The 98,651-nt window shown below is 74.4% G+C and carries 81 protein-coding genes, 4 tRNA genes, 1 other RNA gene and 2 pseudogenes (1 of these 88 only partly in view); 51 read left to right on the top strand and 37 right to left on the bottom strand.

The window, feature by feature from the left end; all coding sequences use genetic code 11:
* The 8 genes and pseudogenes from fdh to ACI795_RS09330 all read left to right on the top strand — a co-directional run.
* Window positions 1-3,070: pseudogene (gene fdh, locus ACI795_RS09295) on the top strand (formate dehydrogenase); it begins 287 nt to the left of the window's first position.
* A gap of 20 nt (window positions 3,071-3,090) precedes the next feature.
* Window positions 3,091-4,158, top strand: a complete 1,068-nt coding sequence (locus tag ACI795_RS09300) for a 4Fe-4S dicluster domain-containing protein (RefSeq protein WP_457075208.1) — start codon at window positions 3,091-3,093, stop codon at window positions 4,156-4,158.
* A complete protein-coding gene (gene nrfD, locus ACI795_RS09305) occupies window positions 4,158-5,360 on the top strand; it encodes an NrfD/PsrC family molybdoenzyme membrane anchor subunit (RefSeq protein ID WP_457075209.1) in 1,203 nt (400 codons plus the stop codon). The genes ACI795_RS09300 and nrfD overlap by 1 nt, the downstream gene beginning before the upstream one ends.
* 202 nt (window positions 5,361-5,562) lie before the next feature.
* Window positions 5,563-6,837, top strand: a complete 1,275-nt coding sequence (locus ACI795_RS09310; protein ID WP_457075210.1) for a hypothetical protein — start codon at window positions 5,563-5,565, stop codon at window positions 6,835-6,837.
* Window positions 6,834-9,065, top strand: a complete 2,232-nt coding sequence (locus ACI795_RS09315; protein WP_457075211.1) for a serine/threonine protein kinase — start codon at window positions 6,834-6,836, stop codon at window positions 9,063-9,065. The genes ACI795_RS09310 and ACI795_RS09315 overlap by 4 nt, the downstream gene beginning before the upstream one ends.
* Before the next feature lies 1 nt (window position 9,066).
* Window positions 9,067-9,285: a hypothetical protein gene (locus ACI795_RS09320; RefSeq protein WP_457075212.1), complete on the top strand. Its 219-nt coding sequence runs from the start codon at window positions 9,067-9,069 to the stop codon at window positions 9,283-9,285.
* A gap of 89 nt (window positions 9,286-9,374) precedes the next feature.
* Window positions 9,375-10,733: a glycosyltransferase family 2 protein gene (locus ACI795_RS09325; RefSeq protein ID WP_457075213.1), complete on the top strand. Its 1,359-nt coding sequence runs from the start codon at window positions 9,375-9,377 to the stop codon at window positions 10,731-10,733.
* A gap of 190 nt (window positions 10,734-10,923) precedes the next feature.
* Window positions 10,924-13,377, top strand: a complete 2,454-nt coding sequence (locus tag ACI795_RS09330; protein ID WP_457075214.1) for a DUF7402 domain-containing protein — start codon at window positions 10,924-10,926, stop codon at window positions 13,375-13,377.
* A gap of 69 nt (window positions 13,378-13,446) precedes the next feature.
* Here ACI795_RS09330 and ACI795_RS09335 read toward each other — a convergent pair whose 3' ends face one another.
* Both ACI795_RS09335 and ACI795_RS09340 read right to left on the bottom strand, forming a co-directional pair.
* Entirely contained in the window at window positions 13,447-14,445 is a 999-nt protein-coding gene (locus tag ACI795_RS09335) for a glycosyltransferase family 2 protein (RefSeq protein ID WP_457075215.1), read from the bottom strand.
* 480 nt (window positions 14,446-14,925) lie between these two features.
* On the bottom strand, window positions 14,926-15,744 hold the full coding sequence (locus ACI795_RS09340; RefSeq protein WP_457075216.1) for a glycosyltransferase family 2 protein: 819 nt from the start codon (window positions 15,742-15,744) through the stop codon (window positions 14,926-14,928).
* Window positions 15,745-16,271: 527 nt separating this feature from the next.
* Here ACI795_RS09340 and ACI795_RS09345 point away from each other — a divergent pair.
* Window positions 16,272-17,849, top strand: coding sequence for a lipopolysaccharide biosynthesis protein (locus tag ACI795_RS09345; RefSeq protein ID WP_457075217.1), 1,578 nt, complete (start codon window positions 16,272-16,274; stop codon window positions 17,847-17,849).
* On the opposite strand, the gene ACI795_RS09350 is transcribed toward ACI795_RS09345, so the two are convergent.
* The gene (locus ACI795_RS09350; protein WP_457075218.1) at window positions 17,832-18,989 is read right to left on the bottom strand and encodes a glycosyltransferase family 4 protein; all 1,158 of its coding nucleotides are present in this window, start codon (window positions 18,987-18,989) and stop codon (window positions 17,832-17,834) included. The two genes, ACI795_RS09345 and ACI795_RS09350, sit on opposite strands and share 18 nt — an antisense overlap.
* 120 nt (window positions 18,990-19,109) lie before the next feature.
* Here ACI795_RS09350 and ACI795_RS09355 point away from each other — a divergent pair, with 120 nt between their 5' ends.
* Entirely contained in the window at window positions 19,110-19,946 is an 837-nt protein-coding gene (locus ACI795_RS09355) for a serine aminopeptidase domain-containing protein (RefSeq protein WP_457075219.1), read from the top strand.
* An 18-nt stretch (window positions 19,947-19,964) separates the two neighbouring features.
* Here the strand turns inward: ACI795_RS09355 and ACI795_RS09360 are convergent, their stop codons facing one another.
* Together ACI795_RS09360 and ACI795_RS09365 are read right to left on the bottom strand one after the other, a co-directional pair.
* A complete protein-coding gene (locus ACI795_RS09360) occupies window positions 19,965-21,077 on the bottom strand; it encodes a family 16 glycosylhydrolase (RefSeq protein WP_457075220.1) in 1,113 nt (370 codons plus the stop codon).
* Between the two features lie 131 nt (window positions 21,078-21,208).
* Window positions 21,209-22,024 (bottom strand): glycoside hydrolase family 16 protein, encoded by an 816-nt coding sequence (locus ACI795_RS09365; protein ID WP_457075221.1) that lies wholly within the window; start codon window positions 22,022-22,024, stop codon window positions 21,209-21,211.
* Window positions 22,025-22,206: 182 nt separating this feature from the next.
* Between ACI795_RS09365 and ACI795_RS09370 the strand changes: the two genes are divergently transcribed.
* Window positions 22,207-22,431, top strand: a complete 225-nt coding sequence (locus tag ACI795_RS09370; RefSeq protein ID WP_457075222.1) for a hypothetical protein — start codon at window positions 22,207-22,209, stop codon at window positions 22,429-22,431.
* Window positions 22,432-22,563: 132 nt separating this feature from the next.
* Here the strand turns inward: ACI795_RS09370 and ACI795_RS09375 are convergent, their stop codons facing one another.
* Window positions 22,564-23,067: a hypothetical protein gene (locus tag ACI795_RS09375; protein ID WP_457075223.1), complete on the bottom strand. Its 504-nt coding sequence runs from the start codon at window positions 23,065-23,067 to the stop codon at window positions 22,564-22,566.
* A 349-nt stretch (window positions 23,068-23,416) separates the two neighbouring features.
* Here ACI795_RS09375 and ACI795_RS09380 point away from each other — a divergent pair, with 349 nt between their 5' ends.
* Together ACI795_RS09380 and ACI795_RS09385 are read left to right on the top strand one after the other, a co-directional pair.
* Window positions 23,417-25,408: a glycosyltransferase family 2 protein gene (locus ACI795_RS09380; RefSeq protein ID WP_457075224.1), complete on the top strand. Its 1,992-nt coding sequence runs from the start codon at window positions 23,417-23,419 to the stop codon at window positions 25,406-25,408.
* Entirely contained in the window at window positions 25,405-26,673 is a 1,269-nt protein-coding gene (locus ACI795_RS09385; protein ID WP_457075225.1) for an acyltransferase family protein, read from the top strand. The genes ACI795_RS09380 and ACI795_RS09385 overlap by 4 nt, the downstream gene beginning before the upstream one ends.
* A 76-nt stretch (window positions 26,674-26,749) precedes the next feature.
* Here the strand turns inward: ACI795_RS09385 and ACI795_RS09390 are convergent, their stop codons facing one another.
* From ACI795_RS09390 to ACI795_RS09415, 6 genes are all read right to left on the bottom strand, one after another.
* Window positions 26,750-27,511 (bottom strand): hypothetical protein, encoded by a 762-nt coding sequence (locus tag ACI795_RS09390; protein ID WP_457075226.1) that lies wholly within the window; start codon window positions 27,509-27,511, stop codon window positions 26,750-26,752.
* A 285-nt stretch (window positions 27,512-27,796) separates the two neighbouring features.
* Window positions 27,797-28,843 carry a hypothetical protein gene (locus ACI795_RS09395; RefSeq protein WP_457075227.1) on the bottom strand — a complete coding sequence of 349 codons (1,047 nt, stop codon included), beginning with the start codon at window positions 28,841-28,843 and terminating at the stop codon, window positions 27,797-27,799.
* Between the two features lie 249 nt (window positions 28,844-29,092).
* A complete protein-coding gene (locus ACI795_RS09400; protein ID WP_457075228.1) occupies window positions 29,093-30,178 on the bottom strand; it encodes a glycosyltransferase in 1,086 nt (361 codons plus the stop codon).
* Window positions 30,169-30,933, bottom strand: coding sequence for a glycosyltransferase family 2 protein (locus ACI795_RS09405; protein WP_457075229.1), 765 nt, complete (start codon window positions 30,931-30,933; stop codon window positions 30,169-30,171). The genes ACI795_RS09400 and ACI795_RS09405 overlap by 10 nt, the downstream gene beginning before the upstream one ends.
* Window positions 30,930-31,829, bottom strand: coding sequence for a beta-1,6-N-acetylglucosaminyltransferase (locus ACI795_RS09410; protein WP_457075230.1), 900 nt, complete (start codon window positions 31,827-31,829; stop codon window positions 30,930-30,932). Before ACI795_RS09410 ends, ACI795_RS09405 begins: the two co-directional genes overlap by 4 nt.
* Complete coding sequence (locus ACI795_RS09415; protein ID WP_457075231.1) at window positions 31,826-33,025, bottom strand: hypothetical protein; 1,200 nt, start codon at window positions 33,023-33,025, stop codon at window positions 31,826-31,828. Before ACI795_RS09415 ends, ACI795_RS09410 begins: the two co-directional genes overlap by 4 nt.
* 379 nt (window positions 33,026-33,404) lie before the next feature.
* Here ACI795_RS09415 and ACI795_RS09420 point away from each other — a divergent pair, with 379 nt between their 5' ends.
* The 5 genes from ACI795_RS09420 (at window position 33,405) to ACI795_RS09440 (ending at window position 40,551) form a co-directional block, all read left to right on the top strand.
* Window positions 33,405-34,784: a polysaccharide biosynthesis tyrosine autokinase gene (locus ACI795_RS09420; protein ID WP_457075232.1), complete on the top strand. Its 1,380-nt coding sequence runs from the start codon at window positions 33,405-33,407 to the stop codon at window positions 34,782-34,784.
* Window positions 34,785-35,026: 242 nt separating this feature from the next.
* The gene (locus ACI795_RS09425) at window positions 35,027-36,580 is read left to right on the top strand and encodes a sugar transferase (RefSeq protein WP_457075233.1); all 1,554 of its coding nucleotides are present in this window, start codon (window positions 35,027-35,029) and stop codon (window positions 36,578-36,580) included.
* Between the two features lie 46 nt (window positions 36,581-36,626).
* Window positions 36,627-37,274: an arsenate reductase/protein-tyrosine-phosphatase family protein gene (locus tag ACI795_RS09430; RefSeq protein ID WP_457075234.1), complete on the top strand. Its 648-nt coding sequence runs from the start codon at window positions 36,627-36,629 to the stop codon at window positions 37,272-37,274.
* 672 nt (window positions 37,275-37,946) lie between these two features.
* Window positions 37,947-39,467 carry a hypothetical protein gene (locus tag ACI795_RS09435; RefSeq protein ID WP_457075235.1) on the top strand — a complete coding sequence of 507 codons (1,521 nt, stop codon included), beginning with the start codon at window positions 37,947-37,949 and terminating at the stop codon, window positions 39,465-39,467.
* Between the two features lie 76 nt (window positions 39,468-39,543).
* Window positions 39,544-40,551, top strand: a complete 1,008-nt coding sequence (locus ACI795_RS09440; protein ID WP_457075236.1) for a polysaccharide pyruvyl transferase family protein — start codon at window positions 39,544-39,546, stop codon at window positions 40,549-40,551.
* 62 nt (window positions 40,552-40,613) lie between these two features.
* Here ACI795_RS09440 and ACI795_RS09445 read toward each other — a convergent pair whose 3' ends face one another.
* Complete coding sequence (locus tag ACI795_RS09445; RefSeq protein ID WP_457075237.1) at window positions 40,614-41,717, bottom strand: LCP family protein; 1,104 nt, start codon at window positions 41,715-41,717, stop codon at window positions 40,614-40,616.
* A 255-nt stretch (window positions 41,718-41,972) separates the two neighbouring features.
* Between ACI795_RS09445 and ACI795_RS09450 the strand changes: the two genes are divergently transcribed.
* The 3 genes from ACI795_RS09450 to ACI795_RS09460 all read left to right on the top strand — a co-directional run bounded on the left by ACI795_RS09450 (window position 41,973) and on the right by ACI795_RS09460 (window position 44,605).
* On the top strand, window positions 41,973-43,292 hold the full coding sequence (locus ACI795_RS09450; protein WP_457075238.1) for a UDP-glucose dehydrogenase family protein: 1,320 nt from the start codon (window positions 41,973-41,975) through the stop codon (window positions 43,290-43,292).
* A gap of 63 nt (window positions 43,293-43,355) precedes the next feature.
* Window positions 43,356-43,538 carry a hypothetical protein gene (locus ACI795_RS09455; RefSeq protein WP_457075239.1) on the top strand — a complete coding sequence of 61 codons (183 nt, stop codon included), beginning with the start codon at window positions 43,356-43,358 and terminating at the stop codon, window positions 43,536-43,538.
* 182 nt (window positions 43,539-43,720) lie between these two features.
* Window positions 43,721-44,605, top strand: a complete 885-nt coding sequence (locus tag ACI795_RS09460; protein WP_457075240.1) for a hypothetical protein — start codon at window positions 43,721-43,723, stop codon at window positions 44,603-44,605.
* On the opposite strand, the gene ACI795_RS09465 is transcribed toward ACI795_RS09460, so the two are convergent.
* Window positions 44,602-45,768: an acyltransferase family protein gene (locus ACI795_RS09465; protein WP_457075241.1), complete on the bottom strand. Its 1,167-nt coding sequence runs from the start codon at window positions 45,766-45,768 to the stop codon at window positions 44,602-44,604. The genes ACI795_RS09460 and ACI795_RS09465 overlap by 4 nt on opposite strands.
* A gap of 211 nt (window positions 45,769-45,979) precedes the next feature.
* Here ACI795_RS09465 and ACI795_RS09470 point away from each other — a divergent pair, with 211 nt between their 5' ends.
* From ACI795_RS09470 to ACI795_RS09490, 5 genes are read left to right on the top strand one after another with little or no spacing between them, the layout of a single operon-like run.
* Window positions 45,980-47,443, top strand: coding sequence for a hypothetical protein (locus tag ACI795_RS09470; protein WP_457075242.1), 1,464 nt, complete (start codon window positions 45,980-45,982; stop codon window positions 47,441-47,443).
* A 3-nt stretch (window positions 47,444-47,446) separates the two neighbouring features.
* Entirely contained in the window at window positions 47,447-48,835 is a 1,389-nt protein-coding gene (locus ACI795_RS09475; protein WP_457075243.1) for a lipopolysaccharide biosynthesis protein, read from the top strand.
* Complete coding sequence (locus ACI795_RS09480) at window positions 48,832-50,145, top strand: hypothetical protein (protein WP_457075244.1); 1,314 nt, start codon at window positions 48,832-48,834, stop codon at window positions 50,143-50,145. Before ACI795_RS09475 ends, ACI795_RS09480 begins: the two co-directional genes overlap by 4 nt.
* Window positions 50,142-51,233, top strand: a complete 1,092-nt coding sequence (locus ACI795_RS09485) for a glycosyltransferase family 4 protein (RefSeq protein WP_457075245.1) — start codon at window positions 50,142-50,144, stop codon at window positions 51,231-51,233. The genes ACI795_RS09480 and ACI795_RS09485 overlap by 4 nt, the downstream gene beginning before the upstream one ends.
* Complete coding sequence (locus ACI795_RS09490) at window positions 51,217-51,720, top strand: hypothetical protein (protein ID WP_457075246.1); 504 nt, start codon at window positions 51,217-51,219, stop codon at window positions 51,718-51,720. The genes ACI795_RS09485 and ACI795_RS09490 overlap by 17 nt, the downstream gene beginning before the upstream one ends.
* A gap of 4 nt (window positions 51,721-51,724) precedes the next feature.
* On the opposite strand, the gene ACI795_RS09495 is transcribed toward ACI795_RS09490, so the two are convergent.
* The 3 genes from ACI795_RS09495 to ACI795_RS09505 all read right to left on the bottom strand — a co-directional run bounded on the left by ACI795_RS09495 (window position 51,725) and on the right by ACI795_RS09505 (window position 56,098).
* Complete coding sequence (locus ACI795_RS09495; RefSeq protein WP_457075247.1) at window positions 51,725-53,368, bottom strand: glycosyl hydrolase family 28-related protein; 1,644 nt, start codon at window positions 53,366-53,368, stop codon at window positions 51,725-51,727.
* Between the two features lie 268 nt (window positions 53,369-53,636).
* Window positions 53,637-54,989, bottom strand: coding sequence for a glycosyl hydrolase family 28-related protein (locus ACI795_RS09500; protein WP_457075248.1), 1,353 nt, complete (start codon window positions 54,987-54,989; stop codon window positions 53,637-53,639).
* The gene (locus tag ACI795_RS09505) at window positions 54,986-56,098 is read right to left on the bottom strand and encodes a glycosyltransferase (RefSeq protein WP_457075249.1); all 1,113 of its coding nucleotides are present in this window, start codon (window positions 56,096-56,098) and stop codon (window positions 54,986-54,988) included. The genes ACI795_RS09500 and ACI795_RS09505 overlap by 4 nt, the downstream gene beginning before the upstream one ends.
* Before the next feature lie 370 nt (window positions 56,099-56,468).
* Here ACI795_RS09505 and ACI795_RS09510 point away from each other — a divergent pair, with 370 nt between their 5' ends.
* Genes ACI795_RS09510 through ACI795_RS09520 form a run of 3 tightly spaced genes read left to right on the top strand, consistent with a single transcriptional unit; the run spans window position 56,469 to window position 58,994 of the window.
* Complete coding sequence (locus ACI795_RS09510) at window positions 56,469-57,950, top strand: sugar transferase (RefSeq protein WP_457075250.1); 1,482 nt, start codon at window positions 56,469-56,471, stop codon at window positions 57,948-57,950.
* The gene (locus ACI795_RS09515; RefSeq protein WP_457075251.1) at window positions 57,940-58,236 is read left to right on the top strand and encodes a hypothetical protein; all 297 of its coding nucleotides are present in this window, start codon (window positions 57,940-57,942) and stop codon (window positions 58,234-58,236) included. Before ACI795_RS09510 ends, ACI795_RS09515 begins: the two co-directional genes overlap by 11 nt.
* A complete protein-coding gene (locus tag ACI795_RS09520) occupies window positions 58,233-58,994 on the top strand; it encodes a 3'(2'),5'-bisphosphate nucleotidase CysQ (protein WP_457075252.1) in 762 nt (253 codons plus the stop codon). The genes ACI795_RS09515 and ACI795_RS09520 overlap by 4 nt, the downstream gene beginning before the upstream one ends.
* 6 nt (window positions 58,995-59,000) lie before the next feature.
* On the opposite strand, the gene cysC is transcribed toward ACI795_RS09520, so the two are convergent.
* From cysC to ACI795_RS09545, 5 genes are all read right to left on the bottom strand, one after another.
* A complete protein-coding gene (cysC, locus tag ACI795_RS09525; protein ID WP_457075253.1) occupies window positions 59,001-60,026 on the bottom strand; it encodes an adenylyl-sulfate kinase in 1,026 nt (341 codons plus the stop codon).
* A 31-nt stretch (window positions 60,027-60,057) separates the two neighbouring features.
* Complete coding sequence (locus ACI795_RS09530; RefSeq protein ID WP_457075254.1) at window positions 60,058-60,207, bottom strand: hypothetical protein; 150 nt, start codon at window positions 60,205-60,207, stop codon at window positions 60,058-60,060.
* Window positions 60,208-60,318: 111 nt separating this feature from the next.
* The gene (locus ACI795_RS09535) at window positions 60,319-60,450 is read right to left on the bottom strand and encodes a hypothetical protein (RefSeq protein WP_457075255.1); all 132 of its coding nucleotides are present in this window, start codon (window positions 60,448-60,450) and stop codon (window positions 60,319-60,321) included.
* 57 nt (window positions 60,451-60,507) lie between these two features.
* Window positions 60,508-60,657 carry a hypothetical protein gene (locus tag ACI795_RS09540; RefSeq protein WP_457075256.1) on the bottom strand — a complete coding sequence of 50 codons (150 nt, stop codon included), beginning with the start codon at window positions 60,655-60,657 and terminating at the stop codon, window positions 60,508-60,510.
* A 92-nt stretch (window positions 60,658-60,749) separates the two neighbouring features.
* Window positions 60,750-61,901: a hypothetical protein gene (locus tag ACI795_RS09545; protein WP_457075257.1), complete on the bottom strand. Its 1,152-nt coding sequence runs from the start codon at window positions 61,899-61,901 to the stop codon at window positions 60,750-60,752.
* A gap of 70 nt (window positions 61,902-61,971) precedes the next feature.
* Between ACI795_RS09545 and ACI795_RS09550 the strand changes: the two genes are divergently transcribed.
* Window positions 61,972-62,814 (top strand): ATP-grasp fold amidoligase family protein, encoded by an 843-nt coding sequence (locus tag ACI795_RS09550; protein WP_457075258.1) that lies wholly within the window; start codon window positions 61,972-61,974, stop codon window positions 62,812-62,814.
* Here the strand turns inward: ACI795_RS09550 and ACI795_RS09555 are convergent.
* The 5 genes from ACI795_RS09555 to ACI795_RS09575 form a co-directional block, all read right to left on the bottom strand.
* On the bottom strand, window positions 62,797-63,840 hold the full coding sequence (locus ACI795_RS09555; RefSeq protein WP_457075292.1) for a PHP domain-containing protein: 1,044 nt from the start codon (window positions 63,838-63,840) through the stop codon (window positions 62,797-62,799). The two genes, ACI795_RS09550 and ACI795_RS09555, sit on opposite strands and share 18 nt — an antisense overlap.
* Entirely contained in the window at window positions 63,837-64,385 is a 549-nt protein-coding gene (locus ACI795_RS09560; protein ID WP_457075259.1) for a DoxX family protein, read from the bottom strand. The genes ACI795_RS09555 and ACI795_RS09560 overlap by 4 nt, the downstream gene beginning before the upstream one ends.
* Before the next feature lie 158 nt (window positions 64,386-64,543).
* Window positions 64,544-64,726, bottom strand: coding sequence for a hypothetical protein (locus ACI795_RS09565; protein WP_457075260.1), 183 nt, complete (start codon window positions 64,724-64,726; stop codon window positions 64,544-64,546).
* A gap of 234 nt (window positions 64,727-64,960) precedes the next feature.
* Entirely contained in the window at window positions 64,961-66,391 is a 1,431-nt protein-coding gene (locus ACI795_RS09570) for a phosphatase PAP2 family protein (RefSeq protein ID WP_457075261.1), read from the bottom strand.
* A gap of 31 nt (window positions 66,392-66,422) precedes the next feature.
* Window positions 66,423-66,953 carry a CGNR zinc finger domain-containing protein gene (locus ACI795_RS09575; RefSeq protein WP_457075262.1) on the bottom strand — a complete coding sequence of 177 codons (531 nt, stop codon included), beginning with the start codon at window positions 66,951-66,953 and terminating at the stop codon, window positions 66,423-66,425.
* A 107-nt stretch (window positions 66,954-67,060) separates the two neighbouring features.
* Between ACI795_RS09575 and ACI795_RS09580 the strand changes: the two genes are divergently transcribed.
* The 4 genes from ACI795_RS09580 (at window position 67,061) to ACI795_RS09595 (ending at window position 71,560) form a co-directional block, all read left to right on the top strand.
* Window positions 67,061-68,272 carry an MFS transporter gene (locus tag ACI795_RS09580; RefSeq protein ID WP_457075263.1) on the top strand — a complete coding sequence of 404 codons (1,212 nt, stop codon included), beginning with the start codon at window positions 67,061-67,063 and terminating at the stop codon, window positions 68,270-68,272.
* A 217-nt stretch (window positions 68,273-68,489) separates the two neighbouring features.
* A tRNA-Ser gene (locus ACI795_RS09585) sits at window positions 68,490-68,579 on the top strand.
* Window positions 68,580-68,597: 18 nt separating this feature from the next.
* Window positions 68,598-68,670: transfer RNA gene (locus ACI795_RS09590), tRNA-Arg, on the top strand.
* 193 nt (window positions 68,671-68,863) lie between these two features.
* On the top strand, window positions 68,864-71,560 hold the full coding sequence (locus tag ACI795_RS09595) for a transglycosylase domain-containing protein (protein ID WP_457075264.1): 2,697 nt from the start codon (window positions 68,864-68,866) through the stop codon (window positions 71,558-71,560).
* A 130-nt stretch (window positions 71,561-71,690) separates the two neighbouring features.
* On the opposite strand, the gene ACI795_RS09600 is transcribed toward ACI795_RS09595, so the two are convergent.
* The 3 genes from ACI795_RS09600 to ACI795_RS09610 all read right to left on the bottom strand — a co-directional run bounded on the left by ACI795_RS09600 (window position 71,691) and on the right by ACI795_RS09610 (window position 75,370).
* Window positions 71,691-72,602: a universal stress protein gene (locus ACI795_RS09600; protein WP_457075265.1), complete on the bottom strand. Its 912-nt coding sequence runs from the start codon at window positions 72,600-72,602 to the stop codon at window positions 71,691-71,693.
* Window positions 72,599-74,011, bottom strand: a complete 1,413-nt coding sequence (locus tag ACI795_RS09605) for an amino acid permease (RefSeq protein WP_457075266.1) — start codon at window positions 74,009-74,011, stop codon at window positions 72,599-72,601. Before ACI795_RS09605 ends, ACI795_RS09600 begins: the two co-directional genes overlap by 4 nt.
* Before the next feature lie 72 nt (window positions 74,012-74,083).
* A complete protein-coding gene (locus tag ACI795_RS09610; protein WP_457075267.1) occupies window positions 74,084-75,370 on the bottom strand; it encodes an alpha-hydroxy-acid oxidizing protein in 1,287 nt (428 codons plus the stop codon).
* Window positions 75,371-75,451: 81 nt separating this feature from the next.
* Between ACI795_RS09610 and ACI795_RS09615 the strand changes: the two genes are divergently transcribed.
* The 10 genes from ACI795_RS09615 to ACI795_RS09660 all read left to right on the top strand — a co-directional run bounded on the left by ACI795_RS09615 (window position 75,452) and on the right by ACI795_RS09660 (window position 86,655).
* Window positions 75,452-76,720, top strand: a complete 1,269-nt coding sequence (locus ACI795_RS09615) for an Nramp family divalent metal transporter (protein WP_457075268.1) — start codon at window positions 75,452-75,454, stop codon at window positions 76,718-76,720.
* Window positions 76,721-76,885: 165 nt separating this feature from the next.
* Window positions 76,886-78,151, top strand: a complete 1,266-nt coding sequence (locus ACI795_RS09620; RefSeq protein WP_457075269.1) for a hypothetical protein — start codon at window positions 76,886-76,888, stop codon at window positions 78,149-78,151.
* A 48-nt stretch (window positions 78,152-78,199) separates the two neighbouring features.
* Window positions 78,200-78,715, top strand: coding sequence for a MarR family winged helix-turn-helix transcriptional regulator (locus ACI795_RS09625; RefSeq protein ID WP_457075270.1), 516 nt, complete (start codon window positions 78,200-78,202; stop codon window positions 78,713-78,715).
* Window positions 78,716-78,876: 161 nt separating this feature from the next.
* Window positions 78,877-80,376, top strand: coding sequence for an HAD-IIIA family hydrolase (locus tag ACI795_RS09630; protein ID WP_457075271.1), 1,500 nt, complete (start codon window positions 78,877-78,879; stop codon window positions 80,374-80,376).
* Window positions 80,373-81,383, top strand: a complete 1,011-nt coding sequence (locus tag ACI795_RS09635; protein WP_457075272.1) for a glycosyltransferase family 9 protein — start codon at window positions 80,373-80,375, stop codon at window positions 81,381-81,383. Before ACI795_RS09630 ends, ACI795_RS09635 begins: the two co-directional genes overlap by 4 nt.
* Window positions 81,380-82,360: a glycosyltransferase gene (locus tag ACI795_RS09640; protein ID WP_457075273.1), complete on the top strand. Its 981-nt coding sequence runs from the start codon at window positions 81,380-81,382 to the stop codon at window positions 82,358-82,360. The genes ACI795_RS09635 and ACI795_RS09640 overlap by 4 nt, the downstream gene beginning before the upstream one ends.
* Window positions 82,357-83,565 carry a glycosyltransferase gene (locus tag ACI795_RS09645; protein WP_457075274.1) on the top strand — a complete coding sequence of 403 codons (1,209 nt, stop codon included), beginning with the start codon at window positions 82,357-82,359 and terminating at the stop codon, window positions 83,563-83,565. Before ACI795_RS09640 ends, ACI795_RS09645 begins: the two co-directional genes overlap by 4 nt.
* 20 nt (window positions 83,566-83,585) lie before the next feature.
* Window positions 83,586-84,269, top strand: a complete 684-nt coding sequence (locus ACI795_RS09650) for a D-sedoheptulose-7-phosphate isomerase (RefSeq protein WP_457075275.1) — start codon at window positions 83,586-83,588, stop codon at window positions 84,267-84,269.
* Window positions 84,266-85,708, top strand: a complete 1,443-nt coding sequence (rfaE2, locus tag ACI795_RS09655) for a D-glycero-beta-D-manno-heptose 1-phosphate adenylyltransferase (protein ID WP_457075276.1) — start codon at window positions 84,266-84,268, stop codon at window positions 85,706-85,708. Before ACI795_RS09650 ends, rfaE2 begins: the two co-directional genes overlap by 4 nt.
* Window positions 85,705-86,655 carry a glycosyltransferase family 9 protein gene (locus ACI795_RS09660; RefSeq protein WP_457075277.1) on the top strand — a complete coding sequence of 317 codons (951 nt, stop codon included), beginning with the start codon at window positions 85,705-85,707 and terminating at the stop codon, window positions 86,653-86,655. The genes rfaE2 and ACI795_RS09660 overlap by 4 nt, the downstream gene beginning before the upstream one ends.
* A gap of 60 nt (window positions 86,656-86,715) precedes the next feature.
* On the opposite strand, the gene ACI795_RS09665 is transcribed toward ACI795_RS09660, so the two are convergent.
* The 4 genes from ACI795_RS09665 to ACI795_RS09680 all read right to left on the bottom strand — a co-directional run bounded on the left by ACI795_RS09665 (window position 86,716) and on the right by ACI795_RS09680 (window position 90,946).
* Window positions 86,716-88,383 carry a substrate-binding domain-containing protein gene (locus ACI795_RS09665; protein ID WP_457075278.1) on the bottom strand — a complete coding sequence of 556 codons (1,668 nt, stop codon included), beginning with the start codon at window positions 88,381-88,383 and terminating at the stop codon, window positions 86,716-86,718.
* A 159-nt stretch (window positions 88,384-88,542) separates the two neighbouring features.
* Window positions 88,543-89,517, bottom strand: a complete 975-nt coding sequence (locus tag ACI795_RS09670) for a UDP-glucuronic acid decarboxylase family protein (RefSeq protein WP_457075279.1) — start codon at window positions 89,515-89,517, stop codon at window positions 88,543-88,545.
* A 164-nt stretch (window positions 89,518-89,681) separates the two neighbouring features.
* Window positions 89,682-89,930, bottom strand: coding sequence for a DUF2630 family protein (locus ACI795_RS09675; RefSeq protein ID WP_457075280.1), 249 nt, complete (start codon window positions 89,928-89,930; stop codon window positions 89,682-89,684).
* A 50-nt stretch (window positions 89,931-89,980) separates the two neighbouring features.
* A complete protein-coding gene (locus ACI795_RS09680) occupies window positions 89,981-90,946 on the bottom strand; it encodes a prephenate dehydrogenase (protein ID WP_457075281.1) in 966 nt (321 codons plus the stop codon).
* A gap of 11 nt (window positions 90,947-90,957) precedes the next feature.
* Between ACI795_RS09680 and ACI795_RS09685 the strand changes: the two genes are divergently transcribed.
* The 3 genes from ACI795_RS09685 to ACI795_RS09695 all read left to right on the top strand — a co-directional run bounded on the left by ACI795_RS09685 (window position 90,958) and on the right by ACI795_RS09695 (window position 92,032).
* Window positions 90,958-91,467: a tRNA adenosine deaminase-associated protein gene (locus tag ACI795_RS09685; protein ID WP_457075282.1), complete on the top strand. Its 510-nt coding sequence runs from the start codon at window positions 90,958-90,960 to the stop codon at window positions 91,465-91,467.
* Complete coding sequence (locus ACI795_RS09690; RefSeq protein WP_457075283.1) at window positions 91,464-91,934, top strand: nucleoside deaminase; 471 nt, start codon at window positions 91,464-91,466, stop codon at window positions 91,932-91,934. Before ACI795_RS09685 ends, ACI795_RS09690 begins: the two co-directional genes overlap by 4 nt.
* 10 nt (window positions 91,935-91,944) lie before the next feature.
* A tRNA-Ser gene (locus tag ACI795_RS09695) sits at window positions 91,945-92,032 on the top strand.
* A gap of 140 nt (window positions 92,033-92,172) precedes the next feature.
* Here ACI795_RS09695 and ACI795_RS09700 read toward each other — a convergent pair.
* Both ACI795_RS09700 and ACI795_RS09705 read right to left on the bottom strand, forming a co-directional pair.
* Window positions 92,173-93,849, bottom strand: coding sequence for a serine/threonine-protein kinase (locus ACI795_RS09700; protein WP_457075284.1), 1,677 nt, complete (start codon window positions 93,847-93,849; stop codon window positions 92,173-92,175).
* Between the two features lie 37 nt (window positions 93,850-93,886).
* Window positions 93,887-94,234 carry a hypothetical protein gene (locus ACI795_RS09705; protein ID WP_457075285.1) on the bottom strand — a complete coding sequence of 116 codons (348 nt, stop codon included), beginning with the start codon at window positions 94,232-94,234 and terminating at the stop codon, window positions 93,887-93,889.
* 140 nt (window positions 94,235-94,374) lie between these two features.
* Between ACI795_RS09705 and ACI795_RS09710 the strand changes: the two genes are divergently transcribed.
* Window positions 94,375-94,459, top strand: a tRNA-Ser gene (locus ACI795_RS09710).
* Window positions 94,460-94,525: 66 nt separating this feature from the next.
* Here the strand turns inward: ACI795_RS09710 and ACI795_RS09715 are convergent.
* Window positions 94,526-95,347 (bottom strand): annotated as a pseudogene (locus ACI795_RS09715) (DMT family transporter); the annotation flags it as partial.
* A 66-nt stretch (window positions 95,348-95,413) separates the two neighbouring features.
* Between ACI795_RS09715 and ffs the strand changes: the two are divergent.
* From ffs to ACI795_RS09730, 3 genes are all read left to right on the top strand, one after another.
* An RNA gene (gene ffs, locus ACI795_RS09720) (signal recognition particle sRNA small type) lies at window positions 95,414-95,509 on the top strand.
* Window positions 95,510-95,573: 64 nt separating this feature from the next.
* Entirely contained in the window at window positions 95,574-96,242 is a 669-nt protein-coding gene (locus ACI795_RS09725; RefSeq protein WP_457075286.1) for a YceI family protein, read from the top strand.
* A gap of 59 nt (window positions 96,243-96,301) precedes the next feature.
* Entirely contained in the window at window positions 96,302-98,509 is a 2,208-nt protein-coding gene (locus tag ACI795_RS09730) for a DNA polymerase III subunit gamma and tau (protein WP_457075287.1), read from the top strand.
* Window positions 98,510-98,651 lie beyond the last annotated feature (142 nt).

Here is a 98,651-nt window from a genome sequence, read left to right on the forward strand (position 1 = left end):
CCCCTCCCGCGTCACGACGGTCAAGTACCGCCGTCCGTACGCGACGGACTGGGAGGACCTCGACCTGGACACGGCGATGGAGATGATCGCCGACCGGGTCCTCGCCGCCCGCGACAAGGGCTGGCAGGACGACGACGCCGGCCACCGGGTCAACCGGACGATGGGCATCGCCAGCCTCGGCGGGGCGACGCTGGACAACGAAGAGAACTACCTGATGAAGAAGCTGTACAGCGCCCTGGGCGCCGTGCAGATCGAGAACCAGGCCCGCATATAGCACTCGTCGACGGTCCCCGGTCTGGGGACCTCGTTCGGCCGTGGTGGCGCGACCAACTTCCTGGAAGACCTGGCGAACTCCGACTGCATCGTCATCGAGGGTTCGAACATGGCCGAGTGCCACCCGGTCGGGTTCCAGTGGGTGACCGAGGCGAAGGCCCGGGGCGCGAAGGTCATCCACGTCGACCCGCGGTTCACCCGCACCAGTGCGATCGCCGACCTGCACGTGCCCATCCGGATGGGCACCGACATCGCCTTCCTCGGCGGGCTGATCAAGTACGTGCTCGACAACGACCTGTACTTCAAGGAGTACGTGGTCGCCTACACGAACGCGGCCGCCCTGGTCAGCGAGGACTTCGTGGACACCGAGGACCTCGACGGCCTGTTCTCCGGCTTCGACCCCGAGACCGGTCAGTACGACGAGTCGAGCTGGCAGTACGAGAACACCGGTGTGGTCGCCGCAGCGGGTCAGCGCGTGCCCGGTCAGCCGGGGCACTCCAGCGGCTCGGGCGACGAGGACACCGGCACCGCCGACGACCCGCAGCGGGCGCAGGAGCAGGACGCCACGGACGACGACCCGTCGGTGAAGGCCTCCGACCGGGGCCAGGCAGCCGGCAGCGGTGGGCCGACGATCCCGGGCAAGCCGGTGCGCGACGAGACCCTGCAGCACCCCCGCACGGTGTTCCAGGTGCTCAAGCGGCACTTCGCCCGCTACACCCCCGAGATGGTCGCTGACGTCACCGGCATCCAGCCCGACGTCTTCCTCCAGGTGGCGAAGTGGATCACCGCCAACAGCAACCGGGAGCGCACCACGGCGTGGGTGTACTCGGTGGGCTGGACGCAGCACAGCGTCGGTGCGCAGTACATCCGGACGGCGTCGATCCTGCAGACGCTGCTGGGCAACATGGGCCGCCCCGGTGGCGGGATCATGGCGCTGCGCGGGCACGCCAGCATCCAGGGCTCGACCGACGTCCCGACGTTGTTCAACCTGCTGCCGGGCTACCTCCCGATGCCGCACGCCGTCCAGCACGGGTCGCTGGCCGACTACGTCGCCCAGAGCGCGGGCAAGGCCGGCTTCTGGGGCAACATGGACGCCTACATGACCAGCCTGCTCAAGGCCTGGTTCGGTGACGCGGCGCAGCCGGAGAACGACTTCGGGTTCGACTGGCTGCCGCGGATCAACGGCGACCACAGCTCGTACCGGACGATCGCCGACATGATCGCCGGCAAGGTCTCCGGCTACTTCCTGGTCGGGGAGAACCCGTCGGTCGGGCACCCGAACGGCAAGATGAACCGGTTCGGGCTGGCCAACCTCGACTGGCTGGTCGTCCGTGACCTGCAGATGATCGAGTCGGCGACCTTCTGGAAGGAAGGCCCGGAGATCGAGTCGGGGGAGATGGCCCCGGAGACGATCGGCACCGAGGTCTTCTTCATGCCGGCCGCCACCCACGTGGAGAAGGAAGGCACCTTCACCCAGACGCAGCGGCTGCTGCAGTGGCGCCACAAGGCGGTCGAGCCGCCGGTCGACGCCCGCAGTGACCTGTGGTTCTTCTACCACCTGGGCCGGCTCGTCCGGGAGCGGGTGGCCGGGTCGACCGACCCCCGGGACCAGGCGCTGCTGAACCTGACCTGGGACTACCCGACCCACGGGGACACGATCGAGCCGGACGCCGCGGCCGTGCTGCGGGAGATCAACGGCGTCGGCCCGGACGGCCGCGCGCTGTCCTCCTACACCGAGATGAAGGCCGACGGCTCGACCAGTGGCGGCTGCTGGATCTACACCGGTGTCTACGCCGACGAGGTGAACCAGGCCGCCCGGCGCAAGCCGCACCGGGAGCAGGGCCCGGTCGCCTCCGAGTGGGGCTGGGCCTGGCCGGCCAACCGACGGATGCTCTACAACCGCGCCTCGGCCGACCCCGAGGGCAACCCGTGGAGCGAGCGCAAGAAGTACGTGTGGTGGGACGAGGAGTCCGGTCGCTGGACCGGCGTCGACACCCCGGACTTCGAGGCCACCAAGCGGCCGGACTACGAGCCGCCGGAGGGAGCCAAGGCGCAGGACGCCATCTCCGGCGTCGACCCGTTCATCATGCAGGGCGACGGGAAGGCCTGGCTCTACGCACCGGCCGGGCTGACCGACGGCCCGATGCCGACGCACTACGAGCCGGCCGAGTCGGTCGTGTCGAACGCGCTCTACGGGACGCAGTCCAACCCGACGATCGAGCGCATCGCCGGGCCGTGGAACCGGGAGAACCCCTCGCTCAGCGACGTCTTCCCGTTCCAGGTGACCACCTACCGGCTCACCGAGCACCACACCGCCGGCGGGATGAGCCGCACGCTGCCCTACCTCTCGGAGCTCCAGCCGGAGTTCTTCGTCGAGGTGAGCCCGGAGCTGGCGGAGCTGCGCGGGCTGACCAACGGCGAGTTCGCCACCCTGGTCAGCGCCCGCTCGGCGATCGAGGCCAAGGTGCTGGTGACCGAGCGGATCCGGCCGATCAAGCTGCGCGACGGCCAGGTCGTGCACCAGATCGGCATGCCCTACCACTGGTCCTACGCCGGGCTGTCGACCGGTGACAGCGCCAACGACCTGCTGGGCATCGTGCTCGACGCGAACACGCACATCCAGGAGGACAAGGTCAGCACCGCCGACATCATCCCGGGACGGCGTCCGCGGGGCCCCGCGCTCCTGGACTTCGTCGAGGGCTACCGGCAGCGGGCCGGGGTGGAGTCCGGGCGGGTCGGGATCAACGGCCGGGCGCCGGACGAGGACCCCAGTGCGATGACGGAGACCGGCGCGTGAGCGGCGGAGAGCGGGGAACGATGACCACGGTCAGCTCGGCGAGCCCGGCCTTCACCGGCCGGGACACCCAGAACCGGCTCTACGGGCCGCTGCCCGACGTCACGGGGGAGGCCGGCTACGCGGAGGACCACCCGCGCCGGGTGGGCTTCTTCACCGACACGTCGGTGTGCATCGGCTGCAAGGCCTGCGAGGTGGCCTGCAAGGAGTGGAACACGCTCCCGATGGACGACTCGCACGGCAACCGGGACGCCATGGGCCTGTCGGGGATGTCCTACGACAACACCGGCATGCTGGGCGCCAACTCCTGGCGGCACGTGGCGTTCATCGAGCAGAGCCGCGCCGTCGACCTGCCGATGCCGACCTTCGGGCGCCCCGGCGACGACCGCACCGACCGCGGGCAGGTGACCGACCCGATCAGCGCGGGCCAGGCCGACAGCCTGCTGACCGCGCAGACCAGCGTGCTCAACGCCGAGGCGCTCAGCGAGTTCGACCCGCAGACCGCGCAGAGCGGCGGCGACAAGCAGATCCGCTGGCTGATGTCCTCCGACGTCTGCAAGCACTGCACCCACGCCGGCTGCCTGGACGTCTGCCCGACCGGTGCGCTGTTCCGCTCCGAGTTCGGCACCGTCGTGGTGCAGGGCGACATCTGCAACGGCTGCGGCTACTGCATCCCGGCCTGCCCCTACGGCGTCATCGACAAGCGCGAGGACGACGGCCGGGTCTTCAAGTGCACGATGTGCTACGACCGGCTCACCGACGGGCTGATGCCGGCGTGTGCCACCGCCTGCCCGACCGAGTCGATCCAGTTCGGTGACCTCGACGAGCTGCAGGCCCGGGCCGACGCCCGGCTGGCCACCCTCAAGGGGCAGGGCGTGGAGACCGCCCGGCTCTACGGCCGGGACGAGAACGACGGCGTCGGTGGCAACGGCGCGTTCTTCCTGCTGCTGGACGAGCCCGAGGTCTACGGCTTCCCGCCGGACCCGATCGTCACCACCCGCGACCTGCCGGCCATGTGGAAGGCGGCCGCGACCGGCGCGGCGATGATCGTGGGCGTCGTGGCGTCGGCCTTCCTGGGACGGAAGCGCTGATGGCCGGCGAGCCGACGGACGACGCGACGGTGGGCGAGCCGACGGTGGGCAAGGCCGCGGGCAGCAACGAGCCCGCCGGCGAGGCTCCGATGACCCCGGGCGCCGGCTGGCACCGGGCCGGCGGCGAGGACCTCACCCGGCCGCGGCGGAAGCGTCGCCGCGGTGGAGGTGGCGGCTGGGGCGGGGGCAACCGCGAAGCGGCCATGGTGCCGGAGGCGGAGTTCAGCTCCTACTACGGCCGGCAGATCATCAAGTCGCCCACCTGGAAGAACCCCGAGGTCCCGCTCTACTTCTTCCTGGGTGGCGCCGCCGGGACGTCGTCGGTGATCGCCGCGCTGGCCGAGTTCACCGGGCGGCCGAAGCTGGCACGCAACGCCGAGTACACCGCCGGCGTCGGGGCTCTCGCCTCGGTCGTGCTGCTCATCGACGACCTGGGCCGGCCGGAGCGGTTCCTGCACATGCTGCGGGTGATCAAGCCGACGTCGCCGCTGTCGGTCGGGTCCTACATCCTCTCCCCGTTCAGCGCGCTCACCTCCGCCGCGGCCGCCCTCCGGCTGCTGGAGCTCAAGCCGGTGGCCGGGGCGGCGTCGAAGGTGCTGCCGTTCCTGCCGAAGCTGGCCGGGGCGTTCCCGGCGCTGCGCAAGACCTCCGCGGTCGGCGCGGCAGCCTTCGGTGGGCCGATGGCCACCTACACCGCGGTGCTGATCGCCAACACCGCCGTGCCCAGCTGGCACGCCGCCTACGACGAGCTGCCGTTCGTCTTCGCCGGGTCGGCGATGGCCGCCGGCGGTGGCGTCACGATGGCGCTCTCCCCGGTCGCCGAGGCTGGCCCTGCGCGCAAGGTGGCGCTGGCCGGGGTGGGCATCGAGCTCGCCGCGATGCACAAGGTGGAGAACGGCCACGGGCTGGTCAGCGAGCCCTACCACCTGGGCAAGGCCGGGAAGCTGATGCGCGCGGCGAAGGCGGCCACCGTCAGCGGCGCCGGGATCACCGCGCTGCTCGGCCGCACCCGCGCCGGTGCCGTGGCCGGCGGCGTGCTGCTGGCCGCCGGCTCGCTGTTCACCCGGATGGGCGTCTTCGAGGCCGGCATGGCCAGCGCCAAGGACCCGAAGTACACCGTCATCCCGCAGCGCGAGCGGCTCGAGGCGCGCAAGGCCGGGGAGGCCGTCGCCGGGGACGAGGCGCGCGCCGTCGTCCGGTGAACCGGTGCGGGCCGGCGGCGCCGGTCCGCACCGCGTCGTTCACCTGAGCGGAGGACCGGTGCCGGAACCACCCCGTTCCGCCGCTCCGCGTGGTTAGGGTGTCGCTCGACACACCTCGCCCGTTCGGCCGACGATCGAGCACCCGGTGCTGTCGCCGACGAGTGCGGGGGATCGGAGGACGGTGGAGCGGTCCGGGAGCGTGGTGTCCCCACCTCGACGGGTGGAGCTGCGCGATCGTCTCTGGCGGGGGATCCAGACGGTCACCGTGCTGTCCGGGCTGGACCCGGCGGTGGGCGCGGACTCGATCCGGGCGGCGCTGCGCCGGCTGCACGCCGCCGACCCGTCCTCCCGGGTGGTCAGCCGGCTCGCCGGGGAACCCCCGCGGTGGGTCCCGGTGCCCGACTCCGAGCTGGACGCCTGGCTCGCCCGGCTCGTCGTCGACCGCCCCGAGGCGGCTGCGGAGTCCGACGAGTCGCTGGTGCAGGAGCTGCTCCGCCGGCCCGCCGACGACCTCCCGCTGACCGTGACGGTCGTCGGCGGGCGGCAGGCCTGGTGGATCGACCACGTCCTCGCCGACGGCAGCTACGGGCTGCGCAACGTCGTCGGCGCGCTCGTGCGTGCGGCCGCCGGCGACGGGGTGCCCGACGAACTGCTGCCGACCGCCGAGTCCGTGCGCCGACCGTTGCTGAACTCGGCCTGGGGGCTGGCGCGCGAGCCGAAGCTGGCGACGCTGCGCGCGGCGCTGCAGCGCGCGACCGGCGGCAGCGTCCCGGCCGACGGCGGCCCGGCCCCGCGCGCCGATGGCGACTCCGAGGTGACGCTGGTGGTCCAGCCCGGGGTGCCCGGCACAGTCGCGGCCCTGCGGGAGTGGGGCCAGGAGCACGCCCCCGGGGTGTCGACGGCGGTGCTGGTGCTGACGGCCGCCCGCCGGGCGCTGGAGCGCCACGGCGTCGTCTCGCCGGAGACCGACACGGTCGTGATGTACGACTGCCGCCGCTACCTGCCGCGCACGGCGGCGGTGGAGGGCAACTTCGTGGGTGCGCTGCGGCTGACCGACCCCAGCTGCCGCGACCCGCACCGCACCGCGGCTCAGATGGCCTCCGACGTCGCGCTCGGGCTCCCGCTGGTGTCGCTGCTGGCAGCGACGGCCGGTGAGGCGCTGTCCCCGGTCCGGGCCGCCCTGGGCCGCGGCGGTGGACGCCCGGCGTCGCTGGGCCCGGTCGTGCTGAGTCACCTGGGCGCGCTCGGGCACCTGCGCCGGCTGCCGTGGGCCGAGGGCACCACCTCCGGCGTGGTGGCCGCGGCGGCGCCGCGCTCGCAGACCGGGATCACCGTCTGCACCACCGAGTGGGGCAAGGCGCTCAACGCCTCGATGTCGTTCGGCACCGGGTGGGCCCGGCGTGCGGACGTGGCGGCTGCGGTCGCCGACCTGGTGCACGAGCCGTGGGCGCTCGTCGCCGAGGCGGCGGGCCGGTGAGCGGCACCAACTCGGGGGCCGCCGCCCCCGGCACCGACGTGGCCGAGCCGCGACCGGTCCAGGAGCCGGCCGGCGCCGACAGCCCATCGCCGGCCCGGCACCGCGCCCGGCCGGGCGGGGAGCGGATCGCGCTGTGGCTCGGCGCGCTGATCGCCGTCGTCACCCCGGCGGTGGCCGCGGCGGACCTGGCGTTCCCGGGGCGCACCCTGCTGGCCGTGGCCTTCGTGCTCACCGTGCCCGGGGTTCCGCTCGCCGTCCTGCTGCGGGTGCCCGACCGGCTGCTGCGTGGCTCCCTGGCGGGTGCCCTCAGCGTGGCGGTCACCCTGCTGACCGCCACGCTCCAGGTGGTCACCGGCTGGTGGAGCCCGGTCGGCTTCGCCGCGGGGACGGCGGCGGTCTCGCTGGCTGCCACCGTCGTGGCCCTGCGCCGGACGCCGCGCGCCGCACCACGCACCGCCGGCACCGGGCGGCCGTCCGGGGCGCACGTGGGGGGCCGGTCCACCGACCGGGAACGGCCGGTGGCCGTGGTCGCGCTGCTGGCCGCCCTGGGCCTGTGGTGGACGGCGACCCGCTGGCTGGAGCTGGACGACGCGGGCGCGCTGGGCGTGATCGGGGTCGTCGGCTGGGCGTACGTGGCCGCGCTGGTGCTGGTGGCGCTGGTGGCGGCCCGACAGCTGCTGCGGCCGGTCCTCGACGGCCCGGTGCTGGCGGCCACCGCCGTCGTCCTCGCCGTCGTCCTCTTCGCCTTCACCAACGTCGGCGACGGCCGGGCCGGGGTGTCGGTGGGCTGGCTGCACGTCGGGTTCATCCGGTTCATCACCGAGCAGCAGGCGACCTTCGCCGGGCTGGACGCGCGGGCCTACTGGCCGGGCTTCTTCGGCTCGGGTGCACACCTGGTGGAGCTGGCCGGCCTGCCCGACGCCAGCGCCTTCCTCACCCTCTCCCCGGCCGTGTTCAACATCGCCGCCATCGCGCCGCTGCTGGTGGTGGCCCGGTGCGTGACCCGGTCCCGGCGGCTCGCCTGGCTGGCGGTCTTCCTGTACCTGACGGCCAACTGGTTCCAGCAGGACTACTACGCCCCCCAGGCGGTGGCCTACCTGCTCTACCTGGTCGTCCTGGCGGTGCTGCTGTGGTCGGTGACCTCCGGCGGCACCACGCCGCTGACCGGGCGGTGGTACCGCCGAGCGCTCACCGCGTGGCGCCGCCGCCCCGGCCTGCCGGACGGCGTCACCGCCGGGCAGGCCCTGGCCTGGGAGGGGGCGCTGCTGCTGATCGCGGCGGCCGTCGTGGTCAGCCACCAGCTCACCCCGGCCACCCTGGTGTTCGCCCTGATGGTCTTCGTGGTCACCGGCAGCACCCGGTACCGCCGCCTGTGGCTGCTCGTGTCGCTGCTGTTCCTCGGCTGGTTCAGCTACCAGGCGACCGACTTCTGGGTCGGCCACCTCAGCACCGTGCTCGGTGACCTGGGGCGGCTGAACTCCAACCTCACCAGCGCGGTGTCGGCGCGGGTGGGGTTGGACTCCGACCCGGTCTACGACGCGATGCAGAACATGCGGCTGGGCTGGTCGGTGCTGTACGCGCTGACGGCGCTGCTCGGCTGGTGGACGATCCGCCACCGCCCGGGGGCGCCGCTGCTGGCCGGCCTCACCGTCTGCGCCGGCGGGCTGGTGCTGTTCGGCAGCTACGGCGGGGAGGTGGTGCTGCGGTCGTTCGTCTTCGCCGCGCCGCTGCTGGCCTCGCTGGCGGCCCTCGCGCTGCGCGGGCTGACCCGGCACCGCGGTCCGGTGGCCGTCGGGGTGCTGGCGCTGTTCCTCACCGCGGCCGCGCTGGCGCTGACCGCGACCCGCGGGGTGAACATCGCCTTCGAGCGGGTCACCAGCGGTGACCTGGCCGCTGCGCGGGTGATCGCCGAGCGGCTCCAGGAGGGGCAGGTGGTCGGCACGCTGCAGGCCACCGGTGCCCTCGGTGCCGACCGGGTCGGGGAGTCGGTGCCGCTGGACATGTCCGAGGCCGGCTGCGGCATGACGCCACTGCGCTGCGCGCTGGTCGAGCGGCCGGACTTCATCGTGGTCAGCCGGACCCAGGACGCGCTCGGGCAGCTGCGCGAGGGCCGGCCGGCCGGGTGGACGACGGAGATCGCCGACGAGCTGGTCGACCGCGGCGCGTACACCGTGGTCCACGAAGGCGGGGGTGCGACCGTGCTGGCCGCCACCCCGGAAGGGGGCTGACGTGCAGGAGGCGCTCGCCGGCTGGCTCGGCGTGACCATCATCGGTGCGGCCGTCGTCCTGGTCGCCGTGCTGGAGGTCCTCGACCGTGCCGAGCCGGAGACCGGGGGACGGCCGCCGGGGCGGCGGGCCGTCGCGTGGGTGCTCCAGGGGCTGCTCGTGCTGCTGGTGGCCGCCGCGCTGGCGGCCACCGTGGTCCGGTTCGCCCTGTTCGTGGGCTGATCGAGGTGGCCGGCGCGGCCCGCCGTCGGCCGCAGGTCCAGTAGCGTGCCGCACGCCGCACTGGTGCGCGGGGATCGACAGGGGGAACCGTGACGTCCGAGGAGCTCGCTCCGGTGGTGCCCCTGCGGCCGCTGCCAGGTCCCGGGTCCGGGTCCGGCACCTGGTGCTGCGAGCTCGAGCTGGCCGACGCGGCCGCGCCGCGCGGCGTGGTGCCGCTGGCCGGGCACGGCCTCGTCCGGGCCCTCGTCCGGCTGCACGGCGAGCCGCTGGGCTACCTGACGGCGCCGGCCGGGCCGGATGGGGTCGATGGGGCAGTCCTGCGCGAACGGGCGCGCACCGTCTTCGCCGATGCGATCGCCGTGCACCTGGCGGCCGAGGGGCTGGCGGTGGCGGTGGGTGCGCCGGCCACCGAGCCGCTGCCCCCGGCCGCGGCGGGGTGCCGGAACCGGGTGACCTCCGACGTGCTGGTCTCGGTGGTCGTGTGCACCCGGGACCGGTCCGCGGTGCTGGCCGGGTGCCTCGAGCGGTTGCGGGCGCTGACCCATCCGCAGCTGGAGATCGTGGTGGTCGACAACGCCCCCACCGACGACAGCACCCGCGCGGTGGTGGCGGCCGCGCAGGAGCGGGACGACCGGGTGCGGTACGTGGTCGAGCCCCGCCCGGGGCTGTCGGCGGCGCGCAACCGCGGGCTGGCCGAGGCTCGCGGGGCGGTGCTGGCCTACACCGACGACGACGTGGCGGTCGACCCCGACTGGGTGCAGGGCGTGCTGCGGGGCTTCCGGCGCGGGTCCGGGGTCGGCTGCGTGACTGGGCTGGTGTGCACCGCGGCGGTGGACACCCCCGCCGAGGAGTACTTCGACGCGCGCACCGCGCTGTGGTCGACCCGGTGCACCCCCGAGCTGTTCGACCTGACCGCCGACCGCCCCGACGACCCGCTGTACCCCTACGCCCCGGGGCTGTTCGGCACCGGCGCGAACCTCTCCTTCGACCGGCAGGTGCTGCTGGAGCTGGGCGGCTTCGACGAGGCGCTCGGCGCCGGCACGCTGACCCGCGGCGGGGAGGACCTCGACGTCTTCGTCCGGGTGCTGCGGTCGGGCCGGGCGATCGCCTACGAGCCGGCTGCCGTGGTCTGGCACCACCACCGGGCCGACGACGAGGCGCTGCTCCGCCAGCTCTACGGGTACGGCACCGGCCTGTCGGCCTACCTGACCAAGTGTCTGGCGCAGCGGGACACGCGCCGGGAGGTGCTGCGCCGGGTGCTGCCCGGGCTCCGGCGGCGCCGGAGCATCGCGGCCGAGACCGACGAGCGCCTGGGCAGCAGCGGCCGTGCGCCGCGCGGCGCGGCGCGGCGCGAGCTGTTCGGCCTCGCCGCGGGCCCGGTGCTGTACCTGCGGGCGCGACGGCGGGTGCGCGCCGCGTCGCGGTCGGTGGCCGCGGCGGGTCGCTGAGTCCCCGCTGTCCGGCGGCTGAGCGCTCACGCTCAGCGATCGCCACGCGTCCCCGTGGCAGGTCAGGGCGCTGTCGGCTTCCGCGCGGTGCATAACAGGTCTCGCGCCGGCCCGCGCCGGCCCTACTCTCCGGCGACCGGGGCAGCCGGCCCGATGAGCACCGGAGGTGGTCGTGGAACGACGGGGGTCCGTGTCACGTGAGGTGACCGGGGGAGTCCGGCGACGGCGCTCCCCGGGGCGCCCCGCTGTCCTGCTCCGGGCGACGGGGGCGCTGGTCGCGCTGTCCGTCGCCGTCACGCTCGCGGTGGTCGGGGTGGCGGCCGGCCCGGCCGGTGCCGCCCCGGGGTGCTCGATCAACATCGTGGCGCACCCGGACGACGACCTGTTCTTCCAGAACCCGGCGATCCTGCAGGACGTGCGGGCGGCCGCCTGCGTCACCACCGTGTACGTCACCTCCGGGGACGCCGGCGCCGGCACCGGCTACTCCCGGCAGCGGGAGCTGGGTGTCCAGGCCGCCTACGCCCGGATGGCCGGCACCGCCAACACCTGGTCGACGTCGGTGGTCACGCTCGCCGGGCACGGGATCACCGTGGCCACGCTGGCCGGCCGGCCGCAGATGCGGCTGGCGTACCTCCGCCTGCCCGACGGGAACATCGACGGCACCGGCACGGGCGCCTCCGGCCACACGAGCCTGCAGCAGCTGTTCCAGAACCAGGTGGCGTCGCTGCGCACCGTCGACGCGCCGGTGCAGGACTACACGCGGGCCGGGCTGGTGGAGACGTTCGGCGCGTTGATCAACGCCTCGGGTGCGGCGACCATCCGCACGCACGACGAGCGTGGCCGCTTCGGCGACGGCGACCACAGCGACCACTACGCCGTGGCCCGGATGGTGTTCGAGGCGCGCGCGGCCGCCGCCCCCTCGCTGCCGATCGCCGGCTACCTGGGCTATCCGAGCGTCCTGCTGCCGGCCAACGTGTCCGGTGCGGACCTGACCGCCAAGCAGGACGCCTTCCTCGCCTACGCCCCCTACGACCCCCAGATGTGCCAGAGCCTGGCCGCCTGCAGCGGGCGGCCGGAGGGCAGCTGGCTGCCGCGGCAGCACCTGTCGACGGCGCTGGCGGGGCCCGAGCCGGTCGAGCCGGGCAACGCCGCGCTCGTCGCGGAGGTCAGCGCCTCCTCGCAGAACCCGAACGACGGGCAGACCGCGGCGAAGGCGGTCGACGGTGTGGTCGGCGGCTACCCGGGCGACCCCACCGTGGAGTGGGCGACGCAGGGCGGCCAGGCCGGCAGCTGGCTGCAGCTGGAGTGGCTGGAGCCGATCCAGCTGGGCACCGTCGTGCTGCACGACCGGCCCAACACCTCCGACCGGGTCACCGGGGCGACGCTGACGTTCTCCGACGGGTCGACGGTGGCCGTGCCGGCGCTGGACGACGCCGGCGGTGCGGTGGTCGTCTCCTTCAGCCCGCGGACGACCTCGGTGCTGCGCGTGACGGTGACCAGCGTCAGCGCCACGACCGGCAACGTCGGCCTGGCCGAGCTGCAGGCGTGGACGCCGGGCAGCGGCCCGCCGCCCACGACGACGCCCACGACGACGCCGCCCACGACGACGCCGCCGACGACGACGCCGCCGACGACGACGCCGCCCACGACGACGCCGCCCACGACGACGACCCCGCCGCCCACCGGGAGCCCGGTGAACCAGGCCCGGACGGCGACCCCGACGGCGTCGTCGCAGAACCCGAACGACGGGCAGACCGCGGCCAAGGCCATCGACGGGGTGGTCGGCGGCTACCCCGGCGACCACACCGTCGAGTGGGCCACCCAGGGCGGCGGGGCGGGCAGCTGGCTGCAGCTGACCTGGCCGGCGGCGGTGCGGCTGGACCGGGTGGTGCTGCACGACCGGCCCAACACCTCCGACCGGGTGACCGGCGGGACCCTGACCTTCTCCGACGGGTCGACGGTGGCCGTGCCGGCCCTGGACGACGCCGGGGGAGCGGTCTCGCTGACCTTCCCCGCCCGGTCGACGACGACCCTGCGGCTGACCGTCACCACGGTGAGCGGCAGCACGAGCAACGTCGGCCTGGCCGAGCTGCAGGCCTGGAGCCCGGGCAGCGGCACCCCGACCACCACGACGGCCCCGACCACCACGACGGCCCCGACCACCACGACGGCCCCGACCACGACGGCGCCCACCACGACGGCGCCGCCGCCCACCACCGCCCCGGCCACGAACCTGGCCCGGACGGCGACGGCCAGCGCGTCGTCGCAGAACCCGAACGACGGCCAGACCGTCGCGAAGGCGATCGACGGCGTGGTCGGGGGCTATCCGGACGCTCCCACGGTGGAGTGGGCCACCGTGGGTGGTCGCGCCGGCAGCTGGCTCCAGCTGACCTGGTCGAGCCGGGTGACACTGGGCCGCGTGGTGCTGCACGACCGGCCCAACCCCAGCGACCAGGTGACCGCGGCGCAGCTCACCTTCTCCGACGGCACCTCGGTGAGCGTGCCGGTGCTGGACAACGCCGGCGGGGCCACCACGGTCCGGTTCCCGGCGCGGGCCACCACCAGCCTGCGGCTGACCATCACGACGGTGAGCGGGACGACCCGGAACGTCGGCCTGGCGGAGATCCAGGCCTGGGCCTCCTGAGACGCACGCCGGCCCGGTCCCTCCGGGGACCGGGCCGGGACGTGCGGTGCGGGGTGCGCGGGGCGGTGCTCAGCCGGTCGGGGCCGTCCGCCGGGCGAGCCGCAGCCGGGTGGTCAGGTAGCCCGCACCGGTCAGCGCGACGCCCTCGACGATCATCCACATCCGCTCGGCCCCGCCTAGGTCCCCGCGCAGCACGTCCCTCAGCCCGCGGAGCACGCCGCGGGGCAGGGTCCGCCGCACGTAGGCCCGCTCGGACTCCAGCGCCGAGCTCGGCCCGGCAAGGCGGCTGACCAGCGCCTTCGAGCGCCCCTCCGCCCGGCAGCGGCGCCGGAAGTAGCCCCGGGTGACCCGCTCGGCGGAGACGGTGTGCCGGCAGCGGGAGGCCGGCTCGAGCACGATCCGCGACCCCGGGTGCACGCGGGCAGCGCGGATGGAGAACTCGGTCTCCTCGCACCCCGCCGCGTCCTTGCCCAGCCGGCCCATCGTCGCGTCGAACCCGCCGGCGGTGGTGAGCACGCTGCGACGGAAGCTCATGTTCGCGCCGATCGGGTTGCGGATCGGGCTGCGCCCCTCGGGCAGGCCTGCGTAGCTGCAGCCCACCACCCAGAGGAACTCCTCCGGGAACCAGCGCGGCCGGGGTGCCTGCCAGGCGGGGACGACCGCGCCGCCGACGCCGATGACGTCGTCGTCCCGGTAGGCGTCCAGCAGCTGCGCTGCCCAGTCGGGGTCGGCGGCCGCGTCGTCGTCGAGGAAGGCGACGACGTCACCGGTGGCGGCCTGCACACCCGTGTTGCGGGCGCCGGACAGGCCCTGCGCACCGGTGTTCGCCAGGCAGGTGACGTCGGCGAAGGCCGCCCGGGCGCGGGTGAGCAGCTCGTCGTTGTGGTCGCTGACCAGGATCAGCTGGTCCGGACGGCGGGTCTGGCCCCGCAGGCTGTCGACGGCGGCGGTGACGTCGGGCCAGCGTTCGAGGGTGTAGGCGCAGACGACGACGCTGAGCGTGGTCGCCGGGGCCGGGCGGGCAGCGGGCTGCACCGGGGCTCCGGTGGTGTCCGGCACGGTGGTCACCGGGGTCCTCTCGGATCGCGGGCGGTGGTGGCTGGGGCGGCTGGGCTGCACGGGACGGGTGGGAGCGCGCCGTGGCGGGGCGCGCCGCCCGGGCGGGCCGCGCCCCCTAGCGTCGGGTCGTGCTGATCGAGCGAGGACGCCGCAGCCCGGCCGGGCGCACCCACCTGCCGGCGCCGTCCGGCCGCCCGGCCCTGCGGCTGGTCACGGCCGACGCGCCGGGGGGGGGGGGGGGGGGGGGGGGGGGGGGGGGGGGGGGGGGGGGGGGGGGGGGGCGCCGCCCCCCCCGCCCCCCCCCCCCCCCCCCCCCCCCCCCGCTGCGGGTGCGGCCACGGCCGTCAGGCGCACAGCCACCACCGCCGGGGCACCGACTGCGGCCTGTGCACGTGTGCCCGGTTCTCCGGCCGGCTCCAGCGGCGGCTGGGCCTGCGCGGCTGACCCGGAGGGTCGTGGGTCCACGGCGGCGGACCTGGCCGGTCGCGGTCAGGCCGTCCGGCCGTCGGCGGCCTCGACCACCGCGAGCGGGGTGCGCTCGGGCTCGGCCGGGACGTCGACCGGCGCGAGGTGTGGCCGGGTGACCGGCGACGGCGCCGCGACCCGGGTGCCCTTGCGGTTGACCCGCTCGACGACGAGCGCCCGCAGCACCCGCATGCCGTCCCGCCAGGTGTTGAGGTTGCTCTGGCCGTGGATGCGGGCGAACTCGTAGCTGCCGACCTCGACGATGCGCAACCGGGCCTTGGCGACCCGGGTGTTGATGATCGTCTCGATCTCGAAGCCGTCGCCCCAGAGCTTCCCGTCGTGCACCGGACCGTCGGCGGCCAGCTCCAGGTGCGGCAGGCAGTGCGTCCAGAAGGCGTTGTAGCCGTAGCAGAGGTCGGTGTAGCGGGTGCCGAACAGGAGGTTCGCCGCCCGGTTCAGCCACCGGTTGCCCCAGGCCCGGGTGCGGGTGATGTCGCAGCTGCCGCCGCCGCCGGCGAACCGGGTGCCCTTGGCGAAGTCGGCGCCGGCCACCAGGGCGTCGACGAACAGCGGGATCTCCCGCGGGTCGGCGGAGCCGTCGGCGTCCAGCATCACCACGATGTCCCCGGTGACGGCGGCGAAGCCGCAGGCCATGGCGTTGCCCTTGCCGCGGCGGTTCTGCCGGACCACCCGCACGTCCGGACGCAGGGCCTGCGCCACCTCGACGGTGCCGTCGACGCTGTGCCCGTCGACGATGACGACCTCGTGGACGTCGTCGGGCAGCAGGCCGAAGACGTGCGGGAGGTTCTTGGCCTCGTTGTAGGTCGGGATGACCACGCTCACGCGTGGTGCAGCGCGATTCGGTCGCTGTGAGTGATGGCGCAGTGACGTGACATCGTGCCGACGCATACCAGTCCCCCGGTCGAGGACGGGGCCGGTTTCGCCTCTGCTCTCCGCCGGGCAAGGGCGACCATCGAGCGCCCGGCGGGTCATCGCGCACCCGTTGAGTGAGTCGTTCCGTGGTGGTGCAGGCCGTGCGTGCCGACCCACCGGTGGCCGCGATGACTCGCGGTCACGGAGCGGGCGACCAGCGTTCGGACGCCCCCTCGCGGGAGGGACGGCACCATGTGCGGTGACTGTGCGTAGCGTTCCTACCGAAGCCCTCAGGGCTTGTAAAGGGCCATCCGCGCGTCGTGGGAGAGGGATGCGGCACGGACCACCGGCCGGGCCGGGATCGGCCTTGCCGCGACCGGCAGCTCCCCACGGGGCGTCCGGACCCCCTAGTCTCGCCGCGCCGGTGCCCAGCGCCGCCGTGCCGGCTCCAGTGGGACCGGGCTCGACCGGTACGACAGTGCGGGGAGGACGGACGCGTGGAGGCAGGCGGTGCCGTGCCGCGGACCGCGGCTGCGGTCGACGAGCACGGCGGGCGGGCGGCCGGGGAGCCGGACGACGCCGCGAGCGCCTCCCCGGCCGCCGGGGCCACGCCTGGCGCTCCCCCCGCGGAGGGCCAGTCGCTGTTCGGCCGTGGGCTGCTCTACGTGGCCGTCTGGGCGCTGCAGCTGATCAGCGCCGTCGTCGTCTACCCGGTCCTCGCCCACCTGGTGCCCGCCGAGGAGTTCGGCTGGCTCGCCTCGGCGGTGGCCCTCAGCCAGGTGCTGGTGGTGCTGGCCACGGTCGGCTTCGACCAGGCGGTCATCCTGCTGCGGGCGGAGACCGGCAGCGACCGTCCCGCCCAGGCGCTGGTGGCCATCGGGGTCGGCGTCGCCGCCCTGGTCACCCTGCTCGGGGTGGGGACGGCGCCGCTGTGGCGCGGTGAGCTGGGCTTCGACGGCGCCGGGTCGCTGGTGCTGCTCACCCTGGGCTGGACGGTGCCCGCGGTCGGCGTCGTGCTCTCGTCGGTGCTGCTGCTCAGCCAGGACCGGCTGCGGGCCTTCACGGTGGTCAACGTGCTCTACGGCGTCGGCGGCCAGCTGGCGGGCACGGCCCTGCTGCTGGTCACCGGCTCCCGGACGGCGGGCACCTACGCCGTGGGCTACCTGGGCGCGCTGGTGGCCACCGTGCTGCTGGGCGCCTGGCTGGTCCGGCCGCGGTGGCGGGGGATCGCCGATGCCGGGCTGGCCCGCCGCGCACTGCGGCTGGGGCTGCCGCTGATGGTCAGCTCGCTGGCGGTCTACGTGCTCAACGCCGGAGACCGGCTGGTCGTCCAGCGGGTGCTGGGCGCACCCGAGGTCGGCCGGTACCAGATCGCCTACAACGTCGGGAACGTGGCGATCATCCTGCTCGGGCTGGCCAGCATGGCCTGGGCGCCGCAGATCGCCGCCGTCCGGGACGAGGTGCAACGCTGGGCGCTCATCGGCCGGTCGCGGGACGCGCTGCTGCGGCTGATGCTGCCCGCGCTGCTGGGGCTGACCCTGGGGGCGCCGCTGGCGCTGACGGTCGCCGCGCCGGCGAGCTTCCGGCCCGACGAGCTGCTGGTCGTCGCGTTCCTGGTCGCGGCCGCGGCGTTCCCGGTGCTGATCGGCAACGCCAGCGCCCGGGCGCTGATCACCCTGGAGGCGACGCGCGGCCTGGCGGTGGCCGCGCTGGTGGCGGCCGCGCTGAACGTCGTGCTGAACCTGGTGCTGCTGCCGGTCTGGGGGCTGGCCGGTGCGGCGGTGGCGACGATCGCCTCCTTCACGGTGCAGACGGTGCTGCACCGGGTGGCCCTGCCGCGGCGGGTGGCCTGGCCGCGCATCCCGGTCCGGCTGCAGCTGGCGGCGCTCGCGGCGCTGGCGGTGAGCGGGGCCTCGACCCTGCTGCCGCAGGACACCGCCTGGAACCTGGGCCGCTTCGCCGTCGCCCTCGCCTGCCTGCCGTGGTTCCTGCACCAGCTGCGGGTGGCCAGGGCCGGTGACTCGGGGCCGCCGCGGCCGGCCGGCCGGCACCGCCGGTCAGCCGGGCAGGGCTGACCGGTTCCGGCGCCGCTCGCGGTCCAGCAGCTGCTCCAGCCGGTCCACGTGCTCGGGGAAGGAGAAGCGCGCCGCCGCGTCCGCGGCGCAGCGGCCGCCGAGCCCCGGGTCGGTGGTCCGCCAGTCGAGCAGGTCGACGAGCCGGTCGGCGAACGCCGCGACGTCGGTCTGCGGCACCAGCAGCCCGGTCAGCGACCCGGACAGGATCTCCGGGACGCCCCCGACGGCGGTGGCGAGGACCGGCCGGCCGGTCATCAGCGCCTCGAGCGCCACCCGGCCGAAGGACTCGGGCAGCTGGCTGGGGAACAGGACCAGGTCCGCGGCGTGCAGCAGCGGGGCGACGTCCCGCTGGAGCGGCAGCAGGGTGGCCGAGCCGGACCGGACCAGGTCGGCCACCCGGGGGGCCAGCGCGGGGTCGGCGGTCGGGGGGAACTCACCGGCGAGCACCAGGTGCGCGGCGCCGCGGCGTCCGGCGGTCCGGTCCCAGGCGTCCAGCGCCAGCCGCAGCCCCTTGTCCTGCTCGAGCCGCCCGTAGAACAGCGCGATCGGGACCTCGGCCGGCAGGCCGAGGGACTGCCGCGCGCGGCTGCGCTCGGCGTCGCCGCCCACCGGGTACCGGGCGGCCGGGACGGCGTTGTGCAGCACCTCGATGCGCCGGGCGGGCAGGCCACCGTCGACCCAGCGGCGCCGCATGAACTCCGAGACGGCGATGAACCGCTGCACCCCCCGGCCGGCGAGCGTGGTCAGCGGCCCGCCGTTGAGCGCGTGGTGCAGGTGGCAGACCAGGGGTGCACCCGAGCGCCGGGCCACCACCTGGCCCCAGATGATGTGCTCGAAGCGCTGCAGCCAGACGACGTCGGGCCGCAGCCGGGCGGCGAGGGCCGCGGTGGGCAGCGCGTCGCGGACCGCGGGCAGCGCGGTGCGCAGCGACGGCGCCAGGAAGGGCTGGGGGCCGTGGACGGCGACACCGGCGGACTCCAGGTCCGCGCGCATGCTGGGCGCGCCGGGGGCGAGCAGCGGTGGGCCGTGGACGACGTGCACCTCGTGCCCGCGGGCGGCCAGCTCGCGGGTGACCTCCAGCGTGTTGATCTCAATGCCGCCGACGCGTTCGAGGGTGTAGACCTGCGTCAGGATCCTCATGAGGGCGCGCACGTGACGTCCGTGCGGCCACCGCGCACGAGGACCCGGCGAGTCAGACCGTCCACGTCGATCAAGCTAGCGGAGGGGGCGGGTGTGCAGGCAGCCGTTGCACCCGGTCGGATGACGAACCGCGGGGACGGGTGCCCGCGTGGGCGCCGGCGCCTGCTGGCCTCGGTGATCGGCGGCGGGCTGCTGCTGGGCTGGGGGCTGACCGGGTGCGGCGGGAGCGGACCTGCGTCCGAGCCGGCGCCCGAGGTGGTCGACCTCGTGGTGGACGGTGAGCCGGCCACCGCGGTGGTGCCGCCGGGCACGCCCCGCGGGCTGGTGCTCTACCTGCACGGGCTCAACGGCGACCACACCGCGCTGGCCAACGGCGACCAGGCGGGGGTGGTGGAGCGGCTGGTCGACGAGGGCTACGTCGTCGCGGCCGGGGACGCGCACCGCAACGCCTTCGGCAACGATGCCTCGCAGCAGTCCTACGTCGAGCTCGCCGAGGAGCTGTCCGACCGGTACGGCACGTCCCGCACGTTCCTCATCGCCGAGTCGATGGGTGCGGTCGCCGGGCTCCAGCTGGTGGCCGCCGACGCGATCCCGGACCTGCAGGGGATGGCGTTGATCTCCCCGCTGACCAACCTGGCGGTGACGGTGGGCAGCGAGTTCGAGCCGCAGGTCCGCGCGGCCTACGGCGGTGAGCTGCCGACCGGTCCGGAGAACCCGGCGGAGCTGCCCGCGGAGGACTTCGCGGGGGAGAACCTGCGCTTCTACCTGGCCGAGGACGACGACTTCGTCGTCTCGGCGGAGAACGCCGACCCGCTGATCGCCCGGCTGGAGGGGGTCGCCGAGGTCAGCGTGGTGCCGTGCCAGGGCGGGCACGTCGACGCCTCGTGCTTCCAACCCGGTGACCTGGCCGCGTGGTTCGACGGCCTGGCCGACGCCGGTCGCCCGTCGGCTGACTGACGGGCGACCGGCGGGAGGTCAGCCGCGCTTCCAGGCGGCCACCCAGTCGATCTGGACGTGGCCGGAGGCGCTGCGGGACGGTGCTCCGCCGGAGAGCTCGGTCTCGGTCTGCAGCACCCAGCGCATCGGAGCGGTGGGGATGGCCGACCGGTCGGTGGTGGTCCACGTCTTGCCGTCCATGGCGAAGGTGACGGCGTTGGGCGTCCACTCGATGACCGCGGTGTGCCAGGTGTCCATCGACATGCCGCTGTCCATGTACCAGGCGTTGCGCGCGGGGTTGCCGGTCACGTCGTGCGAGTAGCCGTGCGCCTGGCCACCGACGCTGCCCTCGGGGAAGTCGATCTCGCCCTGGCTCCAGTTGTCGCTCGCGGGCCACAGCAGCCAGGCGACCTTGTACCCGGGGACCCGGTCCATCCGGAACCGGACGGCGTAGCGGCCGTAGGTCTGGCTGGCGATGGGCGGGGTGAGGGCCATGACCTGCGCCCCCGACCCGGTGGAGTGCAGGTGCTTGTCCAGGATGCCGCCGCTCACGCTGGTGGTGGCGGCGCTGTTGTACTGGCCGTTCTTCGAGGTGTCCCGGGCGCCGTCGTAGCCGGCCCAGCCGCGGTAGTCGCGGGCGAAGGAGCCCAGCGGCGAGGCGCGGTCGAAGCCCTCGGAGAGGACGAGGTCCCAGCCGGGCAGGTCGGTGGTGGGGAGGGCCTCGCCGGTGCCGACGGCGGCTGGCGCGGGTGCGGGCGCCGGTGCGGGTGCCGGTGCCGGTGCCGGCGCGGGTGCCGGGGTCGGCTTCGGCTTCGGGGAGGTGCCGGTCGACGGCGTGGTGGCCGCCGGGGTGGGGGCGGTGACCGCCTCGGGCTGGGGCGGGGCCGGGGTGGTGGCGGAACCGGCGCCCGGCGTCGGGACGACGGCGGACGGGACCTGGCTGGACGGCGCCGGGGCGGGGCGTTCGGCGCGGGACGCCGGTCGGCTGGGCCGGTCGGCCGACGCGGTGCCGGTGGCCGATGGGCGGGCGCCGGCGGCCTCGGTGGTGGCGTCCGGCGACTGGTGCAGCGAGAAGCCGGCGCCGCAGAGGGTCGTCACGGCCGCGAAGAAGAGGGCGAAGAGGCGGCGGCGGGCGAGGCGGTTCCTGTTCATCGCCGGCGAGGTAACCAGAAGTAGCCGAAAAGGTACAGAGAGAATTGGGAGGTCCTCGCCACCCCGGTCACTTTCGTCACATGTGAACCACAAGTGAACGCTCTATCACGGAACGTCACTGGATCGGGTGGTCAGCGGCGACTCCACGCAGCCACCCAGTCGATGTACACGTGGCCGCTCGCCTCCGGGTCGGGCGCGCGGGAGGTCAGCTCGGTCTCGGTCTGCAGCACCCAGCGCATCGGCTGGTGCGGGATGGCGCTGGGCTCCGTGGTGGTCCACGACCGGTCGTCGAGGGTGAAGGTGAGCCGGTCGGGCAGCCACTCGATGGTGGCCACGTGCCACTCGTCCATCGTGGCCCCGGTCTCGACGGTCCAGGCGTTGACGCTGGGGTCGCCGGCGGTCGAGTGCGACGCCCCGGCGATCTCGTCGCCCAGAGCGCCCTCGGGGAAGTCGATCTCGCCCTCGGTCCAGTCGTCGCTGCTCGGCCACAGCAGCCAGGCGACCTTGTAACCGGGCACGGTGTCGGTGCGGAATCGCACGGAGTACCGGCCGTACTGCTCACCTTCCCACCACCGGCCATCCGGTGTGGGGGTCAGGGCCATCACCCGCGGCGTGCCGTCGGCGGTGTGCAGCCGGATGTCGACCAGGCCGTCGTGCACCGTGGTCGTGCCGGCGCTGTCGTACTGCCCCTGGGAGGTCGGTGGCCGCCCGAGGTCCCGGGAGGTGTCCCGGGCGCCGTCGTAGCCGGCCCAGCCGGGATAGGTGGCGGCGAAGCGGCCCGGCCCGGCGGGGGAGTCGAAGTCCTCGGCGAGCACCAGCTGCCAGCCGGGAAGGTCCCACGCCGGGAGCTCCGTGCTGGGGCCCGCGGTCAGCTGGCTGCCCGCCAGCACCGCACCGGCGAACACCCGGCGGAGCGACTGGCTGCTCCTGGGCCGACCTGCGGGCATGGGCCACCCTAGACACGGTCCGGGCCGGAACGGTGCGGTTCGCTTCACGGGTGATCCCGGAGGGGATCCGGCGACGCGCCGTGCCCGACCGCGTGGGGGCCGGTGCACCGGTCGGCCGACCTACAGTGGATGGGGCGGGGGCGTTCCCCGTCGTCCTTCTCCCTCTCCCGGAGGCCGTTCCGGTGCCACCTCTCCCTGAGCCCGCTCCCCGGCGCCGGAGCCCGGCCCGCCGCCGGCTGGCGGCGGTCGACGACCGTGCCAACGGGGTGCCGGTCGACGGGACGACCTGCGCCGCCTGCGGGCACGGCAAGGTGGCGCACGAGCACTACCGCCGGGGCACCGACTGCGCGCTGTGCGACTGCGCCCGCTACTCCCGGTCGCTGCTGGGCCGGCTCTTCCGCCGCTGAGCTGCCCGGCGCCGCCGGGAACGCGAACTGCCCCGCGCCGCCGGGACTCGGCGACACGGGGCAGTGTCCGTGGGGGCGCGGCGACGATGCCGATCCAGGTGCTCGCCGCGCCGCGGCGGCGGGGAGGTCAGGTCAGCGGCGGGTGCCGCTGTAGCGGATGACCTGACCGGCGCCCACGCTGCGGGCGGCGGTGAGGCACAGGGTCGCGCGGCGGTGCACCTCGTCGGGGGAGGTCTCCGGGCTGAGCCCGGCGATGCCGGCGGCCGCGGTGAGTCCGGGGATGCCCTCGTTGGCGACGGCGTCGACCAGCCGGTGGGCGGCGATCTCCGCGTCGGGGGAGAGGCCGCCCAGCAGGAAGGCGAACTCGGTCGGGCCGGAGCGGGCCAGCCAGTCGTCGCCGCGGACGGAGCGGGAGAACATCGCCGCCACCTGGTCGAGCTGGGGGCCGGGCATCGGCCAGCCGTTGTCGCGGCGCAGCAGCCCGATGAGGACCAGGGTGGCCGGAGCGCGGTCGGTGCTGACGGCGCGCTCGGTGATGCGGTCGAAGAGCACCGCGCGGGGCGGCAGCAGGGTGACGGCGTCGGCTGCGTCGAGGCGTGGGCTCTCGGGCGCAACCAGGTCGGGGGCGATCGGCATACCGGTCTGGTCGTCGCGCGGGCGCGGGACGTTGAGCCCTGCAACCGCCGGCCTCATCCCTGGGGGTGAGGCCCGGCGGCGAAGGCGTTTCCCGGGAACCCGGCGCCGGTGACGCACCGTCGCGATCACACACGAGCAGCGTCCGATCACCCTCCGTAGACCGAGTGGGTGAGGTCACTCCGGAACGGGTGACACTGCGTCACATCTCCCACCGATCAGGCGATACCGGGCCCTCCGGATGGCCCCGTTGAGTGAGGGAGCGCGGGTCGGACGACCCGGACGGCGACGAAGCCGATCACGCAGCGTTGCGGGCGCAACCGAGCTCGACCGACTTCCGGGGTGACCCATCGTGACCACGACCCTGCCCGCACCGCGGTCCGCGGAGGAGGCGCAGCGCCTGACCGGCCTGCCGTCGATCCCCGCGGGCACCCGGGTGCGCCACCACCCGGCCCAGTCGGGCGCCCGGGAGCTGCCGGCCCAGGTCTGGCTCGACGGGCTGCCCGGCCGCCCCTCCCCGTGGACCGCCCTGGTCCCGTCCGCGCTGCGTCCGCGGGCCACCGTGGTGGCCGTCGACTACGCCGAGCGCGAGCAGGTGCTGGCCGAGCACGGCCCGGCCGCCGTCCGCGAGGTCGCCCAGCGGCTCGCCGACGCCGTCCGTGCTGCGCTGCCGTCCCCGGACGCCCCGGTGACCACCGCGGACGGGCAGGTGCTCGCCCCCGTCGGCGCCCGCCGGCCGGGCCCGCTGAAGCTGGCCCTGCAGCAGCTGGTCGACACCCTGCGCGCCGAGGGCGTGCGCGTCGCCGGCACCACCCTGTCGATCACCCCGGCCGTCGGCTGGGGCGCTGCGCCGGCGATCGGCCCGCGCCCGGTGCCCGAGCTGGTGGAGCAGGCGATGGAGGCCGCCGGGCAGGCCCGCGCCCGGCTGGACGCCGTCCCGGTGCGGTGGGCGCCGCCGCAGGCCGACACCGGCCGCCGGCTGCTGGGTCACCGCACCCGCCGGCAGGTGCTGCTGACCAGCCTGGCCGCGCTCACCTGGCCGCTGGCCGTCGTCGCCGCCTCCCTGGCGCTGGGCGTCGAGCCGGCGGACTGGGTCTTCCGCGTCGTCGTCCTCGGGCTGCTGATCACCTCGGCGACGCTGTGGCTGGAGAGCGTGCTCGCGCTGCCCGCGGCCACGCCCCCGCCGCTGCCGGAGGGCCGGCGGCCCCGGCTGACCGCGGTGATCCCGGCCGACCTGCCCAACGAGGCGGCCACCATCGTGGAGACGGTGCACGCCTTCCTGCGCGTCGACTACGCCGAGGCGGAGGTGATCGTCGCCTACAACACGCCCCGGTCGCTGCCGGTCGAGGCGGAGCTGCACGCCCTGGCGGCCGCCCACGAGCGGCTGACCGTCGTCCACGTGCCGTTCAGCGCGTCGAAGGCGCAGAACGTCAACGCCGCGCTGCACCTGGCCGGCGGCGACGTCATCGGTGTCTTCGACGCCGACCACCACCCGGCGCCGGACTCCTTCGCCCGGGCCGCGGCCTGGATCGCCGGCGGCGCCGACGTGGTGCAGGGCCGGTGCGTGATCCGCAACGAGGGCGAGTCGCCGGTGAGCGGGCTGGTGGCCCGCGAGTTCGACGTCATCTACGGGGTGAGCCACCTGGGCCGCTCGCGGCTGCACGGGTTCGCCATCTTCGGCGGCTCCAACGGCTGGTTCCGCGCCGACCTGCTGCGCCGGCTGCGGCTGCGCCCGGACATGCTCACCGAGGACATCGACGTCTCGATGCGGGCGCTGCTGGACGGCGCCGAGCTGGTGTACGACCCGGAGATGCGCTCCACCGAGCTGGCGCCGGTGACGGTGGCCCGCTGGTGGCGGCAGCGGGCGCGCTGGGCGCAGGGCTGGTTCCAGGTGTCGCTGGCCCGGCTGGGCGCGGTCGTGCGCAGCCCGCGGCTGACCCTGCGGCAGCGGGTCGGCGCGACGGTGCTGCTGGGCTGGCGCGAGGTGACGCCGTGGCTGAGCCTGGCGGTGCTGCCGCTGCTGGTCTGGTCGACCTGGTTCGACGGCACCCCGGGCATCCCGCTGAACGTGCCCTCGCTGGTGCTGGCGCTGCTGTTCACCTCGCTGGCCGGGCCGTTCCAGACCTGGGTGGCCTACCGGACGACGCCGGCGGACCGGCGCGCCCCGGCCCGGCAGTACGTGGTCTTCGCGCTGATGAGCCTGCTCTGGTACGCGGAGCTGAAGAACGTCGTCGCCCGGGTGGCGCAGATGAAGGAGTGGCTGGGGGAGCGGCGGTGGGTGACCACCCCGCGCACGACGGGCACCGTCGTCCCGGCCGCGCGGACCGCGGAGGTGGCGGCGTGAGCACGGCCCTGAGCACGACGACGAGCGAGCCGACCGGACGGCGGGGGTCGGCGATGCTGGCCCCGATCACCTACCTGCGCGTGGTGGGCGCCTTCGCCGTCCTGGTGTTCCACGCCTACCAGCACTCGGCCTACACCGGGATGACCGACTGGACCGGTGGCGCCTTCTGGCACCGCGCGCTGGTGCTGATGGCCGCCGGCGGGGTGGACGCGTTCTTCGTGGTCACCATGTTCCTGGCCGCCCGCGCCGTGGTGCGCGGCGCGCTGCGGGAGGGCCCGGTGGCCAGTGGCCGGACGCTGCTGCGCAAGCGTGCGGTGGGCCTGCTGCCGGTCTACTTCGTGGCGGTGCTGATCGTGTGGGCGCTGTCGAACCCGCGACTGCCCGGGCACTGGGCCGACCTGGTGCTGCACCTGACGTTCACGCAGGTCTACAGCGACGAGTACATCTTCTGGACGCTGGGGCCGGCCTGGTTCATCGCGGTGTCGATGCACTTCTACGTCCTGCTGGCGCTGATCGGCGGCCCGCTGCAGCGCTGGTGCCGGCGGATGGACAGCCGGGCCGCGCGGGTGCGGGCACTGCTCGGCGTCGCCGCGGTGCTGGCCGCGGTGAGCTGGGCCTACAAGCTGGTGATGCACTTCGGGCTGGAGCGGCCCACCGACAGCTGGTCGACCTGGTTCGGGCCGCTGTCCCGGCTGGACCTGATGGCGCTGGGCCTGGTGCTCGCGGTGCTGGCGGTCCTGCGGCCGGCGCTGCCGCGCTGGGGAGTGGTGGCCGCCTACGTCACCGCCGTCGTGCTGCTGGTCGGCACCGGGCTGACCTTCCCGGAGAACACCCCGGACTGGTGGCCGCACGGCACGATGGGGCTGGCCGCCTTCCTCTACCTGCTGCCCTCGGTCACCGACCGGCGCACGCGGACCGCCACCGGGTTCGCCACGGTGACGACGCCGTCGGGGCGGATGCCCGGCCGCCTGGCCGGCGGGATCGCGCTGCTGAGCTACGGGGTCTACATCTGGCAGGAGCCGATGCTGCGGGTGCTGGACGCCTACGGCTTCCTGCCGCCGGACTCCTCGGCCTGGGCCTTCCCGGTGACGACGGTGCTGATGCTGGTGGTGACCCTCGCGGTCGCGTGGCTCAGCTACCACCTGCTGGAGGCCCCGGGGCGGGCCTGGGCGGCGTGGTCGGAGCGGGCGGCGTCGCCGTCCCCGGCCGAGACCCGCGCCGTCCCGGTGCCCGAGCCGGCGCTGGCCGGCACCGCGGCTCGCTGAGCCGCTCCTGATCGACCCGGGGCCGGGCTGCCTCCCCCGCGCCCGGCTCCGGGTCCCCGTCCTGCCGCCAGAGCTCTCAGCGGCAGATCGGGACCACCATGTCGGTGTTGGTGACCGTCTGCCGGCCGGGGTAGTCGCCGTTCATGAACGAGTTGGCCGGCGACCAGCGGCCGGCCCAGTCGCCGGAGTCGATGAGGTACCAGTAGCCGTCGGGCTCGACGCTCGGGACGCTCGGCGCGTAGAAGCGGCAGCGCACCTGCACGGTGGTGTCGGGCGGGATGGGCCGGGAGTTGTCCTGCATCTTCACCGGGTCGGCGAAGGTGTTGGCGCCCAGGCTCCCGGTGGTCTCCGGCCAGATCGTGCCGTCGCCGCGGGTGGGCAGGGCCGGGTCGCGCACCAGCAGGACGACGGTGGTGGCCACGGCGAGCAGCACGGCCAGGGGCACCGCCCAGCGCAGCCAGCGCCGGCCGCCGCCGGTGGCCGGCGCGGGGGTCGCGGTGGCAGCGGACTCGTCGAGCGCGGGGACCGCGCGGAGCACCGTGGGTGGCGGCGGACCGCAGGACTCGACGAGCCGGGGGACGCCGGCCTCGTGCGGATAGCCGGGCACGTGCGCCATCGCCCAGGCGTCGAGGTCGCGGACCGCGCCGCTGACCCGGTCCCGCGGGTAGCGGCCGGCGGTCCAGTTGTCGAGGGTGCGCGGGCTGACCCGGTTGCCGGAGCGGCGGGCCAGCTGGTCCTTGCCGCCGGTGGTGGCCAGCAGCCAGTTGACCTGCCGGACGAACGGGTCGACGGTCGGCTGTCCGTCGGCCGGGGCCCCCTCGGCAGCGGTGCCCGTCATGCTTCCCCGTTCCTGTCGTCTCCGGTGACGAGGGAGGCTACCTCGCCACCGGACGGATCGAGCCTGGAAGGCCGCAACACGGCCTGACCAGGCCACTTGCGCCCCGTTGCGATGACTGCGCCACTTTGCGCCGAGCTGCACCCGCGCTGGGCTCGCGGCGCGCGAGGGCAGTGGGTTGGCTGGTGCCCGAGGCGATCGGCCGGGCACGGGGGCCGGCCGGTCGCCGCCGGCTCGCCCGCGGTCCGGTCCGCCCTCCGTGCCCCGGGGGCCGGCCGACCGCGGGTGTCAGCCGCCGAGCAGGTCGCCGACGGCGCCGATGAGCCCGCCGAGCAGCCCCTCGGTGGGCTGGGCCGCCTCGTCGGTGGGCGCCGGGGCGGGCGGGGTCGTGGTCGGTGCCGGCAGCTCGACGGGGGGCGCGGTGGGGTCCTGCAGGACCGGGGCGTCGGTGGGCGCGGTCGGGGTGGGCTGACCGCCGGTGTTCGTCGGGGCGCTCTGCCCCGGCGGCGTGGGTGAGGTCGGCTTCTGCGGCACGGTCTGCGGAACGGTGACCGGGACCTGCGCGGTGGACGGCGTGGCCGTGCCGGTGGTCGTGCCGGGCGCGGACGGCACGAGCTCGACGGCGGCCGGCGCGGTGGCCGTCTCGCTCCCGGCGGAGGTGGCGGGCTCGGTGGCCGCGTCGAGCGCCTGTTCCTCCGGGGTGGGCTCTGCCTTCCCGGGCGCGGTGTCCGCGGCCGCGGTGTCGGCGGCCGCGGTGTCGCTGTCGGTGGGGGCGGCCGGGCGGCTGTAAGGGCTGCCGATGCCCGTCGAGGAGGTGCCGGAGAGCTGGTTGCCACGCTCGAGCTCGGCGAGCGTGGCGACGGCGCCGTCGGGGTTGGCGGCGATCTCGGCGGCGACGGCGTCGTGCAGGCCCAGGGTGGTGCCGGAGCGGGCGAGGACCGGGGCGAGGGCCATCAGTACGAGGGCGCTGCAGGCGACGCTCTGCTGGAGGAGCCGGCTGCCGGGCTTGGTGGCCGGGCGGGTGCGCGACTTGGCCGGGCGGCGCCGCTGAGCGGCCGAACGCCGCTGCAGGGACGCCTCGTGGCGGCCGGTCTGCGGGGTGCGCAGCGGCGGGGGTGGCGGCAGTTCGGCGGCGGGGACCCGGGGGGTGCGCGCGGTGACCAGCGGCGGGGGAGGGGGCGGATCCGGGACGGCGTACCGGTGGCGGGGAGCGGCCGGGGCCCTCTGCGGCTCAGCGGAGACGGCGCGGTGGCGGCCGGTCTCGGTGAGCGGAGGAGCCGACTCGATGCGGCGGTGGCGGCCCGTGGTCTCCGGGCCCTGTCCTGCGGCGTGCACCCTGCTGCTTCCCCCTGTTCGCGCCGGCCCACAGCCGACGACGAAGAAGGTAAGGCGCGTAGTCGCACATGCACAGACCGCTACCGCGTGTCTCCCCGCGACACGCCGCTGGCGCCCAGCTGGAAGCCGAGTATGTAGCGCGAGCCAAGGCATGCCTACACGACGACCACATTGAGCGACACACTCACCGACGCCATCCGGAGCGCATGCATCGACCATCAAGTAAGGGCGTCGCGCGATACGACGAGCTCATCGGACGCTGGAGTAGACCTCTCCAAGTCGATCCCCAACCTGTGACCAGGTCGGTAAGGGCACCCGCGACGGCTTGGGGTTGTGTCCGGACCGCTCGTGGGTGAGAGCGCGGCTGATCAGTGGGAGCAACTCGGACTCGACCCGCGTCGGGCTCACGTACTGCGCGCCGTGCGTCAAGTATTCAGCGGTATTGCCAGCCTCGCTCGCGATCACTTGGCAGCCAGCGGCAGCAGCCTCAAGGTCACCAAGAGACAGCACTTCGAAGTAGCTGGCAGAAACGCTGACTCGTGAGCTCACGAGTAGTTCGGCCACGCCTGCGCGAGTGGTACCCGGCAGCCAGCTGAGTGCCGAATCGTTCGCCACGACGCTGGCGAAGTCATCAACATATGACCGAGAAGTCGGATTAGGCCTGCCCACAAAGATCGTCCGCAGCCCTGTTCCGCTCAGTGCTCTAGCGACCGCCAGCTGGTTCTTTCGCTCTTCGACTCGACCGACAACTATCACGTCGTACTTTGGTTGGCCCACCCTCGCGGTGGTGCCGATCTCTAGGTCGCTTCCATTCGGGATGACGATGGATGGACCGGTATAGCCGAAGTCCTGCTTCAGCCATCCCGCCTCTCCCCTGGCCAGGACCAAGACCGCGGTGGCGCGTTCAAGGCCGAGGCGGATATTCCTGCTCAAGGGGAGCGTGCTCACGCGAGCATCGAGGCGATGGTCGACGCGGGCGCGTCGTAGGGCGTCCTTGCCGAACTCGACGAGAGGCCTGGGGAGCGCGCGCTCGGCATGTCCGAGCAGCCCTCGCCGCTTGCGGTAGAAGGCGGCCAGGTGTTGGTGGGAGTGGTGGATGGAGCTGATAACGACGGGCTTACCGTCTGAGGCCTTCAGGTTGCGAAGCAGTTCACTTGGGCGGTCTACGTTGAACAGGTGACGAATGTTCGCGTCTGGCCGTTGCGGGCGACCAACGCTGATCGCCGTGACGTGTCCTTGGGACACCGCTAGTTCTGCGTACTTCTTGGCCTGCTCAATATCACCACCGGGTTTGGTGTCCGCATCTTGGCGAAGCACGTACTCGATCAACGCCATGACGGCTCACTCATTGCGGCGGGCTCCATCCCAAAGAGTGCCCGAGGATGCTTTGCGAAGAAGATGAACGCGCCTTTCACGTGCCAGACGAACGGTCGGCTAAGCAGCCTCTTCGAAGCTCGACCGTGAGCGTGGAACAGGCGCAACTTCTCATTCACATGCACCCGTCCACCGTTCTCCTGTACCCTCCAACACAAGTCGACGTCCTCGAAGTACAGCCTATACGCGGTGTCGAAGCCTCCGAGCCTTCGGAAGCTGTCCGTCGCGATCGCGAAGCAGGCGCCGACGGCCCAACCTTTCGCACCAGGTCTGACGGGCGAAGGGCCGCGTAGCCGCGACGCCAGAAGGGTCGTTGGTCGATAGAAGGGCCGCAGCCCGTGAGAGCCGAACTCATTGAACAGCACGGGCGCGAAAAGCGAGTCCGGCTGTGTCGCCGCGTCGCGTACCAGGGCTTCTAATACGTCGGCTGTTGGCTTGGTATCCGAGTTCAACCCAACAGTGACTTCCGTGGCGACGGCCCATCCTGCCCGGTTGAAAGCGCTGCCGAACCCCAGGTTGCGGCGGTCTCGCATCTCAGTTACCTGTAAGTCCGACGGGACACGAAGGGGGAGCGCCGAAGGCGGGCAGTCGTTCCGGAAAACTATAACTCTATAGTGGGGCACTTCGACAGCCAACTGTGCCAGGAAGTCTTCCACCTGCGCTTCGTCGTGGTAACTGACCACGACGATCGTGGCCGACGGTGACGTCTCGGTCACTGGGCAACCTTTCGGTCGAGGTGGTCCAAAAGGGGCTGACTCAACGTGCTGTGGACCTTCCGCACGAAATGGTGATGCGATTCCAGCTGAGGCAAGTCGTCGGGTGTCCGAAAGAGGTCTCGCATCCTTGGGTGCAAGACGTGGAAGTTGCCCAACGAGGGAACGGGGTGGATGGGGGGCGGGTCGGGCAAAGATTCCGGCCCGCCACGCTGGGTGGCCTTGCTCCATCGTTCGTTCTGGTGTACGAGCGTCTGAATTGCCATCTCATCGGGGGCGAAGCTCTGTCGGAAGAGAGGCATGTCCGAGGCTGCTCCGTCTCGATGGATGTCGGTCCAGCACAGTTTGGTAAGGGCCATCCACTGCGATCCGACGAACACATCGGCTGCTTGGGAACCTCTCGGTCCCAGGGGTATGAGCGAGACTGCCTTCCGCGTCACGCGGCGCACTGGCATCGGCACGCCCAAGCGAGCCCAGGGCTGACCTGCGTCGAACCAATGGCGTCGCGCAACCCTGCGCCGCTCCCAGCCATTCTGCGGCAAGCGGTACGCCCGGCAGAACTGTGAACGTGCCTGACTCGAGAGGTATGTCGCGAAGTCCGAGATGGGTCGCACTGGGTAACACTGGCCGGAAAGGAAGACCAAGTGGTCGTCGTCCTCCATGCTCGGCATTGCGGCACTCGCCAGCTCCTCCATGGCTCTGACCACCGACCGGCCACCCCAAGAGACAGAGTGACGGATCTTCAGGAGTCTCGCGTCACCTGGAAGACGATCCCTGAACTGTTCAATATCCGCTTTAGCGTCGATGTGAATGGAAGTGGGAAAGGGCCTGAGTCGGTCGGCCAGTCGGGCTAGCATCGGGGCATCTGAGTGCGCCAGTATGCAGAAGTGGGGGGTCATGGGCGGGTCACCACCTGCGAGAGACGGGGCCGGGCGATCAGCATGACTGCAGCAGCCGCGGTTGGAGAAAGTGCCAGAACAATCAGAAATCCCAGCTCTTGAGTGAGTGTGAGCATTGCTACACTTCCGACCACAAGAATAGCCACTTGAAGCACTCGAGCGAATGACACGATGGTGTCCTGCTGCTGAGCGCGGTGGAAGTAGAACATGATTGAGTAGGCGGTTTGGGATGCATACATCATCGCTACTATTGGGAAGAACAGTTGCGCAATGTCGGCCGACTCCCCTAGCAGGACGTGACCAAAGTGATGCAATCCTGCGTAGACTGCCACTCCGATGAGCAACGTTAGGAAGAACAGGCCGCCAGCGCTTCGTTGAGCCAATCGACGTCCCCGTCTCGGCGCCAGGCGACTGAAGGAAGGGATGAGTATAAATCTGCTCATCTGTAACGCCAAAGCGATCGGACCGAGCACCAACGAGGCGCCACGGAGTCCCGCCGCGAATCCAACGCCAAGGAGTTGAACGGCGACGAGTTGAGCAATCTGAGAGCTACCCGAGACGGCCAGGGATTCTGCGGCGTACCTGACGCTAAGGATTTTGCCCGGAGTGACGGTAGGGCGGGGCTGTCGACGGACGTCCCTGACGAACGCCCTGCCGGCTAGCAATCCGATCACGCCGGCCGCCAGCCATGCTCCGGTGGCCAGTTCGGAAGTGATGGCGCTGGTAGATGCAAGGACCAGGGCTAGGCCGATAGTCGTCTGGCTCGCGCCGTAGAGAAGGTCCATGATCAGTGCACGCTTGAAGTGGCGGGCGGCTATGAAGAACGAGCGATGGTAGTCGATTAGTACGGTGCACGCCGCTACTGCGGATCCCATCGCGACGATTGGCGAGCCGGTGACCGCGCTTGCGGCGGCACCGCCCGCCGCAAGGACTAGAGCCATGCGCCAAATCAATCGGCTGCCGGGAACGAAGAGCGCGGGAACGGCTTGTGCTCGTGATCGCAGCAGGATGTCGCCACTAGCTGGCTGGGCGACGCCCTGCACCAGCAGAACGCTGATCTGAACGACTGCGAAGGCGCCGAACTCGATGGTGCTTGCGTTGGCGGCGATGATGGCCGTCAGTGCGAAGTTCGTCGCACTGTTGACCGCTTGGTCGGCGACTACCAGTACCGTGCTTCGGGGTACGCGTAGCTTCATCGTCGGACGGTGCCTGGCACGGAACTCGCCTTCTAGCTCGGCTGGAATAGTGTTTGGGGCATCCTGTTTTCTCCGTGAGCCACGTGCTGAGCGAAGGGGCATACCGGTAGGGGCTGGCTCGGCCGCACCGGTGGCAGGCTAGCGCTGACCTGGCATCGAGGTGACGGTAGAGCGTCATCACCGCCTTCAGCGAAGGCTGTGTGGCACGTCACTCGCCCCAGGTGCCTCTCTCCCTTAGGCGGGATGACCGGGGTTGCCCTTTAAGGTGAGGGCCAGCGTCGAAGCTGGGCCTAGCGAGGGAGTTCATGGCCTAGGGTTGGGCATTTGGCGCCTGTAGCGTCGCGCATGGTGTGTCCGACTCGCCCAGCAGGAGAAGACTGTGGATGTCAAGCAAGTCGTTCAGGCGCTGCGAGCCGCTTGGGTACTGCCGCTGATCGGTCTGCTCGTGGGGGGAGCGGCGGCCTGGGGCATGGACACGCTCCGAACGCCGCAGTACACGGCTAACATGCAGTTCTTCGTCTCCTCCACGGAATCGGGTTCGACGTCGGACGTCTTTCAAGGTAGCCAGTTCTCCGAGCGCCGCGTCACTTCCTATGCGCAGTTGCTGACGGGTGAAAACTTGGCGGAACGCGTGGTCGATGATCTCAATCTCAGCCGCTCTGGCCCCGAGCTTTCCGATCAGCTGTCGGCCAACGCCGTGACCGACACGGTGCTAATCGATGTTCTGGTGACTGACCCTTCCCCGGAGGACGCCCAGCGCATCGCCGAGTCGGTCGGCAGGGTGTTTCCTCGACTGGTCGCCGACCTCGAGACGCCGGACGCCAGCGGCGTCTCCCCTGTGAAGGTGACCGTGACAAACGCTCCAGATCTACCGTCGGCTCCGAGCACCCCGAAGACAGGGAGGGACACCACCCTCGGGGCGGTAGCCGGACTGCTTGCGGGCGCGGCGGTTGCCGTGACTCGAGCGGGGCTCGACCGATCGGTCAGGGATGCGGAGCAGGCGTCGAGCCTGGCCAGCGCTCCTGTGATTGGGGTGGTCTTTCGAGATGAGGGGCTGGAGAAGCGGCACACGATCGACACGGCTGGCCTGAGTGCCACAGCGGAGGCCTATCGGAAGCTCCGCAACAATCTGCAGTTCCTAAGCGTGGACCAGCCGCCAAAAGTCATCATGATCTCGAGTGCGGTGCCGGCGGAGGGGAAGACGACCGTCGCCGTCAATCTTGCTCTGACCCTGGCGGAAACGGGCCGACGCGTGACCCTAGTCGAGGGTGACTTACGGCGCCCACGGGTCACTCGCTACTTGGGAATGGTGAGTGGTGCTGGCTTGACGAATATCCTTGCAGGGAGTGCGGCAGTTGATGACTTGGCCCAGCCCTACGGTGACGGCAAACTCAGGGTCATCGCTGCTGGTCCCACGCCGCCGAACCCCAGCGAGCTCCTCAGTTCGAGTCAGATGTCCCAGTTCGTTGCCCAACTGCGTGAAATCAACGACTTCGTGCTGATCGATGCACCGCCGTTGCTGCCTGTTGCGGACAGCAGTGGACTCGCCGTGATGGTGGATGGTGTCGTCCTGTCGGTCCGATATGGGAGCACTCGTAGAGAGCAGCTGCAGCAGGCCAGGGCCACTCTGGATCGGGTGGGTGCTCGCACCCTGGGAGTGGTGCTGAACATCGTGCCGCCCAAGGCTGACATCAGCGCAACCTATGGCTACGGGACCGATTACGGCTATGACTCCGACGCGGGGCCGAAGCACAGGTGATCGGCGGGGTGACCAAGCCCACGTTTGGGCGTCTGGCGAGTAGGACGCTCGGAAGCGGCGTGGCGAGCACAAACCGTCTCGCGGTCGTAACGGTGAGCTAGGCCAACCTCGGCTCATCACTCCCCGCGCTGTCTCCATCACTGCGATGGCCTGCCGTGTGCTGTGCGTCTTCGATAGGTTCGCATGGTCGGTTGAACATGTGAGTTCCCGACGCCATCAGTCAGTGAAACCGCGGGTCAGGTATGCCTGCGGTCGGCGGCACGGGGGTGCGTCGGGTGAGTGTTCTCGAGGAGCGCGGCGAAGAGCTTCGCCAGCGTCCTAGGTCGGTAGCTCGGCTGCGCCCTCCGGCGCGATCCCGGCTCCGTGGTGAGGGCACGGCTGCTCGGCGGGCCTGGCGGGGTACCTACGTTCGGCGGATTGTTTTCGGCGACCTGACGGTCGCCGTCGTGGCTGCGCTCGTCGGGTACCTGGTCCGTTTCGGGCCGCAGACCGGCGGGTCAGCCCTGACGACCCCCTCACTGTGGCTGGCCGTTCTCCTGCCGCCGGCGTGGCTGCTCACGATGCTGGTGGCCCGCACCTACGAGGAGCGGTTCCTCTGGGTCGGCGCGGAGGAGTTCCGCCGGGTGTTCGCCTCCGCGGTCGCGTTGCTTGCCGGAGTCGGCGCCGTCTCCTGGGCCTTCCGGTTGGAACTGGCCCGCGGCTTCGTCGTCGTCGCCCTGCCGTTGGCCACCGTGCTCACCTTGGCGCAGCGGTACGCGCAGCGCCGCCGGGTGCACCGTCTGCGTGAGGACGGCCGCTTCCTGCAGACCGCGATCCTGGTCGGTCACCGGGCCGGTGTCCTGGCCCTGCACGAGCAGATTGACCGCGAGGCGTACCACGGCTACCGGGTCATCGGCTGCTGCCTGCCCCCCTCCCCGCTGGGCACGGAGGTCGCCCAGTTCGACGGACTCCCGGTGCTCGGCGGCCTCGATGACGTGCTCGACGTCGTCCGGTCCTACGAGGTCGACACCGTCGCCGTGCTGCCCTCACCCGAGCTCGACGGGCCGGCGCTGCGCCGGCTCGGCTGGGAGCTGGAGAAGACCGAGGCCGAGCTGCTCCTCGCGCCCGCCGTCACGGAGATCGCTGGCCCCCGGGTGCGCATCCGGCCGGTCTGTGGCCTGCCGCTGCTGCACATGGAGCGCCCCGAGCTGCGCGGCGTCCGCCGCATCACCAAGGAGGCGTTCGACCGCACTGCGGCGGGCCTCGGCCTGTTGGCGATGCTCCCCATCCTGATCGGCCTCGCCGCGGCCGTCGGGCTCACCAGCCGCGGTGGCGTCTTCTACCGGCAGGAGCGCGTCGGCCGCGACGGCGAGACCTTCGGGATGCTGAAGTTCCGCAGCATGGTCAGCGGCGCCGACCGGATGGTGCCCGACCTCGCCGCGCAGAGTGACGGCAATGGCGTGCTGTTCAAGATGAAGGGCGACCCCCGGGTCACCCGCATCGGCAAGGTGCTGCGGCGCTACTCCCTCGACGAGCTGCCCCAGCTGATCAACGTGGTGCGCGGCGACATGTCCCTCGTGGGGCCGCGGCCGCCGCTGCCCCACGAGGTCGAGCGGTACGGCTTCGACATGCACCGCCGCTTCCTGGTCAAGCCCGGCATCACCGGTCTCTGGCAGGTCAGCGGCCGCTCCGACCTCTCCTGGGACGACTCGGTGCGCATCGACGTCCGCTACGTGGAGAACTGGTCGCTGGCCTTCGACTTCATGATCCTGTGGAAGACCGTGGGCGCCGTGTTCCGCGGCGCTGGGGCGTACTGACCCACCGGGTTCCCGGCGCCTGCACCCGGGCGGGGAGACTGGGTGCATGGCCCAGCCCTCGGACGCGGTGTTCTCCGTGCTGTTCGTCTGCACCGGGAACATCTGCCGCTCGGCGCTGGCCGAGCGGCTCGCCCGGGCCTACCTGACCGAGGCGCTGGGCGATGGCGCGGCAGCGGTCAGCGTGGCCAGCGCCGGCACGCAGGCCGTCGTCGGCTCCGGTGTGCACCCCGACAGCGCCCTCGTGCTGGCGGGTCTGGGTGGTGACCCCACCGGGTTCACCGCGCGCCAGCTCCGCGACGACATGGCGGCCGGGGCCGACCTGGTGCTCACCCTGACCCGCACCCACCGCCGGGCCGCCCTCCAGCTGGCGCCCCGGGCGCTGTCGCGCACCTTCACCCTGCGGGAGGCGGCCGACCTGGCCGAGCTGGTCGACCCGGACGTCGAGCTGCCTGGTGACACGCACGCCGAGCGGTGCCGTGCGCTGGTGACGGCGCTTGCCGCCGCCCGCTCCCGCCGGTCGTCCAGTGACCGTGACGACATCGCCGATCCCATCGGCCGCCCGCTGGAGTTCCACCAGCAGGTCGGCGAGGAGATCGCGCAGGCGCTGCTCCCGCTGCTCGCCCGGCTGGTCTCGCTGCGCGACGGCGCGGCGACCGTCAGCGCGGATGGCGCGTCCCGCCGCTCCGCCGGCTGACGCGGCGCTCCCGCAAGACCACCGGCGGTCAGGTCTGCCCCCGTGTTCACCCATCCGCAGGGCCGGGCCTTGCCCTCCGTTCACCCGAGGGTCATTCTCATCGCCCGGTGTTCCGAGAAGGGTCAAGGGCGATCCGATGGCGTGGTGGGGCTGGTTGATCGTGGTGTGGGTGGTCTTCTCGCTGCCGTTCGCCCTCTGGCTAGGTGTGGCGACCCACGAGGTAAAGCGGCGCGAGGAAGCCGACCAGACCGCGTACCCAGCTGGCTGCGCACTCCCGGGCGAGGTGGGCATCGACGGTCAGCCAGACACCATAATCCGCCGCATGCGTCGGCTGCCGCCGACCGAAGTCGCGCGCTGTGCGAGCCCTCGAAGCCTGTGCGACTGCGGCACAACTAGTACGGGGCGGAAGTCTGCCGATCAGCCTGCTCGCCCTTGAGCGGTTCGCCTTACGACGCGATGCCATAACCGGCTGAACTTGCTGCCCGCCAACGCCGACTTGCCAGTGTGCGTCAGGCTGGGGGGAAGCCTGGGATCCAGCGACGACTTCGCCGAGGCCTCTCAACCTTCCTGGGAGTGAGGCAATGGACCTCTTGCTACCTGTAGTTTGACGGTGTGGCTGCGGAACGCACAACGAACAGGCGCGGTCGTCCGTCAGTGGCATCCATTGTGTTCGTGGTCATGCTCTCGGGGGCCGGAGGGATTGCCGCGACTGTCTGGGGGATGTGGGTTACCGGCTCGCTCCTCGTCGCGACGATGGCGCTCATATCGGTGGCCCTGCTTCGCGCGTCGACCCCTCCCACGTCCTCGACTGCGTGGGGATTGAGTGTTGCGGTCACCCTTTGTGGTGCAATTCCGGTCTTCTTCCTGCTTGCTGGACCGGGGGCTGATTCACACTTCTGGCAGGGACCTCTACTCCTGGTCGTACTCGCTGGTGTGCGGATCAGTTGGCTACTTGGCTCCGGCAAGCAGCGCCTCTATGAGTTCTCCCTGTGGATGTTCGTGTATGTATTCCTAGCTCTGGCCCCCATGGTTCAAGCGTTGGTGGGGGAGGATCCAGTCACCACTCCCGATGTGGATCATGAGCTCGACTTCACGGTATTCGTGGCGGTAGCTATAGGCGCGGTATCGATATACCTTGGGGTTCGCGCGGGGGCGCTCGCGGATACAGGCAAAAGGTTCCGCCCAAAGGAGCCGGATCGGGTGCGAGCTCTCCTCCTGATGGTCGGAGGTCTAACTGTCGCCTGGTTGAACATTGTCGCTGTAGGTATTGTTTCGTTCTTCTCGGGGCGTCAGACGCACACTCTCAACGTTGCCAACACGTGGGGTGATCCAACGTTGAGCGTCCTAATCCGGGCAGGATCGACGATGCCACTCCTGGTGGGCGTGCTCGCTTGGCGGCTGTGGGCGGCTCAGCGCTCATCCGCAGGTGGCTCGTCTCTGCGGTGGCTGGCCGCATTTAGCCTCGTGACTCTCTTCATCGTCGTAAACCCCGTTTCGAGTGCGCGTTATGAGTTCGGTACGGTAGCCCTCGCCCTGCTCGCGTCCCTCGGTGCAGTATCCACACGACAGCGTTTCAGGGTCGTCAGCCTAGGTTTACTGCTGGTTCTGATCTTCGGATTCGCGTTCGCCGACCTCTTCAGATTTGATTCCGTCGAGTTCAAGGCCGCTGGGCCCGCGGAAGCCCTGCTAACGGGCGACTACGATGCCTACGCGCAACTTAACAACGCAATCTCCTACACGCGGGAGCAAGGCTATTCGTTCGGGTTTCAGGCTCTGGGTCCTCTGCTCTTCTGGATTCCCCGATCTCTATGGGCAGGTAAGCCGATCGATACGGGAGAGATGATCGCCGAGTATCGAGGGTATGGGTTCACCAACCTCTCAGCCCCCTTGTGGGCGGAGCTCTTCGTGAACGGCGGTTGGGTGCTACTGATCGTAGGTCTTTTCGTGCTGGGCTACTTTGTGAGGCGCCTTGATGATCGCACGGTCGCGACTCTGGGAGCGTCGGTGGCCCCACCGCTTTCTGCAGTGATTCTGGCGTATTATTCCCTCCTCCTTCTACGCGGTTCCCTTTTGCAGGCTTCTGCGATGCTCGTGGTCATCCTGATGTGTGTGCGCTTTGCTCAACCAAGGTCCGGGGCCAGGGTTCACACCTGGCCCGTTGGCCCAACGCCGCCGTCCAGGGGGCTAGTCTGAACCGGATGGCAACTTCTTGTAGAGTGCCTGCCCAAGTGATCAATTATGTCAAATGAATATTGATACTGGAGGATCAATGAGAAACGGTAGCCCGATCTCGCTACTGCAGGATCAAACGCGAGAAATCCTCGGCCGCTTCGTCGGTCGGGGTATTGAAGTGTCTCTACTCGACTTTCCGCGCCATGACAACGCTGGGGATGCTCTGATCTGGCTGGGTGAACGCAGTTATCTGCGCGACCTCGACTTGAGCGCCCGGTACATGGCCACATTGCATCACCTCAAGCCCGAGGAGCTGCGGCGGAGAGTCCCTGACGGGCCCATCCTGCTCCATGGAGGCGGAAATCTTGGCGACCGGTGGCCTGAGAATCAAGCGTTCCGCGAGCGAGTCGTTGGCCTGTTCCCGGACCGGAGGATCATTCAGATGCCCCAGAGCATCGAGTTTCGGGAACGAGCTTCCCTGGAGCGTGCTCGTCGGGTCTTCAACGCGCACCCAGATTTGACCCTACTGATGCGCGACCATGATGCCGTCGAAGTGGCTCGCAGCGCCTTTCCGCAGGCTGTTGTGGAGTTTTGTCCGGACGTCGCTCTAGGGGTGGGCCGCGTAGAGCGAACGGAAGCGCCCAAGTGTGATGCTCTTCTGCTTCTGAGGCAGGATAGTGAGGCGTCAGGTCATGGCTTCAGAGCTCAGGGCGTCGATGCCTTGTCAGCGGATTGGGCGTTGACCGGGATGCAGCGGGCGATCTGGCTCGCTCTGCGGATGCCCGAAAACATCAGTCGAGTCGTCGAACCTCTGACTCACTCCCTGTATCCGCTCAATGCCCGATCGATGGACGCTATGGCCAGGGTCAACGTCCGGGCTGCGCGGGGCATCCTGCAACAAGGTCGTGTTGTGGTCACCGACCGTCTGCATGCCATGGTGCTCGCGGCTCTACTGAGCATTCCGGTTGTTGGACTGGACAACTCGTACGGCAAGTTGTCCAGAATCTTCCGCGACTATCTGGGGGAGCTTCCGGGGGTCTACTTCGCGAGCGACGCCGAGGAGGCGCAGTCGTTGATGATGACCGCGCTCTCGGTTCAGAAGTGAGGGGGAGGACGGTCCTTGCCAGGAATCTTGTGAAGCTTCCTGGCGGAAGCTGCTGACAATCGTCAGCGCGGAACGTCGGGCAGTGCCTCGTCGCTGAACTCGCCGGCGTTCTGGCCCAGCGAGTCGGTCCTCAGGTAACCCCACATCCGCTGCGCGGTCACATCGTCGAGGTAGACGACGCTGGCCGCACCCTCCCGGCCGGTGCCCAGCACCGGCGCGGTGAAGAACTCGACGTCGGCTGGCCGCAGCCCGCGCAGTGAGTACGTCATGCCGAGCATGTCGCCGTTGCTCAGCCCGTCGTCCACCGCGACCGCGCTGGTGACCGCCAGCAGGGTGTCGTCGAGCGCCGCAGGGCTGGAGAAGACGTTCTGGCTGAACAGCTTGCCGAACATCGCCCGCAGGTAGTTCTGCTGCCGCTTCACCCGGTCGAAGTCGCCGCCGGGCAGGTCGTAGCGCTGCCCCACGTACCAGCGGGCCTGGTCGCCGTTGAGGTGGTTCACACCGGCGTCGAAGGTGTAGGGCCCGTTGCTCGTCGTCTCCTGGACGACGACGTCGACCCCACCCAGGTCGTCGGTCATCTGGATCAGCCCGTCGAAGTCGATCGCGGCGTAGTGGTCGATCCGGACACCGGTGAGCTGCTCGACGGTCTGGATGAGCAGGCTCGGCCCGCCCAGCGCGTAGGCGGCATTGATCTTGTTCTTGCCGTGGCCCGGGATCTCCACCCAGGAGTCACGCGGGATGGAGACTACCTGTGCGTGCTCCCGGTCCCCGGCGAAGCGGGCGATCATGATCGCGTCGGAGCGGGCGTCGGGCAGCTCCCCCGGCGCCACCTCGGCCCGGGTGTCGGAACCGACCAGCAGGAAGGTGATCGGGTCCTCGTTCGCCGTCGGGGCCGTGGGGGAGGGGGCGGCCGGGCGGCTCTGCTCCTCGATGCCGGCGAAGACGTTGCCCACCCGGTCGACGTTGCCGCCGTACCGGTTGAGGAAGAACCAGAACCCGCCACCGACGATCAGTGCCAGCACCAGGCCGAGCACCGCCAGGGTGATCAGCGTGCGCCGCAGCCCGCGGCGCCGCCGCGGCTGCTCGGCCTGGACCTCCTCGACCGCGGGGTCGGCGCCCAGCGGCAAGCCGTGAGCCGGCTCGTCGTCCGGTCGGCGCTCGGTCATCGTCGGTCCCCGTACGTCGGTGGCAGTGGCTCCACGGACGGTAACCGCCGTCCAGGGCGCCGTGGGTCAGAGGCGAGGACGATCACCTGATCGGACCATCGCCCGCCGGGTGGAGCGATTTCCCCTTGTGTCGCCCACTGTGATGGAGTCGCTCACCCGTCCGTGCCGCGAGCGGTGGTCAGTGTCGGCCCTGCCACCTAGCGTTCCACCCGGAATCGCTCCCGGCACCGTGTCCGGTCGGCAGAGAGTGGGCTCATGAAGATCTCGGTCATCGGCTGCGGCTACCTCGGTGCGGTGCACGCGGCGTCGATGGCCGAACTGGGTCACGACGTGGTGGGCATCGACGTCGACCAGCCGAAGATCGAGGCGCTGCAGCAGGCCCGGGCTCCCTTCTACGAGCCCGGCTTCGAGGAGCTGCTCGGCCGCAGCCTCGCCTCCGGCCGGCTGCGGTTCAGCACCGACATGGCCGACGCCCGCGAGGCCGTCGTCCACTTCGTCTGCGTGGGCACGCCGCAGAAGCGCGGCGAGTACGCCGCCGACCTGCGCTACGTGGAGGCGGCCGTCGAGTCGCTGCTGCAGGCACTCAAGCCCGGTGACCTGGTCGCCGGCAAGTCCACCGTCCCGGTGGGCACCGCAGCCCGGCTGGCCGAGATCGTAGAGGGCAAGGTCCCCGGCGCGATGCTCGCCTGGAACCCGGAGTTCCTCCGGGAGGGCTTCGCCGTACAGGACACCCTGCACCCCGATCGTCTGGTCTACGGCCTGCCCGCCGGTGCCGAGGGCGACACGGCCCGCGCCCTGCTCGATGAGGTGTACGCGTCGATCGTCGCCGCACAGACCCCGCAGGTGATCACCGACTACGCCACCGCGGAGATGGTGAAGACCGCCGCCAACTCCTTCCTGGCCACGAAGATCTCCTTCATCAACGCCATGGCCGAGCTGTGCGAGGCCACCGGCGCCGACGTGAAGCTGCTGGCCGACGCCATCGGCCACGACGACCGGATCGGCCGCAAGTTCCTCAACGCCGGCCTCGGCTTCGGCGGCGGCTGCCTGCCCAAGGACATCCGCGCCTTCATGGCCCGCGCCGGTGAGCTCGGCGCCGACCAGGCGCTGACCTTCCTGCGCGAGGTCGACAACATCAACATGCGCCGCCGGATCCGGATGGTGGAGCTGGCCCGCGAGGTCTGCGACGGCTCGCTGCTCGGCAAGCGCGTGGCGGTGCTGGGGGCGGCGTTCAAGCCCGACTCCGACGACATCCGCGACTCCCCGGCGCTGAACGTCGCCGCCCAGCTGCAGCTGCAGGGCGCCGTCGTGCAGGTGACCGACCCGGCGGCGGGGGAGAACATCAAGCGCAGCTGGCCGCAGCTGGACGTCGTCGACACCGCCGAGGAGGCCTCGGCCGGCGCAGATGCCGTGCTGCTGCTCACCGAGTGGAAGCAGTACCGGGAACTGGACCCGGTGGCCTTCGGCAAGGTCGTCAAGCAGAAGCGCATGCTCGACGGCCGCAACGCGCTCGACCGCGACGCGTGGACCGCCGCCGGCTGGACCTACCGAGCCTTGGGCCGCCGCGCCGGCTGAGCCGTTCCCGGAAACTCTGCCGACCCGGTGCATGAGCGCCGGTGATCCGGGCACAGCAGACCCATGCTGCTGCTGGTTGTCGCGTGCTGGGTCGTGCTGGCGATGGTCGTGCTCCCGGTCGCGGTGGCCCTCGGCCGCGCGGGGTACCGGCAGGACCAGCGGCGGGCCGCCCAGCAGCCCACCGCCCGCCGTCGCACGGCGTCCCTGCTCCGCCCGGAGATTCCCGCCGCCCGCCGGGTGGCCTGACCCCGGAGCACGCGGCGTCCCGCTGATCGCCGGCACGACGCCCTGAGCGAGACCGCTGGGGTAGGTGGGACGAACCGTCCCCCTTCACGATCATGTTCCCCGGCAGGCGGCCTGCCGGGTGTCAGGGTGCGGTCTCCGCAGCCGGGTTCAAGATGCCCGGCTGCCGTGCCGATGGGGAAGACATGCCGTGGTGGGGATGGGCGCTGATCGGATGGGTGGGCCTGTCCGTGGTGCTCGCACCGCTCATCGGCCTGGCGCTGCGTGAGGCCGACCGCCGCGAGAACCGCCCGCTGGGCGTCGACGCCGCGCTGAACGGCGCGCGCCCCGAACCCCGCGCCGCCCGGTCCGCCCGCGTCCGCCGCCGGCGCATCCCGCTGCCCCCGATCTCCGTCGCCCTGCTGCTCACCGGCCTCAGCCTCGAGGCCGTCGGCTTCGTCGTCCGCACCTCGGGCAACGAGCGCGGCGCCGGGCGGCTCTGGTCGATGGACCTCCCGCTCGCCCTGCCCCGCATGTTCGTTGCCGCGCTCTTCGGCGTCGCCGCGCTCGCCGCCCTGCTCGGCGCCGCCCGCGCCACCGGACGCCGCCCCTGGTGGCTGGCCGTCGGCCTGGTCGCCGCCGTCATCGCCCAGGTCAAGGCCGGCGGCACCGTGCACGTCGATGCCCTGGAGACCCTCGGCGTCGGCAGCCGCCCGCTGCTCGCCACCATCGGCAGCGCCGCGGTCGTCGGCGCCGTCCTCGTCGCCCTCTGGCTGTTCAGCCGCACCGAGCGCCGCGACCGCCGCCGGGTGCTCACCGCCTTCGCCATCTACGCCGTCGCCGCCGCCGGCCTCTCCGGCGTCTCCGCGCTGGTCGACCAGGCCGGCGCGAGCGCCTTCTGGGTGGCCACCGCCACCTTCATCGAGGAGTGCGGCGAGGTCGGGGGAGCGGTCGCCGTCCTCACCGCCGTCCTCGTCGGCGTCGCGCCCCGGCTGGTGCTGCCCGCCGACTGGGTGCTGCGCCGCCGCGCCGACGCCGAGACCGTCGACGCCCCGGCGCCGCAGCGCCGCCCCGGCGACCTGCGCTCCTAGTCCCGGCGCGCGCTCCGCGCGTCGTCGGGGAACGGTTGCGGCTCGACCTCGTTCGTCGGCGCGACCGTGTTCGGCTCCGGCTCCGGCTCCGGCTGCGGCCGCCGCGTTCCGGCGGGCAGGCGGCGGCGCAGGGGCTCGGGCAGGTCGAACACCCAGTTCGCCCACGGCCGCCCGTCGGCGAACACCGCCACCGCATAGGGGAGGCCCACCCCGGCGGCCACCGCCACCACGAGGATCAGCACCGGCTGGTCGACGCCCGCCGCGTCCAGCGCCACCCGCACCCCGGCGACGATCACCACGTGCGCCAGGTAGACCGGCAGCGTCCGCCGCCCGACCGCGCTGAGGAACGCCGCCATCGGCGGGATCCGCGACAGCAGCACGGCCACCGCCAGCAGCGCCGCCGTCCCGACCGCCGCCGTGAGCATGCTCACCGCCCGGACGCCGAGCCCGACCTCCTCCGGCAGCGTGCCGGGCACCGGCTCCAGCTGCAGCAGCGCCAGGAACAGCAGTGCCGCTGCGACGCCGACGGCGGCCCAGCCCGCCGCCGAGCGCTGCATCCACGCGCCCAGCCGCGCCAGCCCGAGCATGCTGCCCACCGCGGCGAACGCCAGCAGCGACAACCCGGTCAGCCCGACCACGTCCCGGTCCCAGCCCCACAGCAGCACACCGAGCAGCACCAGCCCGCCGCCGGCCAGCACCTGCCGGGTGCGCCCGCGCCACGGTTGGAGCACCGCGAGCACCGCCGAGGCCACCAGCAGGAACGGCAGGAACCACAGGTGCGCGAACGGCTCCCACACCCGCACGATCGCGCTCCACGGCCGGGCCAGGTTCTTGTAGTCGCTGGTCAGCGTCTCGATCGAGCTCTGCAGCGCGAACCACAGCAGGTAGAGCCACAGCAGCACCGCGCCCCGGTGGACGACGTAGCCCCAGACGCCGCGCTTGGCGACCGACCGCGGGATGAACAGCCCCAGCAGCAGCGCCAGCGCCGGCATCCGGAACACGTACAGCGCCGCGTTCAGCCGCTCCAGCGGGTGCTCGTCACCGATCAGCCCGGCCCCGACCATGCCGTCGATCGAGTGGTTCACCACAACACCGATCACGGCGACCGCCCGGGCCACGTCGATGGCGGTCACCCGGCTGGGAGTGGCGTCACGGGGAGTCACGGGGCCCGACAGTAGGTGCCGCTCATGAACAGCGCGCGCCGGGCAAGCAACGCCTGGACCAGCGCGAATGCAGGTGTGACCTGGGCCATCAGGTCAGCCGGTCGGGTGACCCCCGCACGTGGCGTGATCGGCGCCGGAACCGTCCCGCCCCCTATATTCGATGCGCTGCACACGGGCGGACCCCGCCACCAGTGCGAGGAGGACGCGCCCCATGAGTTCCAGTCGAGCCCACGCCACCGGCCCGTCGGGGGCCTTCCCGACCGCCGGTGACGTCCCCGGCCGCGCCGACACCTGGCCCGGCCCGGCCGCTCCCTGGACCCGGCTGCTCGCGGTCGCGCTGATCGGCGCCGTCCTCGGCGGCCTGCTCGGCCTGCTGGCCGGCCTGGCCTCCGGTGACCGGGCCACCGCCAGCGCCACCGTGCAGGCGGTCACCGACGCCCGGGCGCTCGCCGGCCCGCTCGAGATCCCCCCGGCCGGTCTCGACGACAGCGACTTCATCGCCGCCGAGCTCTCCTGGATCGGCGACCAGGCCGACGCGCTGGAGAGCGGCGACGTCGACCTCTCGGTCAACCAGGTCGGCACCTCCGACGCGCTGCGCATCGCCGCCACCGCGCCCACCGCCGCGGAGGCGCAGCAGGCCGTCACCGAGCTGCTCGACGCCTACGTCGCCCGCCGGCAGGAGACCGCCGGCGCCGCCATCCAGGGCGCGCTGGACGCGGTCGCGGCGCGGATCGACGCCATCGGCGGCATCCCGGAGGAGACCGGCCCGCTCTCGCTGGAGGCCCAGCGCCTGCTCAGCCAGCAGAGCGACCTGCAGGCCGCCGCCGCCCGGGTCCCCGCCGTCGTCCCCGTGCTGCGCCCGCCGGCCGAGGAGGCCGCCACCGGGACCGCGCCCGAGGTGACCTACACCGTGCTGGGCGCCGTGCTGGGTGCCGTGCTCGCCCTCGCGGCCGCCGCCCTGTGGCGGGTCGCCTCCCCGCGGGTCTTCGACGCCCGCCTGCTCGTCGCCGCCGGCGCCCCGGTGCTGCTGCCCCGGCTCCCCGCCGGCAGCGTCCGGTCCCGCACCGACCGGGTGCCCGAGGGCCGGCCCAACGACGCCGCGCTCACCGCGGCCCGGCTGCTCGCCCCGCAGGTCCTCGACGGCGGCCCCGGCGCGCTGCTGGTCGTCGGCGTCGACGCGAAGGCCGGTGCCGCCGAGGTGGCCTGGGAGCTCGCCTGGGCGCTGGCCTCCAGCGGCACCTCCGTCGCCCTGCTCACCACCGGCGTCGAGGGCGAGCGCGAGCCCGCCCCCGGCCTCACGCTCACCGGCCTGCCGGCCGACGCCGCCGCGCTCGAGCAGCTGGTCACCCGGCAGCGCGCCGCCGGCCGGCTCGTGCTGCTGCACGCCCCCGCCCTCTCCACCGGCCTGCGCTCTCCCGCGCTCGCCGCCTCCGCCGACCAGGCCGTGGTCGTCGTCGGCGAGGGGGTCTCCACCCTGGAGGCCGCGCTCGCCGCCGTCCGCGACGTCAGCGGGCAGCCCGGTGCCGCCCTGGCCGGGGTCGCGGTCACCACCTCCCGCCGGCACGGCGGCAGCCGCGGGGAGGCGCCGGCGGCCCAGGAGTCCACGCCCCGGCACGCCGAGTCGGCCGGTGAGCGCGCTCCGGCGCAGCAGGACACCGTCTCCACCGAGGCCTGAGCCTTGACGCAGGCAGCCGGGGAGGCCCAGGAGGTCCGCCGGAGCTTCGGGCTGCGCATGGTCGTGGCCGTGCTCGGGCTGGTCGCCACCTTCCTCACCTCGGTGCTCGCCGTCCGGGCGCTCGACGCGCGCCCGGCCGCCGGGTTCCTGGCGATTCTCGGCGCGCTGATGCTCGGCCCGATGGTCGGCCGCCTCGGGCTGGGCCAGAGCGCGATCCGGGCCATCGCCGCGGCTCCCGGCCCGGCCGAGGTCGCCGTCCAGGTGGTCGCCCACCTGCGCGCCGTCGCCCTGCTCTCGCTGGTCACCTCACCGGCGGTCGCCTGGCTGGCCACCGCTGTGGTGCAGGACGACCGCGGCCGGGTGGTGCTGCTCGTCGCGGCGCTGATCGTGCTGGAGACCGTCCGGCTCACCGTCAGCGACGTCTACGCCGCGCTCGGCCGCATCCCCTGGTCGGTGGCGGCCACCCACCACAGCCGCTCGATCATCGCCCTGCTGGCCATGGGCGTCGTCGTCCTCGCCCAGGGCGGGGAGACGACGCTGCTGACCCTGCTCACCGTCTACGCGGTGACCTCCCTGGTGCTGCTCGCCGTCGTCGTCGTCCGGCTGCCGCTGCGCTCGCGCGGCGCCGGCCGCCGCTGGTGGGCGCCGATGCTCGCCGCCGTCGCCGCCGGAGCCTGGCTGTTCACCGTCGAGCTGGGGGCCTTCCTCGTCGGCCGCGGCGACGTCTGGCTGGCCGGCTGGGCGTTCGGCGCCGAGGACGCGCTGCAGTACTCCACCGCCAGCGTGCTCGCCATGCAGGTGACCGTGCTGGAGGGGCTGGCCAACATCGCCATCGCCCCCGTCGCCGCCCGGATGTGGGCCGCCGGCGACCGCGCCCGGGTCTTCCGGCTGCTCTCGGCCAGCGCCACGCTGAGCACCGCGGTCACCGTGCTCGCCATCGCCGCCGCCTGGCTGCTCGGCCCCCAGGCCCTCGCCCTCTACGGCGAGGGGCTCGGCGACGCCGCCCCCTACCTCGGCGTGCTGGCCACCGGCGGGCTCGGGATGGCCGTCTGCGGCTCCTGCGCGGTGCTGCTCGTGGTCACCGGCAACGGCCGGGCCGCGGCCGGCTCGGTCGCCGTCGCCATGCTCGTCGCCCTGCCCGCCGCGGTGCTCGCCGCCCGGCTGGGCGGCCCGCTGCCGCTGGCCATCGCCAGCGCCGTCGCCACCGCGCTGCTGTTCAGCTCCTACGTGATCGCCTGCCGTCGGACCTTCGGCCGGGCCCCGCTGCCCACCCGCCACCTCAAGCGCAGCCTGCTGGTGCTCGCCGGCCGCGACACCGAGGGCGCCTCGGCCACCCGGCCGAGCACCGACCCGGAGACGGAGACGACGATCACCGGCGGGGGAGCGGCGTGAAGACCCTCACCCTGCGACCGCCGGACGTCGGCCAGCGGGTCGGCGTCTGGTGGCTCAACCCGGTCGCGCTGATCGGCATGGTCGCGCTGCCCACCACCTGGCTGGCCTACGCGATCGCCGACGAGCGCTACCGGGCCCTGTGGCGCACCCCCAAGGTGCTCACCCTCGACTGGACGCTGTGGTTCACCGTCGGGCTGCTGCTGTTCATGGGCGGCGCGCTGCTGCCCGCCGCCCGCGGCCGCGCCCGCCGGGTGCCGAACTGGCCGGCGCTCGCCCCCGCCGACGTCCGGCTGCTCAGCCTCGCCGCCACGGTCACCTTCTGGCTGGTGATGGTCGGCTACGTCGCCTTCCTCGCCGCCGGTGCGCGCGCGGGCATCTCCCCGTCGATCCTCGTCGACGCCGTGGTCGGCCAGCAGCTCTACGGCGTCGGCCTGCGCGAGACCCTCGGCACCGTCCCGGGCCTCACCACGATGACCCAGTTCGGCGTCGCCTTCGCCGTCGTCACCGGGGTGCTGCTGGTCGCCGACCCGCCCTCCCGTCGCCGGCACCTGCGCCGGCTGGCCGTGGTGTTCTTCCTCGCGCTGTGCCGGGCGTTCTTCCTCTCCGAGCGGCTGGCCCTGCTGGAGCTGCTCGTGCCGCTGCTGGTGGTGCTCGTCGCCGGGCTGTCGCGCAGCTCCACCGGCGCCCGCCGCGCCTCGTTCCTGCCCGCGGCGCTCGTGCCGCTGGTGGTCGGCGTCTTCGCCGCCTTCGAGTACTCGCGCAGCTGGGTGTTCTACAAGGCGCAGGGCGGGCAGTCGTTCCCGACCTTCGTCGTCGAGCGGTTCGCCGGCTACTACGTCACCGCCTACAACAACGGCGAGATCCGGCTGCTGCACCAGACCGACGCCTCGCTGCCCTACGACCTGCTCTCGGCCTTCTGGACGGCGCCCGGCGTGGGCAGCCTGAACCTGTTCCGCACGCTCACCGGCGTCGACCAGGACGCCTCCTACACCGACGCGCTCACCAACTTCGGCAACCCCGAGTTCAACAACACCGGCGGCGTGGTCAGCCCGTTCGTCGACCTGGGCCTGCTCGGCGGGCTGGTGTTCTTCCTGCTCGCCGGCGTGGCCTGCGGGCTGCTCTACCGCTCGCTGCAGGAGGGGCGCACCTGGGGGCTGCTGCTCTACCCGGTCGTCGTGCTCACCCTCTTCGAGCTGCCCCGCTACCTCTACCTCTTCCAGGGCCGGGCCACCCCCGGCCTCATCGCCCTGGTCACGGTGGTCCTGCTGGTCCACCGCAACCGACGACGACGAACGGGAGCAACGCTGTGAGCCGCCCCCTGCGGTACCTCCTGGTGGGCACCCACGTGCCCGCCTCCGGCGCCGGCGGCGGGATGGTCCGCTACGTCATGGAGCTGGCCCGCGGCCTCGCCGCCCGCGACGACGTCGAGCTGCACGTGCTCGCCGGCGCCGGCGCCGAGGCGGCGTTCACCGGGATCGCCGAGCCCGAGCGGGTGCACACCCTGCCCGGCCGCGGCCCGGTCACCTCCGCGATCGAGCGGCTGGCCGGCGCCCGCGTCGGCGGCCGGATGGACGTCGTCCACGGCACCAAGCACCTGCTGCCCCGCGGCGTCCCCGGCGTCGGGGTGCTCACCGTGCACGACATGCTCGCCCTCGATCGACCCTTCGACTTCGGCCTGGCCAAGCGCCTGCTGGTGCGCGGGCCCTACCTCGCCTCGCTGCGCGCCGCCGACACCCTCGTCTGCGTCAGCGCGGCCACCCGCGACCGGGTCACCGCCTACCTGCCCTCCGCGGCACCGCGCACCGTCGTCGTCCCGCACCCCGACGGCTCCAGCCTCACCGCTGTCGCCGCCGAGGAGGTGCCCGAGCTCGCCGGGCGCACCTTCGCCCTGGTGGTCGGCGACCCCTCCCCGCGCAAGAACGTCGGCCTGGTCGTCGACGCGTGGGCGCAGGTCCGCCGGCACGACCCCGACGCGGTGCTCGTCGTCGTCGGCCCGGACAGCTGGGGCCCCACCGACCGGGGCCGGGCCTTCGCCGGGATGGTCGCCGAGGGCGCCGTGGCGCCGATGGGCCACGTGTCCGACGCCCGGCTGCGCTGGCTCTACGAGCACGCCCGCGTGGTGCTGTGCCCGAGCCTGGCCGAGGGCTTCGGGCTGCCCGCCGCCGAGGCGCTCGCGTTCGGCGCCCCGGTGCTCACCAGCGAGGACCCAGCGCTGGCCGAGGCCTCCGCCGGGCGCGCGGAGCGGCTGCCCGGCCGCCGTCCGGAGGTGTGGGCCGAGGCCGTGCTGGCGCACCTGCGTGCCCCCGCCGCCCGGGCCACCCCCGTCCCGGCCCAGCGCAGCTGGGCCGACGTCGTCGACGAGACCCTGGAGGCGGTGCGGCGTGCCGGAGCCCGCTGACGTCAGCGCGATCCTCGCCACCCCGGTCTACGGGGAGGCCCTCACCGTCGTGCACGTCGCCGACGGCCCGGCCGCGGCCCTGGCGGCCGAGGTCGCCCGGGTGCAGTCCGCCGCGGGCTGGACGGCGACGCTCGCCGACCGGCCGGCCGACGACGCGGACACCGTCGTGCTCTGGGGCCTGGCCGCCGGCGCCGCCCGGGACGAGCTGGCCGGACGACGGCCCACCGTCGTGGTGCTGGACGCCGCCGACGTGCGCACCGTGCTCACCCGCCCCGCCGCCTGGGCCCGCGAGCTGCGCCGTTCGGCGGCCACCGGCCTGCTGCTGCTGCCCGCCGAGCTGGCCGAGCGGTACACCCGCTGGGGGCCGCCGGTGCCGCTGGCGCACCGGCCCGCCGAGCTGCCCGCCGAGGCGGCGGTGACCGTGCTGTCGGCCTGGGTCGCCCGGGCCTACGCGTTCGGCCGGCGGGCGGAGACGCCCGCCGGCTGAGCCGTCACCAGCCGCTGCGGTCGGCCACTGCGGTGCCCTCGTCGCGCACCCCGAGCAGCCGCACGGCGGTGGGCACGTTGGTCCAGAACGGCGCCTTCGCGCCGCCGGCCAGGGTCAGCTCCGACAGCGTCACCCGGGCCACGGTGGCGCCCGGGTCGGCCAGCACGCCGACGTCCCAGGGCGCGGTGGCCCGGGTGCCCTCGACGGTGAGCCGCCGGACGGTGATGTCGGTGGTCCGGGTGCCGGGGTTGCCGGCGTAGACGATCACCGCGCCGTGGTCCTTGGTCGCGTTGGCGTTCGCCGCGGTCACCCGGCCGCCGTCGACCAGCACCCGCTCCGAGGGGAACGTCCAGTACGGGTCGCCCTCGCTGCCCAGGTAGATCCCGCCGGCGTCGGTGTCGCGGACGTCGACGTCGGTGTAGGTGATGTCGCGGCCGCCGACCACCGAGATGCCCCGGCCCCACGTGGTGCCGTTGACCCGCGGGGAGCTGATCGTGACCCGCTCCACCGGCCGCCCGTCGGCGCGGTAGGAGACCACCGCGACGCCGTCGTCGCCGGTGTTCGTGGTGACCGGGGAGACCACCTTCCCGTCGCGCGCGCCGCCGGTGACGTGCACGCCGTCGGCGCGGGTGTCGGCCACGGTGACCCGGTCGAGCAGGAAGCGCGCCGCGCCGTTGCCCACGTAGATGCCGGCCGCCGCCGCGCCGCGCACGTGCACGTCGCGCAGCACCACGTCGTCGCCCGAGACGCGCACCTTCATCTGCTCGTAGGCGTGGTAGCGCTGGGTCGAGGTGGGCAGCGCCAGGGTCAGGCCGGTCAGCGTGACCCGGCTGCCGGAGACGTGCAGCGCCGAACGGGTCTCCCGGGTGGCGGTGAGCGTCGCGCCGGTGCCCGCGATCGACAGGTCCGGCCGGGTCACCCGCAGCACGTCGGAGTGCAGGTAGGTCGCGCCGGGACGGAACACCAGCGTGGTGCCGGTGGGCACGGTGTCGAAGGCGCGCTGCAGCGCCCGGGTGTCGTCGGTGACGCCGTTGCCGACGGCGCCGAACTGGTCGACCAGCACGGTCCGGGTGGTGGCGGGGGACACCGCGGGAGCCGCCATCGCTGCCTGCGGGCTCGAGCTGGTGGCGCCGCCGCCGGCGGCCGGGGCGGGGGGCACGGTCCCCGACGCCCGCGGCGTGGTGCCCGTGGTGGGCGGGCCGGCCGGGACCGCCCGCGCGGCCGTCCGTGCGGCCGCCTGCCCGGCCGCCTGCACGGCCATCGCGGCGGCGGTCCGGACGGTGGGGCCGGTGCTGGCGGGGGCCGCCGTCGTGGCGGCAGGGCTGCTCGCCGGGCCGGGCGGGGTCGTCGCCGCTCCGGCCGGCGCGCCGGGGCCGCCCGCGGCGCTCCCGGTGGGGACCACCACGGCCGCGGCCGGCGCGCCGGGGGCCGCGGTGGCCGGGTCGGTGGTGCCGCCCGCCCACGCCGCGGTGCCGGTGACGGCGGCGACGCACAGGGCCAGCGCCGTGCCCACCCCGGCCAGCCGGCGGGGGGTGGCCCACCGGCGCCCGTCGGCCCGCGGGTCGGTGAGCTCGGGGGGCGCGGAGGCCGGATCGGCGGACGTCCCCGCGGTCGGCTCGAGCGGGCGGTCCTGCGCGGACGCGGGCATGAGGCCTCCAACAGGCGGGGTGGCGGGGCTGGCGGGGCCGGGACCGAGGCCGCCGGGGGGCCGACCCGACCGGCGGGCGGGGACGACCGGACGGCAGCGTCCCGTGACCGGACCAGCATGAGCGCCGTTGGAGGCAGAAGCGAGTACAGCGGGTGAACAGGGCATCACACAACGCAGCAGTCCCACGAGTCACAGCGGCCGTGCGACGCCCGGCGGTGGACGGCGCGGGTCTGCGGGTGCGACCCGCTCGGGCTCGTGCGGAGCGGGGTCACCAGCCCCGCTGCGCCGGCACCGCCGTTCCGTCCCGGGTCAGCTCCGACACCCGGACCGACGACGGCTCGTTGGTCCAGAACGCGTCGTCCGGGCCGGCGTCCAGCCGCAGGTCCGACAGGGTGATCTGCTCGGCGCCGGAGCCGGGGGCGACCAGGACGCCGGTGTCCCACGGGGCGCTGGCGCGGGTGTCGTCGATCGTCAGCCCCCGGATGGTCACGTCGGCGGTGGTCGTGCCGGGGTTGCCGGCGTAGACCAGGACGGCACCGTGGTCCTTGTCCGGGTTGTCGTTCGCGCCGGTGACCGTGCCCCCGTCGACCAGGACGCCGACCGAGGGGTAGGTCCAGTACGGGTCACCCTCGCTGCCCACGTAGATCCCGGCCGCGTCGGTGTCGCGGACGGTGACGTCGGTGTAGGTGATGTCGTTCCCGCCGACCACCGTGACCCCGCGGCCCCAGGTCGTGCCGTTCACCGTCGGGGACTCGATCGTCACCCGCTCGCAGGGGGCGCCGTCCTTCGTGTAGGACACCACCGCCACCCCGTCGTCGCCGGTGCCGGTGGTGACCGGCGAGACCACCCGGCCGTCGTGCGCGGCGCCGGTGATGTGGATGCCGTCGGCCCGGCTGTCGGCCACCGTCACCCGGTCGAGCAGGAAGTCCCCGGCGCCGTCGGTCACCGCGATCCCGGCCCCTCCCGCGCCGCGCACGTGCACGTCGCGCAGGACGGCGGAGTCGCCGGTGACCCACACCCCGGTCGTCTCGAACGGGTCCCACCGCTGGGTGATGGAGGGCGTGGTGAGGGTCAGCCCCTCGACGGTCACCGAGTCCGCGGCCAGCCGCAGGGTGGAGGCCTCCTCGTCGGCGGCCACGAGGGTCGCGCCGTCACCCAGCACGGTGGTGCCCGCCGTGCGCACGGTGAGGATCGACGAGTGCAGGTACGTGGCACCCGGGCGGAGCGTGAGCGTGGTCCCGGTCGGCACCGCGTCGAAGGCCTCCTGCAGCGCCGCCGTGTCGTCGTGGACGCCGTCCCCGACCGCACCGAAGGCCTCGACCGGCACCTGCCAGGACCCCCCGGCCGCGACGGCCACCGCACCCACCAGGGCCGCGCCGCTCACCGCTCCGGCCAGCCAGCGGTCACCCGGTGGGGGCCCGGGGTCCAGCCGGGGCGAGTCGACCGCGGCCGGCGTGGTCACCGCCGGGGTGCCCTCGGCGGACGCCCCGGTCGCGGACATCGCGGCCAGCGCCAGCGCGAGCGCGCCGGCGGCGCGCAGTCGCCCCACGGAGGCCACCGCGGGCCGCGGGAGGGCAGCGGGGACGGCGGGGGAGCCGACGGCCGCGGTCGGGGACGTCACGCCGGCTCCAGCAGGCGCAGCAGCTGGGCGGCGGTGGCGGCCTGGGAGGTGGCCGCCGAGAACCGGGTGGTCGCGACGGCGCGGCCGACCTCGCCCTCGCGGGCGGCGAGGGCGGGGTCGAGCAGGCGGGTGGTGAGCTCGGTGGCGAGCGCCGGGACCTCGAAGGCCGCCACGGCGACCCCGGCCCCGGACAGGTACGTGCCGATCCCGGCGACGTCGAAGGCCACCACGGTGCGCTCGGTGGCCATCGCCTCCATCGCCACCAGCGGCAGCCCGGCCTCCCAGCGGGAGGGGACCGCGACGACGTCCGCGGCGGCGTACCAGTGCTCGAGCTGTCGGCCCGGGGCGAAGGTGACCGAGTCGTCGGCGCGGGCGCGCAGCTCGGCCTCGTCCGGGCCGGAGCCGACCAGGACCAGCCGGGCGCCGGGGACAGCGGCCCGCACTGCCGGCCAGGCCTCCAGGAGGAGGTCCTGGCCCTTCTGCCGGGCCAGCCGGCCCACGCACACCACGGTGGGCGCGGCCGGGTCGGGGAGCGCCAAGGCGGCCCGGGCGGCGGCCCGGTCGGCCGGGGTCCACCGGTCGGTGTCCACGCCGTTGGGCACCACGGCGGCCCGGCCGGTGATCCCGGCGGCGCGGCCGGTGGCCAGCTCGGCCTCGCTGACGTTCAGGGTGAGCGAGGTCCAGCGCTGGGCGAGCTGCTCCCACCGGCGGCTGGCCACCTCCAGCGGCCCGGTGACCGCCTCGAAGGACCAGGCGTGCGGCTGGAAGACGGTCGGCCGGGAACCCCGCACGGCCAGCCGGCCGGCCAGGCCGGCCTTGGCGCTGTGCAGGTGCACCAGCTGCGGATCGGCGGCCCGGACCACGCGGCGGAGCGCCAGCGCCTCGGCGGGCACCGTCGGACCGGGGGAGCGGGTGGCCCGCCAGGGCAGCAGCCGGGCGCCGGTCGCGCGGACCTGGTCGGCGAGCCAGCCCTCCGGCGGGCAGGCGACGGCGACGTCCCAGCCGCGCGCGCACTGGTCGGCGACGAGGCCGGCCACGACCCGCGCGACCCCGGCCTCCACCGGCTGGCTGACATGGAGCACGCTCAGGCGCTCGTGAGGTGCGTCCATGACACCAGGATGACCCAGGCGTGCGGTCGCCCGAGCGGTGAGCGCCCATCGATTGCGCGTGACTCATCTCACCACGTGACATCTTCGTGACCCGCAGTTGACACGCCCGCTCGCTTCTCTGCGCGCCCTCACCGTGCGTCACCGATTCACCCGAAGGATGTGTGCGAACGGGTGACGAACACGTGGACAACCGACCCCCGGTGTGTCCAGCAGGTGGGCGCCGGGAGGCGTGCGAGGCGATCCGCCCGTACGTTCCCCCTGGTCGGTCGAACAGCGCGGTTCCCGCCAGCCAGTACGCACCGCCGGAGCCGAGCTCCGGCCGAACTGCCCTGGGGGCTACTCAGTGTCACTGCTCGACCGCACAGACGAGGTGGTCACCCCTCTCGCGCCGTCGTCCACCGGCGGCCGCCGCCGGTTCTGGTCGGCGCCGCGGCTGCGGGGCGAGGGCACGGCCGCGCGCCGCGCCTGGCGGACCACCTACGTCCGCCGCGTCGTCGCCGGTGACCTCGTGCTCGCCTTCGTCGCCGCCTGGTTCGGCCGGCTGCAGCCGGAGACCGGCCCGCTCGCCGACAACGGCACCCCCTGGACGCTGCTGGCCCTCCCGCTGGTCTGGGTCGCCGCGATGACGCTGGCGCGCAGCTACGAGGAGCGCTTCCTCTGGGTCGGCCCCGAGGAGTTCCGCCGGGTCTTCTCCGCCGCGGTGCTGCTGCTGGCCGCCGTCGGCACCGTCTCCTGGGCCTTCAAGCTCGAGCTGGCCCGCAGCTTCGTCGTCGTCGCGCTGCCGCTGGCCACCGCGCTGACCCTGCTGCACCGCTACCTGCAGCGGGTCTGGGTGCACCGCCAGCGCGCCCACGGCCGCTACCAGCAGACCGCGATCCTGGTCGGGCACCGCAACGGCACCGCCGAGCTGCACGCCCAGCTCGAGCGGCAGGCCCGGCACGGCCTGCGCGTGATCGGCGTCTGCCTGCCCAGCGCCGGCCCCGACCGCGAGGTCTTCGACGGGCTGCCGGTCCTCGGCGACTTCAGCGAGATCATCGACGTCGTCCGGTCCTACGAGGTCGACACCGTCGCCGTGCTGCCCTCCCCGGAGCTCGACGGCGCCGCGCTGCGCCGGCTGGGCTGGGAGCTGGAGACCACCGAGGCCGAGCTGCTGCTCGCCCCCGCCGTCACCGAGGTCGCCGGCCCGCGGGTCGGCATCCGGCCGGTCAACGGCCTGCCGCTGCTGCACCTGGAGCGGCCGGAGTTCCGCGGCATCCGCCGGGTCACCAAGGACGTCTTCGACCGCTCGATGGCCTTCCTCGCCATCGTCCTGCTGCTGCCGGTGCTGATCGTGCTGGCCCTGGCCGTCAAGCTCACCAGCCGCGGCCCGGTCCTGTTCAAGCACGAGCGCATCGGCCGCGAGGGCAAGCCCTTCCACGTGTACAAGTTCCGCAGCATGGTCCCCGACGCGGACGCGAAGATGGCCGAGCTGATGGCGCAGAACGAGGGCAACGCCGTCCAGTTCAAGATGAAGCGCGACCCCCGGGTCACCTCCATCGGCCGGGTCATGCGGCGCTACTCCCTCGACGAGCTGCCCCAGCTGTTCAACGTCCTCGGCGGCACCATGTCGCTGGTCGGGCCGCGGCCGCACGTCACCCGCGAGGTCGAGCAGTACGGCTTCGACATGCGCCGCCGCCTGCTGGTCAAGCCGGGCATCACCGGCCTGTGGCAGGTCAGCGGCCGGTCCAACCTCTCCTGGGACGACTCGGTGCGCATCGACGTCCGGTACGTGGAGAACTGGTCGCTCACCTTCGACCTGATGATCCTGGGCAAGACCCTCGGTGCCGTCGTCCGCGGATCGGGTGCCTACTGACCCACCGGTCGGTGCGCTGGTCGCGCTGCTCCGCTGGAGCAGCGCGGCCCTGGTCGCCGCGGTCCTGACCGGCTTCGCGTTCCTGCTGGTCACCGGCCGCTACACGGAGGAGGGGCCGGTGGTCCTGGCGGTCACCGCCGAGCACGGGCTGCACCGCGGGGACGTCTTCGTGCTCGCCGGCTGGGCGGTGTCGCTGCTGGCCCTGCTCGTGGCCGCGGCGCTGCCCGCCCGCCGGCGGACGCCCCGGGAGCCCGGGCCCGCCGCGGGTGCGAGAGTGGCCCGGTGACCGACCTGCCGGCGACCGCCACCGACCCCGACACCGCCGCCGCGCTGGCCACCGCCGCCGGCGAGCTGCTGCTCGCCGTCCGCGGCCGCCCGTTCGCCGACGCCGCGGCCTGCAAGGCCGCCGGGGACGCCGAGTCGCACCGCTTCCTGGTCGAGCAGCTGGCCCGGCTGCGCCCCGGCGACGCGGTGCTCTCCGAGGAGGGCGTCGACGACCCGGCCCGGCTCACCGCCGACCGGGTGTGGATCGTCGACCCGCTCGACGGCACCCGCGAGTTCGCCGAGGCCGGCCGGGCCGACTGGGCGGTGCACGTGGCCCTGTGGGAGCGCGGCGAGCTGACCGCCGGCGCCGTCGCCCTCCCCGCCGAGCAGCTCACCCTGGGCACCGCCTCGCCGCCGGCCCTCCCGCCCCGCCCGGAGGGCCCGCTGCGGCTGGCGGTCAGCCGCAGCCGCCCGCCGGTGATGGTCGCCGAGCTGGCCACCCGGCTGCGCGCCGAGCTGGTGCCGATGGGCTCGGCCGGGGCCAAGGCGATGGCCGTGGTGCGCGGCCAGGCGGACGCCTACGTGCACGGCGGCGGGCAGTACGAGTGGGACTCCGCGGCGCCGGTCGCCGTCGCCCGCGCCGCCGGCCTGCACACCAGCCGGCTCGACGGCTCCCCGTTGCGCTACAACAGGGACAGCCCGTGGCTGCCCGACCTGGTGATCTGCCGCCCGGAGCTGGCCGGCGACCTGCTCGAGGCGTTGGCCGTCACCCCGCGCTGACCGGCGTCAGCCCAGCCCGAGGGAGGCCAGCACCGCCCGGGCGCTCTCGTCGACGCTGAGCTCCCGGGTGTCCAGGGTGACCTCGGCGTCGGTCGGCTCCTCGTAGGGGTCGCTGATGCCGGTGAACTCGGCGATCTCCCCGCGCCGGGCCCTCGCGTACAGGCCCTTGCGGTCGCGGGCCTCGCACTCGGCCAGCGGGGTGGCCACGTGCACCAGGGTGAACGAGCCCGCCCCGGCCTGCTCCTCGACCAGCGCGCGGGCGTCGGCCCGGGTGGCCGCGTACGGCGCGATCGGCGCGCACACCGCGATCCCGCCGTGCTTGGCGATCTGCCCGGCCACCCAGCCGATCCGCCGCACGTTGGTGTCCCGGTCGGCCTTGGAGAACCCCAGCCCCGCCGACAGGTGGGTGCGCACCTCGTCGCCGTCCAGCAGGGTCACCGTGCGGCCGGCCTCCAGCAGCAGCTCGACCACCCGCGCCGCGACGGTGGACTTCCCGGCCCCCGACAGCCCGGTGAACATGACGACGCGACCGCCGGTCGCCAGCGGCGCCGGCTGCCCCACCCCGGCCACCCGGGAGGCCCCGTAGGCCGAGGCCAGGTCCGCCCAGGCCGTCTCCGGTGCGGCCGCGGTCACCGGGACCGGGACCACCAGCACCGCCCGCTCCCGGGCCAGCGGCGCCCAGGCCGCGGCCAGCGTGGAGACCGCGGCGGAGTCCGGCGCCGTCCCGGCCACCGGCAGCAGCGCCAGCACCGCCGGCGGCAGCTCGGTGGCGTCGGCAGGTGGGGCGCCCACCCAGGCGGCGACGTCGGTCCAGGCCCGCTCCGCCAGCTCGGCGCGCACTGCCTCCGGCGAACGCCAGCGCGGCACCTCCCGCACGGTGAGCGCACCGTCCGCGCGGGTGGCGACCAGCACCCCCTCGGCGTCCTCGTACTCCCCGGCCGCGGGCAGCTCCGGTGCGCCGGCGGTCAGCCCGAAGGCGTGCCGGGCCAGGTCGGCGAGCTGGGCGTGCGTCAGCCGGGTGCGCGTGGGCATGCGCCCAGTCTGGCAACCGCCGCGGGCGCGGTCAGAGCGCGGGGCGCGCCAGCCCGCAGCGGCAGCCGTAGAACACCGAGCCGCCGAACGGGTCGTCGATCCGATTCCGGAACCGGTGCACGTGGCCCCGCGGGCGCGAGGGGGAACTCGGCGTCGCCGGGCGGGTGACGGAGGTCAGCACGGGACGGAGGGTGGGCCGCCTCGGCGGCGGGCGGGCCAACGGCGGCCGTCCGGACGGCGAACTCGTCGCCACGGTCGTCCCCCGGGTGGGGGACACCGGCACCCGGACCGGCTACATGCCCGGCCGCACGACTCCGCAGCGGCAGCGGTAGAGCGAGGCGCTGCTGAACGGGTCGTCGCCCACCCGCTGCCAGCGGTGCACGTGCAGGTGCGCCGACCGCACCGCCCTGAGGAGCCGCCCCATGCGCCCAGTGTGCGAGCAGATCGGCGTCCCGGCACCCCTTCCGCGCGCGGCAGGGGGTCAGCGGACGCTGGTGAGGACCCGCTCGGCCTGCCGGCCGGTGACGCGCTGGTCGTTCGCACGCTGCTCGGCGAAGCCCGACTGCAGGGCGTCGGCGAGGGCGATCGCCGGGTCGACGGTCTCGGACGCGGGCACTGTGGTCTGGGTCATGGCCAGCACGCTAGGGCCCCGTGCGCGTGCGTGGGCGTGGGACACACGCGCACCGACGTGACGGCTGCGTGACGTTCCGTCCCACCCAGCGCTCACGCCGGACTGCGGACCGGGCGCGCCAGGGCGGCGTCCAGCCAGGCGTCGGTGCGCCGGGCCCAGGTGCGCTCGGCGGCCCAGGCCACCCGGGCCTCCGCCCAGCCGGCCGGCTCGTCGGCGGCGGCGACCATCGCGTCGGCCATCTCCGCCGCCGACGCGACCACCGCGACGTGCGGCGGCGCGTCGCTGGAGCGCTCCAGGTGGCCGGCGGTCGCCACCACCGGGACGCCGCGGGCGCAGTAGTCGTAGCTCTTCATCGACGACTGGCCCAGCGCCACGCTGGGGACGTCGGGCACGAGGGCGACCGCCGCGGCGTCCAGCACGCCGGCCAGCCGCTCGCGGGGGAGCAGCCCGTGGTGGCGGAACCGCCCGGGGAACTCCCCGGCCAGCGCGAGGAACCGGTCCCGCGCGGGCTGGGCGCGCAGCGAGAAGACCAGCTGCCCGTAGACGTCCAGCGTCCAGTCCGGCAGCGCGGTGAGCACCGCCCGCACCAGCTCGACGTCGAACCGCTCGGCGATGCTGCCCACGTACACCGCCGAGCGGGGCACCCGGACCGCGGTGCGCGGCGCGGTCCGCAGCGCCTCGTCGGTGCCGTTGGGCACCACCACCGGCGTCCGCCCGGGGAACAGCCCGGCCAGCACCTGGTTCACCACGACCACCTCGTCGGCCTCGTCGGCGATCCGGCGCAGCTGGTCGGGCAGGCCGCGGGCGTGCGGGAGCAGCCGGGCCCAGTCGTCGGTGCAGTCGAACACCACGCGGCCGGGCAGTCCGCGGGCCGCCCGCCACTCCCAGGGCAGCTGGAACACGGTCAGCTCCGGCTCCCAGCCCGAGCGGCGCAGGAAACCCCGCAGCAGCGCCGCGTCACCGACCTCGGCGGCCCGGCTGCGGGACCCGGGCAGCACCGTGGAGCGCTCGGTCACCTCGACGCCGGGAGCGGCCGGGCGGAAGCGCCCCCGCACCAGGTGCCGGGCCCAGCCGCCGGCGTCGGAGCGGACCCGCCGCCAGTCGGCCGGCGGCTGCACGAAGCGCACGGCGCTGCCGCGGCGCACCAGCTCGGCGGCGATCATCTGCTCGCGGCGGATCGCCGGGTGCCACGGGTCCTTGGCGACGAAGCCGACGGTCCCGGTCGGAGGGCGGTCGTTCAGCACCGGTTTCCCGTCGTCCGCACGCCGCCGACCCTACGAGGGCCCCGGTCGCGTCGCCGCGCACACTGTCCCGGTGCGCCTCCCCGCGGCCGTGGTCGACCGCCTGCCCCTGCCGGCCAAGCGGGCGGTGCTCTTCTCCCGCGCGCACGGCCGGTGGCCGGCCCGGGTGCCGCGGACCTTCACCGAGAAGGTCAACTGGCGGGTGGTGCACGACCGGCGCCCGCTGATCGGGCAGCTGGGCGACAAGCTCGCGATGAAGGCCTACGCAGCTGACGTGTTGCCCGCGCTGAGCATCCCGCGGGTGCTGTGGACCGGCACCGACGTCGCCGGCCTGGCCGCCGCCGACCTGCCCGCCCGCTGGGTGCTCAAGCCCAACCACGGCACCATGCGCGTGCACCTGGGCAGCGGCCCGCCCGACGTCGGCCGGCTGCGCCGGGTCACCGCCGGTTGGCTGGACGAGCCGCTGTACCGCACCCGCGGCGAGTGGGTGTACTCCCAGGCCCGGCGGCTGCTGCTGGTCGAGGAGTTCCTCGGCACCGGGGAGCCCCCGGCCGACGTGAAGCTGCTGGTCTTCGGCGGGCGGGTGCGGCTGGTGCAGGTCGACACCGGCCGGTTCGGCGACCACCGGCGGCGGCTCTACACCCCGGACTGGACGCCGGTGGACGTCACCGAGGACGTCGCCCCCGGCCCGGTCACCGCCCCGCCGGGGTCCCTGGACGAGCTGGTCAAGGTCGCCGAGGCGCTGGGGGCGGCCTTCGACTTCGTCCGGGTCGACCTCTACGACGTCGACGGCGAGGTGTGGTTCGGCGAGCTCACGCCCTACCCCGGCGGTGGGCTGGACCGCTTCGACGCGGGCCTGGACGAGCTGCTCGGGTCGTGGTGGCAGCTGCCCGACCGGTCAGCGGTGCGCCAGTAGCTCGCCGGCGGGCCGGGTGTTGACCACCCGGTCCGCGGTCACGCCGCACTCGACCGCGCGGGTGCACCCGAGGTCCTGCCAGTCCAGCTGACCGGGCGCGTGCGCGTCCGTGTCGATGGCGAACTCGCAGCCCAGCTCGACGGCGAGGGTGAGCAGCCGGCGGGGCGGGTCGAGCCGCTCGGGCCGGGAGTTGATCTCCACCGCCGTCCCGGCCTCGACGCAGGCGCGGAACACCGCCTCGGCGTCGAAGTCGCTCTCCGGCCGGGGACGCTGGGTGCCGTTGCGCTGCCTGCGCCCGATCACCAGCCGCCCGGTGCAGTGGCCCAGGACGTCGGTGTGCGGGTTGGCCACCGCCGCGAGCATCCGCTCGGTCATCTGCTCCCGCGGCGCCCGCAGCTCGGAGTGGACGCTGGCGACGACGACGTCCAGCCGCCCCAGCAGCTCGTCGGTCTGGTCGAGCGACCCGTCGGCGAGGATGTCGCACTCGATCCCGGTGAGGATGCGGAAGGGCGCCAGCTCCTCGTTCAGCGCCGCCACCACGTCCAGTTGCTGCTCCAACCGCTCGGGGCTGAGCCCGTTGGCGACGGTCAGCCGGGGGGAGTGGTCGGTCAGCGCCAGGTACTCGTGGCCGATCGCGATCGCGGTCTCGGCCATCTCCCGGATCGGGCTGCCGCCGTCGGACCAGTCCGAGTGGGTGTGCAGGTCGCCCCGCAGCGCGGCCCGCAGCGCAGCGGCGTCGTCGGCGAGGGGCGCCAGCTCGGCGGAGGACTCCTCGAGCCGCTGCAGGTACGCCGGCACCTCGCCGCGGTGGGCCTCGGTGACGACGGCGGCGGTCTTCGCCCCGACCCCCTTGAGGTCGGTGAGCGTGCGGGCGCGGACCCGGCGGTCGAGCTCGGCGTCGTCCAGCCCGGCGACGACGGTGGCCGCGGTCCGGAACGCCTGCACGCGGTAGGACGGCTCGCGGGCGCGCTCCAGGAGGAAGGCGATCCTCCGGAGCGCGCCCGCGGGGGTGAGCTGTTCGGTCAGCGCTTGACCTTCTTCGCCTGCCTGGCCGCGCGCTTCTGCGCCTTGGCGGCCCGCTTCGAGGCCCGCTCGTAGCTGGCCTCGGCGCCGTGCACGGCCTTCTCGGCGCTGCGGCGGGCGAGCCAGCCCACCGACGGCTTCCCCTCGGTGTCGACGGCGGCGATCAGCAGCCCGCCGAGCAGGCCGGCGTTCTTGAGGAAGTTGGAGAGCTGCCCGAAGCGCTCCTCCGGGTCCTCGTGCTCCCAGAACCGGTGCCCGGCGAGCGTGGTGAACACCGTCGAGCCGGCCAGGGTCAGGGCGGAGACCCGCGGCAGACGGCCCAGGGCGAACAGGCTGCCGGCGCCCACGTGCACCCCGGCGTTGATCTTCACCCACTGCTCGACGTCCTTGGGGACCTGGACCGGGAGCTGCTTGTCGGCGACCTCGGTGAGCTGCTCGACGACCGGGCGGGCTCCGGGCACCCGGCTCGACGGGTTCCGGAGGGTGTCGATCCCCCCGTAGATGAACGACGACGCGAGCAGCGGGCGGGCGATCCGGCGGACCAACATCTGCGACCTCTTCCCATCGGTGACGTGGCAGGTGCAGTGCCCTGGCCGCTGCGCGGAAAACCGCACGGCCAGGACGGCGACCTCTGCCTCGGACCGTAGTGAGGTGCGGGGCGCCCCGCTGGGCGAACCTCAGGGGGTGCGCCGGCGGGACGGGCGGGTCAGTGGCTGGGCTGGGCCGCGCGGGCGCCGACGACGTCGGGCACGGTCAGCTGCTCGGGGAGGCCGGCCAGGTGGTCGGTGTAGGGGGCCCGACGGTCGGCCAGCCGGATGCCGCCGCCGACCACGAGGGCGACGGCAAGCGCGACGAGGAACCAGGTCACAGCGAACACCACGACGATCACGAGTCCTTCCTAGTGGCACACCCTGTGCGCGAACCGGCGTTGGCTCGGGCAAGTACTGACGAAGCCGAAGATCACTCCTTGGCGGAGATGGCGTGATCAGCGGCAGAGCGCCGTGCGGTTGTCACAGGTGGGGCGAGAAGGCGGTGAAGTGACAGGCGGAGCGTCGGGGCGTGCCCGGTGCACGCCGATGGAGGTCGGTTACCCCGCCGTGACCGGGGTCACGCGTGGATCCGCTCAGCGGGCGCAGTAGACGGTGAGCCGGGCCCGCTTGGTGAAGACGAACTCGGTGGCCCGCTCGCCCTGCTCCCCGTCGTAGGCGATGCGCTGCGCGCCGGACAGCGAACGGACCCGCAGCTCGGGCACCTGGAAGTCCGCGTACGAACGGCTGTGCTCGCCGATCCCCAGCAGCGTGGCCAGCACCGCCCGGGTGCGACCGAACCGGAGGTCGGCGCGCAGGTACTGCACGTCGAGCAGCCCGTCCTCCAGGCGTGGCCGCCAGGCGGGGGAGAGGCCGCGGGGCACGTAGGCGCCGTTGCCGACGAACAGGATCCAGGCCGACACCCGGCGCCCGTCGAGGTCCAGCTCCACCGGGCTGCCGTGCCGCAGGACCTGCGCCGCGGCCACGGTCAGCGCCACCCACTTGCCCAGCCGGCCGGCCAGCCGGTCGCGCCGGCGGACCAGCTCCGGGTAGCTGCCGATGCTCGCGGTGTTGAGGAACGGCACGCCGTTGACCTCGGCGACGTCGACCTCGACCGCCGCTCCGCGCACCACCGCCCCGGCCGCCTCCGGTGCGGTCGCCACCCCGAGGTCGCGGGCGAAGTGGTTGAGGGTGCCGGCCGGCACCACCGCCAGCGGCAGCCCGTGCTGCAGGGCGACCGCGGCGGCCGCGGCCACGCTCCCGTCGCCGCCGGCCACCCCCAGCGCCCGGGCCCGCCCGGACCGGGCAGCCGCGTCGAGCAGCTCGGTGACGTCGGCGTCCTCGGTCAGCTCGAGCACCTCCGCCGCCGGCAGCAGCTGCGCGATGTCGTCGGCCGGGCTGTAGTCCTCCCGTCCCGACCGGGGGTTGACCGCGATCACCAGCCCGGCGCCCGCGGGCAGTGCGGGGGCCTCGGCCGCCGGCCGCACCCGGGCGGGCTCGGTGGGCCGCACCCGCCACCAGTGCTGCGAGGCCAGCGCCAGCGTCGAGCCGACGGCGAGGCCGGCGGCGACGTCGCCCGGGTAGTGCACCCCGACGTGCACCCGGGAGTACCCGACGCCGAGCGCCACCGGGGCGAGGAGCGCGCCGAGCGCAGGGCTCTCCAGCGCCACGCCGGTGGCGAACGCCGCCGCCGAGGCGGCGTGCCCGCTGGGGAAGGAGAGCGTGTGCGGCGCCCGGGGGAGCGCCCGCGAGGTGGCGACGTCGGCCAGGTCGGGCCGCACCCGGCCGAATAGCCGCTTGAGGAGCAGGTTCACCAGTGCGCTGGAGACCAGCTGTGCCCCCACCCCGCGGACAGCGGCCCGGCGGAGACGGCCCTGCCGCAGACCGAGGACGACGGCGAGGCCGAGCCACAGCTTGCCGCGGTCGGCGGTGGTGGACAGCCCGCGCAGCCAGCGGTCGGCCCGCGTGGCGGGCAGCCGGCCGACCCGGGCGTGCAGGGCGGCGTCCCAGCTCAGGGGTGAGGGCACGGCGCAGACGCTAGTGGCACCCGGCGTGGCCTCAGGTGCGCTGGCGGGCCCGGTAGGCGGCGACGGTGGAGCGGCTGGCGCAGGTGTTGGAGCAGTACCGGCGGCTGGCGTTGCGCGAGGTGTCGACGTAGACGTCGTCGCAGCCCTCGGCCGAGCACACGCCCAGCCGGCGCCAGCCGTGCTGCACCACGACCTGGGACAGGCCCATGGCGACGGTGGTGGTCAGCTGCTCCACCGCGCCGGCGTCGGGCCGGGCGTAGTGCAGGTGCAGCTCGCCGTCGTGGTCGGTGGCGTACGGCCGCGGTGAGGCGAGGGTGAGCAGGGCGTTGAGCCGCTCCTTGACCGACGGCTCGCTGTCGGCGAGCGCCACCTCGCGCACCAGGCCGGAGGCGCGGGCCACCTCCGTGGCCTCGTCGGGGGTGAGGTCGAGCACGGTCCCGTCGGTGAACCACTCGTCGTGCCCGGCCAGGAACACCTGCACCCCGGCCGGGTCCTCGAGCGCTGCGTTGGCCAGGTCGATGGCCAGTTCGACAGCCGTTGACCCGTAGGTGTCGTAGTTCATTTGACTCCCTACCGCGTCGGTCCGTAACCTCCGGAATCTGTAGGCGGTCAACGTCCGTTCACCGCCTACGGATTCCCACTGCGCACGACCCTGAAGTGAGTAGAGCCATGCGTTCGTACCTCGCCGTGTGGCGGCTCCCGTCCGCCCCGATGCTGCTGCTGGCCGGGTTCGCCGGCCGGCTGCCGTCGTCCATGATCCCCCTCGCCCTGCTGCTCATGGTGCAGCGGCAGACCGGCTCCTACGCGATCGCCGGTGGGGTCTCGGCGATGTTCGGGATCGCGACCGCCGTGATGGCCCCGGTGCTCGGCCGGCTGGCCGACCGCCGCAGCCCCCGGCGGGTGCTGCTCGTCCAGGCCGTCGTCCACCCGGTGCTGCTCGCGGCGGGGGCGCTCGTGGTGCTGGGTCGGGCCCCCGCGTGGGCGATGCTGCTGGCCGCCGCCGGGATCGGGGCCAGCACGCCGCTGGTGTCGGGCACGGTGCGCGCGCTGTGGTCGCGCGTCGATCCCCGCGTGCGCCCGACCGCCTACGCCCTGGACGCCACCGCGACCGAGCTGGTGTTCGTCGCCGGCCCCACGCTGGTCGCCGCGCTCACCTTCCTGGCCCGCCCGTCGGTCGCCCTCGCCGTGGCCGGCGTGCTCGGGGTGGCCGGGGCGCTGGGCATCGCGACCAGCCGGGCGATGCGCGCCTGGCAGCCGGTGGCCGCCGACGGCCCGCGCCGGCTGTTCGCCACCGTCACCACTCCGGGCATGCCGCGGGTGCTGCTCAGCGGGACGGCGCTGATGGTCGGCATCGGCGCCCTCGAGGTCGCCGTCCCGGCGTTCGCCTCCGCGGCGGGCGCCCCAGGGATGTCCGGCGTGCTGCTCGCGGTCTGGGCGCTGGGCTCGTCGCTGGGCGGCCTCTGGTTCGGCGCCCGGGTGCTGAGCGTCTCGCTGCCCCGCCAGTACCGCTGGGGGATGCTCGGCATCACCCTCGGCCTGGCGCCGCTGGCCGCGGTCTCCAGCCCCTGGCTGCTGGGCGTGCTGCTCTTCCTCGGCGGGACGGCGATCGCCCCCACGCTGACCGTGCAGAGCTCGCTGGTCGGCTCGATCGCCCCCGCGTCGGCGACCACCGAGGCCTTCACCTGGCTCTCCACCGTCTCCTTCGGGGCCTCGGCGATCGGGGCGGCTGCCGGCGGTGCGCTGATCGAGACCTCGGCGGGGGTGTCCGGGGCGCTGGTCCTGGCCACCGCGGCGGCGGGGCTGGCGGTGGCGGTGACGCTGCTGCCGGGTCGCCGTCCGTCGGCGCCCGCGGCACCGCGGCGCGACGTCGTCCACGCCTGAGGTCACCTGGCCGAGAGTCGTGCTCTGCCCACCGGGTGTGGGCAGAGCACGAAGGTGGCCCCCGGGGTGTCTCCTCGTGGAGAGTCGTGGTCTGCCCATCGGGTGTGGGCAGAGCACGACTGTGTGGGCGCCACCGGTCGGGGAGACCCCCGTTGGGACTCGCCGCGAGGCGCTGGTAGCCTTCTTTCTCGGTGGTTCCGGGGGCACTCGGAACCCGGGAGGCTTCGCCTAGTCCGGTCTATGGCGCCGCACTGCTAATGCGGTTTGGGGTAACCCCCCATCCCGGGTTCAAATCCCGGAGCCTCCGCGCAACAACTGAACACACGCACCCGTAGCTCAACGGATAGAGCATCTGACTACGGATCAGAAGGTTAGGGGTTCGAGTCCCTTCGGGTGCACGTCTGGTTGAGACAGCGCGCGGCCCCGTTCTCCTCGGAGAGCGGGGCCGTTCGTCTGTCGGGACCCTCCCCGCGACCTGATCCGGCACATGACGGTCTCGTTGCGATCCTCCTCCCCGCGCATCGCCGGGCCTCCTGGTGAGCAGTGCAGCTGGGTCAGGTGGGTGCCCGCCCACGCGTCCAGGGGTCGGGGGTGTCGGTCATCGCCAGGGAGTCGCAGCCGTGGCTGCTGCCGGACGCAGAGCCCGCGCGCGGCCGTCGCCGCACCCCGGCCGGCCTGCTGCTGCGCCTGCTGCTGGCCGTCGTCCTGGCCGGCGGACTCGTCGCCGGCGTGCTCGCCCCGTGGCTGGCGGGCGTCGGACTGGCCGCCAAGCAGGGCGGTGCCCTGGTGCAGCCGCTGGACGCCCCGGCCGTCGACGACCGGCTGCCCGGCACCACCCGGGTGCTGGCCGCAGACGGCTCGCTGATCACCGAGTTCTACCGGCGCAACCGGACCCCCGTCCCGGGCGAGCAGATCGCTACGGTGGCCAAGGACGCCCTGGTGGCGATCGAGGACGCCCGCTTCCGCGACCACTCCGGCGTCGACCCGCGTGGGCTGACCCGGGCGCTGCTGAAGAACATCGCGGCCGGCGAGGTCGCCGAGGGTGGCTCGACGATCACCCAGCAGCTGGTCAAGCAGCTGCGCCTGCAGACCGCGCAGGACGCCGACGGCCGCGCCGACGCCACCGCCGACACCCTCGGCCGCAAGCTCTCCGAGGCGCAGATCGCGCTGGCCCTCGAGGAGCGCTACACCAAGGACGAGATCCTCACCCGGTACCTGAACACCGTCTACTACGGCAACGGCGCCTACGGCATCGCCGCCGCCGCGCAGCGCTACTTCGACACCACCCCCGACCAGCTGACCGCCGCGCAGTCGGCCCTGCTGGCCGGGATGGTCCGCAGCCCGTCGACCTACGACCCGGTGACCGCCCCCGAGCGGGCCCTCGCCCGCCGTGACCTGGTGCTGACCCGGATGGCCGACGTCGGCCTGCTCGACCCCGCCGCGGCCGAGGCCGCCCGCGCCGAGCCGCTGGGCCTCGTCGACGGCGGCAGCCCGCCCAACGGCTGCACCGACGCGCGGATCGGCGGCTTCTTCTGCGGCCACCTGCTCGACGTCCTGGCCGACCGGTACGGCCTCACCCGCGAGCGCCTGCAGGCCGGCGGGCTCACCATCCGCACCACCCTGGACCCCGCGCTGCAGCAGGCCGGTGACGTCGCCGTCCGGGAGGCGCTGGCCACCACCGACCCGCGGGCCGGCATCTTCGTCGCCGTGCAGCCGGGCACCGGGCGGGTGCTGGCGATGGCGGTCAACCGCGAGTTCGGCCTGGACGAGAACGACCCGGCGCAGACCACCGTCGACCTGCCCGCCGCCGCCGGCCAGGGCACCGGCTCCACCTACAAGGTGTTCACCGCGGTCGCGGCGCTCGAAGCCGGCTACGGCCTGGACCTGGAGCTGCGCACCTCCGATCCCTACGTCTCCGGGGTCTACCAGGACGGTGACGGCCCCTACGACGTGCAGAACGCCGGCCGCTACCCGGCCCGGCTGGACATGGAGGAGGCGCTGTACCGCTCCTCAAACACCTACTTCCTCGCCCTGGAGGACCTGCTCGGCAGCGTCGAGTCGCCGGTGCGCGTCGCCCAGCGGATGGGCCTGCGCAGCCTCGACCCGGTGGCCGACCAGGTGGTGGCCGAGAACCGCGGGTCGTTCACCTTCGGCGCCGAGCCGACCAGCCCGCTGTCGCTGACCAACGCCTACGCCACCCTCGCCGCCGGTGGCACCGCCTGCCGGCCGATGCTGGTGGAGGAGGTGCTCGACCGCAGCGGCCAGCCGCTGACCGGTCCGGAGGGTGAGCCCCTGGGCGGGCAGCCGGAGTGCAACCCCGAGGCGATCGCCCCGGGCATCGCCGCCACGGTCAGCCAGGCGCTCCGCAAGGACGTCGAGCCGGGACACCCCGGTCAGACCGGCCGGCGCGCGTACGTGCCGGGGCATGAGATCGCCGGGAAGACCGGCACCTCGCAGGACAACTACTCGGCCACCTTCGTCGGCTACACGCCCGAGTTCGCCGCCGGCGTCATGGTCTACGACCCGCAGGCCAACCGGGACGTCGGCGGCTTCGGCGGCGGCATCCCGGCGACCATCTGGCGGGAGGCGATGACGCCGGTGCTCTCCGGCCGCCCGGCCGTTCCCTTCCCGCCGGCCGACCCCCAGTACCTGCGCGGTGCACGCACCGCGGTCCCCGGCGGCTGCATCGGCAACGGCGCCACCGCCTGCGGGTCGCTGCTGTCCGAGGCGGGCTACGAGCCGGTGCGCCGGGTGGTCGACGCCGCGGTGCCGGCCGGCCGCGTGGTGGGGCTGCGCCCGGGCGCCGGGACGCCGCTGCCGCCGGGGCAGCAGGTGGTGGTGCTGGTGAGCAACGGCTCGCAGTACAGCCCGCCGCGGCCCTCGCCCGCCCCGGCTCCTGCCCCGGCTCCTGCGCCCGCACCGTCGCCCGAGCCTGCTCCTGAGCCGGCCCCGTCGCCCGAGCCTGCTCCTGAGCCGGCCCCGTCGCCCGAGCCCGCACCCGCACCGGCCCCTGCTCCCGAGCCCGCCCCCGAGCCGGCTCCCGAGCCCACCCCTGAGCCGCCAGCACCGGCGCCCGAGCCCGCACCCGAGCCCGAGCCGGCCCCCGAGCCCGAGCCGGCCCCTCAGCCCGAGCCGGCCCCCGAGCCCGAGCCGGCCCCCGAGCCCGAGCCGACCGCGGCACCGGCGCCCTCGCCGGTGCCCTCGCCGGCGCCCTCGCCGGAGCCGGCCCCGGCGCCCGAGCCGCAGCCGAGCACCCCGCCGGAGGAGGACCCGTCGGCGGATGGCTGAACGAGGCTGGCGGGCGGGGGGCCGGTCCTGACGGTCTGGCCGCGTTGGTCGGTCCACCCAGCAGTGGGTGGCCATTGGTAGCCGGCTTCCCCCGCCCGGACCCGACTGTGACTCAGCTCACTCCACTGCGTCAAGAGGCCGACGGCGTGCCGTCCGCGCCACGCGGGACGACGAGCACCGGCACCGGCGCGGCCCGCACGATCTTCGTCGCCGTCGACCCGAGGAAGACCCGCGCGAGCGGACCGAGCCGCGACGAGCCCACCACCAGCAGGTCACCGCGCTCCCACGGCACGGCCGCCAGCGCCCCTGCCCAGCCGGCCCCGCGGGCCAGCACCGTCTCCGGGGCGGGCCCCGGACCCGACCAACCGTCGACGACCTCGGCCAGCGACCCACGGGCCTGCCCGGCCCACTCCTCGCTCACCAGCTGCTCGACCCGCAACCCGGTCTCCGAGGGCAGCATCGCCGACCGCTCGGGGACGAAGGTGACCATCCGCACCGGAACCCCCCAGCGCTCCGCCGCCGCCCGGGCCGTGGCCAGCGCCTCGCGCGAGCGCGCCGTCCCCGCCCACGCGCAGGTCACCCGGGTCGGCGGCCCCTGCCCCGCCCAGTCGCGCGGGGCCAGGGCCAGCGGCACGGGTGAGCTGTGCAGCAGCCGCTCGGCCACCGACCCGGCGGAGAACCGGCCCGGTGGCGCCGCGGCGGCGGCCCCCAGCACCAGCACCCGCGCCCGGTAGCGGTGCACCGCATCGACCAGACCCGCGGGCACCGAGGCCCCGGGCACGACGGCGGTGCGGACGTCGTCGACCCCGGCGGAGCGCAGCCCGGTCACCGCCTCGGCCTGGCGGGTCGCGGTCAGCGCCGCCCGCCACTGCAGGTACTCCCGGTCGACGCGGGAGGCGATCGCGCTGATCGGGCCCGGCGGCACCACGGTGGCCACCACCGCGGGGGAGTCCTCGGCCAGTGCCAGCCCGGCGGCCAGCTGCAGCGCGGCGTCGTCCCCGCTGCCGTGCTCGGCGCCCTCCCAGCCCAGCAGCACGGTCATCGCGACGTCGTCCGGAGCGTGGAGTGGGTGCGGGCGTAGGTGACGTAGAGGACCGCGGCGATCGTGAGCCAGCCGGCGAACAGCAGCCACGTCGTCGCCGACAGCCCGGCGATCAGGTAGAGGCAGAACAGCACCGACAGCACCGGCACCACCGGGTAGCCGGGCACCCGGAAGCCGCGGGGCAGGTCGGGCCGGGTGCGCCGCAGCACGACCACCCCGATCGAGACGACGCTGAAGGCGACCAGCGTGCCCATGCTGGTCAGGTCGACGAGGAAGTCCAGCGGCAGGAAGCCGGCCAGGGCGCCGACGAACACCGCGACCGCGACCGTGCCGCGCAGCGGGGTGAGGGTGCGCGGGTCGACCCGGCTGAACAGCGCCGGCACCATCCCGTCGCGGCTCATCGCGAACAGGATCCGGGTCTGCCCGTACATCGTCACCAGCGTCACCGAGAAGATCGACACGACCGCCCCGGCGGCCAGCACGATGCCCGGCCAGCTCGACCCGGTGACCCGCTCGAGGATCACCGCGAGCCCGGCCTCCTGACCCGCGAACTCCCCGGCCGGCTGCGCGCCGACCGCGGCCACCGCCACCAGCAGGTACACCACGGTCACGACGACGAGCGCGCCGATGATCGCCAGCGGCAGGGTGCGCCTGGGGTCGCGGACCTCCTCACCGGCGGTGGAGACGGCGTCCAGCCCGATGAAGGAGAAGAAGATCGACGACGCCGCGACGCTCACCCCGGCGGCGCCCAGCGGGGCGAACGGGGTGAGGTTGCCGGCGTCGAAGCCGGTGAACGCGATGACGACGAACAGCAGCAGCACCGCCACCTTGACCGCCACCATCACCGCGTTGGCCCGGGCCGACTCGCTGGCCCCGCGCACCAGCAGCAGCGCGCAGAGGGTGACCAGCACGATCGCCGGCAGGTTCACCACCCCGCCGGCGTCGGGCGCCGCGGACAGCGCACCGGGGATGCGCACGCCCAGGACGTCGTCGAGCAGCTGGTCCAGGTACTCGCTCCACCCCACCGACACCGCCGCGGAGCTGACCGCGTACTCCAGCAGCAGGCACCAGCCCACCACGTAGGCGACGACCTCACCGAGAGTGGCGTAGGCGTAGGAGTAGGAGCTGCCCGCCACCGGGATGCTGGAGGCCAGCTCGGCGTAGCAGAGGGCGGTGAACCCGGCCGTCACCGCGGCGATCACGAAGCTGACGATCACCGCCGGGCCGGCCTCGGGCACCGCCGTCGACAGCACGAAGAAGATGCCGGTGCCGATGGTGGCGCCGATGCCGAAGCTCATCAGCTGCAGCGGCCCGATCCGGCGGGCCAGCTGCCCCTCCCCACCGGCGTCGTCCGCCGTCGGCACCGGTTTGCGCCGGAACAGCTGGGCGCGCAGGGACGGGTCGGTCACCAGGGAACTGTGCCGCGTTCGCGCCCCGCCGACCACCGCGGGGCAGAAATGGCCATTCCTGCCCCGGTGAGGTCAGGGGCGGCGGACGAGGATCTCGGGGGTGAGCTGGTCGACGGTGGTGTGGCCGGTCAGGCCGAGGGTCAGGTCGAACTCGCCCAGCACGTCCTCCACCACCTGGCGCACGCCGGCCTCCCCGGCCAGCCCCAGACCCCACACCCACGGCCGGCCCAGCAGCACCGCGCGGGCGCCGAGCGCGACGGCGACCAGCACGTCGGCGCCGCTGCGCACCCCGCTGTCGAAGAGCACCGGCAGCCGGTCGCCGACCGCCTCGACGACGCCGGGCAGCGCGTCCAGGGCGGCGATCGAGCGGTCGACCTGCCGCCCGCCGTGGGTGCTGACCACCAGCCCGTCGACGCCCTCGTCGGCCGCCCGCCGCGCGTCGTCGGGGTGGAGCACGCCCTTGAGCACGATCGGCAGCCGGGTGCGCCCGCGCAGCCACGCCAGGTCGGCCCAGGTGATCGAGGGCCGGGAGTAGATGGACAGGAACGTCTCCACGGCGGCCCGGGGGAGCGGGGAGCGCAGGTTCTCCACCAGCGGCCCCGGCCAGGCGCGGGCCATGCCGACCAGCGCGCGCACCGCGGACGGCGTCGGGCGCGGCTGCGGGTCGCGCGGTGCGCCGGCCGCCGCGACCCGCTCCTCGACCAGCCGGCGGAACACCGGGTCGGAGGTGTACTGCGCGATCCCCTTGCCCAGCGCGAAGGGCAGGTGCCCCAGGTCCAGGTCCCGCGGGCGCCAGCCGAGCATCGTGGTGTCCAGCGTGACGACGACGGCCTCGCAGCCGCTGGCCTCGGCCCGGGCCAGCAGGCTGTCCACCAGCTCGTCGAAGGTCGACCAGTACAGCTGCATCCAGCGCGGGGCGTCGCCCATCGCCGCCGCGGTGGTCTCCATCGGCACCGACGCCTGGTTGGAGAAGACCATCGGGACGCCGAGGGACGCCGCTGCGCGGGCCACCGCCAGGTCGGCCTCGGGGTGCACCAGCTCCAGCGCGCCGACCGGGTCCAGCAGCACCGGCGCCGGCAGCCGCCGCCCGAACAGCTCCACCGAGGTGTCCCGGGCGCTCACGTCGCGCAGCACCCGCGGCACCAGCGCCCAGCGGTCGAAGGCCGCGCGGTCGGCGCGCTGGGTGTCCTCGTCGCCGGCGCCCCCGGCGACGTAGGCGGAGGCGCGCGGGTCCAGCCGGCGCCGGGCCCGCTCGGCCAGCGCCCGGTACGCGGTGGGCACCCGAGGGCGCCGGCCGTAGACGCCGGCCCGGTAGACCGTGTCCTGCCGCTGTCGTCCGGTGCCCGCCGCTGAGCTCACCCCGGTCACCGTAGCGACGGGATGTGACCCGGCTCTCGGCGACCTACGCTCGCCGGCACGGACGACGGGGAGGCGGGACGAGTGGGCGATCCAGGAGCGCAGCCGGTCGACGCGGGCGAGCGGACCCCGGAGCACCGCTGGCGGCTGGTCGGGCCCGGCATCGTGGTGGCCGCCACGGGAGTGGGCGCCGGCGACCTGGTGGCCACGCTGATCGCCGGGTCGGAGTACGGCTACGCGCTGCTGTGGGCCGTCGTCCTCGGCGTCGTCGTCAAGATCGCCCTGGCCGAGGCGGTCGGCCGCTGGCACCTGGCCACCGGCTCGACGATCTTCGCCGGCTGGCGCTCCCTGGGCGTCTGGACGTCGGTCTACTTCGCCGTCTACGTCGCCGTCTGGGGCTTCGTCTACGGCGCGACCGCGATGACCTCCGCGGCCCTGCCGCTGGCCGCGCTGTTCCCGGCGCTGCCGATCTGGGCCTGGGGGATCCTCTGCGGCCTGGCCGGGCTGGCCTTCGTCTGGTTCGGCAACTACGCGGTGTTCGAGAAGGCGATGACGGCGCTGATCGGCGTCATGTTCGTCATCGTCGTCGGCCTGGCCGTGCTGGTCACGCCGAACCTGGGTGAGGTCGTCAGCGGGCTGGTGCCCCGGCTGCCGGAGGGGTCGGCGATCTACACCCTCGGCCTGGTCGGCGGCGTCGGCGGCACGATCACCATGGCCGCCTACGGCTACTGGGTGAACGCCAAGGGCTGGCGGGACGCCTCGTGGATGCGGGTCATGCGGCTGGACAACCGGGTCGCCTACCTCACCACCGGCGTCTTCGTCGTCGCCATGCTGGTCGTGGGCGCCGAGCTGCTGTACGCCAGCAGCATCGCGCTGGAGGGCGGCGACCGCGGGCTGCTCGACCTGGACGACGTGCTGCGCGACCGGTTCGGCCCGGTGGTCGCCACGCTCTTCCTGATCGGCTTCTTCGCCACCTCCTTCTCCTCGCTGCTCGGCGTCTGGCAGGGAGTCAGCCTGCTGTTCGCCGACTTCGTGCGGAACCGGCAGAAGGCCCAGGGGCAGCTGACCGGCGCCGTCGAGCGGAGCCGGCCCTACCGCGGCTACCTGCTGTGGCTGACCTTCCCGCCGATGGCCCTGCTGTTCCTGGACCGCCCGTTCGCCCTGGTGGTCGCCTACGGCGCCTTCGGGGCCTTCTTCATGCCCTTCCTCGCCGGCACGCTGCTCTACCTGCTCAACGGCCGGCGCACCCCGCGGGAGTGGCGCAGCGGCTGGCTGTCCAACAGCCTGCTGACCGGCGCCGCCCTGCTGTTCACCGTCCTCTGCGTGAACGAGCTGGTCTCGCTCGGCGGCTGACCCTCCGGCGTGGCGCCGCCGACACGCCGGTGGGGCACACGGGGTCAGTGTTGCGAACGGACGACGGAACGGCGGCTGCGCACATGATCAGAGCTGTTCTGGGCAGAGCACGGTGCGATGCACCAGGACAGCCGTCCGCCGGGTGCGCGAGAACGGGGGCCAGCAGTGCCGACGACGACACCGTCCGGGCGGGGCGCGCTGCCCCCGGCCGGGGCGCTGGCGCTCGCCGTGGGCGCTGCCCTGGTCACCGGTGTCGTGCTGGCGCCGCCGGCCGCGGCGATCGACGACCCCCGCCGTCCCGACGTCGAGGTCACCCACGGGCCCAGCTGCGGTCCGGCGGTCGTCCGGGTGGTGGTCACCAACGGCTCCGAGCCGCACCGGGTCGCGCTGGTGTTCGACGGCGCCACCGAGCAGGCCGCCGCCGACCTGCCGGCCGGTGGGCAGGCCGAGCTCACCAGCACCGACGTCGCCTGGGGCGTCACCGTCGACGTCTCGCTCACGGTGACCGACCCGGACGGCGTCGCCGATGCCCCCGTGCAGCTGGGCACCTACACCCGGCCGAGCGAGGAGGACTGCGCCGCGGTCACCGCCCCGCCCGCCGCGCCGGTCGAGCCCACCCCGCCGTCTTCTGAGCCGCCGACGTCCTCGGAGCCGCCGACGTCCGTGCCGCCGTCGTCTTCGGAGCCGCCCACGTCCTCGGAGCCGCCGACGTCCGTGCCGCCGTCGTCTTCGGAGCCGCCGACCTCCGAGCCGCCGACGTCCGAGCCGCCGCCGTCTTCGGAGCCGCCGACGTCCGAGCCGCCGCCGTCTTCCGAGCCGCCGACCTCCGAGCCGCCGCCGTCCTCGGAGCCGCCGACCTCCGAGCCGCCTTCGTCCTCGGTGCCGCCGTCGTCCCCGGTGCCGCCGGGGACCGGGGAACCGGACAGCACGTCGCCCGCGCCGGCCCCGGCCCCGGCGCCTGCACCGCCTCCTGCCCCGACGGAGCCGGCGCCCGCGCCCGAACCGACCGCGACCGCCACTCCCCGGTCGACCGCGCCGGCCGGCGGTGGCCTGGTCACGTCCGTCGCCCCCGGTGGGGTGGTCACGGTGCGGGCCACCGGGTTCGCCCCCGGCGAGCCGGTCACGGTCTCGATGAGCGGCATCGCCGAGCCACTGGCCACCGTCACGGCCGGCCCGGACGGCCGGGTGGAGGCGGTCGTCCAGATCCCGCGCGAGGCCGCGCTGGGCGGCGCCACGATGGAGCTGGTCGGCAGCGAGTCGACGGCCACCGCCGGCCTCGACCTGCAGATCGCCGCCCGCAGCCTCCCGGTGGCGGAGGAGGCCGGCTCCCCGCCGGCGCTCGCGGCCGGCATCGCCCTGCTGGCCACCGCAGGCGCCCTCGGCGCGGTGGCCCGGCGCCGCTCCCGCGGCGGCGACCACCCCACGCACTGAGCGCACCACCGCCCAGCCACCCCCGGCCCACGGAGGATCTGACCCGACATGGAGCAGCACACCGACCCGCGACCCGACGGTGGCCCCGCCCGGGGCGTGCCGCGGGACGTCAGTGGGCTCGCAGCTGCCGGTCCCACCGCGACCGAGACGTGGCTGCGGATCGTGCAGGTGCACGACCGGGTCACCCGGCGGGTCGACTCCGCCCTGCACCGGCAGCACGGCGTCTCGCTCACCGGCTTCGAGGTGCTGCGCCGGATCGCCGAGTCGCCGGGGGAGAGCGCGTCGATGGGGGAGCTGGCCGAGGCGGTCGGGCTGTCCCGGCCGGGCATCACCAGCACCGTGAACCGGCTGGTCGCCGAGGGCCTGGTCACCCGGGAGCGGATCGGCGGCGACCGGCGGCTGCTGCACGCCCGGCTGACCGACGCCGGCCGGGAGCGGGTGCGCGCGGCGGGACGGACGCACGACGACCTGGTCGCGCACCTGCTGATCCTGCTCGGCGACGACGCCGGGGTGGTCACCGATGCGCTCGCCCGGGTCTCCGCCGCCGCCCGCCGCGCCCGCTGACGCCCGGGGCTCTCGGCACCGGGAGCACGGCGGTGAGGGGGTGGGGCGACACGCCCGGATCAGGGGTGGACGTCGCCCGGTCGGGGTAGTCCCCGACCCGGCCACGAAAAACTTAAAGCCCGTAGTGTTTCGCTGGCGATCTTGGGGGCACTCTGGCGGGCATGACGGGTGCCCTGGCCAACTGCACGCTGGTCGTGCCGACCATCGGCCGACCGTCCCTCGACGTCCTGCTCGACGCGCTCGCCGGCGCCACCGGCCCGCGCCCGGCGGAGCTGGTGCTGGTCGACGACCGGCCCGCCGGCGCCCCGCTGCAGCCGGACCGCCCCGGCCTGCCGCCGGTCCGGGTGGTGCGCACCGGGGGCGGCGGCCCCGCCCGCGCCCGCAACCTCGGCTGGCGGGTGGCGCGCACCGAGTGGATCGCCTTCCTCGACGACGACGTCGTCCCCGACCCCGACTGGTACGAGGAGCTGGCCGCCGACCTGGCCGCGCTGCCGGCCGACGTCGCCGGCACCCAGGGCCGCGTGCGGGTCCCGCTCCCCGAGGACCGGCGCCCCACCGACTGGGAGCGCGGCACCGCGGGGCTGGCCACCAGCAGCTGGATCACCGCCGACCTCGCCTACCGCCGCGCCGCGCTGGCCGCCGTCGGCGGGTTCGACGAACGCTTCCCCCGGGCCTTCCGGGAGGACTCCGACCTGGCGCTGCGCGTCATGGACACCGGCGCCCGGCTCACCCGTGGCGAGCGGTGGATCACCCACCCGGTGCGCCCGACCGACCGCTGGGTCAGCGCCCGGGTGCAGGCCGGCAACGCCGACGACGTCCTGATGCGCCGGCTGCACGGCCCGACCTGGCGCGAGCGCGCCGACGCCGCCGTCGGCCGCCGACCCCGCCACCTGGCCGTCACCGCCGCGGCGCTCGGTGCGGTCGGTCTCGCCCTGGCCGGCCGGCCGCGGGCCGCCGCGCTCGCCGCGCTGGGCTGGGCCGCCGGGACGGCGGAGTTCGCCTGGGCGCGCATCGCCCCCGGCCCCCGCACCCGCGACGAGGTCACCACCATGGCGCTGACCAGCGCGGTCATCCCGCCGCTGGCCACCTGGCACTTCCTCCGCGGCGCCGTCGTCCACCGCGCCGTCACCCCCTGGCGCGGCCTGCCCGACCTGGTCCTCCTCGACCGGGACGGCACGCTCGTGCACGACGTCCCCTACAACGGCGACCCGGCGCTGGTCCGCCCGGTCGACGGTGCCCGCGAGGTGCTGGAGGCGCTGCGTGCCCGCGGCGTGCGGATCGGGCTGGTCACCAACCAGTCCGGCATCGGCCGGGGGCTGATCACCCGCGCCCAGGCCGACGCGGTCAACGCCCGGGTCGCCGAGCTGCTGGGCCCCTTCGACACCGTGCAGGTCTGCCCGCACGCGCCCGAGGACGGCTGCGACTGCCGCAAGCCCGCCCCCGGCATGGTGCAGGCGGCCTGCGCCGAGCTCGACGTCGACCCGGCCCGCTGCGTCGTCATCGGTGACATCGCCGCCGACGTGCAGGCCGCGGCCGCGGCCGGCGCGCACGGCATCCTGGTGCCGACGCCGGTCACTCGTCCCGAGGAGGTCACCGCCGCCGCGCACCGCGCGCCGACGCTCGCCGAGGCGGTCGACGACGTCCTGGCGGGCGCCTGGTGACCGCCCCCGCCCGCACCGTCCTGGTCGCCCGGCTGGACAACGCCGGCGACGTCCTGCTGCAGGGCCCGCTGGTCCGGGCGGTCGCGCACGGCGCCGACCGGGTGGTGTTCCTCGCCAGCCCGCAGGGCACCGCCGCGGCCGAGCTGCTGCCCGGCGTCGATGAGGTGCTCACCTGGCACTGCCCGTGGATCGACGGCGACCCGCAGCCGGTCGACGCCGACGACCTCGCCGCGCTCGCCGACCGGGTCCGGGCGGCCGGGGTCACCGAGGCGGTCGTCTCCACCTCCTTCCACCAGTCGCCGCTGCCGCTGGCGCTGGTGCTGCGCACCGCCGGGGTGCAGCGGATCTCCGCGATCAGCGTCGACTACCCCGGCTCGCTGCTCGACGTCCGGCACCGGGTCGACGACGACCTGCCCGAGCCCGAGCGCGCCCTCTCGCTCGCCCGGGCGGCCGGGTTCGAGCTGCCCGACGGCGACGACGGCCGGCTCGCCGTCCGCCGTCCCCTGCCGGTGATCGACCGCGAGCCCGGCTACGTGGTGCTGCACCCCGGGGCGTCGGTGCCCGCGCGGGCCTGGCCGGCACCGCGCTGCGCCGAGGCGGTCGAGGCCCTGACCGGCGCCGGGTACCGGGTGCTGGTCACCGGCGGGCCGGGGGAGCGGGCGCTCACCGCCGCCGTCGCCGGCACCCGCGGCACCGACCTGGGCGGGGCGACCACCCTCGCCGAGATGGCCGCGCTGCTCGACGGCGCCGCCGCCGTCGTCGTCGGCAACACCGGCCCGGCGCACCTGGCCGCCGCCGTCGGCACCCCCGTCGTCTCGCTGTTCTCCCCGGTCGTGCCGGCCGTGCGGTGGGCGCCCTACGGCGTCCCCACCGTGCTGCTCGGCGACCAGTCCGCCCCCTGCCGCGACAGCCGGGCCCGCGAGTGCCCGGTGCCGGGGCACCCCTGCCTCACCTCCGTCACCGCCGGCGACGTCGTCGCCGCCGTCGAGAAGCTGGTCGCCGCATGAAGGTCCTGCTCTGGCACGTGCACGGCTCCTGGACGACGGCGTTCGTCCAGGGCCGGCACGAGTACCTGCTGCCCGTCGTCCCCGATCGGGGACCCGACGGCCTCGGCCGGGCGCGCACCTGGGACTGGCCGGCGTCGGCCCGCGAGGTGACGCCCGAGCAGCTCCGCGCGGAGCAGCCCGACGTCGTCGTGCTGCAGCGCCCCCGCGACCTGGAGCTGGTGCGCGAGTGGCTGGGCCGGGAGCCCGGCCGCGACCTGCCCGCGGTCTTCCTGGAACACAACGCCCCCGGCCCGGACACCGGCTCGGGTGCGGTGCCGAACACCCGGCACCCGATGGCCGACCAGCGCGTCATCCCGATCGCGCACGTCACGTACTTCAACCAGCTGTTCTACGACAACGGCTCGGCGCCCACCGTCGTCATCGAGCACGGCATCGTCGACCCGGGTGAGCGCTACACCGGCGAGCTGGCCCGCGCCGGCGTCGTGGTCAACGAGCCGGTGCGCCGCGGCCGGTACACCGGCGGTGACCTGCTGCCGCTGTTCGCCGAGGTCGCGCCGCTGGACGTCTTCGGCATGGGGCTGACCGGGCTGCACGAGCGCTACGGCCTGGACCCCGAGCGGGTCGGCCTGTTCGACGACCCGCCGCAGTCGGCGATGCACGCCGAGCTGGCCCGCCGCCGGGTCTACCTGCACCCGGTGCGCTGGACGTCGCTGGGCCTGTCGCTGTTGGAGGCCATGCACCTGGGGCTGCCGGTCGTCGGGCTGGCCACCACCGAGGCGGTGGAGGCGGTGCCGGCGGAGGCGGGCGTGCTGTCGACCCGCCCGGAGCGGCTGGCCGCCGCGCTGCGGCACTTCGTCGACGAGCCCGACGCCGCGCGGTTGGCCGGCAAGGCCGCCCGCGCCGCCGCGCTGGAGCGCTACGGGCTGGACCGGTTCCTCGCCGACTGGGACCGGCTGCTGGGAGAGGTGACCCGATGAGGATCCACATGGTGAGCGAGCACGCCTCGCCGCTCGCGGCCATCGGCGGCGTGGACGCCGGCGGGCAGAACGTGCACGTGGCGGCGCTGGCCGCGGGCCTGGCCATGCGTGGCCACGAGGTCACCGTGCACACCCGCCGCGACGACGCCGACCTGCCCGACCGGGTGGTCACCGCCGACGGGTACACCGTCGCCCACGTGACCGCCGGCCCGGCGCGCGCCGTCCCCAAGGACGACCTGCTCCAGCACATGGGCACCTTCGCCGACGTGCTCGCCGCCGAGTGGGCCACCGACCGGCCCGACCTGGTGCACGCCCACTTCTGGATGAGCGGGCTCGCCTCGGTGCAGGCGGCCACCCCGCTAGGCATCCCGGTGCTGCAGACCTTCCACGCCCTCGGCTCGGTCAAGCGCCGCCACCAGGGCGACGCCGACACCTCGCCCGAGCAGCGCATCGACCTCGAGCGCGGGCTGTGCTCCGACGTCAGCCACGTCGTCGCCACCTGCACCGACGAGGTGTTCGAGCTGCGCCGCCTGGGGCTGCCCAGCGACCGGGTCTCGATCGTGCCGTGCGGGGTCGACACCGCGGTCTTCACCCCCGACGGCCCGGTCGCGCCGCGCTCGGGGCGCCCCCGCCTGCTCGTGCTCGGCCGGCTGGTCGAGCGCAAGGGCCAGGAGGACGCCGTCCGCGCGCTGGTCCGCGTGCCCGACGCCGAGCTGGTCGTCGTCGGCGGGCCCGAGGCCGACCAGCTGGACACCGACCCGGAGGTCACCCGGCTGCGCGCCATCGCCGAGTCCCTCGGCGTCGCCGACCGGCTGGTGTTCACCGGCGCCGTCGCCCGCGCCGACGTCCCCGCCTGGGTGCGCTCGGCCGACGTCGTGCTCGCCGTCCCCTGGTACGAGCCCTTCGGCATCACCCCGCTGGAGGCGATGGCCTGCGGGCGCCCCGTGGTCGCCACCGCCGTCGGCGGGCTGGTCGACACCGTCGTCGACGGCCGCACCGGCCTGCTGGTCCCGCCGCGGGACCCCGCTGCCCTGGGCGATGCGCTGGCCGGCCTGCTGGCCGACGACGTCCGCCGCACCGCCTTCGGCGCCGCCGGCGTGACCCGCGCCCGCACCCGTTACCGCTGGTCCCGGGTCGTCGCCGACACCGACGCCGTGTACCGCCAGGTCCTCACCGCCCGTGTGCCGGTGGAGGTCGCCCGATGAGCCCCCGTGGAGGGACCCCGATGAGCGTCACCCCGTTCCGCTCGGCTCCGCTGACCGACCGCGAGGTCGTCTCGCCGGACACCTGCACCCACCTCACCGGGCACGACCACGTCGCGTCGCTGACCTCGGCGCTGGGCGACCTGACCGCCCAGGTCGACACCCTCAACCGGTGGGGGCAGCTGCTCGCCGACGTGCTGTGCTCCTCCGCTCGCGGCCGGCTGCTCGCGGCCGGCAACGGCGGCAGCGCGGCGCAGGCCCAGCACCTCACCGCCGAGCTCGTCGGCCGCTACCGCGCCGACCGGCCGCCGTTCTCCGCCATCTGCCTGACCGCGGAGACCTCGTCGCTGACCGCCATCGCCAACGACTACCCGGCCGACGAGCTCTTCGCCCGCCAGGTCGAGGCGCACGGCCGGTCCGGTGACGTGCTGGTGCTGCTGTCGACGTCCGGCCGCTCGCCCAACGCGGTGGCCGCCGCCCGCCGGGCCAGGGAGTGCGGCATCACCGTGCTGGCGATGACCGGCCCGGCGCCCAACCCGCTGGCCGCCGTCGCCGACGACACCGTCGCCATCGACTCCCCGTGGACCGCCACCGTGCAGGAGTGCCACCTGGTCGCCCTGCACCTGCTGTGCGCCGCCTTCGACGCCGCGGTCCTCGCCGAGCCCAGCCGCATCCCGACCACCAACCACGTCGAGGTGGTCCGGTGAGCCGCGCGCGCACCCGCTCCGCCGCCCCGGTCGTCGTCGTCGGCGATGCGCTGCTCGACGTCGACCTGGTCGGCACGGCGTCCCGGCTGACCCCCGACGCGCCGGTGCCGGTGGTCGAGGACGTGCAGACCCACGAGCGCCCCGGTGGCGCCGCGCTGGCCGCCGTCCTCGCCGCCCGGTTCGCCGGCGACCGCGAGGTGGTCCTGGTCGCGCCCCTCGCCGACGACGAGGGCGCCCAGCGGCTGCGCGCCCTGCTCGCCGGGCGGGTGCGGCTGATCGAGATCCCGGCCACCGGCGGCACCGCGGTCAAGCAGCGCGTGCGCGTCGGCGACCACTCCGTCGTGCGCATCGACAGCGGCGCCCCGGCGGCGACGCTCGGCGCGCTGCCGGCCGAGGCCGCCGCGGTCATCCGCGACGCCGCCGCCGTCCTCGTGGCCGACTACGGCCGGGGGACGACGTCCGCGCCGGACGTGCGCGCCGCGCTGACCACCGCCCGCGGCCCCGTGGTCTGGGACCCGCACCCCCGCGGCGCCGACCCGGTGCCCAGCGCCCGGCTGGTCACCCCCAACAACGCCGAGGCCGCCCGCGTGGCCGGCACGGACGTGCCCGGTGACGGGCTGGCCGCGGTCGGCGCCCGGGCCGAGGCGCTCATCCGGCACTGGGGCGTCGGCGCGGTCGCGGTCACCCTCGGCGCCCGCGGCGCGCTGCTCTCCTACGGCGAGGGCGCGCCGATGGTCGTGCCCGCCACGCCGGTCACCGGCGGTGACCCGTGCGGCGCCGGTGACTCCTTCGCCGCCGCGGCCACCGTCGCGCTCGCCGGCGGCGCCGTCACCGGGGAAGCGGTGACCACCGCCGTCGCCACCGCCGGTGCCTTCGTCGCCCGCGGCGGCGCCTCGTCCTGGGACGCCGTCGCGCCCGAACCGGTCGCGCCCGCCGCCGACGTCGCCGCCCTGCTGGACCGGGTGCGCTCGGCCGGCGGCACGGTCGTCGCCACCGGCGGCTGCTTCGACCTGCTGCACGCCGGGCACGTGGCCACCCTGCGAGCCGCCCGCGGGCTGGGCGACTGCCTGGTCGTGTGCATAAACTCCGACGCCTCGGTCGCCCGGCTCAAGGGGCCGTCCCGGCCGCTGGTCGCCGCCGAGGACCGCGCCCGGGTGCTGGAGGCGCTGGAGTTCGTCGACGCCGTCGTCGTCTTCGACGAGGACACCCCCTCCGCGGTGCTCGAGCAGCTGCGGCCCGACGTGTGGGCCAAGGGCGGCGACTACGCCGGCGCCGACCTGCCCGAGGCCGCGGTGCTGCGGCAGTGGGGCGGCCAGGCCGTCGTCCTGCCCTACCTGCCCGGCCACTCGACCACCGCCCTGGTCGAGCGCTCCCGGACGAAGGACCCCGTTCTCCCCAGGCTTCGCAAGCTCAGCGCGGAGCCCGGAACGGGGCCATGACGGCGAGGCCGGTGGCGGTCGTGCTGCGGCCGCTGGGGCTCGGGGACCTGCTCACCGGGGTGCCGGCGATCCGTGGCATCCGGGCCGCCGTCCCCGACCACCGGCTGGTGCTCGCCACCACCCGGGCCCTGGAGCCGCTCGCCGGCCTGATCGACGCCGTCGACGAGGTGCTGCCCGCGGTCGAGCTCCAGCCCCTGGACTGGTCGGGCCCGCCACCGGAGCTCGCCGTCGACCTGCACGGCAAGGGGCCGGCGTCGCACGTCGTTGTCGCCGGGCTGCGCCCCGCACGGCTGCTCACCTTCGACAGCCCCGGCTACCCCGGCCCCACCTGGTACCCCGACGAGCACGAGGTGCGCCGCTGGTGCCGGCTGGTCTCCGAGGGGCTGGACGTCGAGTGCGACCCCGACGCCCTCGACCTCGCCGTCCCGGACGTCGACCCGCCGGTGCGCGACGTCGCGGTCGTGCACCCCGGCGCGGCGTTCCCCGGGCGTCGCTGGCCACCGGAGCGGTTCGCCGCCGTCGCCCGCCACCTGGTCGCGGCGGGGGAGCGGGTGGTGGTCACCGGCGGGCCGGCCGAACGGGAGCTGGCCGCGCACGTCGCGCAGCTCGCCGGCCTCCCGGACGACGCCGTGCTCGCCGGACGGACGACGTCGCTGGAGCTCGCCGCCGTGGTCGCCGCCGCCCGGGTCGTGGTCTGCGGCGACACCGGGGTGGCCCACCTGGCGACCGCCTACCGCCGTCCGTCGGTGGTGCTCTTCGGCCCGGTGTCCCCGGCGCTGTGGGGCCCGCCGCCCCGGACCGGGCTGGGCGGAGGAGCACTGCACGTCGTCCTCTGGCACGGTGATGGCACCGGCGACCCGTGGGGCACCGAGCTCGACCCGGCGCTGGCCCGGGTCACCGTCGCCGAGGTCACCACCGCACTCGACGACCTGCTCGCCCGCAGCTGACGGCCCCCGTTCAGGGGCCCGCGCCGATCCTGCGAGGCGTGGGGGAACGGGGTCCTTCGGTCAGCCGCGGCGGCGGATGGCGTCGAAGAGCGTCGCCTGCAGGTCCTCGGGGTCCAGTGCCTGGTAGGCCGAGCCGCCGGTGGCCTCGCCGATCTGCTCCAGCGCGCCGAGGTCGGCATCCGGGCCGAGTGCGATGCCGATGACCTTCACCGGCCGCTCCGGGTCGCTCTCGCTGCGCAGGGTGCTCAGCAGCTGGTCCAGCTGCAGGCCGGCGGCGTCGTCGTCGTTGTCGCCGTCGGTGATCAGCACGACGGAGTTCACCGAGCCGGGGTCGTAGGCGTCCCGGGCGGCGCGCACCGCGGCCAGCGTGGTGTCGTACAGGCCGGTGCCGCCCGGCCGCAGCCGGTCGGGGATGCTGCGCAGCTGCTCCTCGACGACCTGCCGGTGGGTGCGGCCGTCGACCTCGGCGCTGAAGGGACGCAGCGGGGCGAGCTCCTGCCAGTCCCGCTGGCCCTCGAGCTGGTAGGCGAAGGACCAGACGCCGCCGGAGTGGGAGTCCGGCAGCAGGCCGAGCGCGCTGAGGGTGGCGTCCCGGGCCAGGGTGGCGCGGGTGCCGTCGCCCACCGGGGCGTTCATCGAGGTGGAGACGTCGACGACGGTCAGCAGCCGGGACGGCGTGGCGAGGCTGGCGACCCGGCCGAGCAGCGTCTGCATCGCGGCCGGGTCCAGGTCGAGGGTCTCCGGCGCCTCCTCCTGCACCCCGGAGCCCGCGCCGGCGCCGGTCGGCGCGGCACCAGTGCGGTCCCGGAAGCCGGCCTCGCGCACCGCCTCGGCCGTGGCGTCGGAGGTGAGGGCCTCGATCACCGCGTCGGTGGCGGGGCGCTCGGCCTCGGGCGCCGCGGTCACCCGGAGCACCGGGTAGTCCAGCGCGGGGGAGCCCTCGGTGGGGTAGACGGCGACGAGTGCGGCCTCGTCCGCCTCGGCGTTGGTGGCCAGCACCTCCTGCTCGCTGACCGGCACCAGCGGGGCGTCGGCACCGCCGGCGAGCCCGGCGGTCAGGCCGTCGCCGGCCGACGGCACCTCACCGCGGGCAGCCGCCAGCACCGCGGAGACGACGGCGTTGTCGGCCTCCTCGTCGCCGCCGAGGGACTGGCGGACGGCGGCGAGGACGGAGAGCCCCTCGGCGCTGGCGGTCAGGTCGGGGACGGCGAGGGCACGGTCGGTGCGCAGCGCGTCACCCCAGCTCGGCGGGTCCTCGGTCCAGCCGAGCTCCTCGACGGCGGCGCGGCTGGTGGCCAGCACGAGCGGGGAGGTGGCCAGCGACCCCGAGGGGTCCAGGCCGGCGTCGGTCCCGGCCCGCGCGGCCCACAGCGAGGAGTCCGGCACCCAGACGTCCGGCAGCTGCTCGGCGTCCAGCGACCCCAGACCGGCCAGGGTCTGCAGCGGCTCGCGGGCGGTGACCTCGGCGACGGCGCACCCACCGTCGCCCAGCTCCAGCGGGTCGGCGAGCAGCTCCTGCACGAGGTCCCCGACCTCCGGTGCGACGGCCACCTGGACGGTCTGCTGGTCCTCGCAGCCCTCGGCGGACGCCGAGTCACCGGAACCGGACAGGCCCCAGATGAGCAGACCGCCGCCGATGACGACGACGAGCAGGGCGGCGAGCCCGGCGAGCAGGGCGGGACGGGCGGGCAGCCCGGAACCGGCGCGGGTGCGGGCGTGGCGCCCCATCTGGCTTCTCCGTAGGTCGTCGGCCCCCTGCGGGGATCCCGGCGCGCGTCGAGACGGCCGCCGGGCTCAGTCGGCCGGAACTCTACCCAGCGGATCGGCCGAGGGGGGAGGCGAGATCGGCTCGCAGTGCGCGACCGGTCACCCCCGGTGACCGAATGGTCAGCCGACCTGCGCGGCGAGGAGCTCCCGCTGCGTGGCGAACCAGTCGACGGTGCGCCGCAGCCCCTCCTCGGAGGTCACCTGCGGCTGCCAGTCGAGCAGCTGCTGCGCACGGGTGGTGTCCGGGCGGCGCACCTTGGGGTCGTCGACCGGCAGGTCGATGAAGCCGATCTCGGAGTCCGAGCCGGTCAGCTGCAGGATCCAGCGGGCCAGTTCGAGCATGGACAGCTCGTCGGGATTGCCGATGTTCACCGGCCCGGTCTCGGTGGAGAAGGCCAGCGCCAGGATCCCGCGCACGGTGTCGTCGACGTAGCAGATCGACCGGGTCTGCGAGCCGTCCCCGGCGACCGTCAGCGGCCGGCCGGCCAGCGCCTGGCCGACGAAGGCCGGGATGGCCCGGCCGTCGTCCGGCCGCATCCGCGGGCCGTAGGTGTTGAAGATCCGCACGATCGCGGTGTCGGTGCCCTGCGAGGTGCGGTAGGCGGTGGTCAGTGCCTCGCTGAACCGCTTCGCCTCGTCGTAGACCCCGCGCGGTCCGACCGGGTTGACGTTGCCCCAGTACTCCTCGCGCTGCGGGTGCTCCAGCGGGTCGCCGTAGACCTCCGAGGTCGAGGCGAGCACGTAGCGGGCGCCCTTCTCCTTGGCCAGGCCCAGGGTGTGCAGGGTGCCGAGGCTGCCGACCTTGAGCGTCTCGATCGGCATCTTCAGGTAGTCCAGCGGGCTGGCCGGGGATGCGAAGTGCAGCACCAGGTCGACCGGGCCGGGCACGTGCACGTAGTCGGTGACGTCGCACTTGACCAGCCGGAAGCCGGGCCGCTCCATCAGGTGCAGGACGTTCTCCGGCGACCCGGTGAGGAAGTTGTCCAGGCAGACGACCTCGACTCCCCGGTCGAGCAGGTGCTCGCAGAGGTGCGACCCGAGGAACCCCGCCCCGCCGGTCACCACCGCGCGCCGGATCTCCCGTGTGCTGCGCACCGCCATCGCCCACCGCTCCCTCGTCGCGCCGTTCGTGGCCGGAGGTCCGGCCAGGGCGGCCCTACCCGGTGATCAACTCGGGAAACACTTCGGGCTTTAAGTTTCTTGCGGGGGCAGCTGGGTGGTCGCCCTCCGTGTGGACGGCGACCACCCAGCGGGCGGCGTCACTGCAGGTAGTTCTCCACCTGCGGCTCCGGGCGCGGCTCGGCCTCGTCCGGGTCCTCGTCGTACTGCCGCTTGGCGTCGCGCTGGCGCTGCAGGTCCCAGAGCTGGTCGCGGTCCTGCTCGATCTGGGTGAGCCGCGCGCGCTGCTCCTCGGTGTGGTCGCCGGACTCGCGCAGCTGGCGCTCCTCCTCGGCCAGCGCGGAGATCCGGTCGTGGATCTCCTTGTCGTCCAGGTGCTCGTGGCTCATGTCGTCCTCTCCTCGTGCGTCCCGATCCCCTTGCCCCGCGAGCGGGGAGCTCACGCCTCGGACCGTTCCGGCACCCAGCCCTCGACGAAGGCGGCCAGCCGCCGGGTGACCGCACCGCCGGCCCGGCCCAGCTCCAGCAGCGCGCTGCGCTCCAGCGGCACGCGCACCGGCCGGCGCGCCGGGGCCGCCGCGGCGGCCCGGACGGCGTGCCCGTCGGCGACCAGCTCGGGCACCGGGCGGTCCAGCTGCGCCCGGACCCGGTCCAGCGCCGCGGTGGCCGGCCCGGCGTTGCCGGTCACCAGCGCGGTGACGAACGCCGGGTCGCTGCCGGCGACCCGGGTGCCGTCGCGGAAGCTGCCGGCGGCCAGCGACAGCGCCAGCGGCCCGGCCTCGCCGGCCGCCGCGGCGAGCGCGGCGGCCAGCAGGTGCGGGACGGCGCTGATCGCGGCGACCGCGTCGTCGTGCTCGGCCGCGGTCACCGGCACCACCTCGGCGCCCACCGCGAGGGCGATCTCGGCCACCCGCAGCCAGCGGCGCAGGTCGGTGCCCGGCTCCAGGCAGAGCGCCCAGCGGGCGCCGCGGAACAGGTCGGGGTCGACGGCGTCCGGGCCGGAGCGCTCGGTGCCGCACATCGGGTGACCACCGACGAACCGCTCCCCGAGCGCGGCGCCCAGCCCGGCGAGGACCGGCGCCTTCACCGAGCCGACGTCGGTGACCGTCGCCCCGGGGTCGATCCGCAGCCCGTCGAGTGCGCTGCCGAGCACCGGCAGCGGGACGGCGAGGACGACGACCCCGGTGAGCTCCTGGGTCACGAAGACGCCGTGCTCCTCGGCGACGGCGCGGGCGGCCGGGTCGACGTCCCAGCCGGAGACCGCCCGCCCCGCGGCAGCCAGGGCGGCGGCCAGCGACCCGCCCAGCTGGCCGAGCCCGACCACCGAGACCGGCGGAGCCGGCATGGTCGGCACGGGGAACCGGCCCGGGCTCGCGGGCGTCGGGCTCGCCGGGGCATCAGCCATGATCAGAGGCTATGACGACCCTCCCGGACGCCGGCGCCGGACTGCGCCCGAGCTTCGCGGTGCGGGTGTCTCGCGCCGACGGCCGCTGGCGGTGCGAGCTGCTGGCCGCCGACGCCTCCGACGAGCTGCCCGTCCTCGAGCGCGCCCTCGCCGAGCCCGCCGCCGCCGGCTGGCCCGGCCCGTACGTGCTGGTCGTCGACAGCCGGCTGTACTTCGTCGTCCTCCGGCCCGGCCCCGGCGGGATGGTGCGGGCGCTGATCTCCGACGCCACCTTCCAGGAGTGGCTGCTGGCCGCGGAGACGGTCGAGCGCTACGGCATCCCGGTCGACGACGCGACCTTCGACGACGACGAGGAGGGCTGGCCCGGCGGTGACCTGGACCTCTTCGCCGATGCGGGGCTGCCCGCCGAGGAGCTCACCGCGCTGCTGTCCTCCGACGAGATGTGGGCCGACGAGATGGTGCTGGCGATCGCGGCGCGCCTCGGGTTCGCCGAGCAGCTGGCCGAGGTGGCGGCTCCGTGACCGCGCCGGAGGCCGTCGACGCGGCGATGGTGCGCGCACTCGAACTGGCCGCGGCGGCGCAGGAGTGGGGGGACACGCCGATCGGCGCCGTCGTCCTCGGCCCGGACGGCGCGGTGCTGGCCGAGGCGGCCAACGAGCGGGAGAAGGCCGGCGACCCCACCGCGCACGCCGAGGTGCTGGCGCTGCGGGCGGCCGCGCGGGCGCACGGCGACGGCTGGCGGCTGAGCGGCGCGATCCTGGTGGTCACGCTGGAGCCGTGCACGATGTGCGCCGGTGCGAGCGTGCTGGCCCGGGTGGCCGAGGTCGTCTACGGCGCCGACGACCCGAAGGCCGGCGCGGCGGGGTCGCTGTGGGACGTCGTCCGGGACCGCCGGCTCAACCACCGGCCCCAGGTCACCGGCGGTGTCCGGGCCGAGGAGTCGGCGGCTCTCCTACGCGCCTTCTTCCGCGCGAAGCGGGGCCTGTAGTCTCTCCGGCGGTGGCGTGTCCGAGCGGCCGAAGGAGCACGCCTCGAAAGCGTGTGAGGTGCAAGCCTCCGTGGGTTCAAATCCCACCGCCACCGCCAGTCGAGAAGGGGGGGGGGCCCCCCCCCCCCCCCCCCCCCCCCCCCCCCACCCCCACCCCCCCCCCCCCCCCCACCCCCCCCCCCCCCCCCCCCACCCCCCCCCCCCCCCCCCCCCCCCCCCCCCCTTCTCGCACTCCGGCTCACACCGGCTCGTCGTAGTCGATGAGCAGCTGGCCGTCGTCCCCGCGCACCAGGGTGATCCGGTGCTGCTCGGGGAACCTGTCGCCGTCGGGCTCGACGTACGTCACCGGCACGGTGGCCTCGAGCGACCCGTCCCGGGCCTGCACCGCACCGATCTGCACGGAGCTGAACCGGTTCCAGAACCGGACGTAGGCCGCCCGGCTGCCGATCTCGGCCCGCAGGCTCGGCCCGGTCCGCTCCCAGGCGGCCTGCGGGTTGCCGGGCAGCAGTGCGTAGTAGCTGGTGATCGCGTCCCGCACGGCGGCGACGCTGTCCGGGGCGGGCGGCGGCGGTGCGGTCGACGACGGCGGTGGCTCGCTGGTCGGCGGCGGGGGAGTCGAGGACGGCGTGGGCGTGGGAGTGGGTGTGGGTGTGGGTGTGGGTGTGGGTGTGGGCGTCGGCTCGGGCTCCGGCGTCGGTTCCGCCGACGGCTCCGGCGCCTCGGAGGTGGTCTCCGAGGGCGGGTCACTGAGCTGCGCCGTCGGGCCCGCCGAGCCGTCGTCCCGCCCGGCCAGCGCGAAGCCGCCGCCGACGAGCCCGCCGACCACCAGCAGGGCCAGCAGGGCCACGAGGACGCGGCGGCCGGCCCGGCGGTGGGGAGGCCGCAGGGCAGCCGCCGACCGGGCGCCGGTCGGCGGCCCGGCGGACGGGGTGCCGCCGGTCGAGGCGGCCGGTGTCACCGGGGACGCGGGCGGCGTCGCGGGGGCGGGCAGCGGCCGGCCGTCGTCGTCCACCGCCCGCAGGTCGGCCAGCGTCGGGGGCAGCGCCGTCCGGGCGGCGAGCACCTCGGTGACGTCGCCGTCCTTGCCGGCCACCAGCCGCGCCAGCTGGTCGCGGACCTGGGTCATCGAGGGCCGCTTGCGCGGGTCGGAGTTCAGCATCCGCATCAGCGGCCGGCCCAGCGCCCCGGCGTGCCGGGGCCGGGAGAAGTCCCCACCGGCCACCCGGTGCAGCATCTCCAGCGGGTTCTCGGTCATCCCGAACGGCGGGGTGCCCTCCAGGCAGGCGTAGAGCGTCGCGCCGAGGGAGAACACGTCGCTGGCCACGTCGGGCTCCTGGCCGCGGGCCACCTCGGGCGCCAGGTAGGCCGGGGTGCCCTTGACCACCCCGGTCTGGGTCAGCGACACGTCGCCGGTGGCCCGGGAGATGCCGAAGTCGGTGATCTTGACCAGGCCCTCGCTGCGCTCGCCCTCGCCGATCAGCACGTTGCCCGGCTTGACGTCGCGGTGCACCACCCCGGCGGCGTGCACCGCCGCCAGGGCGTCGGCCACCTGCGCGCCGATCTGCGCCACCTGGGTCACCGGCAGCGTGCCGCTGGTCTGCAGCACCTGGGCCAGGCTGCGGGAGGGGAGGTACTCCATCACCAGCCACGGCGTGCCGCCGTCGTCGACCATGTCGTAGACGGCGACGGCGTGCGGGTGGGTGAGCCGGGCGGCGATCCGCCCCTCCCGCATCGCCGCCTCGCGGTGCCCGGCGGTGGCCTCCGGGTCGCTGCCGGCCGGGATGAGCACCTGCTTGACCGCGACCTCGCGGCCCAGCAGCTCGTCGCGCGCCAGCCACACCGCGCCCATCGAGCCGCCACCGAGTCGTGAGCGCAGCAGGTAGCGGTCGGCCACCCGGGAACCCGGAGCGGTCACCGGCGCCGTCCCGCGCAGAGCTGCTCGTGCACTGGGGTCAGGCGGAGGTCGGGGCCCCGTACCGGCGGGCGTACTCGGCCTGGGCCCCCTCGGGCAGGGCGTCGTACAGCTCGCCCAGCTCGCTCAGCGACGCCTCGGGCAGCTCGTCGAACAGCTGCGACCAGCTCGGGGGCTCCTCGTGGCTGCGGGTCAGCAGCAGCTCCCAGGCCCGGGTCTGCCGGTCGCGCTGCGCCCGCTCGGCCACCATGCCGGACAGGTAGGTGTCCTTCGCGGCGTCCTTCTCCGCGCGCGTGGCGTCGGCCGGGAGGTTGCTCGGATCGGTCTCCTGCAGGGCGGTGACGATCGCGGCCACCACCTCGGGACGCACCTGCTCGGTCTCGCTCATCGGGCTCCTCCCGGTCGCTGCGGCTGCCGGCGGTCGCCCTCCGGTGCCCACAACTCAACCACCCTCCCGGTGCGTCGGCCGGGCGGGTCGGAGGGCGGCGGCTGACGTGCGCACGGCTGCCCGGTAGAGTGCCCGGCACTGGAGGATTCGCCTAGTGGCCTATGGCGCTCGCTTGGAAAGCGGGTTGGGTGCAAGCCCTCGGGAGTTCGAATCTCCCATCCTCCGCAGGTAGAGCGCCGTCACGGCGCCGAGCATCAGGGCTCCCCCGGCCAGTGCGGTCGGGGTGAGCCGCTCGCCGAGCACCACGGTGGCCAGCGCCGTCGCGGTCAGCGGCTCGAGCAGCGTCACGATCGAGGCGATCGCGGCCGGCACCGTGCGCACCCCGGTGAAGAACAGGCCGTAGGCCAGCGCGCTGGGCACCACGCCCAGGTAGACCAGCGTGCCCAGCGCGAGCGGGTCGCCGGTCAGGTCCAGCCCCGCGGCCAGCGCCACCGGGGTGAGCAGCAGTGCGCCGAGGGCGAACCCGGCCGTCGTCGTCGGGACGCCGTCGGGCACGCCGGCCGAGGCCAGCACCACCCCGGCGTAGGCCACCGCGCAGCCGACCGCGGCCAGGGCGCCCAGCAGCACGGTGTCCCCGGCGTCCGCGCCCGCCGACACCCCGACCAGCAGCACCAGCCCGACCAGCGCCACCGCCAGGGCGGCCATCGTCGCGCGGTCCGGCCGGCCGTTCCCGAGGACGGCGCCACCGACCGCCACCAGCAGGGGGGCGAGCCCCAGGGCGACCAGGGTGGCGATGCTCACCCCCGCGGTGGCGACCGCGGCGAAGTAGGCGCTCTGGTAGACCGCCAGGCCCAGCCCGACCAGCAGCAGCCGGCGGCGCACCGGCGTGGTCGGCCGCGGTCGGGGAGCGGTCCGGCGCCGGCTGGTCAGCGCGTGCACGGCCAGCAGGGCGGCGGCGCCGATCGCCATCCGGTGCCAGGCGACGTCCAGCGGGTCGAGGTGGGTGCGCCGGGCGACCAGGTCACCGCTCACCCCGGAGGTGCCCCAGACCAGGGCGGCGAGGACGACGAGGGTGAACCCCCGGGCCGACGGGGTCGCGGCGACCGGGGGCATGGCGCGGGAGCCTAACCGGCGGCCGGAGGGGCGGCAGCCGGGCTCCCGGCGTCCTCTACAGTGGGACCCGACCCCTCGTACGGCGTCACCCCGTGAACCTCCCCAGGGCCGGAAGGCAGCAAGGATAAGCGGGCTCTGGCGGGTGTGCGGGGGGTCCCTTGCGTTCCCAGGCTCCTCCCAGGTCCGTGCGGTCCACTGGCCGCACGCCCGAGTTGAGGAGCCGGTCATGGCCCGTCGTCGCACCTGGTGGATCGTTCTCGCAGCCGTGGTCGTGGTGGTCGCCGGCGCCGTTCTCGGCCCGCTGGTCTACGCCGCACTGCAGGACGACGCCCCGCCGGCGCCCAGCGTCCAGGCGCAGCCGGAGGACGTCGAGCTGGCCACCGACACCGACGGCACCTGGACCGTCGGCCCCGGCTCCACCGCCGGCTACCGGGTCGACGAGGTGCTCAACGGCGCCGACGTCACCGTGGCCGGCACCACCGAGGAGGTCACCGGCTCCGTCGTCGTCGAGGGCGGGGACCTGGCGGAGGCGGAGGTGGTCGTCGACGTCGCCTCGATCACCACCGACAGCGACCGGCGGGACGGGTACTTCCGGGACAACGTGATGGACGTCGCCGCCAACCCGACCGCGACGTTCACCGTGACCGAGCCGGCCGACCTGCCCGAGCTGACCGGGACGCCGGTCACCGTGCCGGTGACGGGGGAGCTCACCCTGGCCGGCACGACCCAGCCGGTGACGACCGAGCTGTCCGTCGTCCGCACCGCCGAGGGCGTCGAGGTCTCCGGCGCGGTGCCGGTGGTCTTCGCCGACTTCGGCATCGAGCCGCCGAACCTGGGCTTCGTCCGGGTCGAGGACCGCGGCGCCGTCGAGCTCTTCCTCCGCCTGGCCCAGTGACTCCCGGCCTCGTCCAGAGGCTCGCCCCGGACGTCGGTGCCGGCACGTAACCTCGCGGCGTGGCTCTGGCGCTCTACCGCAAGTACCGCCCGGCGACCTTCGCCGAGGTGGTCGGGCAGGAGCACGTCACCACCCCGCTGGTGAACGCCGTCGACGGGGGGCGGATCAACCACGCCTACCTGTTCAGCGGCCCGCGCGGGTGCGGGAAGACCTCCTCGGCGCGGATCCTGGCCCGCTCGCTGAACTGCGAGCAGGGCCCGACGTCCACCCCGTGCGGCGTCTGCGCCTCGTGCATCTCCCTGGCGCCCGACGGCCCCGGTTCGATCGACGTCATCGAGATCGACGCGGCCAGCCACGGTGGTGTCGACGACGCCCGTGAGCTGCGCGAGCGCGCGTTCTTCGCCCCGGTGCACAGCCGCTACAAGGTGTACATCGTCGACGAGGCGCACATGGTCACCACGCAGGGCTTCAACGCCCTGCTCAAGGTGGTCGAGGAGCCGCCGGAGTTCCTGGTCTTCGTCTTCGCGACGACCGAGCCGGAGAAGGTGCTGCCGACCATCCGGTCGCGCACCCACCACTACCCGTTCCGGTTGGTGCCGCCGAGCACGCTGCGCGGCCTGCTGGAGAAGACCTGCGCCGCCGAGGGCGTGCAGGTCGAGCCGACGGTCTTCCCGCTGGTGGTGCGGGCCGGCGGTGGGTCGGTGCGCGACTCGCTGTCGATCCTCGACCAGCTGCTGGCCGGCGCCGGAGAGGACGGCGTCACCTACCGCGAGGCGGTGGGCCTGCTCGGTGTCACCGATGAGGCGCTCCTCGACGAGACCGTCGACGCGCTGGCCGCCTCCGACGCCCCCGGGGTGTTCCAGGCCGTCGACCGGGTGGTGGAGGCCGGGCACGACCCGCGGCGGTTCGCCACCGACCTGCTCGACCGGCTGCGTGACCTGATCGTGCTCAACGCCGTCCCCGAGGCCGGCGGCAACGGCCTGCTCGACTGCCCGCCCGACCGGCTCGACCTGATGACCCGCCAGGCCCAGGCGCTGGGCGCGGCCACGCTGTCCCGGCTGGCCGACACGGTCCACGAGGGCCTCACCGAGATGCGCGGGACGACGGCGCCGCGGCTGCTGCTGGAGCTGGTCTGCGCCCGGATGCTGCTGCCCGCCGTCGACGGCTCGGCCACCGCCACCCTGCAGCGCCTCGAGCGGCTGGAGCGGCGGATGTCGATCGCCGGCGAGCACGCCGGCCGACCGGTCGAGGCGGTCGCCCCGCCGCCGGTGGCTGCCCCCGTGCGTGAGGCGGCTGCTCCGGCGCGGGAGCCGGCCGCGCCGGTGCGCGAGCCGGCGCCGGCGGCGGAGGCCGCGGGATCCCGCCCTGCCTACGTGCGCCCGTCCCAGCGCGGATCCGCCGAGCCGGCCCGGGCCGCGGCCCCGGCTCCCGCTCCCGAGCGGCCCACGGCGCCGGCCACGGCTGCACCCGAGGGCGAGGACGGCTGGCCGGTCACCGTGCGGCCCGGCTCCGCCGCCCCGGCCCGCCCGGCCGCAGCTGCTCCGGCGGCTCTCGCACCGGCACCGCAGGAATCCCGCCGTCCTGGCGCCGCCGGCGGCGAACCGGACATCCCGCTGCCACCCGAGCCCACCGACGACGAGGACTGGCCCCAGCCCACCCGGCCGGCGGCGCAGCCCACCCGGCCGGCGGCGCCCGCGAGCCGGCCCGAGCCGCAGCGCGCGGCGGCGGAGTCCGCCCCCGCGCCGCGGGGTGGCGAGCCGACCCCGCTGGTCTCGGCCACCCCGGAGCCCGCCGCCGACAGTGGTGAGCTGACCACCGCCGACGTCCGGCGGATCTGGCCGGAGCTGATGGGCGTGGTGAAGCGGCACAAGCGCACCACCGAGGCGCTGCTGAAGAACGCCCAGGTGCACGACCTGGCGGCCGGCACGCTGACGTTGAGCACCACCTCCCCGGCGCTGGCGCGGCGGATCAGCGACGACCTGAACAAGGACGTGCTGCGCCAGTCGCTGGAGGAGCTGCTCGGTGTGCGCTGGAAGGTGCAGGCCGTCGTCGACCAGCCCGGCGCCCCGGCCGCCGGGAGCCCGCCGGTCACCCCGGAGGCCGCCCGCGCGGCCGCCGAGGCGGCGGAGACCGCCGAGGCCGCCGAGCTGATGGCCGAGCGCGACGCCGCTCCCGGCCAGGCCGACGACACCCCGGCCGTCGACGCCGAGCAGGCCGCGCTGGCGCTGCTGCGCGCCCAGCTGGGCGCCCGCCCGATCGACAGCTGACCGCCCCGGACCAGTCCTTCGGACAGTCGTGGGGGGGGGGGGGGGGGGGGGGGGGGGGGGGGGGGGGGGGGGGGGGGGGGGGGGGGGGGGGGGGGGGGGGGGGGGGGGGGGGGGGGGGGGGGGGGGGGGGGCCGGCGCCGCC

Source organism: Modestobacter sp. SYSU DS0290 (assembly GCF_054050955.1).

What these genes read in the sequence shown, in the direction of transcription:
- ACI795_RS09460 (WP_457075240.1), top strand. Translation starts at nt 43,721, where the DNA reads ATGCCGTGGTGGGGATGGGCGCTGATCGGATGGGTGGGCCTGTCCGTG.
- nrfD (WP_457075209.1), top strand. Translation starts at nt 4,158, where the DNA reads ATGGCCGGCGAGCCGACGGACGACGCGACGGTGGGCGAGCCGACGGTG.
- ACI795_RS09450 (WP_457075238.1), top strand. Translation starts at nt 41,973, where the DNA reads ATGAAGATCTCGGTCATCGGCTGCGGCTACCTCGGTGCGGTGCACGCG.
- ACI795_RS09455 (WP_457075239.1), top strand. Translation starts at nt 43,356, where the DNA reads ATGCTGCTGCTGGTTGTCGCGTGCTGGGTCGTGCTGGCGATGGTCGTG.
- ACI795_RS09560 (WP_457075259.1), bottom strand. Translation starts at nt 64,385, where the DNA reads ATGTTGGTCCGCCGGATCGCCCGCCCGCTGCTCGCGTCGTCGTTCATC.
- cysC (WP_457075253.1), bottom strand. Translation starts at nt 60,026, where the DNA reads ATGCCCACGCGCACCCGGCTGACGCACGCCCAGCTCGCCGACCTGGCC.
- ACI795_RS09630 (WP_457075271.1), top strand. Translation starts at nt 78,877, where the DNA reads ATGACGGGTGCCCTGGCCAACTGCACGCTGGTCGTGCCGACCATCGGC.
- ACI795_RS09645 (WP_457075274.1), top strand. Translation starts at nt 82,357, where the DNA reads ATGAGGATCCACATGGTGAGCGAGCACGCCTCGCCGCTCGCGGCCATC.
- ACI795_RS09470 (WP_457075242.1), top strand. Translation starts at nt 45,980, where the DNA reads ATGAGTTCCAGTCGAGCCCACGCCACCGGCCCGTCGGGGGCCTTCCCG.
- ACI795_RS09540 (WP_457075256.1), bottom strand. Translation starts at nt 60,657, where the DNA reads ATGACCCAGACCACAGTGCCCGCGTCCGAGACCGTCGACCCGGCGATC.
- ACI795_RS09410 (WP_457075230.1), bottom strand. Translation starts at nt 31,829, where the DNA reads ATGACCCCCCACTTCTGCATACTGGCGCACTCAGATGCCCCGATGCTA.
- ACI795_RS09535 (WP_457075255.1), bottom strand. Translation starts at nt 60,450, where the DNA reads ATGGGGCGGCTCCTCAGGGCGGTGCGGTCGGCGCACCTGCACGTGCAC.
- ACI795_RS09665 (WP_457075278.1), bottom strand. Translation starts at nt 88,383, where the DNA reads ATGGGGCGCCACGCCCGCACCCGCGCCGGTTCCGGGCTGCCCGCCCGT.
- ACI795_RS09495 (WP_457075247.1), bottom strand. Translation starts at nt 53,368, where the DNA reads ATGCCCGCGTCCGCGCAGGACCGCCCGCTCGAGCCGACCGCGGGGACG.
- ACI795_RS09300 (WP_457075208.1), top strand. Translation starts at nt 3,091, where the DNA reads ATGACCACGGTCAGCTCGGCGAGCCCGGCCTTCACCGGCCGGGACACC.
- ACI795_RS09365 (WP_457075221.1), bottom strand. Translation starts at nt 22,024, where the DNA reads ATGCCCGCAGGTCGGCCCAGGAGCAGCCAGTCGCTCCGCCGGGTGTTC.
- ACI795_RS09445 (WP_457075237.1), bottom strand. Translation starts at nt 41,717, where the DNA reads ATGACCGAGCGCCGACCGGACGACGAGCCGGCTCACGGCTTGCCGCTG.
- ACI795_RS09505 (WP_457075249.1), bottom strand. Translation starts at nt 56,098, where the DNA reads ATGGACGCACCTCACGAGCGCCTGAGCGTGCTCCATGTCAGCCAGCCG.
- ACI795_RS09375 (WP_457075223.1), bottom strand. Translation starts at nt 23,067, where the DNA reads ATGCCGATCGCCCCCGACCTGGTTGCGCCCGAGAGCCCACGCCTCGAC.
- ACI795_RS09680 (WP_457075281.1), bottom strand. Translation starts at nt 90,946, where the DNA reads ATGGCTGATGCCCCGGCGAGCCCGACGCCCGCGAGCCCGGGCCGGTTC.
- ACI795_RS09600 (WP_457075265.1), bottom strand. Translation starts at nt 72,602, where the DNA reads ATGACCGTGCTGCTGGGCTGGGAGGGCGCCGAGCACGGCAGCGGGGAC.
- ACI795_RS09675 (WP_457075280.1), bottom strand. Translation starts at nt 89,930, where the DNA reads ATGAGCCACGAGCACCTGGACGACAAGGAGATCCACGACCGGATCTCC.
- ACI795_RS09415 (WP_457075231.1), bottom strand. Translation starts at nt 33,025, where the DNA reads ATGAAGCTACGCGTACCCCGAAGCACGGTACTGGTAGTCGCCGACCAA.
- ACI795_RS09440 (WP_457075236.1), top strand. Translation starts at nt 39,544, where the DNA reads ATGAGAAACGGTAGCCCGATCTCGCTACTGCAGGATCAAACGCGAGAA.
- ACI795_RS09350 (WP_457075218.1), bottom strand. Translation starts at nt 18,989, where the DNA reads ATGAGGATCCTGACGCAGGTCTACACCCTCGAACGCGTCGGCGGCATT.
- ACI795_RS09625 (WP_457075270.1), top strand. Translation starts at nt 78,200, where the DNA reads ATGGAGCAGCACACCGACCCGCGACCCGACGGTGGCCCCGCCCGGGGC.
- ACI795_RS09390 (WP_457075226.1), bottom strand. Translation starts at nt 27,511, where the DNA reads ATGACGGGCACCGCTGCCGAGGGGGCCCCGGCCGACGGACAGCCGACC.
- ACI795_RS09360 (WP_457075220.1), bottom strand. Translation starts at nt 21,077, where the DNA reads ATGAACAGGAACCGCCTCGCCCGCCGCCGCCTCTTCGCCCTCTTCTTC.
- ACI795_RS09725 (WP_457075286.1), top strand. Translation starts at nt 95,574, where the DNA reads ATGGCCCGTCGTCGCACCTGGTGGATCGTTCTCGCAGCCGTGGTCGTG.
- ACI795_RS09430 (WP_457075234.1), top strand. Translation starts at nt 36,627, where the DNA reads ATGGCCCAGCCCTCGGACGCGGTGTTCTCCGTGCTGTTCGTCTGCACC.
- ACI795_RS09580 (WP_457075263.1), top strand. Translation starts at nt 67,061, where the DNA reads ATGCGTTCGTACCTCGCCGTGTGGCGGCTCCCGTCCGCCCCGATGCTG.
- ACI795_RS09650 (WP_457075275.1), top strand. Translation starts at nt 83,586, where the DNA reads ATGAGCGTCACCCCGTTCCGCTCGGCTCCGCTGACCGACCGCGAGGTC.
- ACI795_RS09575 (WP_457075262.1), bottom strand. Translation starts at nt 66,953, where the DNA reads ATGAACTACGACACCTACGGGTCAACGGCTGTCGAACTGGCCATCGAC.
- ACI795_RS09640 (WP_457075273.1), top strand. Translation starts at nt 81,380, where the DNA reads ATGAAGGTCCTGCTCTGGCACGTGCACGGCTCCTGGACGACGGCGTTC.
- ACI795_RS09425 (WP_457075233.1), top strand. Translation starts at nt 35,027, where the DNA reads ATGCCTGCGGTCGGCGGCACGGGGGTGCGTCGGGTGAGTGTTCTCGAG.
- ACI795_RS09400 (WP_457075228.1), bottom strand. Translation starts at nt 30,178, where the DNA reads ATGGCGTTGATCGAGTACGTGCTTCGCCAAGATGCGGACACCAAACCC.
- ACI795_RS09355 (WP_457075219.1), top strand. Translation starts at nt 19,110, where the DNA reads ATGACGAACCGCGGGGACGGGTGCCCGCGTGGGCGCCGGCGCCTGCTG.
- ACI795_RS09705 (WP_457075285.1), bottom strand. Translation starts at nt 94,234, where the DNA reads ATGAGCGAGACCGAGCAGGTGCGTCCCGAGGTGGTGGCCGCGATCGTC.
- ACI795_RS09660 (WP_457075277.1), top strand. Translation starts at nt 85,705, where the DNA reads ATGACGGCGAGGCCGGTGGCGGTCGTGCTGCGGCCGCTGGGGCTCGGG.
- ACI795_RS09685 (WP_457075282.1), top strand. Translation starts at nt 90,958, where the DNA reads ATGACGACCCTCCCGGACGCCGGCGCCGGACTGCGCCCGAGCTTCGCG.